Consider the following 115,343-nt stretch of genomic DNA (forward strand, 5'->3'; position numbering starts at 1 on the left):
GGGGGCAACAGCCCCGCAGGGTCGGGGTTTCGGGGGCTCTGCCCCCGGGCCCCCGCGCCTCAAACGCCGGCGAGGCTGGAATGGGCCCGGCTCGCCTCAAACTGCCCAGCCCCAGGGGGCTGGAATTGGCCCGCCAAGGCCGGATGGGTCGGCGGAGCCGGAGGGGGCGCGGCGGAGCCGAAGTCGGCCCGGCGGGGCCGGAGGGTGCCGCGGAGGTTTCGCCCGAGCCGCGCCGCGTGCCGCCGCGGCTACGGCGTGCGGGGTTGCGGGACGGGGGCCGGGTGGGTGATGGGGGACGGGTTGCTCTGGAGGAGGGTGGAGGTGGTGAGGGTGACCGTCGCGGCGGGACCGGGCTCCGAGACGGGCGCCGTCACCGACGTGTCCGTGGCCTGGGTGACGGTGAGCGGCCGGTCGTCCAGCAGCAGCACGGGCGGCGCCTGCCCCGGCCGGAAGCCCGCCCCGGTGACGTGCAGCTCACCGCCGGAGTAGACGGCGGACGTGATCACGGGGATCGGCCGGCTGACGACCTTGTTCGTCAGGTAGGCGAGGGCCGGCCCCCCGGTGAGGAGGGCCACCTCCTCCGGCAGGTCCGGCAGCCCGGCCCCCACGTCGAGCACGAACGGGATGACGACGTACGCGAGCGCCACGCCGTTGAAGAGGACGTACTGGAAGTCGGCCAGATCAGGCGTCCCCGCATCGTTGTTCACCAGCTCCCGGACACTCGCCCGCCCGGTGCTGCGCGGCTTGATCAGCCGCCCGTGCTCGACCCGCGCCCCGACGATCCCCTTCGCTCCGAACAGCGCCAGGTACGGCCCCCCGAGCAGCAGCAGGTACAGCGGGGCGAGCGGCGCCAGCGGCCCGTCGTCGCCCGCGAACCAGTCCAGCCCCTTACCGCTCGCCAGCGCGTACGCGAGCAGGGTCAGCAGCATCCAGGCGACGACCAGCGACCAGGCCAGGGCGAAGGTCCGGGACGTGGACCAGCGGCCGTCCTTGCCGAGCATCGGCTGTTTCCAGGACAGCAGGCCCGCCGTCCCCGCCACGGCCACCGCCACCGCAACCCAGGTCACCCACGCCTGCGCACCCACGTCCGCTCCGCCCGCCCCACTGTCAACTCCCGTACCGGCACAGGACGTACCGGTCTCCGCCTCTGGTCTACCGCCCGCCCCGGTACATGACAAGGCCGGCTCTCCGCCCGCCCCCGTACGCGGAGGAGGCCGGGACCCCCGCAGGGACCCCGGCCTCCTCCTCGGCGCCATCGCCGTCCGCGGGGTTACCGCCGGACGACCGTGATCTTCGCCCGGTTGTCGGCCGGGTCGTCGCCCGCCGGGACCTGCGGGCCCGCGTTCGGGGCGTCCGGGTCGACGGTCGGCAGCTGGTGGTAGAACCAGGCCTGGCCCTTGGCACCCGCGACGATCCGGTCGATCTTCAGCTTGAACGGGAAGCGGACCTGCGCGCCGGCCTTGAAGGACTGCGGCGGCTTGACGCAGCGGTACCAGACGGTGCCGGCCGTCCGGTTCTTGACGGGCTCGCAGTCCGCGGGCCGCTTCACGACGCTCACGCCGGCCGGCAGCGTCACCCGGGTGACCAGCTGGGACTCGTCGTTCGTGCCGGTCCGGCCCGGGCCCTTGAAGTCGAAGCCGAAGGAGGCCGCGACCGTCTCGCCGGGGCGGCCCTTCAGGGTGGCGCCGACGGCGGTGTAGTCCCGCGGGTTGTCGACGCGGACGTAGTGGTACTTCCCGTTGTCGTACGGGTTCAGGTCGAGGGACAGCGCGGTGGGCGCGGCGGCCGCGGGCTTCAGCTTCAGCGCCGCGCCGGTGCCCCGGGTCCAGGTCGCCTTGCCCAGCGAGGCCCGCCGCTCCTCGGGGGTGTCCTCGTTCACGCTGTAGCCGACCTCTTCGGAGAAGCTCTCGGGGGAGGCCTTGACGGAGGGGTTCGCGGCGAGCTGCCAGGACCCGCCCGGGGCGAAGGAGCCGGAGAACTCGCACAGCACGGCCTCGGAGCCGTCCTTGTACGTGCCGTAGAGGCAGTTGCCGTACTTCCCGTGGGCGATGTCCAGGCCCGGGGTGGCGGAAAGGCGGACCAGGAGGCCCTCGGCCGGCTCCGTGCCCTTGTTGGAGAAGGCGACCGGCAGCGCGAACGACGCGCCGGGCTTGGTGTCCACGTGCAGCGGCAGACCGCTCGGGCGCATGGCGAGGTCCGGGCCGCCCAACTGGACCTTGGTGGTCCACGGCGTGACGGTGGCGCCGGCGACCTCACCGCTGATCTTGATGGCGCCGGTGAATCCGGACGCCGCGCCCTTGGCCGGGCGCAGCTTCACGATGGCGACCTTGGCGGCGTCGTAGACGCCGGTGTCGGACTCGCAGACGGCCGTGTCGCCGGTGCGCCTGCAGCTGTTGCCGCCGTACCAGACCTTCGCGTCGACCTTGCCCTTCAGGGCGGTGAGGTCGAAGGAAACCCGGTAGTGGACGCGGGAGTTGTCGCCCTTCACCTTGGCTCGCAGGGAGACCGAGAAGGACTTCTGCGCGGGATCGGCCGACCCGTCGTGGACCGGCAGGGCCACGTGGGAGGCGGCGGTCAGGCGGAGTTCGCGGGGCGCCGGCGCCGGCGCGGCCTGGGCGTACGGCACAGCCAGACCCAGCGCGGCCGCCCCCGTGGCGGCCGCGGTGAGCAGGGAGATCTTCTTCATGCCCGGTTGGATCCGCGACGGCCGGGCGGAGTTGTGGATTCCATGATCACGAAAGGGTCAAGACTGCGTCGGACGGCAGGACCTACGGCGCGGCGACCGTGATCGCCGCCCGGTCGTCCGCGGCGTTGGTGTCGCCCGCCGGGCGCTGCGGGCCGGGCTGGGGGACGTCCGGGTTCTCGGTGTGGTGCTGCCGGTACAGCCACGCTTCGCCCGTCGCGCCGGCCGCCGGCCGGTCGACCGTCAGCCGGAACGCGTACCGGGCCTTGTCGCCGGCCGTGTAGGTGCGGGGGCTCTGGACGCAGAGGTAGGCCGTCGCGCCCCGCTGCCCGGCGGGCCGGCACTCCGCGGGCACCGCCACGGCCCGTACGCCGGCCGGCAGGGTGATGCGGGTGACCAGCTCGAAGTCCTCGTCGGTCGAGCTCTTGGCGGGACCCTTGAAGTCGAAGCCGAAGGAGGCGTCGACGGTCTGTCCGGCGCCGGCCCGCACCGCGCCGCCGACGGCCGTGAACTCCGCGGGGCGCACGACGTTCAGCCGGGCGGAGGTCCAGTTGTCGGCCTCCTCCAGGTCCACGAGCAGCGGGGCCGCGAGCACCTTCGTCAGCTTCAGGTCGGGGCCGGTCCCCTGGGTCCACGTGCCGCCCTTGCGGAGCCTGCTGCGGGTCGCGGAGGTGTCCGCGAAGACGCCGTAGTCGATCCGCTCGCCGCCGGCCTGCGGGTTGGCCTTGACGGTGGGCGCCTCGGCCAGCCGCCAGGTGGTGCCGACGGGGATGGCGGCCGGGATCCGGCACAGGGCGGCCTTGCGGTCCGGGTGCACGCCGTACGCGCAGTTGCCGTACTGCTTGGCGAAGTCGAGTCCGTTGGTGGTGCGCAGCCAGACCAGGAGGCTCCTGGCGGGCTCCGTGCCCTTGTTGGTGACGCCGACGGGCAGCGGCACGGTCGCGCCGGGCTCGGACTGGGCGGGCAGGGCGCCGCGGGAGACCTTCAGGTCGGGGCCGCCGACGCGGATCTTCACGGTCCACGGTGTGACGGTGGCCCCGGCCGCCGTGGCGGTGACCCTGACCTCGCCGGAGGCGCCGGACTTCACGCCCTTGACCGCGCGGATCCAGACGCTCGTCACGGCCCGGCCGGTGCGGATGGCGTCGGCGGCCTCACAGACGGCGGTGTTCCCGCTGCGCAGGCAGTCCCGGCTGCCCACCCCCCAGTCGGCCTTGCCCTTCAGAGAAGTGAAGTCGAGGACGACCTTCCGCTTGAGCGGTGCGGTGTTGCCCGGGGTCCTGGCGCGGAGGTTGACGGTGAACTCCTTCGACAGCGGTGCCGGGGAGCCGCTGTACACCGGCAGAGCCAGCTCGGCCGCGGCGGTCAGGCGGAGTTCGCGGGGTGCGGCGGTCGCGCCCGGGGCGGCCTGGGAGTACGGGGCCGCCAGGCCCAGTGCGGCCGTCGTCGCGGCGGCCGCGGTGAGCAGGGAGATCTTCTTCATGCCGGTTGGATCCGCGGCGGCCGGGCGGAGTTGTGGATTCCATGATCACGAAATGGTCACGCGGGCGCCTCACGGCCGTACGGACTGCGCCTGCTCCTCGCGGAGTTCGGGGAGGACCGGGAACTTCCGCGGCGCCACCAGGACCAGGGCGAGCAGGGCGGCCACGGCGGCGACCGCCGCCCCCAGGTAGACGTGGTCGACGGCGGCCACCACCGCCTCGGTGAGGTGGTCGGCGGCTGCCGGGCTCAGGGAGTCCGGTTCGGCCAGGGCCCGTGACACCTCGTCGAGGTGCTCCGGCAGCCCCGGCACCGGCGCACCGGCCAGCCGGGCGGCGATGGTGGCGTTGGCGACGGCCCCGAACACCGCGGCGCCCACGCTCTGCCCGACCTGGCGGCAGAACAGCACGGACGCGGTGGTCGTGCCGCGCTCCGACCAGCCGACCGTCGACTGCACGCCGACGATCAGCGGCAGCTGGAACAGCCCGAGCGCGGCGCCCAGCGCCAGCGACAGCAGGGCCGGCTGCCAGGGCTGCGCGGGATGCGGCAGCAGCGGGAAGGCGGCCAGGCAGAGGACGGCGAGCGACATGCCGAGGGCGGCGGTGTTGCGGAACCCGATCCGCCGGTAGACGTGCTGGCTGAGAGCCGCGGAGACCGGCCAGCTCAGCGTCATCGCGGTCATGACCAAACCGGCGCCGACCGGGCCGAGCCCCAGGGCGGCCTGCGCGTACGTCGGCAGGAACAGCACCGGCGCGATCATCAGCAGGCCGAGGGCGCCCATCGCCAGGTTGACCGCGGCGATCGTGCGCCGGCGCCACACCCAGCCAGGCAGGATCGGGTCGGCCGCCCGCCGCTCCACGGCCACGGTGACGGCGCCGAGCACCACGGTGCCGGCCACCAGGGCGGCCGTCTGCAAGGACCACCACGGCCAGGCCACCCCGCCCTGGACGAGGGTGAACAGCAGCAGCGCGCCGCACGCGGACACGGCGGCGGCGCCCGCCCAGTCGATGCGGGCCCGCGGGCCCCGGGCCCGGGCCGGCTCGGCCAGGTGGCGGACCGTCAGCAGCATCGCGAGGGCGCCCAGCGGCAGGTTCAGCAGGAAGATCCACCGCCAGTCGGCGTACGCGGCGAGCAGCCCGCCGAGCGCCGGACCGGCCAGCGCGGAGGTCGCCCACACGCTCGACAGCCAGGCCTGGATCCGGGGCCGTTCGGGCAGCGGGTACAGATCGGCGGCCAGGGTCTGCACGGTGCCCTGGATCGCCCCCGCGCCCAGCCCCTGGACGGCCCGGGCGGCGATCAGCGTGCCCATGTCCCAGGCGCCGGCGCACAGCAGCGAACCCACCAGGAACAGTCCCGACCCGAACAGCAGCACCGGCCGGCGGCCGAACGTGTCCGACAGCTTCCCGTACACCGGCAGGGTGACCGTCACCGCGAGCATGTAGCCGGAGAACAGCCAGGAGAACACCGAGAACCCGCCGAGCTCCCCGACGATCTGCGGGACGGCCGTCGCCACCGCCGTGCTGTCCACGGCGACCAGCGCCATGCCCAGCATCAGGGCCGCCACCACGGCCCGGCCCGGCCGGCACACCGCTGCTCCCGGCGCCCCCGCCGCGCTCTCCCCCCTGCCGGCCACTGCCCCCACGGAGATCCTTTCACTGTGCACGCACTTCCTCCGGGACACCTTCTCACCGGGGTGCGCGCCCGGGTAGCCCCCGGAACCGATCGTCCGGAGGGCGGACATCCCCTAGGGGTACCTCCGTACTCCGGCCCAGGGGATGTTCGTCCCGGCGGATGAGGCGGCGAAGGGGACCGCGGCCTTTAACTGGTTCCTACGCGACGGGGGTGGGGCTAACCCCCCGGAGAAGACACCTCCGGGCACCAGGGCGGCGGGGGGCCGCCCGGCAGCAGACTCACATCACACGACCTCGACGCACACGACGTTGAAGCACACCAGGCACGAAGACGAGGAGAGAACCGTGACTACGGCTGTGACCATTCCCCGGCACGGGGGTACGGGCGGGCGGACGGCCGTCGCGGCGCGGGCGCGCCAGGTCGTGAAGGCGTACGGCACCGGCGAGACCCGGGTCGTCGCCCTCGACCACGTGGACGTGGACATCATGCGCGGCCAGTTCACCGCGATCATGGGCCCGTCCGGCTCCGGAAAGTCCACGCTGATGCACTGCCTCGCCGGGCTGGACACGGTGACCGGCGGCCAGATCCACATAGACGACACCGAGATCACCGGGCTCAAGGACAAGAAGCTCACCCAGCTGCGCCGGGACCGGATCGGCTTCATCTTCCAGGCGTTCAACCTGCTGCCCACCCTGAACGCGCTGGAGAACATCACGCTGCCCATGGACATCGCGGGCCGCAGACCGGACCGCGAGTGGCTGGACCGCGTCGTCGAGACCGTCGGCCTGGCCGGCCGCCTCAAGCACCGGCCCACCCAGCTCTCCGGCGGCCAGCAGCAGCGCGTCGCGGTGGCCCGGGCCCTCGCCGCCCGCCCCGAGATCATCTTCGGTGACGAGCCGACCGGAAACCTCGACTCCCGCGCCGGCGCCGAAGTCCTCGGCTTCCTGCGCCGCTCCGTCGACGAGCTGGGCCAGACGATCGTCATGGTCACGCACGACCCGGTCGCCGCCTCCTACGCCGACCGCGTGCTCTACCTGGCCGACGGCCGGATCGTCGACGAGATGTTCAACCCGACGGCCGACCAGGTCCTCGACCGCATGAAGGACTTCGACGCGCGCGGGCGGACGTCATGACCGTGCTCAAGACCTCGATGCGCAACTTCCTCGCGCACAAGGGGCGGATGGCGCTCTCCGCCATCGCGGTCCTGCTCTCCGTGGCCTTCGTCTGCGGCACCCTCGTGTTCACCGACACCATGAACACGACGTTCGACAAGCTCTTCGCCTCCACCGCCGCCGACGTCACCGTCAGCCCCAAGGGCTCCGACCCGGGCGACCCCAGCAAGACCGGCCGCCCCGAGACGCTGCCCGCCGCGCTCGTCGCGAAGGCGGCCGGCGCCCAAGGCGTCGAGCAGGCCGCCGGCTCCGTCGTCTCCACCTCCGTGACCGTCGTCAACGCCGGCAACGAGAACATGGGCTCCAGCACCGGCGCCCCGACCATCGCGGTCGGCTGGAGCGACCGCGAACTGAAGACCATGGCCATCGCCTCCGGCCACGCCCCGCGCGGCCCCACCGAGGTGATGGTCGACGCGGACACCGCCGGCAAGCACCACCTGAAGATCGGCGACGAGCTGCGCACCATCGCCGTCACCGGCGACTTCCGCGCCCGCATCTCCGGCATCGCCGACTTCAAGGTCACCAACCCGGGCGCCACCATCGTCTACTTCGACATGCCCACCGCCCAGCGCGAACTGCTCGGCACCACCGGCGTGTTCACCAACATCGACATCACCGCCAAGCCCGGCTTCACCGACGACCAGGTCAAGCGGAACGTCGACACCGCCCTCGGCGCGGGCACCCTCAAGCTCCAGACCGCCAAGGAGGCCGCCGACAGCGGCCGCGAGGACATCGGCGCGTTCCTCGACGTGATGAAGTACGCGATGCTCGGCTTCGCCGGGATCGCCTTCCTCGTCGGCATCTTCCTCATCTTCAACACGTTCTCCATGCTGGTCGCCCAGCGCACCCGCGAGATCGGCCTGATGCGCGCCATCGGCGCCGACCGCAAGCAGGTCAACCGCTCCGTGCTCGTCGAGGCCTTCCTGCTCGGCGTCGTCGGCTCGCTCCTCGGCGTCGGCGCGGGCGTCGGCCTCGCCGTCGGCCTGATGAAGCTCATGGGCCAGATGGGCATGAACCTGTCCACCGACGACCTGACCGTCCTGTGGACCACGCCCGTCGTCGGCATCGTCCTCGGCGTCGTCGTCACCGTCGTCTCCGCCTACATCCCGGCCCGCCGGGCCGGCAAGGTCTCCCCGATGGCCGCCCTGCGCGACGCCGGCACCCCCGCCGACCGCAAGGCCGGCTGGCTCCGCGGCGGCCTCGGCGCGGTCCTCACCGCCGCCGGCGGCGGCGCGCTGCTCCTCGCCGGACAGGCCGACAAGGCCGCCGAGGGCTCGCTGTGGCTGGGCCTCGGCATCGTCCTCAGCCTGATCGGCTTCATCGTGATCGGCCCGCTGCTGGCCGGCGCCGTGGTCAAGGTGCTCTCCGGCGTGGTCCTGCGGCCCTTCGGCGCCGTCGGCCGGCTCGCCGAGCGCAACGCGCTGCGCAATCCGCGCCGTACCGGTGCCACCGGTGCCGCGCTCATGATCGGCCTGGCGCTGGTCGCCTGCCTGTCCGTGGTCGGCTCCTCCATGGTGGCCTCCGCCACCGCCGAGCTGGACCGGTCCGTGGGCGCCGACTTCATCGTCCAGCCCGCCGGCGGCGCGCCGGTCCCGCTCGTGCCGCAGGCCCAGCAGGCCGTGCAGAAGACCGCCGGGCTCGACCACGTCACCGCGTACCGGATCGTCGAGGCGAAGCTGACCACGCCCGACGGCCGCACCTCCGGCGAGAGCCTGTCCGTCACCGACCCGACGTACCCGCAGGACGTGCGCCGCAAGATGGTCGCCGGCGAGCACGCGGCGGCGTACGGCAAGGACGCCATGGCCGTCGGCGAGGGCTTCGCCAAGGAGCACGGAGTCAAGGTCGGCAGCCCGGTGAAGGTCGCCTTCCAGGACGGCCGGACCGCCTCCCTCAAGGTCACCGCGATCACCTCGGACGAGGGCAGCCTCGACAAGGGCGCGATCTACGTCAGCACCGCCACCGCCCGCCAGTACGTCCCGGCGGACAAGCTGCCGGCACCGTTCATGCTGCTCGCCAAGGCCGAGGACGGCCGGGCCGACGCCGCGTACGCCGAGATGAAGACGGCGCTCGCGAAGTACCCGCAGTACAAGGCGCTCAACCAGGCCGACTACAAGCAGACCCTCAAGGACCAGGTCGGCCAGCTGCTGAACATGGTCTACGGCCTGCTGGCCCTCGCGATCATCGTCGCCGTCCTCGGCGTGGTGAACACCCTGGCGCTGTCGGTGGTCGAGCGGACCCGCGAGATCGGCCTGATGCGCGCCATCGGCCTGTCCCGCCGCCAGCTGCGCCGCATGATCCGGCTGGAATCGGTGGTCATCGCCCTCTTCGGCGCCCTGCTCGGCCTCGGCCTGGGCATGGGCTGGGGCGCCACGGCGCAGAAGCTGCTCGCGCTGGAGGGGCTGAACGTGCTGGAGATCCCGTGGGGGACCATCCTCACCGTGTTCGTCGGCTCGGCCTTCGTGGGCCTGTTCGCCGCGCTGGTCCCGGCGTTCCGGGCGGGCCGGATGAACGTGCTGAACGCGATCGCCAGCGAGTAGTCCGCACGGACGACGCCCGACGGGCGGGGCCCGGTGTGCCGAGTGCGGCGCACCGGGCCCCGCCCGTTCTCGCGTACGCGGGTCAGACCCGGCGCATCAGGACGTAGCCGTGGGCGGCGCCGGCCTGCTCGAACCGGGCCTCCGGATGCAGCTGGCGGGCGTACTCCAGCGGGTCGGGCACCCAGCCCGAGGAGTTGTCGACCGCGATCCAGTCCGGGACCACACCGCGGGTGCCGCCGATCCAGAACACCCGGCAGCGCGAGGTCAGCCGGGCGATCGGGCCGACGTCGGCCTCCACGCTCGCCCCGTCCGGGATCCGCGCCAGCAGCGCCTCCACGTCCCGGACCCGCTCGCTCTTCCCGTACGTACGCCCCTCCGTCAGCGCGGCCAGCGGCAGCGACGGGGTCAGGGCGAGGGCGGCGGCCGCGACCGCGGCGGGCACCTGGAGGGCGGCCGCCCGCACCAGGGGGCGGGGGCTGCGGCGGGTGCGGTCGAGGGCGTCGGCGAGGGCGAGGAAGACGACCGGCATCAGCACGGCGCTGTAGTGCCAGTCGGTGCCCCAGTAGTGGTCGTCGCCGGAGAGCATCCGCCAGCCGAGGGTGGGCAGCGCGACCAGCAGGAGCGGGGAGCGCAGGGCCAGCAGGGCGGTGGTGGGGACGAGCACCCACAGCAGGGTGCGGAACTTGGTGCCGAGGCCGTCGAGGGGACCGTTGCCGCTGTGGTCGAGCTTGGTCCAGTAGTCGTAGTCGCCGGCCGTGTTGAAGGCGGGGATGACCACCGTGAAGACGAGGACGGCGGCCGCCAGCCCGAACAGGGCGGTGCCCAGCGCCCAGCGGGCGGCCCGCGGATCGTCCCGCCGGGCCCGGAGGGCGACGACGGTCGCCACGGCGGCCAGGGTGACCCCGAGGTCCTCCTTGACCAGCACCAGCGGCAGCGCCCACAGCAGGGCCGCCCGGTACCGGGACGCGAGCAGCGCCTCCAGGGCGAACGCGATCAGGGGGACGGCGAAGCAGATCTCGTGGAAGTCGAAGTCGACGGCCCGCTGCACGCCCCAGGACAGGCCGAAGGCCAGCCCGAGGGCCAGGCCCCGGGGACGCCCGAGCAGCCGGGAGGCGGCCCGGGTGACGGGTATCGCGGCCAGCGCGAACAGGGCGGCCTGCACGACGAGCAGGGTCACCGGGGTCGGGAACACCCGGTAGAAGGGGGCGATCAGCGCGGTCACCGGGCTGAAGTGGTCCCCGAGTATGTGCGTCCCCGGCCCCTTCAGATCGGCGATCGGCGCCTGCAGCCCCGCGTACCCGCGGATCGCCTGCTCGAAGATCCCCAGGTCCCAGGAGAGCGTCTCCATCCGCCGGTACCGCAACACGCTGACCAGCGTGTACGCGAGGAACAGGCCGAGCGAGAGCAGGTACGGACCGGGGTCGCGGCGCACGACGGCCACGACCCGGCGCAGCCGGGCCGGCCGCGGGATGGGGGGCGCGGGCGGGGCCGCCGCGGCCCCGGCGGCCCGCGGGGCGGGCACGCGGACGGCGGGCCCGGCCGGGGCGGCGGCCGGTACGGGCGGCTCGGGGGCCGTACCGGGGTCGGGAGCCCGGTCGGGCTCGGGGGCGGGGAGGCGGCCCGGGTCCGGGTGGCCGAGGTCGGGGGAAGGCATGGGAGGGGATCCTCGGGTCGGGGTCAGCGGGCCGGCGTGGTCAGGGCCAGGGCGAAGACCGACGGGGACGCGGCGGCCCCCGGCGGCACCGGTGCCGGGCCCGCCTCCGGCGGCGGGCCGGCGACGACCGGGTCCGAAGGAGCGTACGCGTCCGATCCGGAACGTGCCTCCGCCCCGCCCGGCGGCCGGGGCGAGGAGCCCACGGGCCAGGTGCCGGAGCCGCTGGGGGTCAGGCCGGCCGACGGCTCCCCGGAGCCGGTCGGGGTGGGGGTGGCGGTCGGGGTGGGGGTGCCCGACGGCTCGCGGGTGTTGGTCGGCGGCGGGCCGTACGAGCCGGTGCCGGTCGCGGCGCCCGAGCCCGGGCCGGTGGACGGCGGCACCGAAGGGGTCGGCGAACCGGTCGGCGGGTCGGAGAACGGGCCGGTCGGCGCGGCCGGCCGCACCGGCTCCGTCTGCGAGCCCAGCGACAGCCCGGCCGCCGCGCCGCCGATGCCCAGCACGCACACCGCCCCGGCCGCCACCAGTGCCAGCCGCCGCCGGTGCCGTGCCCTGCCGCGCCGCACCACGTGCGCCACGTCGGGCGGCACGGCCTGCCGCCCCGCGTCCCGGGCGGCGTGCTTGAGCGCCTCGGACAGCCGGTCAGGCATCGGGGACCTCCTCCAGGTGGGGCCGGAGCGCGGCTCGCGCGCGGGACAGATGGGTCTTGACGGTGCCGGCCGCGATGCCGGTCTCGGCCGCCACCTGCTCGACGGTCAGGTCGCAGACGTAGTGCAGGACGGCCACCCGGCGCTGCCGGTCCGGCAGTGCCCGCAGCGCGGTGACCAGCGCGACCGTGCCCGGCCCCGGGCCCGGCACCGCCGGGTCGCCCTCGTGCCGCTCCCGCCAGGCCTCCGAGGCCCGCCGGCGGCGCCGCCACCGGCTGACCGCCAGCCGCCACGCGACCGTCCGGATCCAGGCCTCCGGCCCGGCGTCCCGGCTCAGCCGGCCCCGCCGCCCCCAGGCCCGTACGAACGCCTCCTGCACCACGTCCTGCGCCTCGTGCAGGTCGCCGGTCATCAGATAGACCTGTCCCACCAGCTGCTGAGCGGAGTGAGCGTAGAACTCCTCGAACTCCTCGACGGTCAAAAGTGCTCCCGGTGGTGGACAGATCTCACGCGGTATACGCCCGGGACCCCCACTCCGGTTGACACGCCCCCGCAACTTTTTCGAACGGGACACGAAAAGGCCCCGGTCCCGCAGCGTGAACACTGCGGGACCGGGGCCGGGAGCGGCTGCGCTGCTCAGACGGCGAGGACGGGCACGTCGTACAGCGGGATGAACTTGTCGCGCGTCACGAGGGTGAGCCCTTCGGTCTGCGCCTGGGCGACGAGTATCCGGTCGAAGGGGTCGCGGTGGTGCGGGGGCAGGCGGCCCGCCCGGGTGCCGTGGAGGCCCGTCACGGGCAGAGCCTTGAGCTGGCAGTCCCGCACCCGTTCCGGCAGGTCCGCCGGGCCGTCCAGCTTCCCGATGGCTTGTTTGACCGCGAGTTCCCACGGCGTGACGGCGCTGACGTACGCCAGCTCCTCGGTGTCGAGCAGGTCCTTGGTCTCCGCCGACAGCTCGGGAGAGTCCATGAGCCACCACACCACGACGTGGGTGTCCGCCAGCAGCTTCACGCTCGCTCCTCCGGAAGCAGGCCGAAGGCCTCTGCGAAGCCCGGGTCGTCGGACATGTCGTCGAAGTCGTCGCGGAACGTGACGGGCTCGGTCAGCGACCCCCGGTCCGTCCGGCGGACCTTGGACGCCAACGGAATCAGCTTCGCGACCGGCTCCCCGGACTTGCTGATGATCACCTCTTCGCCGGTGGCCACCAGTTCCAGGATCTTGGAGAGGTGGGTCTTCGTCTCGTGCACGTTGTACTGCCTGGCTGCTTCCATGGCGGCCTCTCAAGACACAGAGTGGACTAAGTGCTGGACTTAGGCTAGCTGGACGGGCCCCATCTGCGCCATCTCGCTCACCCTGACGAGTGACCGCAATCCCTCGGGCGAGTGACGGGCCCACGTCGTAACCTGGGAACCCCCGGCCCGTGCGACGTGTCGGGCCCTTCGCGTTGCCCGCGAATCTGCCCTGCTGCCCCTTCCCCGGACGGAAAGCCCTCATGAGCCTGCACGGTCTGCTCGATGCCGTCATTCAGGACCCCGCGCTCGGGGAGGCCGTCAAGGCGGCCGTCGACGGCAACCGGATGCACGTCGACCTGGTCGGGCCTGCCGCCGCGCGGCCCTTCGCCGTGGCCGCGCTGGCCCGGCGTACCGAGCGGACGGTGCTCGCCGTCACCGCCACCGGGCGGGAGGCCGAGGACCTGGCCGCCGCGCTGCGGTCGCTGCTGCCGGCCGACGAGGTCGTCGACTACCCGTCCTGGGAGACCCTGCCGCACGAGCGGCTGTCCCCGCGCAGCGACACCGTCGGCCGCCGGCTGGCCGTGCTGCGCCGGCTCGCGCACCCCAGCAAGGACGACCCGGCCGCAGGCCCGGTGTCGGTGGTCGTCGCCCCGATCCGGTCCGTGCTCCAGCCGCAGGTCAAGGGGCTCGGCGACCTGGTGCCCGTGGCCCTGCGGCAGGGCGTGAGCGCCGACCTCGGCGAGGTCGTCGAGGCGCTGGCGGCCGCCGCGTACGCCCGGGTCGAGCTGGTCGAGAAGCGCGGCGAGTTCGCCGTCCGCGGCGGCATCCTCGACGTGTTCCCGCCCACCGAGGAACACCCCCTGCGCATCGAGTTCTGGGGCGACGACGTCGAGGAGATCCGTTACTTCAAGGTCGCCGACCAGCGCTCCCTGGAGATCGCCGAGCACGGCCTGTGGGCACCGCCGTGCCGCGAACTGCTGCTCACCCCCGAGGTGCGGGAGCGGGCCGCGGTCCTCGCCGAGGCCCACCCCGAACTCGGCGAACTCCTCGGCAAGATCGCCGAGGGGATCGCCGTCGAGGGCATGGAGTCCCTCGCCCCGGTCCTCGTCGACGACATGGAGCTGCTGCTCGACGTACTGCCGGCCGGCGCGATGGCCGTGGTCTGCGACCCCGAACGGGTCCGCACCCGGGCCGCCGACCTGGTGGCCACCAGCCAGGAGTTCCTCCAGGCCTCCTGGGCGGCCACCGCCGGCGGCGGGGAGGCCCCGATCGACGTCGGCGCGGCCTCCCTGTGGGGCATCGCGGACGTCCGCGACCGGGCCCGCGAACTCGGCATGATGTGGTGGACGGTGTCCCCGTTCGCCGCCGACGAGGAGCTGTCCTCCGACACCCTCAAGCTCGGCATGCACGCCCCCGAGGCCTACCGCGGCGACACCGCCCGCGCCCTCGCCGACACCAAGGGCTGGCTCGCCGCCGGCTGGCGCACCGTCTACCTCACCGAGGGCCACGGCCCGGCGGCCCGTACCGTCGAGGTGCTCGGCGGCGAGGGCATCGCCGCCCGCCTCGACGCGGACCTCACCGCCATCGAGCCCGCCCTCGTCCACGTGTCCTGCGGCGCCCTCGACAACGGCTTCGTCGACCCGGTCCTCAAGCTGGCCGTCCTCACCGAGACCGACCTGACCGGCCAGCGCACGGCCACCAAGGACCTCGGCCGGATGCCCACCCGGCGCCGCAAGACCATCGACCCGCTGACCCTGGAGGTCGGCGACTACATCGTCCACGAGCAGCACGGCGTGGGCCGCTACCTCGAAATGGTGCAGCGCACCGTGCAGGGCGCCACCCGCGAGTACCTGCTCGTCGAGTACGCGCCCGCCAAGCGCGGCCAGCCCGGCGACCGCCTCTACATCCCCACCGACCAGCTGGAGCAGGTCACCAAGTACGTCGGCGGCGAGGCGCCCACCCTGCACCGGCTCGGCGGCGCCGACTGGACCAAGACCAAGGCGCGCGCCAAGAAGGCCGTCAAGGAGATCGCCGCCGACCTCATCAAGCTCTACAGCGCCCGGATGGCGGCCCCCGGCCACACCTTCGGCCCGGACACCCCCTGGCAGCGCGAGCTGGAGGACGCCTTCCCCTACGCGGAGACCCCCGACCAGCTGACCACCATCGCCGAGGTCAAGGAGGACATGGAGAAGTCCGTCCCCATGGACCGCCTGATCTGCGGCGACGTCGGCTACGGCAAGACCGAGATCGCGGTCCGCGCCGCGTTCAAGGCCGTCCAGGACGGCAAGCAGGTCGCGGTCCTGGTGCCCACCACCCTGCTGGTGCAGCAGCACTACGGCACCTTCTCCGAGCGCTACAGCCAGTTCCCGGTGGTCACCCGCGCCCTGTCCCGGTTCCAGACCGACACCGAGGCGAAGGCCACCCTGGAGGGCCTCAAGGAAGGCTCGGTCGACGTGGTCATCGGCACCCACCGGCTGTTCTCGCAGGAGACCAAGTTCAAGGACCTGGGCCTGGTCATCGTCGACGAGGAGCAGCGGTTCGGCGTCGAGCACAAGGAGCAGCTGAAGAAGCTGCGGGCCAACGTGGACGTGCTGACCATGTCCGCGACCCCGATCCCGCGCACCCTGGAGATGGCGGTCACCGGCATCCGCGAGATGTCGACGATCACCACCCCGCCCGAGGAGCGGCACCCCGTCCTGACCTTCGTCGGCCCGTACGAGGAGAAGCAGATCGGCGCCGCCATCCGGCGCGAACTCCTGCGCGAGGGCCAGGTCTTCTACATCCACAACCGGGTCGAGTCCATCGACCGGGCGGCCGCCCGGCTGCGCGAGATCGTGCCCGAGGCGCGGATCGCGACCGCGCACGGCCAGATGTCGGAGCAGGCGCTGGAGCAGGTCGTCGTCGACTTCTGGGAGAAGAAGTTCGACGTCCTCGTCTCCACGACGATCGTCGAGTCCGGCATCGACATCTCCAACGCGAACACCCTCATCGTGGAGCGCGGCGACAACTTCGGCCTGAGCCAGCTGCACCAGCTGCGCGGCCGGGTCGGCCGCGGCCGCGAGCGCGGGTACGCCTACTTCCTCTACCCGCCGGAGAAGCCGCTGACGGAGACCGCCCACGAGCGGCTGGCGACGATCGCCCAGCACACCGAGATGGGCGCCGGCATGTACGTGGCGATGAAGGACCTGGAGATCCGCGGCGCGGGCAACCTGCTCGGCGGCGAGCAGTCCGGCCACATCGCGGGCGTCGGCTTCGACCTGTACGTACGGATGGTCGGCGAGGCCGTGGCGGACTACCGGGCCTCCCTGGAGGGCGGTGCCGAGGAGGAGCCGCCGCTGGAGGTCAAGATCGAGCTGCCGGTCGACGCGCACGTCCCGCACGACTACGCGCCCGGCGAGCGGCTGCGCCTCCAGGCGTACCGGTCGATCGCCGCGGCCGCCACCGAGGAGGACGTCCGGGCGGTCCGCGAGGAGCTGACCGACCGGTACGGCAAGCTGCCGGAGCCGGTGGAGAACCTGCTGCTGGTGGCGGGCCTGCGGATGCTGGCCCGGGCCTGCGGGGTCGGCGACATCACGCTCCAGGGCAGCAACATCCGGTTCGGTCCGGTGGAGCTGCGGGAGTCGCAGGAGCTGCGGCTCAAGCGGCTCTACCCGGGGGCGGTGCTCAAGCCGGCCACCTCGCAGGTGCTGATCCCGCGCCCGAAGACCGGAAAGATCGGCGGCAAGCCGCTGGTCGGGCGGGAACTGCTCGCCTGGACCGGGGAGTTCCTGACCACGATCCTCGGGTCGTAGCGGCGTAGCGGCGTACGGATGCGGCCGGGCCCGGCGGCCCGGCCGCATCGCTGTCTAGGATCCGGTGCATGCGCCGAACCCTTTCTCCCGCGGCCGGCGGAGCCGCCCTGCTGCTCGCCGCCGCACTGGCCCTGACCGGCTGTACGCAGGAGCGGCCCGGGGCCGGTTCCGGGGCCTCCGGCGGGTCGGGGGGCACGGGCGGGGCGCCGGCGCTGGGCGCGGTGGACGCGCTCACGGTGAAGGGGCGGGCGGCGAAGTCCGGGTACGCCCGCGAGGAGTTCGGCCGCGGCTGGCGGGACACCGACGGCAACGGGTGCGGCACCCGCGAGGACGTCCTGCGCCGCGACCTGACCGGCACCCGGCTGCGGGACGGCCGCTGCACGGTGCTGTCCGGGGTGCTGGAGAGCGACCCGTACACCGGCCGGCGGCTGGAGTTCCGGCGCGGTCGCTCCGCCGTGGACATCGACCACGTGGTCGCTCTGTCGGACGCCTGGCAGAAGGGTGCCCGCGGCTGGACGCGCGCCAAGCGGGTCGCGTTCGCCAACGACCCGCTGAACCTGCTCGCCGTGGACGCCCGCGCCAACCGCCGCAAGAGCGACGGCGACGCGGCCACCTGGCTGCCCGCGAACAAGCCGTACCGCTGCCCGTACGTGGCGGCCCAGGTGGCCGTGAAGCGCAAGTACGGCCTGTGGGTCACGGCGGGGGAGCGGGACGCGATGAAGCGCGTGCTGTCCCGCTGCCCCGACCAGCACCTGCCGGCGGAGCGCTGAGGCGCCCCGCCGGTCGCCTCCGGATCAGGCCGCCTTGCCCGTCCGCTTCAGCTTGTCGGCGTCGATGACGTCCTTGTCGGCGGGCGGCGTCAGGTCGACCGCCTTGTTGTAGTCGGAGAACGTGATGTCCCCCGGCTCCTTGCCGTCCTTGGTCGCGCGCAGCAGGTACGGCTCGCCCTGGGTGGCCACGTAGTACGTCTCCAGGCCGTCCTCGGACGGGGCGGTCACGGTCAGCGCCTGCCGGCCGTCCACCGTGGCGGGCGCGCCCTTGCGGGCGACCGGGCTGCTCTTGCCGAAGGAGGCGAGGAGCTTCTCCAGGTCGCACATCTGGGCCGACTGCCGGGCTTCGGCGCTGCTCGCCTTCATCTTCAGCCAGCGGTCGGCGAGCATCGCGACCATCGCGTCGGCCTGGTTCTTCGGCATGTCCTTGGCCTGCGAGCGGTACAGCTTCGCGTCGCCCTTGTAGTAGATGACCTCGGACGACTTGATGATCTCCGCGGTGCCGGTGCCGCCGAGGGTGACCGTGCCGGAGCACTCGCCCTTCAGGTTCAGGGCGAGGTCCATCCCGACGTCCTTGCCGTCGGTACGGACCTTCCCCTTCAGCCGCATCGACTGGGCGGCCGTCGTCGCGGCGTACGCCTTCTCGTGGATCTGCGGGCCGGACAGGTCGGCGAACGGGTCGGCCGGCTTCGTGGCCTCCGGCGCCTTTGCCGACGCGGACCCCTTCGACTCCGGGTCCTTCGCCGGCCGGTCGGAAGAACCGCAGGCGGTCAGCCCGCCGAGCGTGGCGCAGACGAGTGCGGTTGCTGCCAGTGTGCGCATGCGCATCCGGAATCCCCCTGTGTGTCGACTGTGACGGCGAGACTAACCAACCCCCCTGACAGGGTTCCCGGCCGGTGGGGCCGCCGAACGTCCCGCCAACGGCCCCGGATCAGCCGAGTTTGGCGAGGTCCACGACGTCCTTCGCGGCCGGCGGGGTCACGTCGACCGGCTCGTTGAAGCGGGAGAAGGTGATCTCGCCCGGGTCGGTGCCGCCCTTCTGGAAGGCCTTCAGGAGGTACGGCTCGCCCTCGGCGGCGACGTACACGGTGGCGGTGCCGTCGTCCGCGGGAACGGTCAGGGTGACGGCCTTGCGGCCGTCGACGGTGGTCACCGGGCCCTTCTTCGCCTTGCCGGGCTCCTCCTCGAACTCCTTGAGCAGTTCGGCGAGGTCGCAGGCGCCGGTGAACTCCTCGGCGTCCGGGCTGTCGGCCGGGGTCTTCAGCCAGCGGTCGGCGAGCATCGCCACCACGGCGTCCGTCTCCTCCTTCGGGTCGCCCTTGCCCGCGCCCCGGTAGAAGGCCTCGTCGGCCTTCACGTACGCGTTCTGCTTCGACTTGATCAGTTCGAAGCGGCCCTCGCCGGCGGTGGACATGGAGCCGCGGCACTCGTCCGCGGTGGACAGCGACAGGTCGAGGGTCATCGGCTTGCCGCCCTCGGTGATCTTGCCCTTGAGGGTGAGCGAGGTGGCCTTGCGGGTGGCGGCCAGGGACTTCTCCAGCAGCTGCGGGCCCGTCAGGTCCGCGTACGGGGCGGCCTCGGCGGCGGGTGCGGCGGCCGCCTGCCTCTTGCCCGCGTCGGATCCGGAGGTGCCGCAGGCGGTCAGGCCGAGCAGGGCGGCGGAGGCGAGGGCGGTGGCGGCGAACGCGGTGGTGCGCATGGGGACTCCAGCGGGTGAGCGGGCTGAACGGCAGGGTTCATCAGAACAGAAGCTGTGAACCGAGTCAACATGGTTCACATGAAGTTATGGATTCACAGCGTGAGCTGTCCCTCCCGTGTGAACGAGTACTATCGGCGGCACAACGAACGGGTGACCACTGACCAGGGGAGCCAGCCAGTGCCGGAGCACACCGCCGGACCGCACAGCGCCGAGGTGACCGCCGCCGAGATCGCCCGGCTCGCGGGCGTCGGCCGCGCCGCCGTCAGCAACTGGCGGCGCCGGCACGCCGACTTCCCCAAACCCGTCGGCGGTACCGAGACCAGCCCCTCCTTCGCCCTGCCCGAGATCGAGCGCTGGCTCCGTACCCAGGGCAAACTCGCCGAGGTCCCGCTCCGCGAACGCGTCTGGCAGCAGCTCACCGCCCACCCCGCCGGCGCCGTCGCCGCCCTCGTGCACGCCGGCACCGCCCTGCTCGTCGTCCGCGACCGCCCCACCGACTGGCTGGAGCTGGCCCCGCTCTCCGACGACGCCCTCGCCGGCCGGCTGCCCGCCGTCCTCGGCCAGGTGCTCACCGCCCGCTTCGGCCCCGCCCACCCGCCGGCCGCCGACGCCACCACCGCCGCCGACGCCCCGCTGCTGCGCGCCGCCGCCGAACTCGCCGCCGAACTCGGCGCCCGCCAGGCCTTCGAGTTCCTCCTCGGCCGCCACCTCGACGCCAACCCCCGCCAGTACACCCTCACCCCCGCCGGCCCCGCCGCCCTCATGGCCGCCCTCGCCGGCCCGGCCCGCACCGTCCTCGACCCGGCCTGCGGCACCGGCACCCTGCTGCGCGCCGCCGCCCCGCCCGGCCCCGCCCCCGCCCTCCACGGCCAGGACAGCAGCCCCGAACTCGCCGCCCTCACCGCCCTGCGCCTCGCCCTGCACGGCGACGCCGCCGTCCGCACCGCCTGCGGCGACAGCCTGCGCGCCGACGCCTTCCCCGCCCTCACCGCCGACGCCGTCCTCTGCCACCCCCCGTTCAACGAACGCAACTGGGGCCACGACGAACTCGCCTACGACCCCCGCTGGGAGTACGGCCTCCCCGCCCGCACCGAATCCGAACTCGCCTGGGTACAGCACGCCCTGGCCCGGCTCCGCGACGGCGGCACCGCCGTCCTCCTCATGCCCCCGGCCGCCGCCGCCCGCCGCTCCGGCCGCCGCATCCGCGCCGACCTGCTGCGCCGCGGCGCCCTGCGCGCCGTCATCGCCCTGCCCGCCGGAGCCGCACCCCCGTACGGCATCCCGCTGCACCTGTGGGTGCTGCGCCGGCCCGCCCCCGCCGCGCCCGCCGCCCCCGAACTCCTCCTCGTCGACACCGCCGGACTCGGCGCCGACGGCCGCGACAAGACCTCCTGGACCACCCTCCACGAGACCGTCCTCGCCGCCTGGACCGCCTTCGACCGGACCGGCACCGCCGCCGAAGACCCCGGCACCAGCCGCGCCGTCCCCGTCATCGACCTCCTCGACGACGACGTCGACCTCACACCCGCCCGCCACCTGCCCCCGCCCGCCGCCACCGGACTCGCCGAACTCGCCGAGGTCCGCGACCGCCTCGACCGCACCCTCGACCTCGCCGCCCGGCTCGCCCCGCCCGCCGCCGTCCCGGCCGCCCCCGGCGAGACCGACCCGGTCCGCCGCACCGCCACCACCCTCGGCGAACTCGCCCGCGCCGGCGCCCTCGTCCTCGCCACCGCCGGTTCCGCCGCCGAACCCGTGCACACCCGCGCCGGCGACGTCGTCGTCCCCCTCACCGGCGCCACCGCCATGGCCCGCGTCGTCGACGAGGCCGCCGCCGGCGAGGTCCTCGCCCGCGGCCTCCAGCTGCTGCGCCCCGACCCGGCCGCCATCGACCCCTGGTTCCTCGCCGGCTTCCTGCGCGGCACCGCCAACAACCGCCAGGCCAGCAGCTACGCCTCCACCGCCAGCCGGCTCGACGTCCGAAGGCTCCAGCTGCCCCGGCTGCCCCTGGCCGACCAGCAGCGCTACGGCGAACGGTTCCGCGCCCTCGCCGCCTTCGAGGACGCCCTCCGCCTCGCCGGCCGCCTCGGCGACCAGCTGGTCCAGGGTCTCTACGACGGCCTGACGGACGGTACGGTCACAGCCGGATGACCGACCCGGCAACGGTTGTGCACAACCCTGAACCCGTGTCGGCATCGGTGTATACGCTCAGACCCTCGCGTTCACCCCGCAGTCCCCGGACTCGACGCACCCGACAGGAGCAGCAATGCACGGGCCAGGCCATGCACCCCCGCAGCAGGGGCGCCCCGCCGACGGCACACTGGCCGCACTCCGCGCCCTGTTCGCCGCACTGACCCTGCTGAGCTGCGGATTCCTCGGCTGGGTCGCGTTCCTGCGGCTCGCGGTCCTCACCAAGCGCCCCGGCCACTGGGCGCTCCTCGTGCTGGCGGTCGTCAGCAACATCGGCCTGCTCGTCTTCGCCGGCGCGGTCACACCCACCGACGAGAACGTCGAGATGAGCGACAGCGCGGCGCTCTCCATCCTGGGCTGGCTGCTCGTCAACGTCGTCGGCGTCCTCTGCTACTACATCTACGCCGAACTCCGGCACTTCGAAGGCGTCCCGCCCCGCGCCGCCGTACCGCCCGCCGGACTCCCGCAGCCCGGCATGCCCCCCGCCGGATACGGATACCCGCCCGCCGGCCCGCAGACCACCGGCCACCCGCCGCTGCCGCAGCAGCAGCCCCCGCACCACACCCCCGTCCCGCCGCAGCCGCCCGCCCCGCAGCAGCCCGCCCCGCCGCAGCGCATCGGCCAGGTCCGCGCCGAACTCGACGAGCTCAGCGAGCTGCTGCGCCGCGAGGAGCGCGACCGGTGAGCGGACGCGTCATCGCGGACCGCTACCAGCTCGCCACCCTCCTCGGCCAGGGCGGCATGGGCCAGGTCTGGACGGCGTACGACCAGCGCCTCGACCGCCGGGTCGCCGTCAAACTGCTGCGCCCCGACAAGGTCACCGGGGGCGGTGACACCGCCTCCGCCGAGATGCGCCGCCGGTTCGTCCGCGAGTGCCGCGTCACCGCCCAGGTCGACCACCCCGGCCTGGTCACCGTCCACGACGCCGGCAGCGACGAGGCCGACCTCTACCTCGTCATGCAGTACGTCGAAGGCTCCGACCTCGCCGACCACATCGCCGAGCACGACCCCTACCCGTGGCCCTGGGCGGTCTCCGTCGCCGCCCAGCTGTGCGGGGTGCTCGCCGCCGTGCACGCCGTGCCGATCGTCCACCGCGACCTCAAGCCGCGCAACGTCATGGTCCGCCCCGACGGCTCCGTCGTCGTCCTCGACCTCGGCGTCGCCTCCGTCATGGACACCGACACCACCCGCCTCACCCACACCGGCTCGCCCATCGGCAGCCCCGCCTACATGGCGCCCGAGCAGGCCATGGGCGGCGCCGTCGGCCCGTACACCGACCTCTACGCCCTCGGCGTCCTCCTGCACGAACTCCTCAGCGGCAGCGTGCCCTTCGCCGGCTCCACGGCCCTCGGCGTCCTCCACCGCCACCTGTACGAACCCCCGCTGCCGGTCCGCCAGCTGCGCCCCGAGGTGCCGCACCAGCTGGAGGCCCTGGTGCTCCGGCTGCTCTCCAAGGACCCCCAGCACCGGCCGGGCTCAGCCCAGGAGGTCTACGAGGCCCTGGTCCCGCTGCTGCCCGGGCAGGCCGCCGCCGGTCCCGGCAGCCGCCCCCTCGACCCCACCCGGCCCTTCGTCCGGCCGCACGCCCCCTGGCCCGACCGCACCGCGGCCGCCGGGATTCCGCCGCTCCCCGGCACCCCGCCAACGGTCCCCGGCCGCACCGACGTCGCCGCCGCCGTCGACCAGGTCAAGCAGCTCCTCGACGAGGGGCGGCTCACCCAGGCCGTGGACATCCTCGGCGGGATCCTGCCGGCCGCCGCCGCCCAGCACGGCGAGAAGTCCCCGGTGGTCCGCTCCCTGCGCAAGCAGTACGCGGCCACCCTCATGGACGACGGCCAGTACCGGCGCGCCCTGCCGGAGCTGCGGCGCCTGGCCGACGAGCACGCCGCCGCGTCCGGGCCCGGCGACCCGCAGTCCCTCCGGTTCCGGTACGAGGCCGCCCAGTGCCTGGAGCAGCTCGGGGAGCCTGCCGCGGCGCTTGCCGAATACCGGGCCCTGCTGCCGTACTTCGAGAACCAGTACGCCAACGACGACCGCGAGCTTCCGCTGGAGGTGCGCCGCCGGATCGGCCAGCTGCTTCTGGCGCTCGGCGACCGCCCCGCCGCCCACGAGACGCTGGCCCGCCTCCTCTTCGACGCCGAGCGCCACCACGGCCCCCACCACCCCTTCCCCGGCGAGATCCGCCGCACCCTCCACTGGCTGGGCCAGGTCCCCGGCTGACCCCGGGGCTCAATCGCCGGACGGGCTGGATGCCGTGGGCCGTTCCAGCCCTCCGGTCCGTGCCGGGCGAGGAGGAATTCCATCCCCTCCGGCGTTTGAGGAGCGGGGTCCGGGACGGAGCCCCGACCGGCAGGCGGGCGGCCGATCGGGCGGCGCACCCTGATGCGCGCAGGAATCGTTGGTCGAAGCGGTGGCCCGGGCCACACCGACTGCTTAACATCGATCACCGCAAGGCCTTGTGCACCAAAGCACAATCCTTCTGCCGGGAGGCTCCTTTGCACCGTCGCACAGCGCTCTCCGTCTCCGCCGCCCTGCTCGCGGCGGCCCCCCTGCTCGCCGCGTGCTCGGGCGACGCCCGCCCCGGCACGGCCGCCGTCGTCGGCGGCGAACGCATCACCATCTCCGCCCTGCAGGCCGAGATGCGGGACGTGCGCGACGCGCAGAACAGGTCGCCCGACGCCGCCCAGCTGATCGCCGACACCTCGGGCCTGGAGAAGTACAAGCTCAACTCCATGATCCAGAGCCGGGTGCTGGACCGGACCGCCGAGAACGCCGGGATCACCATCACCACCAAGGACCTGGAGGACGCCCGCAAGGAGCGGATCCAGCAGTCCGGCGGCACGGCCCAGTTCGAGGCCCTCGCCCTCCAGAAGGGCGGGCTCGCCCCCGGCCAGATCGACCGGGCCATCCGCGACCAGCTGATCCTCGCCAAGCTGACCCAGAAGTACGGCGAGGGCAAGATCGCCGGCCCGGCCGCGGCCGCCGCCAAGGAACTCGGCGTCAAGGTCAACCCGCGCTACGGCGCCTGGGACCCCGCCCAGCTCACCGTCGGCGCGGCCACCACCTCGTGGATCCGCCAGGTCACCAAGCCCGTGGCGGAGGCCCCTGCGGCGGGCTGACCCCGCGGCGCCGGCGGGCACCGGCACGGAGGTAGGTTCACAGAGTGACTGCTTCCGTGCCTTCCGACCCGACCTCCGGCCCCGCCACCGGCCGCATCGTCCTGCTGACCGCGAGCCACCGGGTCGCCCCCGGCCTGCTGTCCTGGCCGGCCTGGCAGACCCTGCGCAGCGCCGACCTGGTGCTGTGCGCCGACCCAGGCCACCCGCAGCTGCCGTACCTGCGGGAGGCCGGGGTCGTCGTCGAGCAGGCGAGCCCGGACGCGCAGGAGCTGGTGGAGGCCTGCGCCGGCGGCCGCACCGTCGTGGTCGTCCCCGACGGCGAGGGCGACCGGCGGCTCACCGACGGCCTGGCCCGGATGGCCGGCTCGGGCCGCCACAGCATGCCGGACCTGGAACTGCTGCCCGGCTCGTACGACCTGCCCGGCGCCCGGCTCCTCGACCTGGTGCAGGTCATGGACCGGATCCGGCGCGAGTGCCCGTGGTCCTCGCAGCAGACCCACGAGGGCCTGGCGAAGTACGGCATCGAGGAGGCGTACGAACTCGTCGAGGCCATCGAGGACGGCGACCGCGACGAGCTGCGCGAGGAACTCGGCGACGTGCTGCTCCAGGTCGTCTTCCACGCCCGCATCGCCGAGGAGGACGCCGACGAGCCGTTCTCGGTCGACGACGTGGCCGGGACCATCGTGGCGAAGCTGATCCACCGGCACCCGCACGTGTTCGGCGACGCGACCGCCACCACGCCGGAGGAGGTCAAGGCCCACTGGATGCGCACCAAGGCCGTGGAGAAGCAGCGCGCCTCGGTGACCGACGGCATCCCGCTGGGCCAGCCGGGCCTGGCGCTCGCGGCGAAGCTCGCGGGCCGGGTGCGCAGCGGCAAGGTGGCGGTGGACCTGCCGGCCGGCGAGGGCATCGGGTACGAGCTGCTGGCCCTGGCGGCGCGCGCGGAGGCGGAGGGGACCGACCCGGAGACGGCCCTGCGGGCGGCGGCCCGGGCCTACCGGGACGCGATCCGCGCTGCCGAGGGCCTGGCGGACTGAGCGCGGGCGGGCGGGCATGCGCGGCCGGGGCGCGGGCCCCTCGGCGGGTCAGACGCCGGAGCGGGGCGTGCGCGGCGCGCGGGCCGACGGGTTGTGCCAGTGCGGGGACGGCCGCTCCAGGAACCACTCACCGAACCCCAGCGGCCGGGAGCGCCCGGAGCCGACCGCGGGCAGGACGTCGTGGAAGACCCGGTCCGGGTCCGCGCCCAGCTCGTCGAGGAGGGCGGCGGTCTCCTCGACGAACGCCGGCGGTCCGCTGAGGTAGACGTCCTGGTCGGGCCAGCGGCCCCGGTTGCCCAGCGCGGTCAGCAGCCGGCCGGTGGCCTGGCTGCGGTGCTGCCCGGGCGCCGGCGTCAGATAGCTGACGGCCAGCCACGGGTGCCGCTCCTGCCAGGCGTCGATCAGCGGCCGGTCGTAGAGGTGGGCGGCGTCCCGGGCCGCGAGGAACAGCCGTACGTCGTGCCCGGGCGGGCGGCGGACCAGCTCCTCCAGCATGGCCCGGACCGGCGACCAGCCGGTGCCCGCCGCCACGAAGGTCATCGGCCGGCCGTCCCGCCGCAGCGTCATCGCACCGCCGGCCGTGCCCAGCCGCAGCACCTCGCCGGGCAGGGTGTCGCGGACCAGCGCGGTGCTGAGCAGGCCCCGCTCGATCCGGCTGACGTGCAGGTCGAGGGTGTGGTCGGGACGGGGTGCGTTGCCGAGGGAGTAGGTGCGCCAGGTCCGCGGGACCCGCTCGCTGCTCACGCTCACGTACTGGCCGGGCAGGTGGGGCAGCGGCTGGTGCGGGCGCAGGGTCAGCACCGCGATGTCCTCGCCGTACCGGAGGTGCTGCACGACCTCCGCGTCCCACCAGGGAGGGTCCGTACTGCGGGCCGCGCCGGCCATCATGGCGTCCGCGATCAGCGCGTACGCCTCGGTCCAGGTCTTCTCCACCGCCGGCGTCCAGGCCGGGCCCGCGCATTCGGCGAGGGCGGCGAGCAGGCTGGTGCCGACGGCCGCGTAGTGCTCCGGGCCGGCCAGGAACTTGCGGTGGTCGCGCCCCAGCTCGCGCAGGTACGGGCCGACGGCCTCGTCACCGAGGTGGGCGATCACGTGGGTGAGCGCGGCGAACAGCCGGTCGCGCTGGCGCTCCATCTCCTCGAAGGACGCCGGGAACATCTCCCGGACCCCCGGGTTGTGCCAGAAGAGGTGCGAGTAGAAGAACTTGACCGCGTGCTCGGCCCGTCTCTCCACCACCGCGAAGCTGCTTTTCAAGATCCTCACATCCACAGAACCGAAAGTAGGAACGTCGTATCGGCTCAGGTCAAGGTCAGTCCGATCTGCGGACAGCCGTCGCGAACCCGTCATATGGGATGAGCACGGCATGCGCGGCGGGATATACCGTCGGGTGGTGCACGAAGAGACCGCAGCAGCCAGCCCCGCCACGCCCCCGGCCCCGACCCTGTTCGACTGGGAGTTCGCGACCGACCCCTACCCCGCGTACGCGTGGCTGCGCGAGCACGCCCCGGTCCACCGCACCAAGCTGCCGAGCGGCGTCGAGGCCTGGCTCGTCACCCGGTACGCCGACGCCCGCCAGGCCCTTGCCGACCAGCGGCTCAGCAAGAACCCGGCCCATCACGCGGAGCCCGCGCACGCCAAGGGGAAGACCGGGATCCCGGGCGAGCGCAAGGCCGAGCTGATGACGCACCTGCTCAACATCGACCCGCCGGACCACACCCGGCTGCGCCGGCTGGTCTCGAAGGCGTTCACTCCCCGCCGGGTCGCGGAGTTCACCCCGCGGGTGCAGGAGCTGACCGACCACCTCATCGACGGCTTCGCCGCCCGGGGCACCGCGGACCTCATCCACGAGTTCGCCTTCCCGCTCCCCATCTACGCCATCTGCGAGATGCTCGGCGTACCCCGGGAGGACCAGGACGACTTCCGCGACTGGGCCGGGATGATGATCCGGCACGGCGGGGGGCCGCGCGGCGGGGTGGCCCGGTCGGTGAAGCAGATGCGGAACTATCTCGTCGAGCTGATCCACCGGAAGCGGGACGATCTGGGCGACGACCTCATCTCGGGACTGATCCGGGCATCCGACCACGGCGAGCACCTGACGGAGAACGAGGCCGCCGCGATGGCCTTCATCCTCCTGTTCGCCGGCTTCGAGACCACGGTCAACCTGATCGGCAACGGTCTGCACTCCCTCTTCATGAACCCGGACCAGCGCACCCGCCTCCAGGCCTCCCTGGCCGCCGGCGAGACGGACCTGCTCGCCACCGGGGTGGAGGAGCTGCTCCGCTACGACGGCCCCGTCGAGCTGGCCACCTGGCGGTTCGCCACCCGGCCGCTGTCCCTCGGCGGGCAGGACATCGCGGCCGGCGATCCCGTCCTGGTCGTGCTCGCGGCTGCGGACCGGGATCCGGCGCGGTTCGCCGAACCCGACACCCTCGACCTCTCGCGCACCGACAACCAGCACCTCGGCTACGGCCACGGAATCCACTACTGCCTCGGTGCGCCGCTGGCCCGGCTGGAGGGGCAGACGGCACTCGCCACCCTGCTGACTCGCCTGCCGGACCTGCGACTTGACGCCGACCCGGCCGAACTCCGTTGGCGCGGCGGCCTCATCATGCGCGGACTGCGCACTCTGCCGGTCGCCTTCACGCCGGCCGGGAGCTGAATCCGGAACCGGCTCGAAGCTGAACCGGATTCATGTATTCCTGGGCCGTTCCTGACGGATCATCAAGAGTGTGACCTTCGCGTGATCTGCGCTGCATCGACTTGTGACAAACGTTCGATGCCGGTTAGGTTCGCCGTCGCCCCTTTGCTGTCACGCGAAAGGTCCACAGCCATGCGTTCCGGGAACGGCCGCCACAGACGCCCCCGTCAGGCACCCGCCATCGTCGTCACGGCCGGAGTCACCGGCTCCGCACTGGCGTTGCCGCTGCTCGCCGCCACCAACGCGTCCGCCGCGGACACCGCCACCTGGGACAAGGTCGCCGAATGCGAGAGCGGCGGCACCTGGAGCGCCGACTTCGGCAACGCGGCCTACGGCGGCCTCCAGCTCACCCAGCAGATGTGGAAGGACGGCGGCGGCCTGGAGTTCGCCTCCCGCCCCGACCTGGCCAGCCGTTCCCAGCAGATAGCCGTCGCCGAGCGGATCCTCGACCGCGAGGGCCCCGGCGCCTGGCCGCTGTGCGCGGCCCCCGCCGGCCTCAGCGCCAAGGGCCCGGCCGCCGACGTCGACCCCGGCTCCGCCGCCTCGCCCCGCCCGGTCTCGCCGGCCCCGGTCCGCCCCGACGAGCGCCCGGAGCCCGCCAAGCCCAAGCACGCCAAGCCGGCCAAGCCCACCACGCCGACCACTCCGGCCACCCCGGGCACTCCGGGCACTCCCACCACTCCGGCCACGCCCGGCACGCCGACCACTCCGGCCACCCCGGGTACGCCGACCACCCCGGCCACACCCGGCACGCCGACGACGCCCGGCACGCCCACCACGCCCGGCACCCCGGCCACCCCCGGTGACACCCCGGCGGCCACCCCGGAGACCCCCAACGGGCCGACGCCCAACCTGGGCGAGGGCAACGGCCGTCACCGCGGTGCGGCGGCCGAGGAGGCCACCGGAGCGGCCGGCGGCACCGGCGGTGCACCCGACCTCAGCGACCCGGCGGCGATCCCCGCCCCGGTCCCCTCGTACACCGTGCAGCCCGGCGACAGCCTCTCCGAGATTGCGGACGCCAAGGGCGTGAAGGGCGGCTGGGGCGCGCTCTACAAGGCGAACGAGAACCTCATCGGCGAGGACGCGGACCTGATCCAGCCCGGCCAGAGCCTCGACCTCCGCCAGAAATAGGGACACTCCGGGCGAAGGGGTGCGACAAGGTGCAGGCTTGATGCCCTGTTACGGGTTGAATGTCCGTATTGGATCAAGTGAGACATGCGTCTCTTCCGCCCAACTCGCCCACCCCGCCGTGATGATTCCGTAATACGCACCCTCACCTGCGCAAACGCGCGGGCCTGAGGGGTCGTTACGGGCGGTTTCTCCCCGATGTCCGACCTTGAACATCGGGGAGACCTCTGCCTACGGTCTGAACCGCTCGCCACCGCGGGCCCCTTCGACCGCATCGCCGAATCCTGCCGGCGGTCCGGAGGGAACAGTCGTCGCGCAAGCGCCGAAGGCAGGAGCGGGGGACCCAAGGTTCGTGCCGCGCCCCGCCGTTGAGAGACGGTCACGGGACGGCTTGGGGTGAAGCCGCGCGCTCGACGCGCGGCCGGGCAGCTCATCAGCCCGAACCCGACAGCTCACCTCGCAGGCGTCGGTGAGGAGAAGTTCCATGCTGCTTTCCGGCAAGGGCAGGCACCGCCGCCCGTCGAAGGCCACCCGCGTCATCACCCTCGCCGGTGTGACCGGCGCAGCCGTCGCCGCCCCGCTGATGGCCGCCGGCACCGCCAGCGCCGCCACCACCTCCGAGTGGGACGCCGTCGCCCAGTGCGAGTCCGGCGGCAACTGGTCCATCAACACCGGCAACGGCTACTACGGCGGCCTGCAGTTCGCCCCCTCCACGTGGGCCGCCTTCGGTGGCACCGCGTACGCCCCGAACGCCCACCAGGCCACCAAGGCCCAGCAGATCGCCATCGGCGAGAAGGTCCTCGCCGGCCAGGGCAAGGGCGCCTGGCCGTCCTGCGGCGTCGGTCTGTCCCGCGCCTCCTCCGGCTCCGGCGACACCACGCCGTCCAGCTCCGGCTCCACGAAGGCCTCCGGTTCCTCGGAGACCTCGAAGACCAAGAGCAGCAAGCCCGCGCAGACCCGCGAGGAGTCCGCGCCCACCACCCGCTCCGCGCGCCCCGCCGCCCCCCAGGGCTTCCAGAAGGGCGACGGCTCGTACGAGGTGAAGGCCGGCGACACCCTCGGCACCATCGCGACCGCCCAGGGCGTCAAGGGCGGCTGGGAGAAGCTCTTCGAGCTCAACAAGGACATCGTCGGCGACGCCGACCTGATCTACCCGGGCCAGAAGCTGCACCTCTCCTGAGGCCCCGCCGGACCGGCACCCGCACCCGGTGCCCGGACCCGGCACCCGTACCCCCGGCACCGCCCGGCGCGACGCTCCACACGCGCCGGGCGGTGCCGTACGCGGCCCCCAATCCGGGGATGTATGTCCCGGATAAAGGGTATTCGGGCCCTTTTTCGTCCCAGGACCCGGGCGGTCGGCCGGCCGAGTGCCCGGAGCCGGTTAGGCTCTAGGCGGCAAGGCCACCGCAAGGCCTCGGCCACCGCACACCCAGCGTCACATCCCAGAAGGAGATGCTCGTGCCGTCCATCGACGTCGTCGTAGCCCGGGAAATCCTGGACTCCCGAGGCAACCCCACGGTCGAGGTCGAGGTGGGCCTCGACGACGGCAGCACCGGCCGTGCTGCCGTTCCGTCCGGCGCCTCCACCGGTGCCTTCGAGGCCATCGAGCTCCGTGACGGCGACCCCAACCGCTACATGGGCAAGGGTGTCGAGAAGGCCGTCCTCGCCGTCATCGAGCAGATCGGCCCGGAGCTCGTCGGCTACGACGCCACCGAGCAGCGCCTGATCGATCAGGCGATGTTCGACCTGGACGCCACCGACAACAAGGGCTCCCTCGGCGCCAACGCCATCCTGGGCGTCTCCCTGGCCGTGGCGCACGCCGCGTCCGAGGCCTCGGACCTGCCGCTGTTCCGCTACCTCGGCGGCCCGAACGCGCACCTGCTGCCCGTTCCGATGATGAACATCCTCAACGGTGGGTCGCACGCCGACTCCAACGTGGACATCCAGGAGTTCATGATCGCGCCGATCGGCGCCGAGTCCTTCTCCGAGGCCCTGCGCTGGGGTGCCGAGGTCTACCACACCCTCAAGAAGGTCCTGCACTCCAAGGGCCTCTCCACCGGCCTGGGCGACGAGGGCGGCTTCGCCCCGAACCTGGAGTCGAACCGCGCCGCGCTCGACCTCATCGTCGAGGCCATCAAGCAGGCCGGCTACGTCCCGGGCAAGGACATCGCGCTCGCGCTCGACGTCGCCGCGTCCGAGTTCTACAAGGACGGCAAGTACGAGTTCGAGGGCCAGTCCCGCTCGGCCGCCGAGATGACCGAGTACTACGAGGGCCTCGTCGACGCCTACCCGCTGGTCTCCATCGAGGACCCGCTGTTCGAGGACGACTGGGCCGGCTGGAAGGTCATCACCGACAAGCTGGGCGCCCGCGTCCAGATCGTCGGCGACGACCTCTTCGTCACCAACCCCGAGCGCCTCGCCCGCGGCATCGAGGAGGGCTCCGCGAACGCCCTGCTCGTGAAGGTGAACCAGATCGGTTCGCTGACCGAGACCCTCGACGCCGTCGAGCTCGCCCAGCGCAACGGCTTCAAGTGCATGATGTCGCACCGCTCCGGCGAGACCGAGGACGTCACCATCGCCGACCTCGCCGTCGCCGTGAACTGCGGCCAGATCAAGACCGGCGCCCCGGCCCGCTCGGACCGCGTCGCCAAGTACAACCAGCTCCTGCGCATCGAGGAGATCCTCGACGACGCCGCGGTCTACGCCGGCCGCAGCGCCTTCCCGCGCTTCAAGGGCTGATCGGCGCTCGCTGGTCTAGCCTCCGTACGTCCTCGCTCCCGGTCCCGTACCGTGTGCGGGGACGTACGCGCGTGCAGGCAGAGGGGAGGCGGACAGATGGCCGGGAACCGGGACCGGTTCTCCACCGCGACCAGGCTCAGGCAGCTCGGAGAGCGGACCGCCGCCCATGTCTACCGCTCGCAGACCCGCCGCCAGGTCCGGCGCAGCCGGCTCACCGGCCGGGCCGCACTGCTCGCCCTGGTCCTGTGCACCCTCGTGGTCGCCCTCGCCTACCCGATGCGCCAGTACGTCTCCCAGCGCTCGGACATCTCGGAGCAGCAGCGCACCGCCGACGAGGCGCGCCAGCGCTTGGAGGAGCTGCGCGACGAGAAGGCCCGCTGGCAGGACCCGGCCTACGTGGAACAGCAGGCGCGCCGGCACCTGCACTACGTGCGGCCGGGCGAGGTCGGCTACACCGTGATCGACCCGGAGGCCGCCGAGGAGGCGCGCCGCCGCGCCGGGGAAGGCGCCGGCGACCGCCCCTGGTACTCCAACGTCTGGGACGGCGTCGACAAGGCCGACCGCCCCGACGACGACTGAACCCCGTCCGGCCCCCCGCCGGACCCCGAAAGAAGAGACTTCACAGCAGGCATGGAAACGCCCCCGCCCCAGACCGACCGCACCGAGCCGACGCCCGCCGACATCGAAGCGTTCCAGCAGCAGCTCGGCCGCCCGCCGCGCGGCCTGCGGGCCATCGCGCACCGCTGCCCCTGCGGGCAGCCGGACGTGGTCGAGACGGCCCCGCGGCTTCCGGACGGCACGCCGTTCCCGACCCTGTACTACCTGACCTGCCCGCGCGCCGCCTCCGCCATCGGCACCCTGGAGGCCAACGGCGTGATGAAGGAGATGCAGGCCCGGCTCGGCACCGACCCGGAGCTGGCCGCCGCCTACCGCGCCGCCCACGAGGACTACATCACCCGCCGCGACGCCATCGAGGTGCTCCAGGGCTTCCCGAGCGCCGGCGGCATGCCCGACCGGGTCAAGTGCCTGCACGTGCTGGTGGGCCACTCCCTGGCGGCCGGCCCGGGCGTGAACCCGCTGGGCGACGAGGCCCTCGCGATGCTCCCCGAGTGGTGGGCCAAGGGCGCCTGCGTCACCCCGTGCGGCGAGCAGGACGGCGCACCGGCGGCGCCGGAGGAGTCCGCGTGACCCGGGTCGCGGCCGTCGACTGCGGCACGAACTCGATCCGCCTGCTGGTCGCCGACTGCGACCCGCAGACGGGCGAGCTGGTCGAGCTGGACCGCCGGATGACCATCGTCCGGCTGGGCCAGGGCGTCGACCAGACCGGCCGCCTGGCCCCCGAGGCGCTGGAGCGCACCTTCGCGGCCTGCCGCACGTACGCCGAAGTGATCAAGGACCTGGGCGCCGAGCGGCTGCGGTTCGTGGCCACCTCGGCCTCCCGGGACGCCGAGAACCGCGACGAGTTCACCGCCGGGATCCTCGGCATCCTGGGCGTCGAGCCCGAGGTGATCTCGGGCGACCAGGAGGCGGAGTTCTCCTTCACCGGCGCCACCCGGGAGCTGGCCGGGGCCGAGCACCTGGAGAAGCCGTTCCTCGTCGTCGACATCGGCGGCGGCTCCACCGAGTTCGTCGTCGGTACCGAGCACGTCGAGGCGGCCCGGTCCGTGGACATCGGCTGTGTGCGGATGACCGAGCGGCACCTGGTCGTCGACGGCGCCGTCACCGACCCGCCGACCGAGGCGCAGGTCGCCGCGATCCGCGCCGACATCGAGGCCGCGCTCGACCTGGCCGCCGAGACCGTCCCGCTGGACCGGGCCAGGACCCTCGTCGGGCTGGCCGGCTCGGTGACCACGGTGGCGGGGATCGCGCTGGACCTGCCGGCGTACGACTCGGCGGCGATCCACCACGCCCGGATCCCGTACGAGACCGTCCGGGAGATCACCGGCCGGATGCTCACGTCCACCCACGACGAGCGGGCCCGGATCGGGGTCATGCACCCCGGCCGGACCGATGTGATCGGGGCCGGCGCGCTGGTCCTGCTGGCCATCATGGAGCGCACGGGCGCCCGCGAGGTGGTCGTGTCCGAACACGACATTCTGGATGGAATCGCCTGGTCCATCGCCTGACGGGCGGGTGCGGACGGGACTTTGGTCCCGTCGACACGACAAAGTTCGTGAAGTTCTTCACAAGAGAAACGGGTCCGTGGGCCCTCTGGAAGGGCAGTTCGAAGCTCTTTCGGGGTCCACAGGCCCGTTTTGTGTGATCGACGAGCGCTCCGGGTTTGGTATCAGAGGTAAAGACGAACCCTCTGGTTCAGACCCTTCGACTGCCCTCCGTGTGACGACGGGCCAGTTCAGAGCGGGTGTACAACGATCTCCGTCACGTCGTGGTTCCCGGAACGGACAATGACCTCGGTCACGTGGGCCGCGCAGTGTAGCAGAGGGTCCAACGGTTCTTGTGAAGGGGCTCACGAGCGCCCCCCCATCGGGTGCTGGATACTCGATGGCATGAGCACCACGGAGCGTCCCAGGATCCTCGTAGTAGGCGGTGGGTACGTAGGCCTGTACGCAGCCAAGCGCATCATGAAGAAGATGCGCTACGGCGAGGCGACCGTCACGGTCGTCGACCCGCGGTCGTACATGACCTACCAGCCCTTCCTCCCCGAAGTCGCCGCCGGCAGCATCTCGCCGCGGCACGTCGTCGTCCCGCTGCGACGCGTGCTGCCCAAGGCCGAGGTCCTCACCGGTCGGGTCACCACCATCGACCAGGACCGCAAGGTCGCCGTCGTCACGCCGCTCGTCGGCGAGGCGTACGAGCTGCCCTTCGACTACCTGGTGATCGCGCTCGGCGCCATCTCCCGCACCTTCCCGATCCCCGGCCTCGCCGAGCAGGGCATCGGCATGAAGGGCGTCGAGGAGGGCATCGGCCTGCGCAACCACGTCCTCGAGCAGCTCGACAAGGCCGAGTCCACGACGGACGAGGACGTCCGCCGCAAGGCCCTCACCTTCGTCTTCGTCGGCGGCGGCTTCGCCGGTGCCGAGACGATCGGCGAGGTCGAGGACATGGCCCGCGACGCGGCGAAGTACTACACCAACGTGAAGCGCGAGGACATGCGCTTCATCCTGGTGGACGCGGCCGACAAGATCCTTCCCGAGGTCGGCCCGAAGCTGGGCACCTGGGGCAAGGAGCACCTGGAGTCCCGCGGCATCGAGATCTACCTCGGCACCTCCATGGACTCCTGCGTGGACGGCCACGTGGTGCTGAAGAACGGCCTCGAGGTCGACTCCAACACCATCGTGTGGACCGCCGGCGTCAAGCCGAACCCGGCCCTGGCCCGCTACGGCCTGCCGCTCGGCCCCCGCGGCCACGTGGACACCGCCGCCACCCTCCAGGTGCAGGGCACCGACTACATCTGGGCCGCGGGCGACAACGCCCAGGTCCCGGACATGGTCGGCCGCCGCGCGGGCAACGAGAACGCCTGGTGCCCGCCGAACGCCCAGCACGCGCTGCGCCAGGCCAAGGTCCTCGGCGACAACGTCGTCTCCGGCATGCGGGGCTTCCCGCAGAAGGAGTACAGCCACGCCAACAAGGGCGCGGTGGCGGGCCTCGGTCTGCACAAGGGCGTGGCGATGATCGTCATGGGCAAGATGAAGATCAAGCTCAAGGGCCGGCTCGCCTGGTACATGCACCGTGGCTACCACGGCATGGCCATGCCGACCTGGAACCGCAAGATCCGCGTCTTCGCCGACTGGACCCTCGGCATGTTCCTCAAGCGCGAGGTCGTCTCCCTCGGTGCACTGGAGAGCCCCCGCGAGGAGTTCTACGAGGCCGCCAAGCCGGCCCCGGTCGCCGCTGCCCCGGCCGAGAAGGCCGAGAAGGCCAAGGCCTGAGCCTGACGGCCGGGTCCCGGGCCGGCTCCGGCCGGCCCTGACCCACCGCGTGTCCCCGAAGGGGCCGCCCGCCATCCGTGGTGCGGGCGGCCCCTTCGGCGTGTCCCGCTCGATTGTCCGGGCAGGCGCCGGGGTAGTCCGGTTGGTTGAGCCCTCTGGAGGTGTTCGCCATGACCGACGCCGCTCCGCGGCTGACCGCACTCGCCGAGACCCTGCTCGGCTCCCCCCTGCCGCTCCGGATCCGGGCCTGGGACGGCAGCGAGGCCGGCCCGCCGGGGGCTCCGGTCCTGGTCGTCCGGCACCGCCGGGCCCTGCGCCGGCTGCTGTGGAAGCCCGGCGAGCTGGGCCTGGCCCGCGGCTGGGTGGCGGGCGAACTCGACGCCGACGGCGACCTCTACGGCCTGCTGGAGCAGCTCGCCGGCCTGCTGTGGGAACGCGAGCCGGGCCTCGCCGGCCCGTCCCGCACCGAGAACCTGGCCCGGCTGCGGGACCCGCAGGTGCGGTCCGCCGTACGGGACCTCGTACGGATCGCCGGACCCTGGACGCAGCCGGCGCCGCCGCCGGAGGAAGCCGTCCGGCGGGTCGGGGCCGTGCACACCCGGCGCCGCGACCGGCAGGCCGTCAGCCACCACTACGACGTCGGAAACGCCTTCTACGAACGGGTGCTGGGCCCCTCCATGGTGTACTCCTGCGCCTACTGGCGGCCCGGGCACACCCTGGAGGAGGCCCAGCACGACAAGCTCGACCTGGTGTGCCGCAAGCTCGGCCTGGAAGAGGGTGCCCGGCTGCTCGACGTGGGCTGCGGCTGGGGCTCCATGGCCCTGCACGCGGCCCGCACGTACGGGGTGAAGGTCACCGGGATCACCCTCTCCCGCGAACAGGCCGGATACGCCCGCAAACGGGTCGCGGAAGAGGGCCTCGCGGACCGGGTGGAGATCCGCGTCCAGGACTACCGGGACGTCAGGGACGGCCCGTACGACGTGATTTCGTCGATCGGCATGGCCGAGCACGTGGGGGCCGCCCGGTACCGGGAGTACGCCGGGGCGCTGTTCGCCCTGCTGCGCCCCGGCGGGCGGCTGCTGAACCACCAGATCGCCCGGCGCCCCGAGCCCGACGAATCGGCGTACCGCATCGACGCGTTCATCGACGCGTACGTGTTCCCCGACGGCGAGCTGTCACCGCTCGGCAGCACCGTCGGGGAGCTGGAGCGGGCCGGCTTCGAGGTCCGCGACGTCGAGTCGCTGCGGGAGCACTACGCGCTGACCCTGCGGGCCTGGGTGACGCGGCTGGAGGAGCACTGGGAAGAGGCCGTACGGCTGACCTCGCCGGGCCGGGCCCGCGTCTGGCGGCTGTACATGGCGGCCTCCGCCCTCGGCTTCGAGCACGGCCGGCTGGGCGTCAACCAGGTGCTGGCGGTCCGCCCCGACGGCCCGGGCCCCTCGGGTCTTCCCCTGCGCACCCGGGACTGGCCGGCCGCATCCTGACCGCACGTACGGGAGGGGCCCGCGGCATCCGGCCGCGGGCCCCTCCCCGGGTGCATCTGCGCTGCTGCTACTCGGTCTTGATGGCCGTCAGCATGTTCAGCCGGGCGGCGCTGCGGGCCGGCCACATGGCGGCCAGGACGCCGACCACGGCGGCCAGCAGCAGGAAGATGCCGATCCGGTCGAACGGGATCACCAGCGCGTAGTCCGGGATCGAGTTCTTGATGGTCTGGCCGATGGCCCAGGCGAGGAAGGTGCCGAGACCGACGCCGATGACCGCGCCGAAGAGCGAGATGACCACGGCCTCCAGGCGGATCATGTTCTTGACCCGGGCCCGGTCGAGGCCGATCGCCCGGAGCATGCCGATCTCCTGCTGGCGCTCGAACACCGACATCGCGAGGGTGTTGACGACACCGAGGATGGCGATCAGCAGGGCCATGCCGAGCAGGCCGTACATGATGTTCAGCATCATGTTGATGATGCCGCCGAAGGTGTTCCGGATGTCGGTCTGGTCCTGGACGCTGATGGCCGGGTTGCTGCCGAGGGCGTCGACGATCTTCTGCTCGTTGGCCGCGGACTCGCCGCCCTGGGTGGCCACGAACACCTGCCGGATCTCGGCGCGCTCGCCGCCCAGGTGCCGGTCGAGGACCTTGGCGTCGAGGACGTACGGGGAGAGGAACTCGTTCTCCTTGTAGACCGCGCCGACGGTCAGCCGCTCCGTCTTGCCGTCGTCGAACTTGGCCTCGAAGGACTTGCCGACGGTCAGGCCGGCCTTCTTCGCTGTCTTGTCGGCGACCGCGACCTTGCCGTCGGCCAGGGAGGCCGTGGAACCGCTGACGACCTCCATCTTGAGCAGCTGGTCGATGCCCTTCGGGTTGACGCCCGAGGCGGCGTTGTAGATGTCGTCGCCGGTCTTGAAGTAGCCGGCCTGCTGCGGGCTGACGGCGGTGACGCCGGGCGCCTTCTCCAGGGCGGGCAGCACCGACTTGTCGAGGCTGTTGCCGCTGGCCATGGCGACCATGTAGTCGGCCTTGATGACGTCGGTGGTCATCTTGTCGACGGCCTTGCCGACGGTGACGCCGAGCACGGTCAGGCCGGTGACCAGGGTCAGGCCGATGGCGAGCGAGGCGGCGGTGACGCCGGTGCGGCGAGGGTTGCGGACGGCGTTCTGCGCGGCCAGCTTGCCGGCGACCCCGAACACCCGCTGGAGCAGCGGCCGGACGGCGGCGATGAACGGGCGGGACAGCCACGGGATCAGGACGATGATGCCGATGAGCGAGAAGAACGCGCCGAAGCCGATGACGACGCGGCCGTCGGAGCCCATGCCGGCGCCCGCGGCGATGGCGGCGAAGCCGATCACGGCGAGCGCGCCGCCGATGCTGTTGCGCAGCACCAGGGACTTCGCGGTGGCCGGCAGGTGGGCGCTGCCCATGGCGGCGACCGGGGCGATCTTCGCGGTGCGGCGGGCCGGCAGCCAGGCGGCGAGCATGGTGACGACGATGCCGATGACCAGGGCGGTCAGGACGGTGCTCGGGGCGATGACCAGCGGGCCGTCCGGGATCTTGGCGCCGAAGGAGCCCATCGCGGAGCGCAGGCCGATCGCGAGGCCGACACCGGCGAGCATGCCGATCGCGGAGGAGATGACGCCGACGACGAACGCCTCGATGAGCACGGAGCGCTTGACCTGGCGGCGGGAGGCGCCGACGGCGCGCAGCAGCGCGAGCTCCTTGGTGCGCTGGGCGACCAGCATGGTGAACGTGTTGTAGATCAGGAAGATGCCGACGAAGAGCGCGATGGCGGCGAAGGCGAGCAGCACCTGGTTCATGCCGCTCATGCCCTGCTCGATGTCCTTGGCGTTGCGCTCGGCGAGCGCGGCGCCGGTCTCGGCGGTGGCGTTCTCGCCGACCAGCGGCTTGACCTCGGAGAGCAGGGTGTCGGCCTTGGCGCCGGGCTTGGCGGCGATGGTCAGCTCGGTGTAGTAGCCGGGCTGCAGGTACAGCTTCTGCGCGGTCCTCTGCTCGAACAGCACCAGGCTGCCGCCGGCGTTGACCTGGCCGTCCTCGGTGGTGAACACACCGGCGAGGGTGTACTCCTTCACCGGGCCGTTGGTGGCCACGCGGACCTTGTCGCCGACCTGGTAGTCGCCCTTGGAGGCGGTGTCCTTGTCGAGGGCGATCTGGCCGGGCTGCACGGGGCCGTTGCCCCCGGTGAAGTCGTAGCGCGGGTCCTTGCCGTCCTTGACGGGGGCGAAGTTGGAGCCGCTGTTGGCCCAGCCGTTGCCGATCAGCTTGCCCTTGGCGTCGGCGACGCCGGCGAAGCCCTGGACCCGGCCGGCGACCGAGTCCACGCCGTCGAGTGCGGCGATCTTGTCGAAGGTCTGCTGGCTGATGCCCGGCTCGGACTTCTTGCCGTCGTCCTCGCGGACGCTGCCGTACGAGGTGACGGAGACGGCGACGTTGTCGTAGCTCTTGGCGGACTGGCTGCTGAGGGCCTTGCCGAGGCTGTCGGTGAAGACGAGGGTGCCGGAGACGAAGGCGACGCCGAGCACGACGGCGAGCACCGTCATGATCAGCCTGGCCTTGTGCGCGAGTACGTTGCGCAGCGCGGTACGGAACATGGTGGAGGAGTCCAGAAGTCGAGGTGGGCTTCGGTCGCGGGAGGCCGGTGCCTCAGCTGGTGCGGCCCTTGGCGTCGAAGGCCTTCATGCGGTCGAGCACGCCGTCGGCGGTGGGGCGGTGGATCTCGTCGACGATGCGGCCGTCGGCGAGGAAGATGACGCGGTCGGCGTAGGAGGCGGCGACCGGGTCGTGGGTGACCATGACGACGGTCTGGCCGAGTTCGCGCACGGAGTTGCGCAGGAAGCCGAGGACTTCGGCGCCGGAGCGGGAGTCCAGGTTTCCGGTGGGCTCGTCACCGAAGATGATCTCGGGCTTGGAGGCCAGGGCGCGGGCGACGGCGACGCGCTGCTGCTGACCGCCGGAGAGCTGGGTGGGGCGGTGGGAGAGGCGGCCGGAGAGGCCGACCATCTCGATGACCTTGTCCAGCCACTGCTTGTCGGCCTTGCGGCCGGCGATGTCCATGGGGAGCGTGATGTTCTCCAGGGCGGTCAGCGTCGGCAGCAGGTTGAACGCCTGGAAGATGAAGCCGATCTTGTCCCGGCGGAGCTGGGTGAGCTGCTTGTCCTTGAGGGAGCCCAGCTCGGTCTCGCCGATGCGGACCGAGCCGGCGGAGAAGGTGTCCAGTCCGGCCACGCAGTGCATCAGCGTGGACTTGCCGGAGCCGGACGGGCCCATGATCGCGGTGAACTGGCCCTGGACGAAGTCCACGGTGACGTTGTCGAGCGCGACCACCTGGGTCTCGCCCTGGCCGTACACCTTGGAGAGCTGGGTGGCGCGGGCGGCCACGGCCGTGGTGTTGGGGGCGAAGTTCATGGTGGTCACGGGGGGACTCCTGTCGGATGCCGGTCGGTCTGCGGGACGGTTTCCATCGTCTCCGCCGGATCCCGTCGGCGGATCCGTCCGGGTGCCCGTTCTCCGGCCCCACTGGAGTCTGACCGGAGTGCTCCGGCCTCCTCCTCTGGTATGACGCAGCCGGCGGGGGAGCGGGCCGCGGGGAGGGGGGTGGCGTGGGGTGGCGCAGGGGCGCCGGAAGGCCGTCGAAATCCCGTCAATCCCTTGTGGACCTTTGTGGGTGTTTGCGGCGGCGCGCAGAGGGCCGACCGCGGGATCTGTTGTCTGACGCCCCCTCAAGCCTCAATAAAATCAGACAACATCAGAAGGATCTTCTCCGGTTGGGCGGACGCTTCCCGTTAGGCTCGCCTTGCGTCCAGCGCTTCACGCGGAGCCGCCCGCCTCGCCCGGATGGTGGAATGGCAGACACGGCGAGCTTAAACCTCGCTGGCCCTCGGGCCGTGCCGGTTCGAATCCGGCTCCGGGCACCCCGTTCCGCTCCTCGCGGTCCGCGTACAACCTTCGCGGCGCCCCTGTCCCCCCCCCGGTGGTGCCCGCGTCCGCGGCACCCGGCGCCCGGGCATCCGCCGCCGTCCCCGCCGCCTCCGACGCCGTCGGTGGGCGGGGTGCGGTCTCCGGCGGCCTCGACGGACGGCCCGACCCGGTACGACCCGGTACGACACCGTCGCCCAGTCGTTCCGGCTCGTCCTCACGCCGGAAATCCCACAGGAAAAGATCCTCCCTCAGCAGTAGGGTGGTTTCTTTGCTAACGCATTACTCTTGAACGCAAGGCCGCGCACGGTGGCCATGGAGGAGTGAGATGAGGAGCAGTAACCCGGTCTTCTCGCGACGGGGGTTCAGCCGCGACAACGGCTACGCGGGCTTTGACGCGCAGCAGGTGCAGGCCGGGGCCGCGACCAACCCTTACGCGACCAACCCGTACGCCACGGACCCGCAGACCGGCATGCCGGCCGCGCCCGCCCGCGGCAACGTGATGACCATCGACGACGTCGTGAGCCGCACGGCCATGACGCTCGGCACGGTCATCCTGACGGCCGTCCTGTCCTGGGTCCTCCTGCCGGTGGACCCGGCCAACGTCAACAAGTCGTACGGCATCGCGGTCGGCGCGGCCCTCGTGGCCTTCGTGCTGGCGATGGTGCAGAGCTTCAAGCGCAAGCCGGTCCCCGCGCTGATCCTCGGCTACGCCGCGTTCGAGGGCGTGTTCCTGGGTGTGATCAGCTCCGCGACCAGCACCATGCTGAGCCCCGGTGTGGTCGTCCAGGCCGTGCTGGGCACGATGTGCGTGTTCGCGGGCGTGCTGTTCGCGTACAAGATGCGCTGGATCCGCGTGAACCGCCGCTTCTACGGCTTCGTCATGGCCGCCGCCATGGGCTTCATGCTCCTGATGGTCGCCAACCTGCTGTTCTCCGTCTTCGCGGGCGGCGACGGCCTCGGCTTCCGCAGCGGCGGCCTCGGCATCGTGTTCGGCATCATCGGCGTCATCCTCGGTGCCGCGTTCCTCGCCCTCGACTTCAAGCAGGTCGAGGACGGCGTGACGTACGGCGCCCCGCGCGAGGAGTCCTGGCTGGCGGCCTTCGGCCTCACCATGACCCTGGTGTGGATCTACCTGGAGCTGCTGCGCCTGTTCCAGATCCTCTCCGGCGACGACTAGCCGGACCGGACTCCCCGGAGTCCCTTGAGGTGAAGTCATGGGGAAGGCCCCCGCGGGCGGTGCTCGCGGGGGCCTTCCCGTGTCTGCGGCACACCGTGGGGGTGGCCCGCGCAGCAGGGCGGCTAACCGCGTTTACGGGCCGCGCGGCGCAGGTCGTACTCGTGGATGATCGCCTTGGCCTGGCCGTACGACAGCTCGTGCGCACCGCGCAGCCAGCTGAGTTTCTCCTCGAAGCGGACGAGGGAGGGGCCCTCGTCGACGGTCCGCAGCCAGTCGGCGAGCTCACGGCCTGTGGTCCGGTGGATGCGGGAGATCATGTTCCGGTGGGTTTCCTCGGAAAACTCTACGGACATGGGCGCCTCCGGTTGCAAGGGACGAGCCTCGTTCTCTTCACGTCACCGTGCCCGACCGTTCGCCCGTTGGCAACAGTGCCGGGACGGCGCGTAGGGTCACCCGCGTGCTCGATACCTCGCCCCTGAACGCCGCCGTGGAACGTTTCGCCGACCGGCTGCGCGCCGCCCCGCAGAGCCGCCTCCAGCGCGGCGCCGCCGCCGAGGCCCTGGCCCTGGCCCGGGAGCTCTCCGCGCGCGCCCAGGGCCTGGAGGGCGTGCCGGCGGGGGAGCTGCGGGAGATGCCGGACGCCGGGATCTTCGTGGTCGGCGACCAGGTGCAGGTGGCCGGTCAGGACCTGGCCGAGGCGCTGCGGAACGCCGGAACGGCCTCGCCCGGGATGGTGGACGAGGCCGTGGTGCTGGTGGAGCAGGCGGAGATCAGAGCGATGCGATGACCCGGTCCGCCAGGATGTAGACGTTGTTCGCCGGGTTCTCCGGGTCGCCTTCGCCGCAGGAGAACGTCAGGGCGTACGCGCCCGAGATGCCCGAGCCGCCCAGCAGCACCGGCGCACTCCCCGAGCGGAGCGCCTCGGCGAGGCGCTCCGCGGTCTCCCGGTGGCCCGGAGTCATGCACAGCGTGGTGCCGTCGGTGAACACGTACACGTCCAGGGTGCCCAGCGGGCCGGGCCGGACGTCGGCCAGCGCGGTACGGGCCTCGGCCAGCTCCTCCAGGCGGTTCACGGTGCGCTCGTGGTCGCCGTGCGCCGCCGCGGCCTGGGCCTGGGCCGGGACGAAGTCGGGGTGCGAGGGGTGCCGGCGGCGGGCCGCGGCCAGCTCCGGGGAGTCCTCCGGGTACTCCGGGGCCACCGGCTCGTCGTCCAGGTACGGCTCCAGGCCCACCATGTCGGCCTGGCGGGGCAGGAACACCGGGTTGTCCTCGCCGAGCCCGGCCAGGCCGCCCAGCAGCGACGGGGCGTCCGCGGCGTCGCGGGCCTCCTGCGCGGCCCAGAAGGCGCGCGCCTCGGCCAGCTCCCGCTCGCGCTCCTCGGCGAGGGCCTCGGCGACGGCGGCCCGTATGTCGGCGGTCGGGGACTCGGCGGCACTGCGGGCATGCGGAACGGGCGTCCCGCGCAGGGCGACCGAGGCGGCGAGTTCGCCGCGCAGGGCCTTGACCTGCGAACGGAGGCCGTGGACGGCGTGCAGCGCAGCAGCGCCCACGGCCGTGGCAGCGGCCGTGGTCAGCAGCAGAACAAGAGACATGGCGCTCACTGACTAACTCCTGATGTGTTTCGATCCCCCGACTTCCTACCTCAGCTTGTCCCGACCTGGGAATGGGGTGCAGTGCATTACGTCACGAAATGGACAGGGCTTTCGTCACACCCCCGACCCCCCGATCGGCCCTGACCTGCATAAATGCCGAACCCCCAGGATGTATGTCACATCCTGGGGGAGATTCGGTCACGGCTCGGCCGCGAGGCGGTTGGAACCGGCGTCAGCAAGGGACGCGCGACGGGCCCGAAAGCCCCAGCGGGACGGCCTTGCGGCTCAGCTCAGCCGCTCGATTCCTTCGGTCGCGCTGTGCTTCGCCTCCGCTGCGGGCAGGTGCCGCCCTCGTCCCTCGGGCGACCCCTACCCTCCGCTGCGGCTCAGCTCAGCCGCTCGATTCCTTCGGTCGCGCTGTGCTTCGCCTCCGCTGCGGGCAGGTGCCGCCCTCGTCCCTCGGGCGACCCCTACCCTCCGCTGCGGCTCAGCTCAGCCGCTCGATGACCATGGCCATGCCCTGGCCGCCGCCGACGCACATGGTCTCCAGGCCGAACTGCTTGTCGTGGAACTGGAGGCTGTTGATCAGGGTGCCGGTGATGCGGGCACCGGTCATCCCGAAGGGGTGACCGACGGCGATGGCGCCGCCGTTGACGTTCACCTTGTCGAGGTCCACGCCGAGGTCCCGGTACGAGGGGATCACCTGGGCCGCGAAGGCCTCGTTGATCTCGACCAGGTCGATGTCGCCGATGTCCAGGCCGGCCCGCTTCAGGGCCTGCTTGCTGGCCTCGACCGGGCCCAGGCCCATGATCTCGGGGGACAGGCCGGAGACGCCGGTGGACACGATGCGGGCCAGCGGGGTCAGGCCCAGCTCGCGCGCCTTGGTGTCGCTCATGATGACGAGCGCCGCGGCGCCGTCGTTCAGCGGGCAGCAGTTGCCGGCGGTGACCAGGCCGTCGGGGCGGAAGACCGGCTTCAGGCCCTGGACGCCCTCCAGGGTGACGCCGGCGCGCGGGCCGTCGTCGGTGCTGACGACCGTGCCGTCGGGGGTGGTGACCGGGGTGATCTCGCGGGCCCAGAAGCCGTTCTTGATGGCGGCCTCGGCGAGGTTCTGGGACCGTACGCCGAACTCGTCCATGTCCTGGCGGGTGACGCCCTTGAGGCGGGCCAGGTTCTCGGCGGTCTGGCCCATCGAGATGTACGCGTCCGGCACCAGGCCGTCGGCGCGCGGGTCGTGCCAGGAGGAGCCCTCGCTCTGCGCGACGGCGGCCGTACGGGCCTCCGCGTCGGCGAAGAACGGGTTGTGGGTCTCGGGCAGGCCGTCGCTCGTGCCCTTCACGGAGCGGGAGACCATCTCGACGCCCGCGGAGATGAACACGTCGCCCTCGCCGGCCTTGATGGCGTGCAGGGCCATGCGGGAGGTCTGGAGCGAGGAGGAGCAGTAGCGGGTGATGGTGCAGCCCGGGAGGTGGTCCATGCCCATCTGCACGGCGACGATGCGGCCGAGGTTGTGGCCCTGCTCGCCGCCGGGGAGGCCGCAGCCGAGCATCAGGTCGTCGATCTCGCGCGGGTCCAGCTCGGGGATCTTGGCCAGGGCGGCCTGGACGATGGTGGCCGTCAGGTCGTCGGGGCGCATGTCCTTGAGGGAGCCCTTGAAGGCGCGGCCGATGGGAGAGCGGGCTGCGGAAACGATGACGGCTTCGGGCATCACGGCTCCAAGGGGGCGTGCGGTCTGTATCGGACCATGTGAAGTTACCGGCCCGTACGGGCCAGGTCACCGTACGGACGGTGTGACGCCCGCCGCATCCCCCCGGCGGAGCCGCCGTTCGGACCCGCGGGGTCAGGCGGGCGGGGTCAGGCGGGGTCAGGTGGGGTCGGGGTCCGGGAGTTGGCGGCGGCGGCGGTATTTGAGGAGGGCCCAGGGGGCGCGGGCCGCCGTGACCTCCGTGCCGGCCTGCCCGGCGGCCGCCGAGGCCGCCTGGGCGACGGGCAGCATGTCCTCGCCCCGGCGGGTGTCCAGGCGGTCCGCCTCGGGCCAGAGGCCGAGCGCCGCACAGACGGTCGGCAGGACGGCCATGACCGCCGTCGCGTACCCCTCCGCCGAGGGGTGGTAGGAGTCCGGCCCGAACATCTCGCGCGGATTCGCCGCGAACTCCGGCCCGAGCAGGTCCCCCATCGACACCGTCCGCCCGCCGTGCTCGATCACCCCGATGGTCTGCGCCGCGGCCAGCTGCCGCGACACCCTCCGCGCCACCCACCGCAGCGGCTGGTACACCGGCTCGATCGTCCCCAGATCCGGACACGTCCCCACGACCACCTCGGACCCCGCCCCCCGCAGCCTCCGCACCGCCGCCGACAGCAGTCGCACCGACTGCGTCGGCGGCATCCGCCGGGTCACGTCGTTCGCCCCGATCATGATCACCGAGATGTCGGGGAGGAACCCCGCGTCGTCCAGGATCAGCCGCACCTGCCGGTCGAGGTCGTCGGACATGGCTCCCGACAGCGCCACGTTGCGCAGGTCCACCGGCCGTTCGGCGACCGCCGCCAGCCCGGATGCCAGCAGCGCGGCCGGCGTCTGCCGGGCCCGGTGCACGCCCAGGCCGGCCGCGGTCGAATCCCCCAGCATCGCCAGCCGCAACGGCTCCGCCCCGCCCGCGCCGTCCGCGCCGGAACCCGCGAACTCCGTCCCGTACCGCCCGTCCGCCCGCGGCGGATCCGACTGCACCGTGCCCACCGTCCGCTTGGCCAGCTGCACCTCCGCCAGCACCAGACCGACCGCCGCCGCACCGAGCAGGCCGAGACCGCCCCCGCCGTAGGCCGCGCCGGCCGCGATCCGGCGCGCCGTCCTCGCACGTGACACTCTTCCAGCCACCTCCTCGTCGCGACCCGGCCCTCCAGGGCGTCACTTGCGTCTACCTGCCCCGTACTGCCGGTCGGTCAATCGCTTTCGGCTTACTCTGGCGGTGCCTCCCGGAGAACCCGTGGAGTCCCCTCCTTGGAGAACATGGTGCATTTCCACGACTCGATGATCAGCCTCGTCGGCAACACCCCGCTGGTGAAGCTCAACCACGTGACCGAAGGGCTCCAGGCGACGGTCCTGGCCAAGGTCGAGTACTTCAACCCGGGCGGGTCCGTGAAGGACCGCATCGCCGTCCGCATGATCGAGGCGGCCGAGCAGAGCGGAGCGCTCAAGCCGGGCGGCACGATCGTCGAGCCGACCAGCGGCAACACGGGCGTCGGCCTGGCGATCGTGGCCCAGCAGAAGGGCTACAAGTGCATCTTCGTCTGCCCGGACAAGGTGTCGCTCGACAAGATCAACGTGCTGCGCGCCTACGGGGCCGAGGTCGTGGTCTGCCCGACCGCCGTCGACCCCGAGCACCCCGACTCGTACTACAACGTCTCCGACCGCCTGGTCCGTGAGACGCCGGGAGCCTGGAAGCCCGACCAGTACAGCAACCCGAACAACCCGCGGTCGCACTACGAGACCACCGGTCCGGAGCTGTGGGAGCAGACGGAGGGGAAGATCACCCACTTCGTCGCGGGCGTCGGCACCGGCGGCACCATCTCCGGCACCGGCAACTACCTCAAGGAGGTGTCCGGCGGCAAGGTCAAGGTCATCGGCGCCGACCCGGAGGGCTCCGTCTACTCCGGCGGCTCCGGCCGCCCGTACCTGGTCGAGGGCGTCGGTGAGGACTTCTGGCCCACCGCCTACGACCGCAACGTCACCGACGAGATCATCGCGGTGTCCGACAAGGACTCCTTCCAGATGACCCGCCGCCTCGCCAAGGAGGAGGGCCTCCTCGTCGGCGGCTCCTGCGGCATGGCGGTCGTCGCCGCGCTGCGCGCCGCCGAGGGCCTGGGTCCGGACGACGTGGTCGTCGTCCTGCTCCCGGACAGCGGCCGCGGCTACCTGAGCAAGATCTTCTCCGACGAGTGGATGGCCGGTCACGGCTTCCTGGAGGAGGCCGGCCCGGCCGCCCGCATCGGCGACGTGCTCGCCGACAAGGAGGGCGGCAGCATCCCGTCCCTCGTCCACATGCACCCCGAGGAGACCGTAGGCCAGGCCATCGAGGTCCTGCGCGAGTACGGCGTCTCTCAGATGCCGGTCGTCAAGCCCGGCGCGGGCCACCCGGACGTGATGGCCGCCGAGGTCATCGGCTCGGTCGTGGAGAAGGAGCTGCTGGCGGCCCTGTTCGCGCACAGCGCCTCGCTGGACGACCCGCTGGAGAAGCACATGAGCGCGCCGCTGCCGCAGGTCGGCTCCGGCGAGCCGGTCTCCGACCTGATGGCCGCGCTGGGCCAGGCCGACGCCGCGATCGTGCTGGTCGAGGGCAAGCCGACCGGTGTCGTCAGCCGGCAGGACCTGCTGGCGTTCCTCGCCCGTACGGCGAAGTAGCCCGCACCCGGGGCGGCCCGGTCCGCCCGCGAAGCCCGTACCCGCACGCCGCGGGTGCGGGCTTCGCGCAATCGGTACGGGCCCGACACGTTGCGGCAGCACCGCCTTAACAAGCCACCGGCACAGTGGAGTCCGTCGGCGGGGAACACGCGGAAGCGGTGGCGCCCGGCCGGCATCCGAACGGCGTCACGGACCACCGGAGCGGCTCCCGGACCTCCGACGGCGCCAACGGACGCGGACCCCGGCCCTGACCCGGCCCGTGTCCCGTGCGGGGACCGCCGTCGTCCCGGCCCCCGGGTGACCGGGGGTGCGGCGGTTCCCGCGCACCCGCATGCCCGGCGGGCGGGCGTCAGGCGTCGCGGTGCCGGGTGTGGGCGATGTTCACGCCGACGATGCCGGCCCAGGCCACCACCAGGCCGGTGAGTCCGCCGCCCGCGCTGCCCACTGCGGACAGCGGGACCGCCAGCACCAGGCTGACGATGCCGAAGCCGTGCCGGGCCGCCCAGGCGGCCGCGGGGCCGACGGGCGCCGTCCGGGCCGCGGAGGCCTGCTGCTCGGCGATCCGCCGCCGGATCCGGGTCTCCAGGGTGCTCTCCAGCCGGGCGTCCACCGTGGCCAGGAAGGACTCGACGAGCGCCGGCTCGTACTCGGGGCCCAGTTCGCGCCGGGCCTGCAGGGTCGCATCGAGCTCGCGGCGCAGCTCGGGATCGTTCACGAGCCCGCTACCGGGCGTCTGGGCGTTCATGGCTCCACGGTAGGGAGCGGGGCCCGGCCGGACAGTGGGGCTGACCCCCGTATCCGGGGTACGGCGGGCCGGGGGTCGGTCTCGCGGAGCGGGCGGCGGTTGCCGTCCTGCATAGTTGCATGCAGTCTGCTGCGAGACTGAATGGACGGAGGGGGCGTCATGAGCGAGAGCCCGGCAGCGCGGCTGCAGAAGCTCTTCGAAGGGCACCGGCTGACGCCGACCCAGCGCCGGATCGCGCACAGCATGGTCCGGCGGGCCGCCGACGTGCCGTTCCTGTCGAGCGTGGAGCTGGCCGAGCTGGCCGGCGTCAGCCAGCCCTCGGTGACCCGGTTCGCGGTGGCCCTCGGCTTCGACGGCTACCCGGCGCTCCGCCGCCACCTGCGCGAGGTCGCCCCGGCCGGACCCCGCCCGGCACCGGGCGACACGTACAACTCGTACCAGCAGGCGGTGCAGGCCGAGATCGACAACCTGCGGCACCTGTCCGCGCTGCTCGCCGACCCCGCCCCCGTCGAGGAGGCCGGCCGGGTGCTGGCCGCCTCCCGCCCGCTGCCGGTCCTCGGGCTGCGCGCCGCGTCCTCGCAGGCCCGCGGCTTCGCGTACTTCGCGGCCAAGGTGCACCCCGACGTACGGCTGCTCGACGAGGGCGGCACCATGCTCACCGACCGGATCGACGCGGCCCGCACGGCCGGCGCGGCGGCCCTGCTCTGCTTCGCCCTGCCCCGGCATCCGCGGGAGGTCGTCGACGCGCTCGCGTACGCGCGGGGCGCCGGGCTGACCGTGGTCACGGTCGCCGACTCCGCCTTCGCCCCGGTGGCCCGCCACTCCGACCTGCTGATCCCCGCCCCGGTGGGCACCGGCCTGGCCTTCGACACGGCCTGCGCCCCGATGCTGCTGGGCCGCGTCCTGCTGGAGTCCATGGCCGACGCCCTCCCCGACGCCCAGTCCCGCCTGGAGGCCTTCGACGCGGCGGCCACGGCCCGCGGCCTGTTCGTCGAATAGCCCGCCCTTCAGCGGTAGTCCAGTTCGGCCAGTTCCGTGACCAGGCGGGTGCGGAGGGCCGGGACGCGGGCCGGCAGGGGGAGGGCGGTGTTGCGCAGGCGGCGGGCGGTGCGGCCGCGGAGGGTGGCCACCCGGGTCATGCGGTCGGTGAGCGCGACCACCCGCTCGGCGACCGGGCGGCGGCCGGTGGACCGGCCGGCCGGGGTGCTGGTCGGTCACTTCCTCGACCGGTGGGAGGGGGATCCCGCGGATGACGCGCTGCTGCTCCTGCTGCGGTCGGCGGTCACCAACGAGCGGGCGGCGGCCCGCGTGCACGAGGTCTTCGCGACCCAGGTCGCGCCGGCGCTCGCTACGGCGCCGGGGCCCGATTCCGCGGCCCGGCGTGCGGCCATGCTCTCCACGCAGCTCCTGGGTCTGGCGCTGACCCGCTACCTCCTGCGCCTGCCCGCGGTCGTCTCCCTCTCCCGCCCCGCCCTCGAACAGACACTCACCCCCGCCATCCACGCCACCCTCACCGCCCCCTGACCGCCCCGGGGCTCCGCGGTGTCGCGCCTGCCGGGCGGGGTCCCGCTTTTCGGGGCTCCGCCCCGGACCTCGCGCCTCAAACGCCGGCGGGGCTGGAACGTGCCCCGTGCAGGAGGGCGTCGCGGTGGCGTGCGCCGGCCTCCTGGAGCAGGTCGGACAGGGTCTGGGCGGGGCGGACCAGGGTGAAGCGGAGCCCGTCGGGCGTGCTGCGGAAGGCGTGGACGGGCGGGCGGAGGAGGGAGTTGTAGGCGTAGTGGGCCGTGAAGAAGTACGCCCCCGTGCCAGGCACGGCGATCACGTCGCCGGGGCGGAGGAGCGGGAGGGGCCGGGCCTCCGCCAGCAGGTCCCCCGAGAAGCACGCCGGCCCGGCCACGTCCTGCGGGACGAGCGCGTCCCCGCCCCGCGGCACCCCCTTCGCGTCGTACGCGAGGATCCGCAGCGGCCACGAGGCCCCCGCATAGACCGTCCGGGTGGCCACCTGCACCCCGGCGTGTGTCACCGCGATCGCCCGCCCCCCGGAGGACTTCGTGTACTCCACCCGGGACAGCACCAGGCCGTGCCGCGCCAGCAGCGACCGCCCGAACTCGGTGACCAGCCCGTACCGCCCCGAGAACAGCCCCGGCACCACCTCCCGCAGCACCCGCACGTACTCCGCGTACGTCGGCCCGGTGTCGTCCGAGCCCGTGTCCACCGGCAGTCCGCCCCCGATGTCGATCGTGTCGATCTGCCGCCGCCCGGCCGCCGCGTTGACCTCCTCGGCCAGCTCGAACACCTCCCGCACCCCCTGCGCGCTCAGCGCGAGCGGCACGCCCTGCGAGCCGGCGTGCGTGTGCAGCCGGGTCAGCCACGGCCGCGCCAGGTACGCCGCGACCACCGCCTCCCGCGCGCCCGGATCCCGCAGCGCGAAGCCGAACTTGGAGGTCGCGGTCGCCGTCGAGGTGCTGGCGATCGCCCCCGCCCCGGCCTGCGTGTTCACCCGCAGCCCCAGGGGGGACCTGCTCGGCGCGGAGGCCATCAGTGCGTCGATCCGGTCGAGCTCCTGCGCGTTGTCCGCGTTGACCGCGATGCCCAGCGCCAGCGCCTCCCGCAGCTCGGCGCGGGTCTTGGCGGGGGAGTCCAGCACCGTGCGGTCCGCACCCACCCCGGCCGCCCGGGCCAGCGCCAGCTCGCCCGCGCTGGCCGCCTCGCAGCCGATGCCGGCGGCGGACAGCAGGCGCAGCACCGGCACCAGCGGGGCCGCCTTCACCGCGAAGCAGTGCAGGACCGGCGTGCCCGGCGGCACCGCCGCACCGAACGCCGCCCGCAGCGCCGCCGCCGAGGCCTCGATCCCGTCCGCGTCCAGCAGGCAGACCAGCGCCTCCGCGCCGTCGTCCCCGCCCACCAGACCCTGCCCGACAGCGGCCCGTACGGCCAGGTCGCGGCGCTCGGCGGCGCCCCCGCCCGGCACCCCGCCCGGCACCCCGTCCGGCACGTCCTTCAGTGCGTCTTCGGCCATGTGAGCCAGCCAATCACCCGGCGCGGCCGCGCGCAGCCGTTGACTACTTCTATTCAAGACGCGAGGATGTGAATGGATTGACCAACATCGAGGAGGCACAGCCATGTCAGGACCCCGCCCCGTACGTGCCGCGCGCGGTACCGAGCTCAGCGCCCTGGGATGGCAGCAGGAAGCCGCCCTCCGCATGCTCCAGAACAACCTCGACCCCGAGGTCGCCGAGCACCCCGACAAGCTCGTCGTCTACGGCGGCACCGGCAAGGCGGCCCGTGACTGGCGCTCCTACGACGCCATGGTCCGCACCCTGCGCACCCTCAAGCAGGACGAGACCATGCTGGTGCAGTCCGGCCGCCCGGTCGGCGTCATGCAGACCCACGAGTGGGCCCCCCGCGTCCTGCTCGCCAACTCCAACCTGGTCGGCGACTGGGCCAACTGGGAGGAGTTCCGGCGCCTGGAGCAGCTCGGCCTGACCATGTACGGCCAGATGACCGCAGGCTCCTGGATCTACATCGGCACCCAGGGCATCCTCCAGGGCACCTACGAGACCTTCGCCGCGGTCGCCGCGAAGAAGTTCAACGGCACCCTGGCCGGAACCATCACCCTCACCGCCGGCCTCGGCGGCATGGGCGGCGCCCAGCCGCTCGCCGTCACCATGAACGACGGCGTCGCGATCTGCATCGACTGCGACCCGCGCGCCATCGAGCGCCGCATCGAGCACCGCTACCTCGACGTCAAGGCCGACAACCTGGCGCACGCCCTGCAGCTGGCCACCGAGGCCCGCGACGCCCGCAGGCCGCTCTCCATCGGCCTGCTCGGCAACGCCGCCGACCTGCTCCCGCAGATGCTCGCCGAGGGCGCGCCGATCGACATCGTGACGGACCAGACCTCCGCCCACGACCCGCTGGCGTACCTGCCCACCGGCATCGCCTTCGAGGACATGGCCGACGCCGCCGCCAAGGACCCGGCCGGCTTCACCACCCGCGCCCGCGAGTCGATGGCCAAGCACGTCGAGGCCATGGTCGGCTTCTTGGACGCCGGCGCCGAGGTCTTCGACTACGGCAACTCCATCCGCGGCGAGGCCCAGCTGGCCGGCTACGACCGCGCGTTCGCCTTCCCCGGCTTCGTCCCCGCGTACATCCGCCCGCTGTTCTGCGAGGGGAAGGGCCCGTTCCGCTGGGCGGCCCTGTCCGGCGAGGCCTCGGACATCCACAAGACGGACAAGGCGATCCTGGAGCTCTTCCCGGAGAACGAGTCCCTGCACCGCTGGATCAAGATGGCCGGCGAGCGCGTCCACTTCCAGGGCCTGCCCGCCCGCATCTGCTGGCTCGGCTACGGCGAGCGCGACAAGGCCGGCGAGCGCTTCAACGACATGGTCGCCTCCGGCGAGCTGGCCGCCCCGCTGGCCATCGGCCGCGACCACCTCGACTGCGGCTCCGTCGCCTCCCCGTACCGCGAGACCGAGGCCATGCTCGACGGCTCGGACGCCATCGCCGACTGGCCGCTGCTCAACGCCATGGTCAACGTCGCGTCCGGTGCCTCCTGGGTCTCCCTGCACCACGGCGGCGGCGTCGGCATGGGCCGCTCCATCCACGCCGGCCAGGTCACCGTCGCCGACGGCACCCCGCTGGCCGGCGAGAAGATCCGCCGGGTCCTCACCAACGACCCCGGCATGGGCGTCATCCGGCACGTCGACGCCGGCTACGACATCGCCGAGACCGTCGCCGACGAGCGCGGCGTCCGCGTCCCCATGCGCGAGGGCGACCAGGCGTGACCTTCCACGAGATGTGGGCCGACCTCGCGCCCATCGGCCGGCACGCGGACTCCGGCGGCTACCGCCGGTACGCGTGGACCGGAGCCGACGCGGACTGCCGCGCCTGGTTCCGGGCCCAGGCCGAGGCGCGGGGCCTGGCGTACGAGACGGACCGCAACGGCAACCAGTGGGCCTGGCTGGGCGACCCGCTGGCCGGCGACGCCGTCGTCACCGGCTCGCACCTGGACTCCGTACCGGACGGCGGGGCCTTCGACGGCCCCCTCGGCGTGGTCTCCTCCTTCGCGGCCCTGGACGAACTCCGCGCCAGGGGAGTGGAGTTCACCCGGCCGCTGGCCATCACCAACTTCGGTGACGAAGAAGGCGCCCGGTTCGGTCTGGCCTGCGTCGGCTCCCGGCTCGCCGCCGGACAGCTGACCAAGGAGAAGGCGTACGCGCTCCGCGACGCCGACGGCATCTCGCTGCCGGAGGCCATGGCGGCCGCCGGGTACGACCCGGAGGCCATCGGGGCCGACCCCGAGCGCCTGGCCCGCATCGGCGCGTTCGTCGAATTGCACGTGGAGCAGGGCCGGGCCCTGGACCTGTCCGGCGACGCGGTCGGCGTCGCCTCCTCCATCTGGCCGCACGGCCGCTGGCGGTACGACTTCGCGGGCGAGGCCAACCACGCCGGCACCACCCGGATCGCCGACCGCCGCGACCCGATGCTGCCGTACGCGGAGACGGTCCTCGCGGCCCGCCGCGAGGCCGAACTCGCGGGCGCCGTCGCCACCTTCGGCAAGATTGCGGTCGAGCCGAACGGGGTCAACGCCATCCCGTCCCTGGTGCGGGGCTGGCTCGACGCCCGCGCCGCCGACGAGGTCACCCTCGACCAGGTCATCGGAGGGGTCCGGCAGGCGGCCCTGGCGCACGCCGAGCGGCACGGCGTGGAACTCGCCGTCACGCGGGAGTCCTTCACCCCGGTGGTCGAGTTCCAGCACGCCCTGCGCGACGAACTCACCCGGATCCTCGGCGAGAAGACGCCCGTGCTGGGAACGGGTGCGGGACACGACGCCGGAATCCTCTCCGCGTCCGTCCCGACCGCCATGCTGTTCGTACGCAACCCCACCGGCATCTCGCACTCCCCGGCGGAACATGCCGCCGAGGACGACTGCACCGCCGGTGTCCTCGCCCTCGCCGACGTACTGGAAGGTCTCGCGTGCCGGTGAAGACTTTTTGGCTGGAGCACGCCTGGCTCGGCACCAACGTCGAGCCGGGCGTCGCCCTGGACGTGTCCGACGGCCGGATCACGGCCGTCCGCACCGGGGCCGACACCCCGCCGCCGGGCGCCGAGATCCTGCGCGGCCTCACCCTGCCGGGCCTCGCCAACGCGCACTCGCACGCCTTCCACCGGGCGCTGCGGGGCACGGTGCAGGTCGGCAGCGGCACGTTCTGGACCTGGCGCGAGGTGATGTACGGCGTCGCGCAGAACCTCACACCGGACACCTACTTCGCGCTCGCGCGGGCCGTGTACGCGGAGATGGCCCTCGCCGGGATCACCGCCGTCGGCGAGTTCCACTACGTCCACCACGCGCCGGGCGGCACGCCGTACGCCGACCCCAACGCGATGGGCGAGGCGCTGATCGCGGCCGCCGACGAGGCGGGCATCCGGATCACGCTCCTCGACACCGCCTATCTCGCGGCGGGGTTCGGGGAGGCGCCCAACGCGCACCAGCTGCGGTTCTCCGACGGCACCGCCGAGGCCTGGGCCGAGCGGACGTCCGCCCTGAAGGCGCGCGAGCACGCGGTGATCGGGGCGGCGATCCACTCCGTACGGGCCGTCCCCGCGGACCAGCTCGCCACGGTGGCCGGCTGGGCGCAGGCCCGCCGCGCTCCCCTGCACGTCCACCTCTCCGAGCAGACCGCGGAGAACGACGCCTGCCGGGCCGCGCACGGGTGCACGCCGACGCAGCTGCTGGCCGAGCACGGGGTGCTGGGGCCGCGGACCACGGGGGTCCACAACACCCACCTCACCGACGAGGACATCGCCCTGCTCGGTGGCACGACCACCGGCACCTGCATGTGCCCCACCACCGAACGCGACCTTGCCGACGGCATCGGCCCGGCCGTCCGCCTCCAGCGGGCCGGCAGCCCGCTCTCGCTCGGCAGCGACAGCCATGCGGTGATCGACCTGCTGGAGGAGGCCCGGGCCATGGAGCTCAACGAGCGCCTGGCCAGCCGCACCCGCGGCCACTGGACGGCCGCCGCCCTGCTCCGCGCCGCCTCCGCCGACGGGCACGCGGCCCTCGGCTGGGACGAGGCGGGCACCCTGGAGGCGGGCGCGCCGGCCGACTTCACGACCATCGCGCTGGACTCCGTACGGACGGCCGGTCCGGTACCGCGGCTGGGGGCCGAGACGGCCGTCTTCGCGGCCTCCGCGGCCGATGTCCGCCACACGGTCGTGGCCGGCCGCCACATCGTCCGCGACGGCGCGCACACCCGTGTCGGCGACGTCGCCCGAGCCCTGTCCGAATCCATCGCGGCCGTCCGCGGCTGAGCCTGCCGGGGCTCCGCCCCCCCCGCACCGCAATCGCCGACGGGCGAAATCCAGCCCGTCCGGCGATTGAGGACCGGGGTCCGGGGCGGAGCCCCGATTTCTGAGAGGACCGCATGACCACCACGCTCGTCACCAACATCGGCAGCCTCGTCACCAACGACCCCGCCCTCGGCGAGGGCCCCCTCGGCCTCGTCGAGGACGCCGCCGTGGTCATGGACGGCGACCGCGTTACGTGGGTGGGCCCGGCGGCCAAGGCCCCGGCGGCGGACGCGGCGTACGACGCCGGGGGCCGGGCCCTGATCCCCGGCTTCGTCGACTCGCACTCCCACCTGGTCTTCGCCGGCGACCGCACCCAGGAGTTCAACGCCCGGATGTCCGGCCGCAGCTACACCGCCGGCGGCATCCGCACCACCGTCGCCGCCACCCGCTCCGCCACCGACGCGCAGCTGGAAGCCAACCTCGTACGGCACCTGCACGAGGCCCGCCGCCAGGGCACCACCACCTTCGAGACCAAGTCCGGCTACGGGCTCACCGTCGAGGACGAGGCCCGCGCCCTGCGGATCGCCGCCGCCCACACCGACGAGGTCACCTACCTCGGCGCGCACATCGTGTCCCCCGACTACGCCGAGGACCCGGCCGCGTACGTGGACCTCGTCACCGGCGAGATGCTGACGGCCTGCGCCCCGTACGCCCGCTGGGTGGACGTGTTCTGCGAGAAGGGCGCCTTCGACGGGGACCAGGCGCGCGCGATCCTGACCGCCGGCAAGGCCGCCGGGCTGATCCCGCGCATCCACGCCAACCAGCTCAGCTTCGGCCCCGGCGTCCAGCTCGGCGTCGAGCTGGGTGCGGCGTCCGCCGACCACTGCACGCACCTCACCGACGCGGACGTCGACGCCCTCGCCAACTCCGAGACCGTCGCCACGCTGCTGCCCGGTGCCGAGTTCTCCACCCGCGCCCAGTGGCCCGACGCCCGCCGCCTGCTCGACGCCGGCGCCACGGTGGCGCTGTCCACGGACTGCAACCCGGGCTCCTCGTACACGAGTTCCATGCCGTTCTGCATCGCGCTCGCCGTCCGCGACATGGGCATGACCCCCGACGAGGCCCTGTGGTCCGCCACCGCCGGCGGTGCCCGTGCGCTGCGCCGCACGGACATCGGCGCGCTGACCCCCGGCGCCCGCGCCGACCTGGTGCTCCTCGATGCGCCCAGCCACGTCCACCTCGCCTACCGCCCCGGCGTCCCGCTGGTCCACGCGGTCTGGCAGCGGGGCGAGCGCGTGGTCTGATCCGGCACGGGCGCGGCGGGGGCGGGGGCGCGGGCGCGTCGGGCCGGGGCGATCCGGTCCGTACTTTGTCTTCCCTCCTCAGGACCTCCGGCGTACCTTGACGGCCAATCTGACTCTTCGTCAGTAACTTTTGGCCGGAGGGGAACCCGAGGTGTCCAAGCAGCAACGCTCCGCCGCGCTCGCGCTGGCCTCGGCGGTGGCCGGCGCGGCGGTGCTGACGGCCGCCCCCGCCGCCCGCGCCGACGTCGTCGACGTCAAGTACGACTGCAAGACCCCCATCGGCCCCAAGTCCGCGGTCTCCCCGATCGACATCACGGCCGTCCGGGCCGGCAGCGGCTACAAGCTGACGATGTCCTTCCGCAAGGGCGTCTCGTCCAGCCCGATCGAGCTGGGCAAGGGGGCGATGAAGCCGAGTGCCGTGATCACGGTGGGCGGCGCGGACAGCGGGACGGTCGCCGTGTCCGGGCCGCCCAACGCGGTGGCCGCGCCCGCCGACACCCCCATCAAGATCAACGACCTGTCGGGTACGTACACCCCCCGACGCAGCGGCCAGGTCACCTTCACGGCGGGCGTGCTCACCATCAACGCGCTGATGACGACCACGACCTGCACCCCCGGAAACAGCCCGGCGCCGTCGCTGGCGATGCAGGTCGAGGCGGCGGCCGGCGCCGGCAACACCACCGACGCCGCGGGGAAGGCCGCCACCCTGCCGCAGACCGGGCCCATGGACTCCGCCCTCGCCCTCGGCACCCTCGGCGGCACCGTCCTGCTCTCCGGGGCCGCCGGAGTGCTGTGGCTGACCCGGCGCGGCCGGACCACCCGGGCCTGACCCGGCGGACCCGGGGACCGCCCATGCCGTCGCGCACCAGCCGCCGCACCGCGGCACCCGCCCTGGCCCTCCTGGCCCTGCTCCCCTTCACCCCGTCCGAGGCCCGGGCGGCCGCCCCCGCCGACTGGACCGCCGCCCCGGCCGCCGGCAGCGGCTCCGGCCGCACCTGGTTCTACCTCCAGGGCACCCCCGGCGCCGTCCTCGAAGACCGCCTGGCCCTCACCAACCCCTCCGACCGAGTGCGTACGGTCGCCCTGCGGGGCTCCGCACCGGCGGGCGGGGCGGCGGCCGGCGCCGGGGCCTGGATCCGCTTCGCCGACACCGACGTCCGGATCCCGCCCCGCACCCGGGCCGTGGTGCCGTTCAGCGTGACCGTGCCCGCCGGGGCGGTGCCGGGGGACCACCGGGCGCTCGTCGTGGCCGCCGGCGGGGGCCGCAGCACCGGGGTCGAGGTGCAGGTGCGGGTCGGCGGGCCCGCGGTGGCGGCGCTCACCGTCGAGGACGTGTCCGTCGGCGGCAGCGGCCGGGGCGCGGTGCTGCGGTACACGCTCGTCAACCGCGGCAACACCGCGCTGCGCCCGCAGGTCGCCGTACGCGCCGAGGGGGTCCTCGGCCCGCTGCCCGCGCCCGTGCCGCGGACCGGCGGCGCGCTCGCGCCCGGGCGCCGTGCCGAGCGGACCCTCCCCTGGCCGGACGCGCCGGCCCTCGACTCCGTGGACCTGACCCTCACGGCCACCGCCCCCGGCGGCGTCCGGGCCACCGCCCGCACCACGGCCCGCTTCGCCCCCTGGCCCGCCCTGGCCGGCACCGCCGCCGCGGCCGCCGCGGCCACCGCCCTCCTCGTGCGTGCCGGGCGCCGCCGCCGGCCCCGCCCCACCCCAGCAGCCGAACCGACGGGAGCAGCCAGTTGAACGGCGAGCCCAGCACCCGACCCGGAGCCCGCCCCGGCCGACTCCTCGCCGTGCTCCTCCTCGCGCTCGCCGCCCTGCTCGGCCCCACCGCGGCCGCACGGGCCGAGGCGGCCGAGGAGCGGCCCGCCGTGGAGCTGTCGCTCACCGAGGTGGCCAAGGGGACGGAGATCACGGTCAGCGGCACCGGCTGGCGGGCCCGGTCGCTGCTCACCCTGCTGGTCTGCGGGCAGAACATGATCGGCGGCACCAACAGCTGCGCCAACGCCGACGGCCGGGCCGCCACCACCGACGACGCCGGGCGCTTCGGCAGGCAGCTGCCGGTGGTCGCGCCGCCCACCCCCTGTCCGTGCGTGGTGGCCGTCGCCACCGTCACCGGCGGCCAGTCCCAGGTGCTCGCCCCCGTGAAGATCACCGGCCACCCGGTGGCCGCCCTGCCCGCGCAGACCGGCACCGCCCGGCTCGCCGTCCTGGCCGCGCCCCGGCTGGAGGGCGAGGACGGGGTGCTGACCTGGTTCGGCGCCCCGCCCTCCCGCAAGCTCGTGATCACCGTCGGCAACCTCGGCTCCGCCCCTGTCAAGGACCCGCTCTTCCAGGTCGGCACCGCCCACGGAGTCTTCGCCCCGGTCTGGGAGGAGCGCCAGTGGCGCGGCACCCTCGCACCCGGCGGCAAGGCCCGCGTCGCCCTCGACGTCGGCCTCACGGCGGGCGCGCACGGCGACTACACCGTCTCCCTCAAGTACGGCGAGAAGCTGCTGGTCGTCCAGCCCTGGGGCGTGGACCGGCCGTACGGGGTGACGCTCTTCTGGATCCTGCTCTGCCTGGTCGTCCCCGCCGGGGTCTTCCGTACCGGCATGGCCGTGGTGGACCGGGTCCGGCCGCGGGCCGGGGCCGGCGGCCGCCACCGCGGGGCGGGCCGGATCCCCGAGGCGGCCGCCGCGGTCACCGCGAAGCTCCCGCGGATCCCGTCCGCGTCCCCGGCCCGGCCCGCCCCCGCCGAGGACCCGCCCGGCGCGGCCGGCACCGCGGCCCTGCCGTGGTTCGGCCCGGGCCGCGCCCCGGCCGCCCCCCAGACATCCGCACCGTCTGAGAACAGTTCGACGACGAAGGGACACTCGTGAAGACCCAACGGAGGGTGAGCGCGGTCGCGGCCGCGCTGCTGCTCGGCGGCGCGGGCCTGGTGGTGGTGGCCTCGCCCGCCCAGGCCGCCGAGGTGTCGTACAAGGTGAAGTGCGTGCCGCCGGCCGCCGGCGGCGGACCGGTGGAGGGCACGTCCACTGTCAAGATCACCGCACCGGCCACCGCCAAGGTGGGCGACGAGGTCGACGTGACCTGGGAGTTCACCAAGCTGGCGGCCAAGAACTCGAACCTCGCCGACCTCCCGGCGAACTCGGTGACCCCCACCGGGCAGCTGGCCGTCTCCGGCGGCGCCGGCCTCACGCTCAAGGGGCAGCCGAAGAACCCCGCGATCCCGAAGGGCGGCGAGATGAAGCTCCCCGCCTTCACGGGGAAGCTGAAGCTCACCAAGGCCGGCGACGTCACCCTGACCCCCGGCAAGTACGAGATCTCCGTCCGCCTGTACGGCAGCGACTGGGTGACCAAGTGCGACCCGCTGGAGCAGCCGAAGGCCGCCGCGACCATCAAGGTCACCGGCGGCTCCAGCGGCGGCACGACGTCCGGCACGACGTCCGGCACCACGTCCGGCACGACCTCGGGCACCACGTCCGGTACGACGACGGGGACAACCTCGGGCACCACGTCCGGTACGACGACGGGCACCACCGCCGGTACGACGTCCGGTACGACGTCCGGCACGACCGCCGGCACGACCGCCGGCACGACCGCCGGCACGACCGCCGGTACCGGCGGCCCCACCGAGGTCGCCGGCAAGGAGGTCGCCGTCACGTTCGCCTGCACGGCCCCCGGCCCCCCGACCATCCAGTCGAAGGTCACCGTGAACGCCAAGAAGAACGGCGGCAACTGGGACCTCACCGTCAAGACCGCCAAGGGCGTCATGGACAGCCCGGCCCCCATCGCCAAGGGCCAGCTCAAACCCTCGATGATGATCACACTGGGCGGCGCGGACAGCGGCAGCGTCGCGGTCGCCGGACCGGCCAACGCCGAGGACATCAAGGCCGGCGACCCGGTCAGCCTGTCCGACATGACCGGCACCTACAAGCCGGGCAAGTCCGGCAAGGTCACGCTCAGCCCCGGTGACCTGACCATCACGGTCTTCGGCACGACCAAGATCCCGTGCAAGGCGAAGACCACCGCCGTCTCCGCCACCGTGGACACCGCCGCCCAGCCCGGCGGCAGCGGCAGCACCACCGCGGGCACGACCGCCGGCACCACCGCCTCGGCCGGCTCCAACGGCGGCCTCGCCGACACCGGAGCCTCCGACGACGGCGGCATCAAGGCCCTCGGCCTGGTCGCCGGCACGGTGCTGCTCCTCGGCGCCGCGGTGTTCACCTTCACCCCCTGGCGGCGCCTGCGCGGCACCAGGTAGCCGTCCGGGTACGCAGAACGGCCCGGCACACCGAGCGGTGTGCCGGGCCGTTCCGGCGCCGGAAGGGGCGTGCGTCAGTTCACGTCGCCCATGAGGGCGGTGACCTTCTTGCGGTACATGAAGATCGCGAAACCGGCGAGCACGGCGGCGGCGGCCTCGAAGGCGACCACGCCGACACCGTTGAGCTGCACGCCTGCCAGGCCCAGCAGACCGGTGGTGCAGTCGCCGGCGGTGACCGCCAGGAACCACACGCCCATCATCTGGGAGGCGTACTTCTGCGGGGCCATCTTCGTGGTGACGGAGAGGCCGACCGGGGAGAGGCACAGCTCGGCGACGGTGTGCATCAGGAAGATCAGCACCAGCCACCACATGGTGACCTTGATGTCGGTGCCCGCGGTCTGGTTCAGCGGGATGCAGAACACGAAGAACGAGGCGCCGACGATGACCAGGGCGATCGAGAACTTCACGATCGTGCTGGGCTCGCGGTTGCGGCGGGCGAGTGCCAGCCACATCCACGCGAACAACGGGGCCAGGAGCACCACGAAGAACGGGTTCAGGGACTGGAAGAGGACGTTCGGGAGCTCCCAGCCGAACAGGCTGCGCTCGGAGTTGTCGCTGCCGAACAGCGAGAGCGTCGAGCCGCCCTGGTCGTAGATCATCCAGAACACGGCGGCGGCCACGAAGAACCAGATGAAGGCGCTCATCTTGGTCTGCTCTTCCGAGGTCAGGTCCTTGTCCCGCCGGATCCGCGCGAGGACGGCGACCGGGATGACCAGGCCGGCGATCGTGATCGGGTACAGCGCCCACTTGATGGTGAACATGTCCAGCGCGACCACGGCGCCGTAGAACACGGCGACGGCGAGGACGGCGAAGACGCTCTTGCGGACGATGCCGTCGCGCTCAGCGGCCGTCAGCGGGTTCGGGACGACGCTGCTCTGCGGGTTCAGGGTGTGGCCGAACGCCAGGAAGAACACCAGGCCGAGAGCCATGCCCACGGCGGCGAGGGCGAAGCCCAGGTGCCAGTTGACCAGCTCGCCGACCATGCCGATGCCGACCGGGGCCAGGAGGGCGCCCATGTTGATGCCGACGTAGAAGATCGTGAACCCGCTGTCGCGGAGCACGCCGTCCTTGCCCGCGTACAGGTGGCCGACCATCGTGGAGATGTTCGCCTTGAGCAGGCCGGAGCCGATCGCCACCAGCAGCAGGCCGATGAAGAACGCGACCTGGCCGGGCAGCGCGAGCGAGATGTGACCCGCCATGATCACGAAGGCGGCGATGGTCACCGTCTTGCGGGCGCCCCAGACGCGGTCGCCGAACCAGCCGCCGGGCATGGCCATGAGGTAGACCATGGCCACGTAGACGGAGTAGATCGCCGTGGCCGTCGCCGCGGTGTAGGCCAGTCCGCCGCCCTGGCTGCCCTTCGCGGCGTCGACGCCGCCGGAGACCAGGTACAGGACGAGCAGCGCACGCATGCCGTAGTAGGAGAAGCGCTCCCACATCTCGGTCATGAACAGCGTGGCCAGGCCGATCGGGTGGCCGAGGAAGGTCTTCTCGTGGGCGCCGCCCGGAGAGTCCTTCGTCAGGCTGGAAGCCATGGTCGTTCCTTGCTTCTGCGGGACGCCGCGCCTTGTGAGCTCTGCAGCGCCCGGTGGGGAGTGGCCGGCACCGGTGCGGCCGTGTCCGAGCCCCACGCCCAGGAGCTCCGCTCCGTCGTGGGGAGTGAAGGGACGACCGCCCCGAGATCCACACCCCGCCCGCATCCTCGCGCGCAGGGCCCGGCCCACAGGTCGTTCACTGTCCGGTTCCGAACAGAAAGAAAGGCCTTTGACCGCGTATGCGGCACAAAGGTCTTCAGATAGTGCATCAGGCGTCTCGCCACCATACGACACGACAGTGCCGGATATGGAAGGACTTGAGATATGGATCACAGGATTCCGGGGAACCGTTTTCCCATTTTCAAAGGAGGTTGACGAATTCCAGGATCGATCCGCAGGCGCGGGGCACGCCTCGGCGATCACACAACGACCCTGCGCCCGACCGGACTACCATCACCCACATGACGCGTGTACTGCTCGCCGAGGACGACGCATCCATCTCGGAGCCCCTGGCCCGCGCCCTGCGCAGGGAGGGGTACGAGGTCGAGGTCCGCGAGGACGGCCCGACCGCTCTCGACGCCGGCCTGCAGGGCGGCGTCGACCTGGTCGTGCTCGACCTCGGCCTGCCCGGCATGGACGGGCTGGAGGTGGCCCGCCGGCTCCGCGCCGAGGGCCACGGCTTCCCCATCCTGGTCCTGACCGCCCGCGCCGACGAGGTGGACACCGTCGTCGGCCTCGACGCCGGCGCCGACGACTACGTCACCAAGCCGTTCCGGCTGGCCGAGCTGCTCGCCCGGGTCCGGGCCCTGCTGCGGCGCGGCGCCACCGAGCCCGCACAGCCCCCCGCCACCCACGGCGTCCGGATCGACGTCGAGTCGCACCGCGCCTGGATGGGCGAGGAAGAGCTCCAGCTCACCGCGAAGGAGTTCGACCTGCTGCGCGTCCTGGTCCGGGACGCCGGCCGGGTCGTCACCCGCGACCAGCTGATGCGCGAGGTCTGGGACACCACCTGGTGGTCCTCCACCAAGACCCTCGACATGCACATCTCCTGGCTCCGCAAGAAGCTCGGCGACGACGCGGCGAACCCGCGCTACATCGCCACCGTCCGCGGCGTCGGCTTCCGCTTCGAGAAAAGCTGAGCCACCGCCCCGCCATGCGCCGCCGTCTGATCAATTCCACGCTCGCCGTGGTGCTCGTCGTGATCGCCGTGTTCGGGGTCTCGCTCGTCATCGTCGAGACCCGGACCATCACCAACAGCGCCCAGGAGAGCGTCGACTCCGAAGCACTGCGCCTGGTGGGCATCGTCGAGTCGAACGTCCTGGAGAAGAAGCCGGTCGACCCCGAGCAGCTGGCCCAGCGCCTCGACCCGGGCCGCTCGGCCCGCATCCTGGTGCCCGGCCGGCCCGCCGTCTCCATCGGCCCGGACATCGACGGCAGCGTCATCCGCGGCAGCGCCCGCGGTGGCCAGGGCGAACTGGTCATCGTCGAGGAGTCCCGCGACACCGTCACCCGCGAGGTCGGCCGCACCCTCGTCGTCGTCGGCGCGGTGGCCCTCCTCGCCGTCGTCGCCGCCGTGCTGCTCGCCGTACGCCAGGCCAGCCGGCTCACCTCGCCGCTCACCGACCTGGCCGAGACCGCCGAACGCCTCGGCTCCGGCGACCCGCGACCGCGCCACAAGCGGTACGGGGTGCCCGAGCTGGACCGGGTCGCGGACGTCCTGGACGCCAGCGCCGAGCGGATCGGACGGATGCTGACCGCCGAGCGGCGGCTCGCCGCGGACGCCTCCCACCAGCTGCGGACCCCGCTGACCGCGCTGTCCATGCGGCTGGAGGAGATCACGGTCACCGACGACCTGGACACCGTCCGGGAAGAGGCCTCCATCGCGCTCACCCAGGTCGAGCGGCTCACCGACGTGGTCCAGCGGCTCCTGACGAACTCCCGCGACCCGCGGACCGGCTCCGCCGTCCCCTTCGACCTCGACGAGGTCGTCAAACAGCAGGTCGAGGAGTGGCGCCCGGCCTACCGCAGCGCCGGCCGGGCCATCGTCCGCTCCGGCAAGCAGGGTCTGCGGGCCGTCGGCACCCCCGGCGCGGTCGCCCAGGTGCTGGCCGCCCTGATCGAGAACTCGCTCATGCACGGCGGCGGCACCGTCGCCCTGCGCACCCGGGTCACCGGCAACCAGGCCGTGATCGAGGTCACCGACGAGGGCCCCGGCGTCCCCGCCGACCTCGGCAACCGGATCTTCGAGCGGACCATCAGCGGCCGGAACTCCACCGGCATCGGGCTGGCCGTCGCCCGCGACCTCTCCGAGGCCGACGGCGGCCGGCTGGAGCTGCTCCAGACCCAGCCCCCGGTGTTCGCGATGTTCCTCAGCACGACCGCGCCCGAGCGGGCGGAGCCGGAGAAGACGATCCGCTGAGCGGCCGCCCGGCGGGCGTCAGCGGGAGCTGCGGACCTTCTGGCGGCCCTGGTGCCCGCGGTCCGTCTTGCGGTCCGGCTTCCGGTCCGCCGACGGCCGCGACGCGCGCCGGCCGGCGGTCGCAGCGGCGGCGGAGACCCGGGCGCCCGCGCTCTCGGGCGCAGGTCCGGTGGCCGGCGCCGGCTCGGCGGGCAGCGCCCGGAACACCCAGGTCCGGTACGACCAGAACCGGAAGGCGGTGGCCACGCCGATCCCCAGGAACTTGAACACGTTGCTCTGCAGCGGGCTGTCCCAGCCCATCCCGTACGTCGCCGCGTACAGCACGCCGTTCTCGATCACCAGACCCACCGCGCTGAACAGCAGGAACAGCGTCATCTCACGGGTCCGGCGGCCCTTGTCGCGGTCCCGGTACGCGAAGTAGCGGAAGCCCACGTAGTTGAACGCGATGGCGACCACGGTGGCTATGACGCTGGTCCGCACCACCTGGAGGTCGGTGGTGTGCCGCAGCAGGTTGAACACACCCAGGTTCACCAGGAGGCCCAGGCCGCCGACGGCCCCGAACTTGGCGATCTCCCGTGCCAGGCCGCGCGCCTTGGCGACGAGAGCCGTGCGCGACGCACTCATGGTGAACGTTCAGCCCCTGTCGGTCGACACGTCGACGACGGTTGCGTCAACCCAGCCCATGGTAGACGGCCGCCTTCGGGTGCGCCCGGGAGTCGCCCGGGAGCCGTGGGACAGCAGGTGGGAGCGGTGCCCGCGGCAGCCGGGCCGGGGACCGGTTCCGGCGGCGGATACCCTGGAGGAGTGACGTTCCCGGTAGTCGGCATGGTCGGCGGCGGTCAGCTCGCCCGCATGACCCACGAGGCGGGCATCCCCCTCGGCATCAGATTCAAGCTCCTCAGTGACACCCCACAGGACTCGGCGGCCCAGGTCGTGAGCGACGTCGTCATCGGCGACTATCGCGACCTGGAGACGCTCCGCGCCTTCGCGCGCGGCTGCGACGTGATCACGTTCGATCACGAGCACGTACCCACCGAACACCTGCGGGCCCTGGAAGCGGACGGCATCCCCGTCCGGCCGGGGCCCGACGCATTGGTGCACGCCCAGGACAAGGGGGTGATGCGCGCCAGGCTCGACGAGATCGGCGCGCCCAGCCCCCGGCACCGGATCGTGAGCGATCCGGACGACGTGGCGGCGTTCGCGGCCGAGGGAGACGGCTTCCCCGTCATCCTCAAGACCGTGCGCGGCGGCTACGACGGCAAGGGCGTGTGGTTCGTACGCAGCGTCGAGGACGCGGCGGCGCCCTTCCTGGCCGGTGTCCCCGTACTCGCCGAGGAGAAGGTGGACTACGTCCGCGAACTCGCGGCGAACATCGTCCGCTCCCCCCACGGCCAGGCCGTGGCCTACCCCGTCGTGGAGTCCGTCCAGGTGGACGGCGTCTGCGACACCGTGATCGCCCCCGCTCCCCACCTCTCGGAAGAGCTCGCGGGCGAGGCCCAGGCCCTCGCCCTGAAGATCGCCGCCGAACTCGGCGTGACCGGCCACCTGGCCGTCGAGCTGTTCGAGACCACCGACGGGCGGATCCTCGTCAACGAGCTGGCCATGCGCCCGCACAACTCCGGGCACTGGACCCAGGACGGCGCGGTCACCTCCCAGTTCGCCAACCACGTCCGGGCCGTGCTCGACCTCCCGCTGGGCGACCCCCGCCCGCGCGCGCCCTGGACCGTGATGGCGAACGTGCTGGGCGGCGACTACCCCGACATGTACCAGGCGTACCTGCACTGCATGGCCCGGGACCCGCAGCTCAAGATCCACATGTACGGCAAGGACGTGAAGCCCGGCCGCAAGGTCGGACACGTGAACACCTTCGGCGACGACCTCGAGGACGTGCTGGAGCGCGCCCGTCACGCTGCCGGCTATCTCAGAGGAACAATCACCGAATGAGCACCCCCACCTCTCCGGACGCCCCCCTCGTCGGCATCGTGATGGGCTCCGACTCCGACTGGCCCGTCATGGAGCTCGCCGCCCAGGCCCTCGACGAGTTCGAGATCCCCTACGAGGTCGACGTCGTCTCCGCCCACCGGATGCCGCGCGAGATGATCGCGTACGGCGAGCAGGCCGCCGGCCGCGGCCTGAAGGCGATCATCGCGGGCGCCGGTGGCGCAGCCCACCTGCCGGGCATGCTGGCCTCCGTCACCCCGCTGCCGGTCATCGGCGTGCCCGTGCCGCTGAAGTACCTGGACGGCATGGACTCCCTGCTGTCGATCGTGCAGATGCCGGCCGGCGTCCCGGTCGCCACCGTGTCCGTCGGCGGCGCGCGCAACGCGGGCCTGCTCGCGGCCCGCATCCTCGCCACCCAGGACGCCGACCTCATGGCCCGCATGGAGGAGTTCCAGCAGGAGCTCAACGACCAGGCCACCGAGAAGGGCAAGAGGCTGCGGACGAAGGTCGCCGGATGACCGACGGCAGCCACGGCGTCGTCCCGGGCACCCGCCCGGGCGACGCCCTCGCCGAGGCCCGGGAGCTGCTCGCCGAGCACCCCGTCGTCGACGGCCACAACGACCTGCCGTGGGCGCTGCGCGAGCAGGTGCAGTACGACCTGGCGCAGCGCGACATCGCCGCCGACCTGTCCGGCGTGCTCCACACCGACCTGCCGCGGCTGCGGGCCGGCGGCGTCGGCGCCCAGTTCTGGTCCGTGTACGTACGGTCCGACCTGGCGGGGGACTCGGCGGTCAGCGCCACCCTGGAGCAGGTGGACATCGTCGGCCAGCTGATCGACCGGTACCCCGGCGACCTGGTGCGCGCGCTCACCGCGGACGACATGGAGCAGGCCCGGTCCGAGGGCCGGATCGCGTCCCTGATGGGTGCCGAGGGCGGGCACTCCATCAACAACTCGCTCGCCACCCTGCGGGCCCTGCACCGCCTGGGCGTCCGCTACATGACGCTGACGCACAACGACACCATCGACTGGGCGGACTCGGCCACCGACGAGGCGCGGCACGGCGGGCTCACGGACTTCGGCCGCGAGGTCGTCCGCGAGATGAACCGCATCGGCATGCTCGTGGACCTCTCCCACGTGTCCGCCGACACCATGCGGGACGCGCTGGCGGTCAGCACCGCGCCGGTGATCTTCTCGCACTCCTCGGCCCGGGCGGTCTGCGACCACCCGCGCAACGTGCCCGACGACGTGCTCGCGCAGCTGCCGGGCAACGGCGGGGTCGCGATGGCCACCTTCGTGCCGAAGTTCATCCTGCCGGCGGCGGTGGAGTGGACGGCCGCGGCGGACGAGAACCTGCGGGCGCACGGTTTCCACCACCTGGACACGACCGCGCCGGCGATGGAGCTGCACCGGGCGTTCGAGGCGGCCCGGCCGCGGCCGGTCGCCACCGCGGCGACGGTGGCGGACCACCTCGACCACATGCGGGAGGTAGCCGGCATCGACCACATCGGCATCGGCGGCGACTACGACGGCACGGCCTTCACGCCGGCCGGGCTCGACGACGTCTCCGGCTACCCGAACCTGATCGCCGAGCTCCTGACCCGGGGTTGGTCCCGCCCGGACCTGGCCAAACTGACCTGGACCAACGCGGTCCGCGCCCTCCGTGACGCGGAATCGGTGGCCTCGTCGCAGTCCACCCTCCCCCCGTCCCACGCCCGCCCGTAACCCCGGGGGAGGGTCTGGATGACACCCCCGGCCCTCCCCGAGGGCCCCGCCTCAATCGCCGGCGGGGCTGAGGCGGGGCTCCGCCCCACCCCCCCCGCGCCTCAATCGCCGACGGGGCTCAAGGTGGGGGCTCCGCCCCCTGCCCCCCGCGCCTCAATCGCCGACGGGGCTCAAGGTGGGGGCTCCGCCCCCTGCCCCCCGCGCCTCAATCGCCGGCGGGGCTTGATTTACCCCGCCGCATCCAGCCCCCGAGCGGCATCCCGGCTCGGGGCTTGATTTGCTCCCGCCGTATCCGGCCCCCGGGCCGCATCCCGGCCCGGGGGCTGATTTACCCCGCCGCCTCCGGCCCCCCGGGCCTGCCCCGGCCCCGGGGTCTGAGTCCGGGCCCGGGGCCTGAGTCCGGACGGGGGCAAAATCCAGCCCGTCCGGCGTTTGAGGGCCGGGGTTCGGGGCGGAGCCCCGGAGGCCGGGCGGAGGCCCACCCGAACGCCACACCCCGCGCGACCCCCCGCCCCACCCATGTCACCGTGGCAACACCTCCCGCCGCCGAACCCGGAGCGCGCCATGGCCGACCTGCAGGACGAACAGTCCCCCCTGGGGACCGAGGCCGGAGCCGTCGGAGCCGACGACCCGCCCCTCACCGCCCCCGCCACCCCCATCGCAGGCCCGGCCGAACGCGCCGAGGGCCTGCTCGCCGTGCACCCCGTGGCCGACGGGCACAACACCCTGCCGTGGACCCTGCGCCACAGCCCGTACCACGACATCTCCACGCCCGAACCGGCGATGGACACTGACATCCCCCGGCTCCGCGCCGGCGGCGTCGGCGCACAGTTCTTCTCCCTGCTCGTCCCCGACGGTCCCGGCCCCGACCCCGTCGTCGCCGAGACCCTCGAACAGATCGACGTCGCCCGCACCCTCGCCCGCAGCCACCCGGACGCCCTGCGCCTCGCCCTGTGCCTCGCCGACATGGCCGACGCCCGCAACCGCGGCCGGATCGCCGCGTTCCTCGGCCCGGTCTCCGGCCGCACCCTCACCGGCTCGCTCGGCACCCTGCGCGCCTTCCACGCCCTGGGGGTCCGCAGCCTCGCCCCGGCCGGCGCGGCCTGGGCCGACGAGGGCCTGACCCCCTTCGGCCACGAGGCCGTCCGCGAGGCCAACCGGCTCGCCGTCCTGCTGGACCTCACCGGCTGCTCCGACCCGGTGGCCGTCCAGATCATCGGCTGCTCCAAGGCCCCGGTGCTGTTCTCCCACACCGCGGCCGCCGCCCTCGTCCCGCACGAGCGCAACGTCTCCGACGAGGTCCTCCTCGCCCTGCGCGCGGCCAAGGGGCTGTGCATGGTCACCTGCGACGCCGAGCAGACCGGCCCCCGCCTCGCCGACGTCGCCGACCACCTGGACCACGTACGCGCCGTCGCCGGTCCCGAGTGCGTCGGCATCGGCGGAGCGTACGGCGCCGAGCCCTGCACCCCCCGCCCGGAAGGCCTCGCCGACCCCTCCGGCTACCCCCAGCTGATCGCCGAACTCCTCCGCCGCGGCTGGCCCGAACCCGACGTGGCCCTCCTGACCTGGGGCAACGCCCAACGGGTCCTCCGCGACGCGGAATTCACCGCCCGCGCCGCCCAACACCGCCGGACGCCGTAGGACCGCGGCCCGGAAAGCTGCTCAGGGACGCTGCTCAGGGACGCCGCTCAGGCCCGCGGCCGGCCCATGGCGCGGTACGTCCACCCGGCGCTCCGCCAGGTGGTGGCGTCCAGCGCGTTGCGGCCGTCGAGGATCAGGCGCCGGGAGACGACCTCGGCCAGCGCGGCCGGGTCCAGCTCGCGGAACTCGCGCCACTCCGTCAGGTGCAGCACCACGTCCGCGCCGCGGGCCGCCTCGACCGCGGAGTCCGCGTAGCCGAGCGTCGGGAACACCCGGCGGGCGTTGTCCATGCCCTTGGGGTCGTACACCGTCACCTGGCCGCCCTGGAGGTGGATCTGGCCGGCGACGTTCAGCGCGGGGGAGTCCCGTACGTCGTCCGAGTCGGGCTTGAAGGTGGCGCCGAGCACCGCCACCCGCTTGCCGAGGAAGGCGCCGCCCACCGCGTCCCGGGCCAGCTCGACCATGTGGCCGCGGCGGCGCATGTTGATCGAGTCCACCTCGCGCAGGAAGGTCAGCGCCTGGTCCGCCCCCAGCTCGCCGGCGCGGGCCATGAAGGCCCGGATGTCCTTCGGGAGGCAGCCGCCGCCGAAGCCGATGCCGGCCCGCAGGAACTTCGCGCCGATCCGGTCGTCGTGCCCGATGGCCTCGGCCAGCTTGGCCACGTCGCCGCCGGCCGCCTCGCAGACCTCGGCCATGGCGTTGATGAAGGAGATCTTCGTGGCGAGGAAGGAGTTCGCGGCCGTCTTGACCAGCTCGGAGGTCGGGAAGTCCGTCACGACCAGCGGCGAGCCCTCCGCCATCGGCGTCGCGTACACCTCGCGCAGCACCTTCTCGGCGTGCTCGCTGCGCACGCCGACCACGATCCGGTCCGGGTGCAGGGTGTCCTGCACCGCGAAGCCCTCGCGCAGGAACTCCGGGTTCCAGGCCAGCTCGACCTCGTCGCCGGCCGGGGCCAGCTCCGCCAGCCGCTGCGCCAGCCGGTCCGCCGAGCCCACCGGCACGGTCGACTTGCCGACGACCAGCGCGGCCCGCTCCAGGCAGGGGGCCAGCGACTCGACCGCAGCGTCCACGTAGCTCATGTCGCAGGCGTACTCGCCGTGCTTCTGCGGGGTGTTCACACAGATGAAGTGGACGTCGCCGAACGCGCCCGCCTCCGCGTACGAGGTGGTGAAGCGCAGCCGCCCGGTGGAGCCCTCGATCCCGGCCACGTGCGCCTTCAGCAGCTCTTCGAGCCCCGGCTCGTACATCGGGACCCGGCCCGCGGACAGCATCTCGATCTTCTCGGGAACGATGTCCAGCCCCAGCACCTCGAAGCCCAGCTCGGCCATGGCCGCGGCGTGCGTGGCGCCGAGGTAGCCGGTGCCGATCACGGTGATCTTGAGGGCCATGGGCGTACTCCTGGGGATGCTGCGGTGCGGTGTGCGGCCCCCGAGCATAGTCGGGCCCATTCGGGGGACGTTTGCCGTGCAGGAGTGGTGCTGTCACGCAGCTCACGTGCGGAGCGCATACCGCTGCGGGGCCGGCGGGCTCTAAGCTGGCATTTCAGCTCTTGTTACTTAACGGTAGTTAGCGTCACTTTGGGAGTGAGACACCTTGGCGGGTAAGGGACAGCCGGAGTTCGACCTGTACCGCGTGACCGAAGAGCACGACATGCTCCGCGAGTCCGTGCGCGCACTCTGCGAGGCCAAGATCGCGCCGTTCGCCGCCGCGGTCGACGAGGAGGCCCGCTTCCCGCAGGAGGCCCTCGACGCACTCGTCGCCAACGACCTGCACGCCGTCCACGTGCCGGAGAGCTACGGCGGCGCCGGGGCCGACGCCCTCGCCACCGTCATCGTCATCGAAGAGGTCGCCCGCGTCTGCGCCTCCTCCTCGCTGATCCCCGCCGTCAACAAGCTCGGCTCCCTCCCGGTGATCCTCTCCGGCTCCGAGGAGCTGAAGAAGAAGTACATGGGCCCGCTCGCCAAGGGCGACGCGATGTTCTCGTACTGCCTCTCCGAGCCCGACGCCGGCTCCGACGCCGCCGGCATGAAGACCCGCGCGGTCCGCGACGGCGACTTCTGGGTCCTCAACGGCGTCAAGCGCTGGATCACCAACGCCGGCGTCTCCGAGTACTACACGGTCATGGCCGTCACCGACCCGGAGAAGCGCTCCAAGGGCATCAGCGCCTTCGTCGTCGAGAAGTCCGACGAGGGCGTCTCCTTCGGCGCCCCGGAGAAGAAGCTCGGCATCAAGGGCTCCCCGACCCGCGAGGTCTACCTCGACAACGTCCGCATCCCCGCCGACCGCATGATCGGCGAGGAGGGCACCGGCTTCGCGACCGCCATGAAGACCCTGGACCACACCCGCATCACCATCGCGGCCCAGGCCCTCGGCATCGCGCAGGGCGCCCTCGACTACGCCAAGGGCTACGTCCAGGAGCGCAAGCAGTTCGGCAAGCCGATCGCCGACTTCCAGGGCGTCCAGTTCATGCTGGCCGACATGGCCATGAAGCTGGAGGCCGCCCGCCAGCTGACGTACGCCGCCGCCGCCAAGTCGGAGCGCGTCGACAGCGACCTCACCTTCTTCGGCGCCGCCGCCAAGTGCTTCGCCTCGGACGTCGCCATGGAGGTCACCACCGACGCCGTCCAGCTCCTCGGCGGCTACGGCTACACCCGCGACTACCCGGTCGAGCGCATGATGCGCGACGCCAAGATCACGCAGATTTACGAAGGCACGAACCAGGTCCAGCGCATCGTCATGGCGCGCAACCTGCCGTAGCAGGGTTTTCGCAGGTCAGAGGCTATCTGGGGTGCTCCGGGAGCCGTGAGCGGCTTCCGATCCGTTCGGGTCCGTTCCGGGCCTTTCCTGGGCGTCATGCTGGGGAAATCCTGGGCGGACATCGGGCGCGGAACGGGTGCTGACCTGCATAAACGACGAGGCCCCCGGCATGATGCCGGGGGCCTTCCGTATGGGTTGGGTCAGGCGACTTCGGTCCGCTCGGTGGAACTCCAACCTGAACTACGCTCGGTAGAGCGAAAGGCGCTCGGCTACCTGATCCGGGCTGAGACCGTCCACGGTCAGGTTGCCGGTCCACAGATGATCTCGGTTGGCGTAGGTGGCTTCGAAGCTGACGCGCTTCCCACCAGGCTCCAGCTTCCAACCCTGGTCGGGGAACTGCGCGATGCGGTCGCTGCCGCAGACGAACGCCCGGGTCGCCTGGATCAGAATCCACTGTGCGAGTTCGGTTTCCTTGGCTGCGGGCCTGCCACAGGAACGGGCCATCTGCCACAGCCGTGGCCACTCGACACCGGGGGTCAGGGGGCCGATCACGGCCACGTCCCCGATCCGTCGTTCGTCAAGATGGTGGGTGGCGTAGCCGAAGACCGTGCCGAACATCGCGAATACCGTGACCCGGCTTCGTTCGGTCAGCCCCTCGTCATTGCTGCTCATCTTTGGAACCCTTGGCTGTGGCGGTCCGGGCGCCTTAGCCACGCCCGGACCGCTTCCGTTCAGTGGTGGCTCAGCAGCCGTCGCCGTCACCGCAGCAGGCCGGCGGGTTGCACTCCTTCGCGGCACCCCACAGCTGCTCGTCTACGTAGAACCCGGCGGCCTTCACGCGGTCGACCACGGAGCCGATGAGCGGACGGGTGCGGACGGTGGCCTTGGGCTCGTGTCCGAGGAAGAACCCGAACTGCTCGTCGCACCACGCGGCGTATGCCTGGGTGTGCAGCACGAACGAGTGCCATCCGGGGTCCACGGCGTCGGACGGGGTCATGTCGAACGCGCGGGTGTCGCCCATGACCTTGAGGAAGGCAAGGGCCTGGTCCACGATCCTGCGGGCGGTGGACAGCTCGTGTCCGTACTCCTCCGCGCAGAACTCCGACACCTTCTCGAACAGCTCGGGACTGACGAGGTCCCGCCCGCGCCGTAAGGCGACGGGGGATTCCAGCACGGTCGTCACAGTGAGATTCCCTCTCTCTCGACGGTTGGGGACTGGTTACGCGGCGGGCGGGGGCGGGAACCGCTCGCCGCCCTCCTTTGGACTCCGAAGCGTTGTCGGCCCGGCCCCAGGAATCCCGCCACGTCTGCATGTCCATCAGTGACCGGTCCTGTGCATCCGCAGCAGGACGTTGCAGTCGGCCACCGTCGTGCCGTCGCCTTCGAGTCCCGCCGCCTTCCGGAGCTGGCCCAGGCGCGTGCACTCGGCACATCCCGGCACGGGGCGGGGCCGAGGCCGTTCCAGCCGCACCGGCAGTTCCACCGGCTTTTCCTGCCACCGATTCGGTTCCGTCTTCATCGCGCCGCGCCCTCCCGATCGCCTCCGAGGTCGATGGACTGACCCTAGAAAGCGGGGAGCGGAGCGAGCCACGGTCTTGCACGAGCTTGCATACGAACTAACCGAGGGACGTGATCGCATCCGAGATCAGAGCGCGGGCAGGTGCACCGTAGACGGCGAGCTTGGACAGCTCTGAGAACGCCTTGGCGTACGTGGCAACCTCGCTGGGCGCCGTGACGTTCACTGCGGCCGTGAGCAGTTCCACGCTCGCTTGGCGGCCGTCGAAGAGATAGAAGGCTTCCAAGGGCCAGACACGCCGCTGGGCTGTGAAAGGAATGACCCCGAGGCTCACGTTCGGAAGCGCCATGACAGCCAACAGGTAGCCGAGCTGTCCAGCCATGGCGGCAGCGTCGCCGATGCGATAGCGGAGCACCGTTTCTTCCAACAGGAGAGCGAAGCGGTGGTTGCCGTCATGGAGAACGCGTGAGCGTTCGATTCGGGATGCTGCCGCCGTTTGCGAGTCGTCAGGGGTTCCTTGAAAGGCGGCAATGGTCGATAGCAGAGCTGCCGCGTAGGCCTCGGTCTGGAGCATGCCCGGGACCACGTTCGAGCAGTACACGCGGAAGTGGCGGGTCTGCTCGTAGAGGGGCACAACCTCTTCCTGCGCCCGGCGCATGCCGTGCCGGTGCAGCTTCTGCCAGTGGACGTACATCTGGTCGGCTTGCCGGTTCGCCGCGATCAGGTCGTCTGTCTGGTCCTCTGCACCGCACGCCTTGCACCAGGCGCGGATGTCGGCGGCCGATGCAGGGGTCTTGGCCCGCTCAATGCGGGACGACTTCGCGGGACTCCAGCCACACCGAAGAGCCAACTCATGCCCGGTCAGCTCCGCGTCTTTGCGTAGGCCCCCGAGACGGGTGGCGATGGCTTCACGGGCGGCCTGGGCGCTGGACGAGGGGGAGGCAGACATGAGTGGGCTCTTCGTATTCCGTCAGGTCAGACCGTGTACTTCTCGTGCGGGATGCCGCGCTCCCAGACCGCCTCGAACGCATCCGAGGCCAGTCGTGCCACGGCGGGTTCGGAACGAACCTCCCAACCGGGCTCGGACCAGTTCCCATCGCCGGAGAAGTGGTTGAAGAGCACGATCTCTCCGTCAAACACCCAGCAGTCGTTTCCGGGGAGCGCGATGTCCGAAGCCTGCCGCCTGGGGAGCCAGCGAACCTGCTCCCCGGCGTGCAGGTTGACCACGGTGCCGGCGTGCTCGTACCGGATGTAGTCCGTTACCGGTTCCGACACAACGCGAGCGCGGCGGACCGCGACGCCTCGGGCAACCGTGCTCCGAATCAAATCAACCCACGGAGTCCAGTAGGAGGACGTCGGGTCAATGTCACGCTGGCCCGTGCGCTTCCAGGTTTCGAAGTCCTCAGCCTCATCCCCGACGCCGTACGAGTCGCGCAGCTCCAGGTGCACAGCCGAGTGCTTGGCTGCGGCCAGCAGCTCGTTAAAGCCCGGCTCGTTCTGCGACATCGCACGCCTTCCTGAGCATCGGCACCATGCGGGCCGGAATCCGAATCACGGCTTCGTGCGGCGGGATGCCCGGGGCGTGCCCGGGAACCTCGAACGCCGCGCACTCCGCCTCAAGCATTTCGTCTGGCTTCCAGCCCTGAAGCACCAGCTCCCCCTGCTCCTCGTCCACCCATACGGTGGGGGAGCCCTGCTGCCCGGTGTCTGGATCAATCCCGATGAACCGTAGTGCCATGACTGCCTCCGGTGTGGAGTGGCTTACGCCAACTTGCACGAGCGTCATCCCTGCACCGCCGGGGCGTCAAGGGGACCGCCGGACCCTGAAGCACGCAGATTTACGAAGGCACGAACCAGGTCCAGCGCATCGTCATGGCGCGCAACCTGCCGTAGTACGCCCCCCGCCGCAGTCCGGGACGGCTGCCGCGGGGCGCATCGCCGAGGGCACCCTCCGGGGTGCCCTCGGTCCGTTTCCGGGGCTCGTCACCAGCGCCGGGGCGGGCCGTCCGGGGCCGGCGGGAGGGGGCGTTTGGCCGTGACCGTCCACTCCATGCCGAAGCCGTAGGCGCGGTCGATCGGCTCGTGCGGGCCGGCCGTGGCGGTGTTGGTGAACCAGGTCACCTCGCGGCGGACCGTGAGGCTGCCGGCCTGCGGGACGGCCAGGGCGATCGCGCAGCCCGTCGAGCCGGCCGGGGAGTCGTCCAGGAGGATCCGGCAGCCCGGGCCGGACGGCTCCGTCACCGTCACCGAGGCGCCCAGCCGGCGGAAGTCCGCCGAGCCCTCGTAGATGTAGACGAAGAACAGCAGCCGGGCGAACCGCTCCCGCTGGGCGAGGTTCACCCGCAGCGTCTCGCCGTCCGCGCTGGAGCCCGTACGGTCGTCCTGGTCCAGCGCCACCCACGGCCACGCGTCCAGCGCGCCGAAATCGTCGCCCAGCGCCTGCACGCAGGTCGCCGACCCGTCCGTGAAGCGGATCATGCAGCAGAGGTTGACGTCCGCGCGCGCCCCCGGAAGCCAGTTCAGATTGGCCTGGAGCACCCCCCTCCCGCCGATCCGCACCTGCGGGGAATCCCTCGTCAGCAGCCTTCCGCCGGGTTCCCGCGCCCCTCGCAGTGGAATCACTCCGCGGGTCCGATTGTCCGAACTCATGCGTAGCCCCTTCGACCTGATGGATGATCATATGACGCCGTATCGGTGTGGGCTATGATCCGACGGCTTTCTGTCATGGGGGTGGGGAATGCCCGTAGGGGCACTGGCGACGGCACCCGAGGTCGCCTCACAGATCAGGAACCTGGCCGACCGCCCGGGACTCGCCTCCCGGCGCGACGAACTCACCACCCTCGCCGACGCGCTCCAGGGCATCGGTGGCGGCGACCTCGACCCGTGGACCGAACTCGACCTCCTCGCGGCCTACGCCCGCCCTGAGAGCCTCGACGCGCTGGACGGCACCGCACCCGAGCCCGTCTGGTGGGCCCGGCTCGAAGTGTTCATCGGCGCCCTGGTGTTCGTACCGCTGCTCATCACCTGGTTCGGCCTGAGCCGGGCCACCAGCGCCTACGAGGCCCTGATCGGCGCCGAACCCAAGGCCGCCGCCCGGCCGTTCCTCCAGCTCTGGCAGTCCGGCTTCGAGGGACACCTCACCGGACTCTTCACCTTCGGACACGTGGCGACCGCCGCCACCACCGCCATCCTGCTGCTGTTCGCCCTGGTCAGCGTGCACGGCTGGCGGCGGGCCCAGACCGAGCGGCGCGCCGAGCAGACGCAGCGCACCGCCGACGCCCTGCTCGCCGAACTCGTCCCCGCGCTCACCCGCGCCCAGCTGCTCCTCAACGAGCGCCGGCTGTCCTCCCCGCAGCGGTTCGCCGCCGAACTCGCCGGCGCCGCCGCCACCCTCGGCCGGCTCGGCGAGCAGGCCCTCAAGGTGCACCACCGGCTCGACGCTGCGGCCGCCGCCGTCGAGACCGCCGTGCAGAGCGCCGAACAGCGCATCGCCCACGTGGAGTCCGCCGTCCGCCCGCTGGAGCTGGCCGTCGGCCGGGTCGAGACCGCGGTGGCCGCCAACGCCGACGACATCGAGCAGGCCGTCGCCTCGCTCACCGGGCCGCTGGAGAAGAACGGCGAACGCCTGGAGCTCGCCGTCGCCGAGAGCGGCACGTCGGTGCGCCAGGCCCTCGCGGACGTCCGCACCGTGAGCGGCGAGGTCCGCGACGCGATCGGCGCGGCCGGCGACCAGGTCGAGGACTCCGTCAACACCATGGCCGCCGCGCAGCGTTCGTTCACCACCAGCACCGAGCTGGCCACCGACATCTCCGTACAGGTCCTGTCCCGCCTCGGCGAGGTCACCGACCGCACCGCCGAGGCCGTCGCCACCTCCCAGCAGGCCGTCCTCCGCCTCGACGCCCAGACCGGTGCGCTGCGCGAGGCGGCCGAGCGGTTCGCCGAACTGGCCGAGGCGATGGCCGCACTGCCGGCCGCCCGGCCGTACGGGGAGTCCGGAGCCGGCGGCCGGTACGGGGATCCCGCCGGCGGCCGGTACGGGGATTCCGCCGGCGGCCGGTACGGCGAGCAGGGCCCGGCCCCGCACCCGGCCCGCGACGGCCGCCCGTACGCCCGGCACGACGGCGACCCGTACGACCCGGACCCGTACGGTCCCGCCCCGGCCCCCGGGGACCGCCGCCGCGCCCGTCCCGCCGTCGCCCTGGACAAGCCCGCGCCCCGGGACGCCGCCCCGCAGGACGCCGTACCGCAGCCCCGGGACGCCGTACCGCCCGCGGACGGCCGGCCCGGCCCGCGGCCCGCGGACCCGCGGTGACCGCCCGGCGGCCCCGGCTGCGGCCGCGGTCCCGCTTCAACCCGCTGCACCTCGCGGGCTGGCTGTTCGCCGACATGCTGCTCGTGCTCGCCCTCGTCGCCATGGGCGACCAGGGCGACCCGGTGCGCGCCGCCCAGGCCGCCCCGCACACCAAGCCGGGGGCGACGCCCACCGCCAAGCCGAAGCCGAAGGGCCCGCGGGCGGTGGTCCGCACCGCCAAGGAGCTGTCCCTCGACGCCGACGCCGGAGACACCGCGCAGATCGTGCGGCAGCTGCGCACCAAGACGGCGCCCTGGCAGGGGCGCAAGGCCGCCTTCGTGCTCACCTTCGGCCGCAGCCCGGACGTGGGCGGCGGCGTCGAGTACGCCCGCCGCATCAACTCCCTGCTGACGAAGGCCCGTCCGGACATGTTCACCGGAGCCACCACCCGCGACTTCTTCGTCCAGGGATCCTCGGGCGGCCACGCGGACATCGAGATCTACTTCTACACGTACTGACAACAGGAGGCGTGCGCCGTGCAGATCCTTCCCTTCTACCTGGTGTGCGACGAGTCCGGGTCGATGAACGGTGACCCGCTCAACAGCATCAACAGCGCCCTGCCGGAGCTCCACAAGGAGATCAGCACCAATCCGACGGTCGCCGACAAGACCCGCTTCGCGCTGATCGGCTTCTCCGACACCGCCACGGTGCTCCAGCCGCTCGTCGACCTCAGCGACATCGACTCGCTGCCGGCGCTCGCCGCGGGCGGCCTCACCGCGTACGGCGAGGCCTTCCGCACCCTGCTGCGCAGCATCGAGACCGACGTGGAGGCGCTGAAGGCACAGGGCCACGAGGTGTACCGGCCGGTGGTCTTCTTCCTCTCCGACGGCGGCCCCACCGACGAGGGCTGGATGGACGCCCACAAGGACCTCACCGAGGCCCGCTACCGGCCGAACATCATCGCCTTCGGCATCGGCGAGGCCGACCGCCACACCATCGGGCACGTCGCCAACTTCCGGGCCTTCATGCAGGAGGACACGAGCGTCTCGCCGGCGGCCGCGCTGCGCGAGTTCGCCGCGAGCCTGACCCGGTCCATCGTCCGCTCAGCCAACAGCATCGCGGCGGACGGCGGCGGCGGCTTCAACCTGGCCGTGGACGACACCGTGCCCGGCTTCACCACCGTGTCCCTCGACAAGCTCTGAGGCGCGCAGCATGCACCAGGACATGACCCCGGACGGCCCCCGCGTCCCGCCCGCCGACGTGCTCGGCGACGCCTTCGACAGCCTGCCCCCGGGCATCGTCAACCCGGGCTCCCGCACCCGCCCCGCCCAGCCGTACGGCTTCGGCCCGTCCCAGGTCCCGCCGCCCGCGGTCCCGTACGACGGCCTGCTCCCGCACGAGGGCCACGCACCGCCCCAGGGCGGCCGGGCCCCGCACGAAGACCAGGTCCCGCCCCAGGGCGGCCGGGTCCCGCACGAGCACCACCGGGCCGCGCCGCCCGGCAGCCGGGTCCCGTTCGACGCCCAGGCCCCTTACGACGGCCAGGTCCCTTACGAAGGCCAGGTCCCGCCGCACGCCCAGGTCCCGCCGCATGCCCAGCCCCGGGCCGCCGCCGGGGCGCCCGACCCGCGGGTGCCCGGCTCCGGGGGACCCGACCCGTACGCGGGGGCGCCCGCCGTGGCGCCGCCGTACGAGGTGCCCGACTACGAGGTCCCCGGGTACGAGGTGCCCGCCTTCCAGGACCCGTACCAGCGCCCGCAGGAGGAGCCCACCCCCCGGACCCCGGCCCGGGAGGAGCCCGCCCGTGCGGAGCGCGCCCCGGAGCCCGCCGCCGGAGCCGCCCCCGAGGCGCCCCCGGCGCCCCCCGCCGAGCAGCCCGCACCCCCGGCACCCGCCGAGCCGCACCTGTCCGTCCCGCCCCCCGACCCGGCCCCGCCGGCCGGCCCCGTCCCCACCGCCCCCCGCCTCGGCGACCCGCTGTTCAGCGGTCCCAAACCGCCGCTGTACTCGACCGCGCCCGGCGCCGCCGTACCCGTCCGCGGGGACGCCGACGCCGCGGCCGTCCCCGACCTCGTCGTCGACGGCGCCACCGAGGGCGCACTGACCGTGCGGGCCGCCTCCGTGCGCGGCGACTCGCACCGGCACCTCGGCGAGCCCCGCCAGGACTCGCTGACCGTGGCCCGGCTCGGCGAACCCCGCACCGGGCTGCTGCTCCTCGCCGTCGCCGACGGCGTCGGCTCGGCCGCCCGCTCACACATCGGCTCCCAGGCCGTCTGCCGCGACCTCGCCGAAGGCCTCGACCCGCACGCCCCGGAACTCGTCCGCTGCATCGGCGAGGGCGACGAACTGGCCCTCACCGCCCTCGTCAACTCCGTGCTCGGCACCGCCGGCGAACGCCTCGCCCAGCGCGCCGCGGCCGCCGGCCGCCGCCCCGAGGAGTACTCCACCACCCTGCGCGCCCTGCTCGTGCCGCTCGACCCGCAGCTCCGCTTCCGCGGCTTCCTCGCCGTCGGCGACGGCGGCGCGGCGCTGCTCCGCGGCGGCGAGTGGATCCTCGACGTGGACGCCCCCGCCCGCCCCGACGCCGCCCCCGGCATCATCGACACCCGCACCGCCGCCCTGCCCGGCACCCGCCACACCCAGGCCCGGATCTTCGGCCCGGCCGAACCCGGCGACCTGTTCGTGCTGTGCACCGACGGCCTGTCCACCCCGCTCGCCGGCGACCCCGGCATCCGCGGCTTCCTCGCCGAGAACTGGGGCTGCCACGCCCCCGTCCCCGGCCCGGTGGACTTCCTCTGGCAGCTCCAGTACCGGGTGAAGTCCTACGACGACGACCGCACCGCCGTCTGCCTGTGGGAGGGCGCGCCGTGACCATCGACGACGGCGCCGACGTCCCGCTCGGCGGCCTGCACCCCGACCGCAAGATCGGCGACGGCGGCCAGGGCGAGGTGCACACCCTGACCGGCCTGCCCGGCGTGCTGTACAAGAGCTACCGCGAGCCGCGCCAGGTCGTCGGCGGCGCCCTGACCGACCTGGTCGCCGTCCGCCAGGCGCTCGCCGCCCCCGACCGGGCCGTCCTCGACACCGCGACCGCCTGGCCGCTGTGCCGGGTCACCGACCGCGGCCAGGTCACCGGCTTCCTGATGTACGAGGCGCCCGCGAGCATGACGTGGACCGCGGGCGACGGCAGCACCCGGCTCACGGAGCTGCAGTACCTGCTGCGCCCCGCCAAGGCCGCCTGGAAGGCCGTCGAGCAGCCCGCGCCCACCCAGCGCTACGTGCTGGCGGTCGCCCTGGTCGAGCTGCTGGACCGGCTGCACGCGATGGGCCTGATCCTCGGCGACCTCTCCCAGGCCAACGTGCTGTGGACGCTGCGCCCGGCCCCGGCCGTCTTCCTGCTGGACTGCGACGGCCTGCGGCTCGCGGGCCGGCCGCCGGTCCTCGCCCAGGCGGACACCCCGGACTGGCAGGACCCGAAGGCGCCGCCGGGCCAGGCGTCCGTGGACGGCGACCGCTACAAGGCCGCCCTCGCGGTCGGCCGCATCCTCTGCCAGGACGCGTACGTCCGCCCCGGCAGCCACCTCGACCTGGTGCCGGGCGTCCTCGACGACCGCCGCGAGCACGCCGTGCGCCGGCTGCACGAGGAGGCCGACGGCGCCCACGGCACCCGCCCGCACCTGGGGCAGTGGCGGATCGCGCTGGCCGGCCGGGAGACCATCCGGCTGGCCGCCGCCGAACCGGCCCCGCGGCCGCAGATCGACCCGGCGAAGTTCGACGGGGTGCGCCGCCGCGGCAACATCAGCCTCCGGGACTGACGGGCCCGCGCCCGCCGTCCGGACACGCTCCTGCCCCGCCGCCGTCCCCGGCCGCGGGGCAGTCCCGTACCCGTGCTGCCGCCGTCAGTTCGCGCCGACGGTGACCTTCTCGTCGTTCTGGATCTGCTTGACCAGCTGCTGCACCTTGGCCTTGTCCCAGACCAGGTTGCCGCCGCGGCTGCCCGAGATCGGCATGTTGATCGACGTGCCCTCGCCGCCGCTGATGCCCTTCATCGCGAAGAACATCTCGCCCAGGTCGAACAGGCCCATGTCCTTGTCCACGATCAGCGTGTCCAGGCCCGCACCCAGCGTCGGGTACAGCTGGAACGGGTTGAGGATGGTGCCCGGCGTCGCCGCCTGGCTCGCCAGCGCCGACAGGAACTTCTGCTGGTTCTTCGTCCGCGCCAGGTCCGACTCGGCGAACGCGTACCGGGTGCGGACGAACGCGAGGGCCTGCTCGCCGTTGAGGGTCTGCTTGCCGGCCTTGAAGTCGGCGCCGGACTTCTTGTCCTTGAAACCCTTCTCGATGTTCATCTCGACACCGCCGAGCGCGTCCACGATGTTCGCGAAGCCCGCGAAGCCGATCTCGGCGTAGTGGTCGATCCGCAGCCCGGTGTTGAACTCGACCGTACGGACCAGCAGCTCCGGCCCGTCCATCGCGTACGCCGCGTTCAGCTTGGTCCGCAGGCCCTTCGCCGCGTACTTCTTGCCGGTCTCCGAGCCGACGAAGGACGGGATCTCCACGTCCGAGTCGCGCGGCAGCGAGATCATCGAGTTGCCGCCCGAGCAGGCCGCCAGGACCATCATCGAGTCGGTCCGCTTGCCCTCGGCCGAGCCGGTGTGGAGCTTCTTCTTCTCCTCGGCGGACATGCCCTCGCGGCTGTCGGAGCCGACGATCAGGTACGTCGTGCAGTCGTCGTCCTTCGGCCGCTCGATAACCTTCGACAGGTCCACCTCGCGCCGCACCTTGGAGTCGGCCCAGAAGTAGGTGCCGACGGTGGTGACGACCAGCACCGAGGCCAGCACGATCGAGCCCACCTTGATCCGCTTGCGCCAGTCCGGCGCGGGCTGCGGCGGCCGGCCCGGCCGCGCGGACGGCGGCGCCGGCGGACCGCCCGGCCGGCCGCCCTGGCCGCCGGACGGGTTGCCGTAGACCTGGCCCGTGTTGTAGCCGCTGTCGTACCCGGCGAACGTGTCGTGCTCCCGGCCCTGCTGCTGCGGCACGCCGTACCCGGACGGCGGCGGGCCCGCCGGGCGCTGCGGGCGCGGGGGCTGCTGCCGCTGCACGTGCCGCATCCGCTGCGGTCCGTCGGGCTGCGGGTGGCCGCTGCCGCGTCCGTGGCGCTGGTCACGTCCGCCGTTGTCGGTCCACCCATCGGGCCAGTCATTCATGCCCCAAGAATGCCTGCCGCCGCAGGCCTTCCGACAGGCCGGGGCCCACTTCGTGCCCGGGCTGTTGCACGTCCGGGCAGATGTCACCGGCTTATGGTGGCCTCATGACAGACATATCCGGTGATCTCCAGGGCAAGCCGACCGCGGCTTCCCGGACCACGCTGAGCCACATCATGACGAGTCACGACACCAATCTGCTCGGTACCGTGCACGGTGGCGTGATCATGAAGCTGGTGGACGACGCGGCGGGCGCGGTCGCCGGGCGGCACTCGGGCGGGCCCGCGGTCACCGCCTCCATGGACGAGATGGCCTTCCTGGTGCCGGTGCGCGTCGGCGACCTCGTGCACGTGAAGGCCCAGTGCAACTGGACGGGCCGCTCCTCGATGGAGATCGGCGTACGGGTGCTCGCCGAGCGGTGGAACGAGTCCACGCCCCCCACCCAGGTCGGCAGCGCCTACCTGGTGTTCGCGGCCGTGGACGCCGACGGCAAGCCCCGCCAGGTGCCGCCGGTGCTCCCCGAGACCGACCAGGACAAGCGCCGCTACCAGGAGGCGATGATCCGGCGCACCCACCGCCTCGCCAAGCGCCGCGCGATCAAGGAGCTGCGCGAGCAGCGCGCCGCGGAAGGCCTGGACGACTGACCGGCTGCTGACCGGCCGCGGACCCCGCCCCGTCAGGTCCGCCCGCAGGTCACCTGGTCGCCGGTGACCACCCCGAACTCCCCCTGGTACGGGTCCTCCGCCCGCACCCGCACCACCTTGCGGTACTCGGTGCCCGCCGTCACCCGCAGCGTCGGGCCCAGCCCCGGCACCGCCCGCAGCTCCGACCCGGGCAGTGCCGCGGCCAGGGTGCGGGCCGACCGGTCCCAGCGCGGGTCGTACGCCACGACCGTGCGCTTCACGTCCCGGCTCGCCCCGGTGCTGGGGGCCTGCGTGGTGTTGAAGCCGGTGGCCCGCAGGTCCCGGTCCACCCGGCCGCCGAGTCCGTCGATCCGGGTGCCGTTCTCCACGTGCACCCGGATCTGCTGCGGGGCCACGTCCACCGGCACCGCCGGCTGGGCAGGCCGGGTGCGCGGCGGTGCCAGCGGTTTGTCCTCCCGCAGCGCCTCGAACAGCCTGGCCGCCTTCGGCCCGTCCCAGCGCAGCACCGAGCCCAGCCGCGGCACCGGGCTGCCGCCCGCGGCGATCGGCACCGAGGCGAACTCCGACGACGACGGGGTGAAGTCCCGCATCGCCTGCCCCAGCGCCAGCATCTGTTCCGACCCGAAGTTCCGGTCGGCCCGCACCGACCCCAGCAGGGTGGCGCTGACCTCCTTGAACTTGACCGGGTTGAGCAGCACCCCGCCGGTCGTCGCCTGCTTGATCAACGCGGCCAGGAACCGCTGCTGGCGCTGCATCCGGCCCAGGTCCGCCGCCCCGTCGATGTGCCGGGACCGTACGTACTGCAGCGCCTGCCCGCCGGTCAGCCGGTGGGTGCCGGGCAGCAGGTCCAGGCCCGTGTACGTGTCGCGCATCGGCTTGGCCGTGCAGATCTCGACCCCGCCCATCGCATCGACCGTCTTCATGAAGCTGGTGAAGTCGACCTCCAGGTAGTGGTCGATCTTCACCCGGGTCATGTTCTCGACGGTCCGCACCGTCAGGTTCGGCCCGCCCTCCGCGTACGCGGCGTTCAGCTTCACCGGGTGCGGGCCGTGGTGCTTCCCGCTGAACCGGTCGATGTGCGCGGGCACCTCCGCGTAGCTGTCCCGCGGCAGGCTGATCACGCTGGCCCGCTCCCGGTCGGCGGAGACGTGCACCAGCATGATCGTGTCCGTGCAGTGGCAGGGCGTGCCGCCGAGCCGGTACTCCCGCTTGTCGTCCCGGCTGATCTTGTCCCGGCCGTCGGTGCCCACCAGCAGGAAGTTCAGGCCGTGCCCCGCCTGCGGCCGGTTCTTCATGTCCTTGAACGGGTCCACCCGCTCGATGCCGGTGTCCAGACCCGTCATCACCGCGTGCCCGACCGCCCCCGAGCCGAGCACCAGCACCGACAGCCCGGCCGCGAGCCGCACGCCCCAGCGCGGCCGCGCCGCGCGCCGGACCGGGACCGGCCGCCGGGTCCGTGCGTGCCGGGGAGAGGGGGAGCGGTGCGGGTGGGGCACGGGGACACCTCCGCGGGCGGCGGGAAGACGGCGGCGGGAAGACGGCGGGGGGATTCGCCACACCGTAGGCCCATACGATCAGCGCCCGCCGGAGCCGCTCCTCCGGCGCGCACCCGTGTCCCCCGTACGCGGTAACGTGACCGCCGAATCCGACCCCGTGCGCGTCCGCACCGTGGCGAACAGAACGCACGAAGGGGCCCGGCGGTTCGCCGGGCCCCTCCGCCGTGCCGTGCGGACGGCCTGCGGTGCCTACCAGGTGAAGCCCTTCTGGACTTCCATGCAGGCGCCGCTGTCGTCGCCGTTCAGCGGGCGCGCCGAGTCGGGCGCCTTGTCGCCGGGCCTGGGGGCGACGGCCGTGCCGGACGCGGTGGCCCCGGGGGCGGGTGCGCCCGGCTTGTCGCCGCTCGGCCAGTCCTTGCCGACGAACAGCGTCACGCCCGACACGTCCGTGGAGCGCTGTACGGCGGTGGCCGGCAGGCCCAGTGCGGTGGCCACGGCCAGCGCGTCGCCGGCCTGGTCCAGCCCGGCGTACCGGATCACCGTGGTGTCCTCGCCGGCGGTCTGGGAGTCGGCGCGGGCGGCGGTGAAGCCCTTGCCGGTCAGCAGGGCGGTCACCGCGGTGGCCCGGCCCTCGACCATCCCGGCGCCCTGCTTGCCGCCGGTGGCGTTGCGGACCATGACGGGGATCCGGTCGGCGGGCGCGGCGGGGTCGGACGTGGCCGCCGAGGCGGACGCGGCGGGAGTGGCGCCCGGGCTCGCCGGGGTGGTCGAGGAGCCCTTGCCGTCCAGCGGGATGTCGTCGCGGACCATCGCGAAGAGCTTCTGCGCGTCGCCCTCCTTCGGCTCGACCTTGCCGGCGAGCCGGTTGCTGTACACCCACGGCATGGTCGTCATGGTGATCCGGCCGGTGGGGACCTTCTTGAGCTCCATGCTGAGGTCGAAGAGCTTGTCGATGCGGTTGAGACCGGTGTCGACGACCATGGCGTCGATGGCCGCCTCGGCGAGGCTGTGCAGCTTCAGCGGGTTGCGGAGGTTGGCGTTCTTGCGGAACTCCCGCGCCATCGAGTTCATGTACATGTGCTGGGCGTGGGTGCGGGCGAGGTCGGTGCCGTCCTCGAAGCCGTACCGGGTGCGCAGCCACTGGAGGGCCTGCACGCCCTGGATGACGTTCTCGCCCTTGGTGAGCTTCAGGCCGGAGCCGTGGCCCTGGCTGTCGCGGGAGAACACGTTGTCGGTGACGCAGACCGGGACGCCGCCTATGGCGTCCGCCATCGACACCACGCCCTTGAAGTCGATCATCATGAAGTGGTCGATGGGGATGCCGGTGAGCTCCTGCCAGGTGGCCACCGTGCAGCCGGGCCCGCCACGGCCGAGGGACTCGTTCGTCAGCCGGTAGTTCTGGGTGGCCTCGTAGACCTTGCCGTCGGTGTCGGTGCACTTGGGCAGCTTCAGCAGGGTGTCGCGCGGCATGCTGATGACCGACATGTTGGTGCGGTCGGCCGAGACGTGGAGCAGCATCTGCACGTCGGCGAGCGGGGTGCCGCCGAAGGTCTCGCGGGCGCCGCCGAGGTCCTGGTTGGCCTGGTCGTCGCGGGCGTCCGAGCCGATCAGCAGGATGTTCAGCGGGATCTGCCCGAAGGCGTTGGGCCGGGAGCCGCCGAGCTTGCTGTCGCCGAGGTTCAGGGCGTCGGTCTGGATGCCGTCGTTGAGGTGCCGGTAGTACAGGTAGCCGGCGCCGGACGTGCCGAGGATCAGGAACGCCAGCGCGAACGCCGTCCAGCGCAGGATCCGCCGCGGCCGGCGGCGGGGGCCGGCCGGCGGGCGGCGGCCCTTGGCGCCGTCCTCGCCGTCGCCTTTGCCGTCGCCTTTGCCGCCGCCCTCGCCGGAGGTGCCGGGGCGCTCTTTGCGGGAGGCGGGCCGCTCCCGCGCGGGGCGTACCGCGGCGGCGGTGCCGCCGGTGCCCGGTATGCCGTCGGGCGCGTCTGCGGGCGCGCCCTCACCGCGCACACTGCTGTGCGTCAAGCCGTTCCCCCCTGGTCGTCATGTGTCGTCGGGCCCGGTGCCGGCCGCCGCGGTCGCGGGCGGCGGGCACCGGGCCGTGGTCCGGCCCGGCTGCGGTCGACAGCCGGTTACTTCGCGCAGACTTCCTTGTCGGCTTCCACGCGCTGGATCCCCTCGGGGGCCTGCTGGGGAGCCGTGAGCGAGATGCCCGGCTCCTTGAAGTCCTGGCCGAGGGTGAGGACCATCGGGTCCTTCGGGGCCGCGTCCGCCGCCGTCTGCTTCAGCGCGGTGGCGGGCAGCCCCATGATGTCCGCGAGGGCACGGGCCTGGTCGGCCTGGTTCGGGGCGAACTCCAGCGTGGTCTTCTTCAGCTTCGCCGGAGCGTTGCCGAGGTTGCCGGACTTCAGTACGCCCTTGGAGTTCTGGAGCCAGGTCAGGGTCGTCCCGGCCGAGCCCTGCGGGCCGCCACCGTTGTACACATTCACCCTGACGTCGGAAGCGGGCGCCCGGTTGCCTTGGAGCAGCGCCTCCTGTGCGGCCGTCTTGGCGTCCTTGGCGGCCTTCTCCTGCTGCTTGACCTCGGTGAGCGAGGTGTCGGACTGGATCATCGCGAACAGCGGGGCGGCCTTGGGCTCGTCGACGACGACGGTGGCCCGCACCCGCTCGGCCGGGTTGTCCTTCACTGGCAGCGTGGTGAAGGTGATGTTCTTGGGGTTGACGCCCTTCAGCTCGGTGCCGAGGTCCATCAGCCGGTTCAGATTCCCTATCCCGGTGTCGACGGTGAGCGCCGAGGTGGCCGCCTCCGCCAGGGAGAACAGCTTCTTCGGGTTGGTCAGGGTGTTCTTCGACTTCATCTCGCGGATCATCGAGCTGAGGAAGGCCTGCTGGGTCTTGATCCGGTCGAGGTCGCTCTCGTTTCCGAAGGCGTGCCGGGTCCGGACGAAGGCCAGGGCCTCCTCGCCCGCCAGCCGGTGCTCGCCCTTGGTCAGCTTCAGCTTGGACTTGTCGTCGTCGACGTCCTTGTCCAGGCAGACGGGCACGCCGCCGACCGCGGAGCTGAGCGTCTTGACCGCGTTGAAGTCGGCCATCATGAAATGGTCCGGCTGGATGCCGGTGAGCTGGGCGACCGTACGCATGGTGCAGCCGGGGTCGCGGCCGCTCTGGCCGAGGCTGGTGTTGAACCGCTTGCCGGGCGTCCCCGGGATCGTCTTGACCGAACCGTCGGGCTGCTTCGTCGGGCAGTCCGGGATGTCGGTGATCAGGTCGCGGGGGATGGACATCGCGGTCGCGTTGGTGCGGTCCTTCGCGACGTGGAAGAGGATCGTGGTGTCGGCGTGGCCGGTGCTGTTCTTGTCGCCGTAGCCCTCGTTGCCGGCGCCGGTCCGCTTGTCGGTGCCGATGACCAGGATGTTGATCGCCTGGTCCTTCTTGAAGCCCTTGCTGCCGCCGACGATCTCGGTGGTCTTGATGTTGTCGTTCAGGTGCTTGTAGTACAGGTAGCCGCCGACCGAGACGGCGACCAGCACGAAGGCCACCGAACCACCGGTGATCGCGAGGACCTTCTTGCCCCGCGGCTTCTCCTGCTTGCGCTTGCGCGCCCCGCGGCGGCCGCCGCCGGGCGGGCCCTCGCCACGCCGCTGCCCGGGAACGCCCGGGGCGGTGCGGGGGGTGCGGCCGGGGGCCTTGGCGGGCTCGGCGGCAGGTGCGGCGGCGCGGCGCCGGCCGGCCGACCGGGGCTGCGGTGGCGCCGCCGGCGCAGCGGCCGGCTGCGCTGCGGAACTGTCCAGTCGCAGTTCGTAATTGCCGGTGCGGGGGTTGAGGACCCACTGGTCGGCGGGGTCGATTTCGTCCGCCCGCCCACGGCCTTGCGCATCCACGGTTGCTTGGTCCTCCGTCGGTGCCACGCGAAGCGCCTCCCCCCAGGCGCTCGGTCAACGATCCGGCAGTGCACGGCCTGGTCTTGTGGTCGGCCGGGGCACCGGATCGCTCACCCTATCCGTCCGGTTCCGCTTCAAACCATGCTCGTGACGAAATCCACTCACCTTATAACGGGGCATACGTCGCATCCCGCTCCGTGAGATGTACCGCCTTGGTGATTGCTTTACCGGCAGGTCGCCGCGTCGGCCGTGGTGCCCGTGAACGTGGGCGCCGGCGAGGCCGTTCCGGCGGGCTCCGCCGCAGGCCGCCCGGGCTCCGGCCGGGCCTGCACGACCGCCACCGGCCGGTCCATCCGCAGCCGCCGGAACAGGTTGCCGGCGTCCGGTTCGAGCAGCTGGTCCCGGTTCGGATTGGCCGTGTACGGCTGCCGGGGCGCGGTCAGGAACTGCACCCGGCCCACCGGGATGTCCCGCATGCTGCGCACCAGCTCGTACAGGCCGCGCAGCGAGGCGAGGTCCGGGTCGGTCGTGAGGGCGGAGGTCGCCGCGTCCAGCACCGGGTAGAGCCGGGCCGGGTTGAGCAGCACCCCGTTGCTCTGCACCTTCTTGACCAGCGAGGCCAGGAACTGCTGCTGGCGGTCCATCCGTTCGGTGTCGCTGCCGTTGCCCAGGCTGTGGCGGGCCCGGACGAAGCCGAGGGCCTGCTCGCCGTCGAGGGTCTGCCGGCCCGCCGGCAGCCGCACCCGGGCCTCGGCGTCGTCCACCGGCGCGCGCAGGCACACCTCCACGCCGCCGACGGCGTCCACGACCCGCTTGAAGCCCCCGAAGTCGACGACCACGTGGTGGTCGATCCGGATGCCGGTCATCTTCTCGACCGTACGGATCGTGCAGGCGGCCCCGCCGAACTGGAAGGCCCAGTTGAACTGCGCGAACCGGGCCGGGGTGCGGCCGCCGTCCGCGGTCCCGCAGGACGGCATCTCCACCATCAGGTCGCGGGGGACGGAGACGGCCGTCGCACTCTTCCGGTCGGCGGCGAGGTGCAGCAGGATCGTGGTGTCCGAGCGCTGGGTGCCGCCGTCCCGCCCGTACTGCCCGTTGTCCCGGCCGGCCCGCGAGTCCGAGCCGATCAGCAGGATGTTCTGGGCGCCGCGCACGGTGAGCGCCGGGCGCTCCTTCTCGTACTGCTCCAGCTCGGAGGCGGCGGTGGTGTCGGCGGTGATGTTCCCGTCGAGCTTGCGGTACACCCACCAGCCGAGGCCCGTCCCGGCCACCAGCAGCACCGCGAGCGCCAGCCCCAGCCACCGCAGCCAGTGCCGCCGCCGGGCCGGGGCTCCGGGTGTGCCGCTGCCGTCCGCATCCGCCATGGCCCCGTCACCCCTTCCCGCCGCCGAGGGCCGCCGGATCCCGACTGCGACCTCCGTCGATCATCCATCGGGGGGAATCCACCGGCTCGGGGGCAGACCGTCAGATTCCGCCATACGGGTGACGTTACGCGCATTGCCGCAGGTAGGCGGTGTGGGTGACGGGAAGTGCCCGGACGGTGCCGGACGGTGCCCGGACGGTGCGGTCAGGCCGTGTGGGTGACGCGTTCGCTCGCGATGCGCTGGGTCAGGGCCGGCTCCGACAGCCGGTCCAGGTTCCGGCACAGCACGACCGAGCCGCCGGCCGCGAGCGGGGCGAACAGGCCCGCGGACAGGCCCTCCCAGGTGTCGAACGACAGGCCGGACAGGATTCGGGAGCCCGGTCCCAGACCCAGCCGGGCCGCGTCCGCGCGGGCCCGCTCGACCAGCTCCTCCCAGGTCAGCTCGGTGCCCGCGACGCCGACGCCGTCCCCCGCCGGGTCCACCGGGGCGAACGGCGCGAACCGGTCGCCCTGGCCGGGGACCTCCACCGCGTAGTCCGCGTACCCGGCCGGCGGCTGCGGGAAGCGGCCGCCCAGCGGGCGCAGCGCGAGCGCCACCCGCTCCCCGGTGCAGGCCAGGCCCGCCTCCAGCGCGTCCGGCCCGCTCACGACCAGGTCTGCGGCGGCCGGGTCGCCGCCCACCTCGGCCGCCACGCCCACCGAGGCGCAGGCCAGCAGCCACACGGCGCTCTGCCAGTGCGCGGGCAGCAGCAGGGCCAGCCGGTCGCCGGGGCCGGCGGCCAGGTCGCCCTGGAGCAGGTTGGCCGTCTTGGCCACCCAATTGGCGAAGGTGGCCACGGACAATTCCACGCGCTCGCCGGTGGCGTCGTCGTAGAAGGTGACCAGCGGACGGGCCGGGTCCGCGGCCAGCGCGGATCGCAGCAGGTCGGCAGGGGTGCGGTCGTTGGCGTTCACGCGGCCCAGCGTACGCGGCACCCCGTCCGCGGCCTCGCCCGTACGGCCGCACCGCGGTGGTCCGTACGGGCGACCGGTGACGGCGTGTCACCAGACGGGCCGTCAGTTCTCCGATGGCGGTCCGCCGGATGTGTGGTCAGCATCCTTGTCATGCGTGGATTCCTTGCTTCCTCGATCGGCGTCGCGACGGCTGCAGTGACCGCACTGGCCCTTCCGTTCGCGCTTCCCGCTCCGTCCCGGGCGGCAACGGCCCCGGTGGCCCCGGCCGGCTCCACCCGGTCGCTGCCGCTGGCCCCGCTCGGTCCGGCGGACCGGACCGCACCGGCGCCCGGCGCGCCGGAGGTGCAGGGGCTGACCGTCCGCGAGGCCGGAACGTTCTCGATGATCGGCGTGGTCTGGGATGACGCCGCCGCCGAACTCCACGGCCGCGTCCAGGTCCGCACCCGCTCCGTCCGCACCGGCGCCTGGTCCGCCTGGCAGGACGTCGAAACCCACAACGCCGAACACGCGGCCGACCCCGGGGCTTCCGAACACACCCTCCGCGGCACCACGGCCCCCCTCTGGGTGGGCGCCTCCGACGGCGTCGACATCCGGGTCCGGGCCACCGGCCCGGCCCCCCGCGCCACCCCCCACCGCCTCCCGTCGGGCCTCCGCCTGGAACTCGTCGACCCGGGCCCGGACGCGGTGGACGAGCCCCCGGCCACCCTGCCCGCCGCCGACGACCAGGCCCCCGCATCCGACACGACGGGCCTGACCGACCCGTTCGCCGACTCCTTCGCCGACCCGTTCGCAGCCCCCGCGGTCGCGGTGGCCGACCGGACCGGCCCCACCCCGCCGGCCGGCACGGGCACCGGCCCCGGCACCGGCACGGGCCCCGGCACCGGCACGGGCCCCGGCACCGCGCCCAAGCCCGCCGGACCCCGGAAGCCCGCCGGCGACGACAAGGGCACCCTGCCCGCGCTCGGGACGGCCGTCGCCGAGACCTCCGCGGCGAACCTGCCGCTGGCACCGATCGGGGCGCACGAGATCGGGGCGCAGACCCGGGAGGAGTCGACCGCCGAGGCGCTGGCCGTCCTCGAAGGGCAGGTCGCACCCGGGGCGAAGCCGTACATCGGACCGCGGCCCCGGATCGTGACCCGGCGCGGCTGGGGCGCGGACGAGTCGCTGCGCGAGGCGGGTTTCGCGTACACGAAGACCGTGAAGGCGGCCTTCGTGCACCACAGCGCCTCCGGCAACAACTACACCTGCGCCGAGGCCCCCGCCGTCCTGCGCAGCCTGTACCGCTACCACGTCGTCAGCAGCGGCTGGCGCGACTTCGGCTACAACTTCGCCGTCGACAAGTGCGGCACCGTCTACGAGGGCCGGGCCGGCGGCGTCGCCAAGCCCGTCCTCGGCGCCCACACCATGGGCTTCAACGGCAACAGCATGGGCGTGGCCGTCCTCGGCTCGTACACGAACACCCGCCCGCCCGCCGCCGCCGTGGACGCCGTGGCCCGCCTCACCGCCTGGAAGCTGGGACTGTTCGGCGCCAACCCGCTCGGCAAGACCACCCTCGTGTCCGGCGGCGGCAACCTCTACACCAAGGGCAAGAACGTCACGCTGAACGTCATCTCCGGTCACCGCGACGGCTTCGCGACCGAGTGTCCCGGCAAGCAGCTCTACGGCAAGCTCGGCACGACCCGCTCGACCTCCGCCCGGCTCCAGGGCAGGTGACGGCCTCTGCCTACACTGACGCACCACCCATCCGTGGCGCGGCAGGAAAGCAGAGAACCACCTTGACCTTGACGGAACCGACCACCACCCCGAAGACCACGGGGCCCGCCGAGCCGGCGGCCCCGGCGGAGGCGATCCTCCTGGTCGGCGGCAAAGGGACCCGGCTGCGCCCGCTGACGGTGAACACCCCGAAGCCGATGGTTCCGGCGGCGGGCGTGCCGTTCCTGACCCACCAGCTGGCGCGGGCCCGCGCGGCCGGCGTCGAGCACATCGTGCTCGCCACCTCCTACCTGGCCGAGGTCTTCGAGCCGTACTTCGGCGACGGCTCGGACCTCGGCCTGCACCTGGAGTACGTCACCGAAGCCGAGCCGCTCGGCACCGGCGGAGCCATCCGCAACGTCGCCTCCCGGCTCCGTTCCGGCCCCGACGACCCGGTCCTCGTCTTCAACGGGGACATCCTCACCGGCCTCGACATCGGGGCCCTCCTCGACGTGCACCGCACCAGCGGCGCGGACGTCTCCCTGCACCTCAGCCGGGTCGAGGACCCGCGCGCCTTCGGCCTGGTCCCGACGGACGCCGACGGCCGGGTCACGGCCTTCCTGGAGAAGCCGCAGACGCCGGAGGAGATCGTCACCGACCAGATCAACGCGGGCGCGTACGTGTTCCGCCGCTCGGTCATCGACACCATCCCCGCCGGCCGCCCGGTGTCCGTGGAACGGGAGACCTTCCCCGATCTGCTGGCCGCCGGCGCCCACCTCCAGGGCATGGTGGACTCCACGTACTGGCTGGACCTGGGCACCCCGCAGGCCTTCGTCCGCGGCTCCGCCGACCTGGTCCTGGGCACCGCCCCGTCGCCGGCCGTCCCCGGCCGACCCGGCGAGTACCTGGTCATGCCGGGTGCCGAGGTCGCCCCCGACGCCAAGCTCTCCGGCGGCACGGTGGTCTCCCCCGGCGCGGTCGTGGCCCCCGGCGCCCGCCTCCACGCCACCGCCGTCCTCCCCGGCGCCCGCATCGAAGCCGATGCGCGCATCACCGACTCCTACATCGGCCCCGCCGCCGTCATCGGCGCCCGCACCACCCTCACCGGCGTAGTGGTGGGCGACACCGCCCACATCGGCCCCGACAACGAACTGACCCCCGGCGCCCGAATCTGGTGCAACACCACCCTCCCCGCCCGCTCGATCCGCTTCTCGTCGGACGAGTAGGACGGCGACGGGGGAATCCGGGCCCGCCCCGCCGCCTTGCCTGCGGCTGGGCCGCCCCCGCCCGCCCGGCCGCACTTTCCCGGTGCCGGACCGCGCATTCCAGCCCCGCCGGCGTTTGAGGCGCGGGGGTCCGGGGGCGGAGCCCCCGATCTTCGGCCTCCGCCCGGCTACCCTCAAAGGGTGGCCGCCCGCTTCGACCCCCTGACCCGCGCCGCGGTACGCGGCGGCCGCACCGCCGTACCCAAAGGCACCCCCCGCCACATCGGCGAAGGCGCAAAAACCCGCCTCTGGACCCCGCCGGCGCAGACCGACCTGGCCCTCACCCTCGGCCCGCTCCGCCGCGGTCCCGCCGACCCCACCTTCCGCACCACCCCCGACGGCTCGATCTGGCGCGTCTCCCGCACCCCCGCCGGCCCCGGCACCCTCCGCGTCGCCGCCCGCGGCACAGGCACCGAGATCGAGGCCGAAGCCTGGGGCCCCGGCGCCGACTGGCTCCTCGACTCCCTGCCCGACCTCCTCGGTGCGTCCGACGACCCCTCCGCGTTCGTCCCCCGCCACCGCCTGGTCCACGCCTCGCACCGCCGGCGCCCCGGCCTGCGCCTGACCCGTACCGGCCTGGTCCTCGAATCCCTGATCCCCGTGATCCTGGAGCAGAAGGTCACCAGCGACGAGGCGTACCGCTCGTGGCGCCGCCTGGTCCGCCAGTACGGCGACCCGGCCCCCGGTCCCGCCCACACCGGCCTGTACGCCATGCCCGACGCCCGCACCTGGGCCGCCATCCCGTCCTGGGACTGGCACAAGGCCGGCGTCGACTCCAAGCGCTCGGCCACCATCCTGCGCGCCGCCCGGGTGGCCGCCCGCCTGGAGGAGGCCGCCCGCATGGACCTCCCCGACGCGACGGCCCGCCTGGAACTCATCCCCGGCATCGGTCCCTGGACCTCCGCCGAAACCCTCCAGCGCAGCAACGGTGCCCCCGACGCCGTCACGACCGGCGACCTGCACCTCCCCGGCATCATCGGCTACGCCCTCACCGGCAACCGCGACACCGGCGACACCGAGATGCTCGCCCTCCTGGCCCCCTACGCCGGCCAGCGCCACCGCGCCGCCCGCCTCATCCTCCTCACCGGCCACACCCCACCCCGCCACCACCCCCGCATGCCCCGCAGCGACATCGGCCGCCTCTGAGGTCGCCGGCCCCCGACACGTAAGGCCGGTGGCCCGAACGGATTCCCTCCGGGCCACCGGCCTTACGTGCGCGCACCACGGGCTCACCGCACCGTGATGAAGTCCTCCGGATCGCGTCCGGCCCGCTCCCGCGGAGCCTCGGCCGGGTGCCCGATGGCGACCGCGCCCATCGGGTCCCAGGTGTCGGGGAGGGACAGGACCTTGCGGACCACGTCGCGGCAGAACATCGTCGAGGAGACCCAGGCGGAGCCGAGGCGTTCGGCGGCCAGGGCGACCAGGAAGTTCTGGACGCCGGCGCCCGTGGCGACCACGAACATCTCGCGCTCCGCCGCGTCCCGGCGGGCGTGCCCGTAGTCGTGGGCGCCGTCCATGACCAGGCAGGGGACCGCCAGGTAGGGGGCGTTGCGCAGGACGTCGCCGCGCCGCACCCGCTTCGCGACGGACTCCTCGGACTTGCCGTCGCGCCGCAGGTCCGCGATCCACGCGTCCCGCATCGCGTCCAGCAACTCCGTACGGGCGGCCGCCGATTCGAGCAGGACGAAGCGCCACGGCGTGGTGTGGTGCGGGGCCGGCGCGGTGACCGCAGCGGCCACCGCGCGCCGGACCGCGCCCGGGTCCACCGGCTCGGCCGTGAAGGAGCGGACCGTACGGCGCATCGTGACGGCCTCGCGGACCGCCTCCGAGGTGCCGAGCCGGAACATGTCGTCCGCGGCCGGGCGGACCAGTTCGCGGGCCGAGCCCTCGCCGAGCGCGTGCGGCAGGCCGCGGACGACGGCCACCGGCAGGCCCCCGGCCTTGCCCTTCACCAGGTCGCCGGCGGCGGCGAGTTCGTCGGCGGTGGCGGTCACCGTCGCGTTCAGCTCGTTGCCGTGCGCGTCCGTGCCGCCCCGCAGGTCCTCCAGGACCCGCACCCCGGCCGCGCCGATCGCCACGTCCGTGAGCCCGTTGCGCCACGGCCGCCCGAAGGTGTCGGTGACGACGATCCCGACGTCCGCGCCGAGCCGCTCCCGCAGCCCGGCCCGGATCCCGCGGGCCGAGGCGTCCGGGTCCTCGGGAAGCAGCAGGACCGTGCCCGGCTCGGTGTTGGAGGCGTCCACACCGGCCGCGGCCATCACCAGGCCCTGCCGGTTCTCGACGATCCGCAGCGGTCCGCGGCGGGCCACCACCCGGACCGTCTCGGCGTCGATGGCCTCCTCGCGGGAGGTGGCGGCCGTGATCCGGCCCTCCGCCTTCGAGACGATCTTCGAGGTGACGAGCAGGATGTCGCCGTCCCGCAGCTCCGGCGCGGCCTGCGCGATCAGCGCCGCGAGGTCGTCGCCGGGGCGGACCTCGGGTATGCCGTCGACCGCCCACACCTCGTACGAGGGGCGGGCGGCAGGGGTCGCGGTCACCGGGCCTCGCCGGCCAGCGCCAGTGCCTCGCGGGCCATCGCCGCGGTGGCCTCCGCGTCGGTCATCATCAGCGGCACCGCGCGGCAGCGGATCCCGGCGGCCGCCACCTCGGCGACCGATCCGGCGTCCGCGGTGTCCACGAGCCAGCCGTCGAGCAGCCCGGAGCCGTAGTGCAGGGCGACCGCGGCGGCCGTGGACTCGACGCCCACCGCCGCGAGCACCTTGTCGGCCATGCCGCGCACGGGGGCTCCGCCGACGATGGGGGACAGGCCCACGACCGGGGCGGCGGCCTCGGCCACGGCCTCCCGGATGCCCGGGACGGCGAGGATGGTGCCGACGGAGACGACCGGGTTGGACGGCGGGAAGAGGATCAGGTCGGCCGCGGCGATGGCCTCCAGCACGCCCGGCGCCGGCTTGGCCTGGTCGGCCCCCACCGGCACCACGGCCTGCGCGTCCACCGCGGCGCGCATCTTCACCCAGTACTCCTGGAAGTGGACGACGCGCCGCTCGCCGGACTCCGGGTCCTCGATCGCGACGTGCGTCTCGACGCGGTCGTCGGACATCGGCAGCAGCCGTACGCCGGGCTGCCAGCGGTCGCACAGCGCCTCGGTGACGGCGCTCAGCGGATAGCCGGCCGACAGCATCTGGGTGCGGACGATGTGGGTGGCGAAGTCGCGGTCGCCGAGGCCGAACCAGGACGGTCCGACGCCGTATGCCGCGAGCTCCTCCTTGACGGTGAAGGACTCGTCGGTGCGGCCCCAGCCCTGGTCCTCGTTGATGCCACCGCCGAGGGTGTACATCACCGTGTCCAGATCGGGGCACACCTTGAGCCCGAACAGGTGAATGTCGTCACCGGTGTTGCCGATGACCGTGATGTCCGCGTCGGGCGCGGCGGACTTCAGTCCGCGAAGGAAACGGGCGCCGCCGATACCGCCGGCCAGAACAACAATGCGCATGCACCGCAGTCTGTCAGGCGGTGTACGCGTCCTGCTGCGCCGGGGCGGAAGCCGCCGCCGGAGCTGCCGCCGGACCTGCCGCCGCCCCCTCGGGAGCCGGCGCGGGAGCCGGTACGCCCTCCAGATGCAGCGTCCCGTACGCCGTCCCCGTCGCCGCGCTCTCGTGCATCGGCATGTGCGTGAGTCCGGGGTGGTAGACGTGCAGGCTGACCGCGGGCTCCAGCGAGTCGTTGGCGATCTCGTGGACGTGGCCGGGGGCGATGATCCGCTCGGCGCCGGCCGCCAGCGCCAGCCGGCCGCGCTCGTTGCGCTCGGTCAGCTCGCCCTGGAGGACGGTCATGACGGCGGACGACCCGCCGTGGTCGTGCAGGCCGCTGCCCTGGCCGGGGACCCAGCTGAGCAGCCACACCTCGTAACCGGGGCCGGTGCGCAGCCGGTGGTACCAGCGGCTGGTGGCGTCGTACTCGACGAGGTGCTCCCACTGGCCGCGGTCCTCGGCAAGCTCCCGGGCGAGGCCGACGAACTCGGCCACGGTGGTCGGGTGCTCCTTGGCGGGCTGCAGGAGGTGCGGGACTTCGAGGATGTCGCCGGCGATCTGGAGGTCGCTGTCGCTGTTCATTGGGGAGGGTGTCCTCGGGGGTATGTCAGGGCGCGGGTGCCGCTGGTCCGGTCGGTTGCTGTGCGCGAGGCGCGGATCCCGGGGCGGGGGATCGGTGCTGGAGCTCTGGAGGCATCAACAGCTGTGACAGCAACAGCGAACCTGGGCAGCGCACAGGAACCCACGAATGGGGGTCCGGGAGAGCGCTGCGGTCGCTGACATGGAAACAAGGAGACCGTCCGGCGGGGGCGACTGTCAACCCAATGTCCGTATTGGGCGAAAACTTTCACTCATCCGGTTAACGTGTGCGGAGAAAGGTTTGTGCATGGTGTGTCCGGGGAGATGGGCACCAGCCGGACCCGGCCGCATCGTCATGTCGTGACCGGAATGTGATCCACGCCGCTTCCGCCGTCGGAGTGCAACAGCGGTCCGCCGTTGTGCGTCCGTTACGGGTGAGGTTGACGGGCCGCGAGTTGCGCGTGGCATGTGTCACGATTTTTGGCGATATGAACACTTTCTGTATACGCTTGGTTCCGGAGAGTGAATAAGGGGCCCAATAGCAGATCTCGGCTTGACTGCCCCGGATGCACACACTTGTAATTTCACTCGTGTCGTTTGACCGCATTCGGTGACGGCATCAACACGGGGACGCAAAGAACAGACGAGGGGCGCACATGACCGAGCTGTTTCAGGAACTGCTGGTCGAGGAGGCGGACGAGGAGGCCGGGTGGCAGGAGCGCGCACTGTGCGCCCAGACCGACCCCGAGTCCTTCTTTCCCGAGAAGGGCGGCTCCACCCGCGAGGCCAAGAAGGTCTGCCTCGCCTGTGAAGTCCGCTCCGAGTGCCTTGAGTACGCCCTTGCCAACGACGAGCGATTCGGCATCTGGGGCGGATTGTCCGAGCGGGAACGCCGCCGACTGAAGAAAGCCGCCGTCTGACCCCTCCGCATTCGAGTTCGAATCACACCGCGAGCCACCGAGAGAACGACAAGCAGACAAACCGATACGAGAGCAAACGGTCCGCCTCCTGCCCCTTCCCCGCAGGAGGCGGACCGCTGTGTGTGCAGCCGTTAGTGTGGGGCGCTGTCCAGCAGCGTCCCGGGGCGCCCCACCCCGGACCCCCGGCCGGAGGGCCCGTACCGCGATGTCCGTGCACAGCCACTCGACGGCCTCCCATGAGTCGGCCGCCGCCCCCGAGTTCCCGCGGCATGTCGTCACCGCCGTGCTCGTCGCCCACGACGGAGCCCGCTGGCTGCCCCAGGCCCTCGCCGGCCTCCTCGGCCAGGAACGCCCCGTCCAGCACTGGGTCGCCGCCGACACCGGCAGCTCCGACGACTCCGCCCGGCTGCTCGCCGAAGCCCTCGGCGACGACCGCGTCGTCCACCTCGCCCGGCGCACCGGATTCGGCGCCGCCGTCGACGAGGCCGCCCGCACCGCCCCCGTCCTCACCCCCGAGGACCTCCCGTACCTGAAGCGGCCCAGCGGCTGGGACCCCGTCAGCCGGACCTGGCGCGACGACGCATACGACCTGCCCGAACTGCCCCACGGCGAGCCCGTCCAGTGGCTCTGGCTGCTCCACGACGACTGCGCCCCCGAACCCGACGCCCTCGCCGAACTCCTGCGCGTCGCCGAAGCCAGCCCGCAGGCCGGCGTCATCGGCCCCAAGCTCCGCGGCTGGTACGACACCAAGCAGCTGCTCGAGGTCGGCGTCTCCATCGCCCGCAGCGGCCGCCGCTGGACCGGCCTCGACCGCCGCGAGCAGGACCAGGGCCAGCACGACCAGGTCCGCCCCGTCCTCTCCGTCTCCACCGCCGGCATGCTCGTCCGCCGCGACGTCTACGAGGAACTCGGCGGCTTCGACCGCCGGCTGCCCCTCATGCGCGACGACGTCGACCTGTGCTGGCGCGCCCACGCCGCCGGGCACACCGTCCTCGTCGCCCCCGACGCCGTCCTCCGGCACGCCGAGGCCGCCGCCCGCGAACGCCGCACCGTCGACTGCGCCGGCCGCACGGCCGCCAACCCGCACCGCGTCGACAAGGCCGGCGCCGTGCACACCCTCCTCGTCAACACCCCCGCGCCCGCCCTCCCGTACGTCCTGCTGCGGCTGCTCCTCGGAACCGTGCTCCGCACCCTCGGCTACCTCGTCGGCAAGGCACCCGGCCAGGCCGTCGACGAGGCCGGCGGACTCGTCCGCACCCTGCTGCGACCCGAACGGATCCTCACCGCCCGCCGCCGGCGCGGCCGCCCCGCCGTCCCCGCCAAGGAACTCCGCCCGCTGTTCCCGCCGCCCGGCGCCACCCTGCGCGCCACCGTCGAACAACTCGCCGGACACCTCGGCGACGGCCGGGACACCGAGACCGCCACCGCCGGCCGGCACGGCGGAGCCGTCGAATCCGGACCCGGCGGCGACGACGCCGACTTCCTGGAGATCGAGCAGTTCGCGCGCCTCAGGCGGATCGCCCGCAGACCCGCGCCCGTCCTCTTCGCCCTCCTCCTCGCCGTCTCCCTCACCGCCTGCCGCGGCCTCCTCGCCGGCGGCTCCCTCACCGGCGGCGCCCTGCTTCCCGCCCCCGGCGGCGCCGGCGCCCTCTGGAGCGCGTACCTCGGCGAATGGCACGCCGTCGGCACCGGCGGCACCGACGGCGCACCCCCCTACCTCGCCGTCCTCGCCGCCCTGTCCTCGCTGCTCCTCGGCTCCACCCAGACCGCCCTGACCGTCCTGCTGGTCTGCTCGGTGCCGCTCGCCGGACTCACCGCCTACTTCGCCTCCCGGCCGCTCGTCGAATCCCGGCTGCTGCGCGCCTGGACCGCCGTCGCCTACGCCTTCCTGCCCGCCGTCACCGGCGCCCTCGCCGGCGGCCGCCTCGGCACCGCCGTCCTCGCCGTCCTGCTCCCCCTCATGGCCCGCGCCGCCGTCGCCGCCTACGGCTTCGGCGGCGACGACACCGCCAAGGGCAGCTGGCGCGCCACCTGGACCTTCACCCTCCTGCTCACCCTGGCCACCGCCTTCACCCCGGTCGCCTGGCCGCTCGCCGTCCTGCTCGGCCTCGCCGCGCTCGGCCTGCACCGCAGCGCCCTCAAGGCGTACGCCCCCCGCTTCCTCGCCACCGCCGCCGTCCCGCTGCTCGTCCTCGCCCCCTGGTCGCTCACCCTGCTGACCGACCCCGCCGCCTTCCTCCGCGAAGCCGGCCTCCCGTACGGCGAAGGCTCCGCGAGCGCACTCGACCTGCTGGGCATCAGCCCCGGCGGACCCAAGGCCGCCGGCGGCCTGCTCCTCGCCGGCATCGTGCTCGCCGCCCTCGCCGCCCTGCTGCGCGGCGAACGGCAGTTCGCGATCCGAGCCGCCTGGGCCACCGCCCTCGCCGGCCTGGTCTTCGCCGTCCTCCTCAACCACTCCGGCTGGGCCGGCCCCGCCACCCTGGTCTACGGCGCCGCCCTGATCGCCGCCGCCGCCCTCGGCGCCGACGGCGCCCGCGAACGCGTCGCCGCCCAGAGCTTCGGCTGGCGCCAGCCCGTCGCCGCCCTCATCGCCCTCGGCGCCGTCGCCGGCCCGCTGCTCGCCGCCGCCGGCTGGACGATCACCGGCGCCGACGGCCCGCTGGAGCGCCGCGACCCCGTCCAGGTGCCCGCGTTCGTCGCCGAGATGAGCGGCTCCCGCGACCAGCCCCGCACCCTCGTCCTCGTCGGCGACTCGCCCGCCAAGGTCTCCTACACCCTGGTCCGCGGCTCCGGCGGCCGCATCGGCGACGCCGAGTTCACCGCCGCCCACGGCACCGACGCCCGCCTCGACAAGGTCGTCGCCGGCCTCGTCGCCGGCTCCGGCGCCGACCAGAGCGACGAACTCGGCGCCTACGCCATCCGCTACGTCCTCCTCAAGGACGGCGCCCCCCACCAGATGGGCCGCGTCCTCAACGCCACCCCCGGATTGAGCCGCCTCAGCAAGCTCGACGGCATCTCCCTCTGGGAGGTCAAGGGCCAGGTCGCCCGCGCCGTCATCCGCCCCGCCCGGGCCGGCGAGGACCCCATCCCGGTCGCAGCCGGCGCCGTCGAGGCCCACACCGACCTCCCCGCCGGCGACCCCGGCCGCATCCTGCGCATCGCCGACAGCGCCGCCCCCGGCTGGCAGGCCACCCTCAACGGCAAGCCGCTGCCCGGGAAGACCGTCGACGGCTGGGCCCAGGGCTTCGAACTCCCCGCCACCGCCGGCCGCCTCGACCTCACCTACGAGGACTCCGCCGCCACCACCGCCCGGCACTGGGCCCAGGGCTCCCTCGCCCTCGTGCTGCTCGTGATGGCCCTGCCCGGCCGCCGCCGCCGGCTCGACGACGACCTGCCCGAGGAAGAGGCCGCCGTCCCCGCCCAGGCCGACGGCGAAGGCCGCCGCGCCCGCCGGCTCCGCGCCGGGACCACCGACACCGCCGACGCCCAGGCCGACCCGTACGCCGTTCCCACCGGCGGCGACGACGGAACGTACCCCCCGTACACCGCCGTCCCCGCCCAGCCCGACCACGGCCAGTGGGACACCCCCGCATACGCCCCCGCCGCCGACCCCCACACCGGCTACGACACCGCCTACGACACGTCGTATGACACGTCGTACGACAGCGCCTACGGCACGGCGTACGACACCGGCCACGACCCCTCGGCCGGCGGCTCCTACGGCACCGGACCCGGCTACGACCCGCAGCCCGCCCCGTACGACGGCCACGCCCCGGGCGTGCCCCCGCAGGCGGCTCCGTACGGCGGCCACGGCTACGAGCCCCACCCGCAGGGCGGCCCGTACCAGGCGCGCCCGTACGACCCGTACGACGACCCCTACGGCCAGGACGACCGGCGTCCCGACGGGAGCAACCAGCAGTGAACCGCGCACCCCTGACCCTGGCCGCCGTGGCCGCGGCGCTCGCCGCCGTCACCGGCATCGCCGCGTTCACCGCCCCCGACGGCCGGGCCGGCGGCGGGGCGCAGGCCGCCGCCCGGCTGCCCGTCGAGCGCTCCACCCTGGTGTGCCCCGTCCCCAGCGGCTCCGACGTCGCCGAGACCACCTACACCGCCTTCACGCCCGCCACCCCGGGCGCGGCCGCCGGCAAGGGCACCGCCACCCTCGTCACCGCCGTGAAGCAGCCCAAGGCCCTGCTCACCCTCAAGGAACCCGGCAAGCCCGTCGGCGCCACCGCCGCCGGCGCCGAGGCCCCCGCGCTCGCCGGCTCCGCCGACGGCGTCCTCGCCCCCGGCTGGACCGCCCAGCAGACCACCACCGTGCCCGTCGGCTCGGCCCGCGGCGTCCTCGGCACCGGCTGCTCGGCCCCCGACACCGACTTCTGGTTCCCCGGCACCGCCACCTCCAAGAACCGGCAGGACTACCTCCACCTCACCAACCCCGACGACGACACCGCCGCCGTCGTCGACATCCAGCTCTACGGCCCCGACGGCACGGTGAAGTCCGACTCGACAGGCACCGAGGGCTTCAAGGTGCCGCCGCGCACCTCCCTGTCCGTCTCCCTGGCCACCCTCAGCCCCACCCCGCTGCCGGACGTCACCGCGCACGTCACCACCCGCAGCGGCCGGGTCGGCGCCACCGTGCAGGTCCAGGAGGACGGCGTCGGCTCCGACTGGCTGCCCGCTGCCGCCGACGCGGCCCCCGAGCTGGTGCTCCCCGGCCTGCCCGCCGACGCCACCGACATCAAGCTCGTCGTCCACGCCCCCGGCGACGACGACGCCGACCTGAAGGTGCGGCTGGCCGGCCCCACCGGCTCCATCACCCCCGCCGGCAGCGAGTCCGTGCACGTCAAGTCCGGCATGACGACCGCCGTCTACCTCAAGGACGTCACCCGCGGCGAAGCCGGCTCCCTGCTGCTGACCCCCGCCGACCCCAAGCACCGCACCCCCGTCGTCGCCTCCGTACGGGTCATCCGCGGCACCGGCGAGAAGCAGGAACTGGCCCTCATCCCGGCCACCGCACCGGTCGGAACCCGGGCCACCGCGGCCGACAACCGGGCCGCCGGCACCACCCTCTCGCTCACCGCTCCCGGCACCGACGCCACCGTCAGGGTGACCGCCTCCGCCGGCACCGGCGGCGGCACGCCCGCCACCAAGACGTACACCGTCAAGAAGGGCACCACCCTCGCCGTCAAACCGCCCGTCCCCGCCGGACTGAAGGGCTCGTACGCCCTCACCGTGGAGACCGTCTCCGGCGGCCCGGTGCACGCGGCACGCACCCTGGAACTCCCGCACGAGGGCGTCCTCATGTTCACCGTGCAGACCCTCCAGGACGACCGCGGCACCGTCCCCGTCCCGGACGCCGTCCAGGACCTGTCGGTCCTCAGCCGCGACTGACGAACGCGCCCGCCGGGGAGCCCCCGGCGGGCCCGTCAGTCGCCGTCCGGCCCGTTCTCCCCGTACCGCGGGTCCACCGTCTCCGGCTCCAGCCCCAGCAGCTCGGCGACCTGCTCCACCACGATCTCGTGCACCAGCAGCGCCCGGTCGTCCCGGGTCTTCGTCCGGATCTCCACCGGCCGCCGGTAGACCACGATCCGCGCCGGCCGGCCCCCGGCGGCCGCGACCAGCCCGCCCAGCGGCACCGCCTCGTCGTTCCAGCCGCTGTCCGGGCCGCCCGGCACCGGCACCTCCGCGACCACGAACTCCACGTCCTGCAGCTGAGGGAACCGCCGCTCCAGCCGCTCCACCGAGTCCTGCACCAGATCGCCGAACAACTGGGCCCGGCTCGCCGCCAGCGGCACCTGCGGCGGCGCCACCGGCCCGCGCATGCCGCGGCCGTGCCGGTCCCGGCGCCGGACCCGGGGCTCACCGGTGCGCTCATCGGACCGCTGACCGGTGCTGGGAGGTACGGAACTGTCCATCACACTGCGCAGCGTAGCCCGCACCGGGCCGCTCCGAGACGCCCTGGCAAGCCGTCCGCAAGCCCCATCCGGGGCCGCTCCGAAGGCCCCTATGGCCGAGATCACGTCACGACACGGGGGAGTGAGCCGGGGGAGAGTCGTCGCGGCCCGGTCAAGAGTGCGGTACCGTCCAACGTCGTGAGCCCTGTACGTCGCTGTTCGCGCACCGCGTGCGGCCGCCCTGCCGTCGCAACACTGACGTACGTCTACGCCGACTCGACCGCAGTTCTCGGCCCGCTCGCCACCTACGCCGAACCCCACTGCTACGACCTGTGCGCCGAGCACTCCGAGCGCCTGACCGCCCCGCGCGGCTGGGAAGTCGTCAGGCTGTCCGACGGCTCCGCGCCCTCGCGCCCCAGCGGCGACGACCTCGAAGCCCTCGCCAACGCCGTCCGTGAAGCCGCCCGCCCGCACGGCCGCGCCGCCGAGGCCGGCGGAACCGGCCCCGGACCGTCCGGCGAGCCCCGCCGTCACCTGCGGGTTCTGCGCTCACCCGAATCCTGAAGCCTGCGGTTCACCCGCTACCGGTAGGTTGGTCCGACTCACCGGATCTCAGGAGGGCAGGCCACGTGGCTGCTGATCTGTCACAGCTCGTCAAGGCGTACGACGTACGCGGGGTCGTCCCCGACCAGTGGGACGCCTCCCTCGCGGAACTCTTCGGCGCGGCGTTCGTACAGGTCACCAAGGCCACGGCGATCGTCGTCGGCCACGACATGCGCCCCTCCTCGCCGGAGCTCTCGCAGGCCTTCGCCCGCGGCGCGGCCGCCCTCGGCGCCGACGTCACCGAAATCGGCCTGTGCTCCACCGACCAGCTGTACTTCGCCTCCGGCAGCCTCGGCCTGCCCGGCGCGATGTTCACCGCCTCGCACAACCCGGCCCAGTACAACGGCATCAAGATGTGCCGCGCCGGCGCCGCCCCCGTCGGCCAGTCCACCGGCCTCGACGAGATCCGCACCCTCGTCGAGCGGTGGACCGAGACCGGCGCCCCGGCCCCCGCGGCCACCCCCGGCACCGTCACCCGCCGCGACACCCTCGACGACTACGCCGCCCACCTCAAGGGCCTCGTCGACCTCACGGCCATCCGACCGCTGAAGGTCGTCGTGGACGCCGGCAACGGCATGGGCGGTCACACCGTCCCCACCGTGTTCGCGGGCCTGCCGCTCACCGTCGTCCCGATGTACTTCGAACTCGACGGCACCTTCCCCAACCACGAGGCCAACCCCCTCGACCCCAAGAACATCGTCGACCTCCAGGACCGGGTCCGCGCCGAGGGCGCCGACCTGGGCCTCGCCTTCGACGGCGACGCCGACCGCTGCTTCGTCGTCGACGAGCACGGCGAGGGCGTCTCCCCGTCCGCCATCACCGCCCTGGTCGCCGCCCGCGAACTGGCCCGCAACGGCGGCACCGGCACCGTGATCCACAACCTGATCACCTCCTGGTCCGTCCCCGAGGTGGTCCGCGAACACGGCGGCACCCCCGTGCGCACCCGCGTCGGCCACTCCTTCATCAAGGAGGAGATGGCCACCACCGGCGCCATCTTCGGCGGCGAGCACTCCGCGCACTACTACTTCAAGGACTTCTGGAACGCCGACACCGGCATGCTGGCAGCCCTCCACGTCCTCGCCGCCCTCGGCGGCCAGGACGGCCCGCTGTCCGACCTGGTCTCCTCCTACGACCGCTACCGCGGCTCCGGCGAGATCAACTCCACCGTCGCCGACCAGACCGCCCGGCTCGCCGCGGTCCGCGACGCGTACGCCGGCCGCCCGGACACCCGCACCGACGAGCTCGACGGGCTGACCGTCACCACCGACGACTGGTGGTTCAACGTCCGCCCCTCCAACACCGAGCCCCTGCTCCGGCTCAACGTCGAAGCCCGCGACGAGGCCACCCTGGCCGCCGTACGCGACGAGGTCCTCGCCCTCATCCGGGCCTGACACCCGACGCACCCGCCTGACCCCGGCCCCGGACCGCGATCCGGGGCCGGGGCCGGGGCCGCCCACCGGGCCGCGCCCCGGCCCGTCCGGCGGTACGCTGACCTGGCCCAAACCGCACCGCACCGCCCGTTCGAAGGGACACCCCACATGCCGCTCGAAGCCGGTCTCCTGGAGATCCTCGCCTGCCCGGCCTGCCACGCGCCGCTCCAGGACGAGACCAAGGCCGAGACGCCCGAGCTGATCTGCACCGGCCAGGACTGCGGCCTCGCGTACCCCGTGCGCGACGGCATCCCCGTACTCCTCGTGGACGAGGCCCGCCGCCCCGCCTGACCCGACCGGAGGCCGTCATGCTCGATGAGTCGCTGCTCGACGCCCCCGAGGCCCTCGCCCGGGCGGACCGCCGCGGACTGCTCCGCGGCGCCGCCGAGGCCGGGGCCCGGGTCCGCACCGCCGCCCGGCACGCCGCCGAGGCAGGCCTCGCCGACCTCCGTCCGGACGGCCGCCCGCGCGCCGTCCTGATCGCCGGCCCCGGCACCGCGGCCAACGGCGTCGCGGACCTCCTCGGCGCCCTCGCCGGATCCTCCGCGCCCGTCACCCGCCTGCACCCCACCGGAGTGGCACCGGCCGCCGGCGCCATGCGCTGGGCCCTGCCCGGCTGGGCGGGCCCCGTGGACCTCCTCCTGATCGTCACCATCGACGGCACCGAGCCCGGCCTCGCCGGCCTCGCCGAACAGGCCTACCGGCGCGGCTGCACCGTCGTCGCCGTAGCCCCCGAGCGCTCCCCGCTCGCCGAGGCCGTCGCCGGCGCCCACGGTCTGCACGTCCCCATGGCCAAGGCCCCCCACCAGGAGTACGACGAGAGCGCCGCCGCCGGCCCCGGAGCCCTGTGGGCCCTGCTCACCCCGCTCCTCGTCCTCCTCGACAAGGTCGGCCTGATCTCCGCCTCCCCCGACAGCCTCCAGCTCGTCGCCGACCGGCTCGACCGGACCGCCGAACGCTGCGGGCCGGCCATCGCCACGTACGGCAACCCGGCCAAGACCCTGGCCGCCGAACTCGCCGACTCGCTCCCGCTGATCTGGACCGAAGGCGACGGCGCCGGCCCCGCAGGCCGCCGCTTCGCCGCCACCCTCGCCGAACTGGCCGGCCGCCCCGCGCTCGCCGCCCAGCTGCCCGAGGCCCTGCCCGCCCACGGCGTGCTGCTCGCCGGCGCGTTCGCCGCCGGCGCCGACCCCGACGACTTCTTCCGCGACCGCGTCGAGGAACCGCAAGCCCTGCGCGCCCGGGTCGTCCTGCTGCGTGACCGGCCCACCGGCGGACTCACCGCCGCGCCCGCCGCCCGCGAACTCGCCCTCAGCCACGACACGGCCATCAGCGAGCTCGAACCCGAGGAAGGCAGCGAGCTGGAGCTCCTCGCCGAACTCCTCGCCGTCACGGACTTCGCCACCGCCTACCTGGCGCTGGCCTCAGGGGGGCGTCCCTGACCGGGACGCACCGACCGGAGGACCGGCCGATCACGCCACACGCCGGTCCTCCTCCCACCTCCCAGGAAGACGACCGATGGACCGCCTTTCGAACACCATCCGCCCCTACGCCTGGGGTTCGGCCACCCTCATACCGGAACTCCTCGGGGTGACACCGACCGGCGAACCCCAGGCCGAGATGTGGATGGGCGCCCACCCCGGAGCACCCTCCCGGCTGGACCGTGCGGCAGGCGGCACCACCCTCCTCGACGTCATCGACGCCGACCCCGAGCGCGAACTCGGCGCCCCCGCCGTGGCCAGGTTCGGCCCCCGGCTGCCCTTCCTCTTCAAGATCCTCGCCGCCGGCGCCCCGCTCTCCCTCCAGGTCCACCCCGACCTCGACCAGGCCCGCGCCGGATACGCCGCCGAAGAAGCCCGCGGCATCCCCGTCGACGCACCCCACCGCACGTACAAGGACGCCAACCACAAGCCCGAACTGGTCTGCGCCCTCACCCCCTTCGAGGGACTCTGCGGCTTCCGCCGCCCCGTGGAGACCGCCGACCTGCTCGCCGCCCTCGACGTCGACTCCCTCAAGCCGTACGTGGACCTCCTGCACGCCCACCCCGAGGACGCCGCGCTCCGCGAGGTCCTCACCGCGGTCCTCACCGCCGACCCCGACGAGATGGCCCGTACCGTCGCCGAGACCACCGACGCCGCCCAGCGGCTCGGCGGCCCGTACGCCCCGTACGCCGGCCTCGCCCACCACTTCCCGGGCGACCCCGGCGTCATCGCCGCCCTGCTGCTCAACCACGTACGCCTGCAGCCCGGCGAGGCCATGTACCTGGGCGCCGGCGTCCCGCACGCCTACCTGTCCGGCATGGGCGTCGAGCTGATGGCCAACTCCGACAACGTGCTGCGCTGCGGCCTCACCCCCAAGCACGTCGACGTGCCCGAACTCCTGCGGGTGGTCCGCTTCGAGGCCGGCGACCCCGGTCTGCTGCGGCCCGAGGGCAACGGCGAGGAGGTCTACGAGACCCCCGTCGACGAATTCCGGCTCTCCCGCTGGGTCCTGCCCCCGGGCGCCCCCGCCCACCGGCTGCCGGAGACCACCCCGCAGATCCTGCTGTGCACCGCCGGCACCCCCACCGTCCGCTCCGCCGCGGCCGGTTCGGGCAGCGGGGGCGAACTCGCCCTCGCACCCGGCCAGTCGGTGTTCGTACCCGCCGGCGAAACCGTCGAACTGACCGGCACCGGCACGGTCTTCCGCGCCACGGTGCGGGCCTGACGGGCGGCCCGCGCCCACGGCTGCAACAATGTGCGGCCGTAGCGCGGGCGGCCCCGAGCGCCGCCGCACCGAGGGAAGGACACCCCGCAGCAATGAGTGCGTCAGGCGGAACCAAGGCGATCGTGGCGGCCCTTGCCGCGAACCTCGCCATCGCGGCGGCCAAGTTCGTGGCGTTCCTCTTCAGCGGGTCGTCCTCGATGCTCGCCGAGAGCGTCCACTCGCTCGCCGACTCCGGCAACCAGGGCCTGCTGCTCGTCGGCGGCAAGAAGGCCCAGCGCGAGGCCACCCCGCAGCACCCGTTCGGGTACGGCCGCGAGCGCTACATCTACGCCTTCCTCGTCTCGATCGTGCTGTTCTCGGTCGGCGGCATGTTCGCGCTGTACGAGGGCTTCGAGAAGGTCAAGCACCCGCACGAGATCGAGGCCTGGTACTGGCCGGTCGGCGTCCTGGTCTTCGCGATCATCGCCGAGAGCTTCTCGTTCCGCACCGCCATCAAGGAGTCGAACGAGATCCGCGGCTCGCTGACCTGGGGCCAGTTCGTCAAGCGGGCCAAGGCCCCCGAGCTGCCCGTGGTCCTGCTGGAGGACCTCGGCGCCCTCGTCGGCCTGGTCCTCGCCCTCGGCGGTGTCGGCCTCGCCCTGCTGACCGGCAACGGCGTCTGGGACGGCATCGGCACCCTGTGCATCGGCGCCCTCCTCATCCTCATCGCCATCGTGCTGGCCGCCGAGACCAAGTCGCTGCTGCTCGGCGAGGCCGCCGGCACCGAGGAGGTCGAGAAGATCAAGGCCGCGATGGTCGACGGCGACACCGTCACCGCCCTCATCCACATGCGCACGCTGCACCTCGGCCCCGAGGAGCTGCTGGTCGCCGCCAAGGTCGCGGTCCGGCACGACGAGACGGCCACCGAGGTCGCCCGCGCCATCGACGCGGCCGAGGCGCGGATCCGGGAGGCCGTCCCGATCGCCCGCGTGATCTATCTGGAGCCGGACATCTACAGCGAGACGGCCGCCGTGGCCGGCGCCGACCCGGCGACCACCCCCGGCGGACCGGGCGCCGCCCACTGACCGTACGAGGAGGCCCCCGCAGCGCAGCTCGCGCGGCGGGGGCCTCCTCACGTCCCGAGGGGGTACGGGCCCGGGTCAGCGGATCTCGCCCAGCACCTCCAGGACCGCCCGCTCGTCCGGCGCCCCGGCCAGCCGGTCCCGGAAGCCGGCGTCCATCAGCTTCCGCGAGAGCAGTGCGAGGATCCGCAGGTGCTCGTCCCCGGCCGCCGCGGCCGGCACCGCGATCATGAACACCAGCCGGGCCCGCGTACCGTCCGGCGCGCCCCACTCGATGCCCGCCGCCGAGCGGGCGAAGCCCACCGTCGGCCGGCTCACCGCGTCCGTCTTGGCGTGCGGGATCGCGATCGACTCGCCGAGCCCGGTGGTGCCCTGCGCCTCCCGGGCCAGCGCCACCCGCACCAGCTCGTCGACGTCCCGCACGCTCCCGGCCGCCGCCAGCAGCTCCGCCATCTCCCGGATGGCGTCCTCCTTGGTGAGGGCGGCCAGCCCGGTCTTGACGGTCCGGCCGGTCAGGTGGCCGGACAGGACCTCGGGGGCGGGCGCGCCGGGCCGGGCACCGGTCGCCGCAGCCCGGGGGACCGCCGGAGCCGCCGGCCCCGCCGGAGCCTCCCCGGCCCTGCCCGCCCGCCGGCCCGCCAGGTCGATCAGCGTGTTCGTGGTCAGCGCCGTCACCACGGTGCCCGCGGCGATGGCGGCCAGGAACCAGACCCAGTTGTCCACCGCGCCCAGCGCCGCCACCACCGGCCCGCCGTGCGGCACGTGGTCGCCGACCCCCGCCACCCCGGCCAGGGCACCCGCCACCGCGCCGCCGAGCATGTTGGCCGGGATCACGACCGCCGGCCGGGCCGCCGCGAACGGGATCGCCCCCTCCGAAATTCCGAACACGCCCATGAACAGCGCCGCCATGCCCGTGTCCCGCTCCTGCTCGGAGTACAGCCGCCGGCGCAGCACCGTCGCCAGGCCCTGACCCAGCGGCATCACCGGGATCGCCGCCGCGCACATGCCCATCACCGCGTGGTTCCCGGACGCGATCAGACCCGCGCCGAACAGGAACGCCGTCTTGTTGACCGGCCCGCCCATGTCGAAGGCGATCATCAGGCCGAGGATCGCGCCGAGCAGGACCGCGCTGGTGCCGGTCATGCCGGACAGCCAGCCGGTGAGGTTCTCGAACACCCACGAGATCGGCTTGCCGATGACGTAGATGAAGAACAGGCCGAGTGCCGTGGTCGCCGCGATCGGGATCACGATGATCGGCATGATCGGCTGGACTACCTTGGGCACCTGCACCTTCTTGATCCACACGACCAGGTAGCCGGCCAGGAAACCGGTCACGATCGCCCCGATGAACCCCGCGCCCGCCTTCGAGTCGTACAGCGACCCGGTGTTCGCGATGAAGCCGCCGATCATGCCCGGCACCAGCGCCGGCCGGTCCCCGATGGCGTACGCGATGTAGCCGGACAGGATCGGGATCATCAGCGTGAAGCCGAGGACCCCGATCCGGAACAGGTGGTCCCAGAACGTGCCGGGAGTGGTCGCGTACCCGGACGCCGTGGCATGGCCGCCCAGCGCCAGCGAGACGGCGATCAGCAGCCCGCCGACCACCACGAACGGGATCATGTACGAGACGCCGTTCATCAGCGCCTTGTAGCCGAGACTGCGCTCCCTGCCGCCGGAGCGGCCGGATCCGCCCCACCCGCCGGCGCCTCCCGTGGCGCCCGCCGATCCCGCGCCCGAGCCGCCCGCGGGTGCCGCCGTACCGGACTGCACCGGCGCCCGCTGCACCTGCTCGATCAGCTCCTCCGGCCGGTGGATGCCGTCCGCGACCCCCGTGGACAGCACCCGCTTGCCCGCGAACCGCTCCCGGTCGACCTCCTTGTCGGCCGCGATGATGATCCCGTCCGCCTGCCTGACATCGTTGTCAGTGAGCACGTTCTCGGCACCGATGGAACCCTGCGTCTCCACCTTCATG

96 protein-coding genes, 1 tRNA gene, 1 pseudogene and 1 riboswitch (1 of these 99 running past the window's edge) are annotated in these 115,343 nt (G+C 73.2%); of the genes and pseudogenes, 57 read left to right on the top strand and 41 right to left on the bottom strand.

Features of this window, described 5'->3' with window-relative positions:
* Window positions 1–248 precede the first annotated feature (248 nt).
* From LG634_RS15555 to LG634_RS15570, 4 genes are all read right to left on the bottom strand, one after another.
* Window positions 249–1,085: a hypothetical protein gene (locus LG634_RS15555; protein WP_226734395.1), complete on the bottom strand. Its 837-nt coding sequence runs from the start codon at window positions 1,083–1,085 to the stop codon at window positions 249–251.
* A gap of 185 nt (window positions 1,086–1,270) precedes the next feature.
* Window positions 1,271–2,686, bottom strand: coding sequence for a hypothetical protein (locus LG634_RS15560; protein WP_226734396.1), 1,416 nt, complete (start codon window positions 2,684–2,686; stop codon window positions 1,271–1,273).
* A gap of 82 nt (window positions 2,687–2,768) precedes the next feature.
* Complete coding sequence (locus LG634_RS15565) at window positions 2,769–4,163, bottom strand: hypothetical protein (protein ID WP_226734397.1); 1,395 nt, start codon at window positions 4,161–4,163, stop codon at window positions 2,769–2,771.
* 69 nt (window positions 4,164–4,232) lie between these two features.
* The gene (locus LG634_RS15570) at window positions 4,233–5,792 is read right to left on the bottom strand and encodes an MFS transporter (protein ID WP_504967647.1); all 1,560 of its coding nucleotides are present in this window, start codon (window positions 5,790–5,792) and stop codon (window positions 4,233–4,235) included.
* Window positions 5,793–6,135: 343 nt separating this feature from the next.
* Here LG634_RS15570 and LG634_RS15575 point away from each other — a divergent pair, with 343 nt between their 5' ends.
* Both LG634_RS15575 and LG634_RS15580 read left to right on the top strand, forming a co-directional pair.
* Entirely contained in the window at window positions 6,136–6,924 is a 789-nt protein-coding gene (locus LG634_RS15575; protein ID WP_226734398.1) for an ABC transporter ATP-binding protein, read from the top strand.
* Window positions 6,921–9,500, top strand: a complete 2,580-nt coding sequence (locus tag LG634_RS15580) for an ABC transporter permease (RefSeq protein ID WP_226734399.1) — start codon at window positions 6,921–6,923, stop codon at window positions 9,498–9,500. Before LG634_RS15575 ends, LG634_RS15580 begins: the two co-directional genes overlap by 4 nt.
* A gap of 82 nt (window positions 9,501–9,582) precedes the next feature.
* On the opposite strand, the gene LG634_RS15585 is transcribed toward LG634_RS15580, so the two are convergent.
* From LG634_RS15585 to LG634_RS15605, 5 genes are all read right to left on the bottom strand, one after another.
* On the bottom strand, window positions 9,583–11,154 hold the full coding sequence (locus LG634_RS15585; RefSeq protein ID WP_226734400.1) for a DUF2079 domain-containing protein: 1,572 nt from the start codon (window positions 11,152–11,154) through the stop codon (window positions 9,583–9,585).
* A 23-nt stretch (window positions 11,155–11,177) separates the two neighbouring features.
* Complete coding sequence (locus LG634_RS15590; RefSeq protein WP_226734401.1) at window positions 11,178–11,801, bottom strand: hypothetical protein; 624 nt, start codon at window positions 11,799–11,801, stop codon at window positions 11,178–11,180.
* Window positions 11,794–12,279, bottom strand: coding sequence for a SigE family RNA polymerase sigma factor (locus LG634_RS15595; RefSeq protein ID WP_226734402.1), 486 nt, complete (start codon window positions 12,277–12,279; stop codon window positions 11,794–11,796). Before LG634_RS15595 ends, LG634_RS15590 begins: the two co-directional genes overlap by 8 nt.
* Window positions 12,280–12,434: 155 nt before the next feature.
* Window positions 12,435–12,809, bottom strand: coding sequence for a type II toxin-antitoxin system VapC family toxin (locus LG634_RS15600; RefSeq protein WP_226734403.1), 375 nt, complete (start codon window positions 12,807–12,809; stop codon window positions 12,435–12,437).
* On the bottom strand, window positions 12,806–13,069 hold the full coding sequence (locus tag LG634_RS15605; protein ID WP_226734404.1) for a type II toxin-antitoxin system Phd/YefM family antitoxin: 264 nt from the start codon (window positions 13,067–13,069) through the stop codon (window positions 12,806–12,808). Before LG634_RS15605 ends, LG634_RS15600 begins: the two co-directional genes overlap by 4 nt.
* A 221-nt stretch (window positions 13,070–13,290) precedes the next feature.
* On the opposite strand from LG634_RS15605, the gene mfd reads away from it, so the two are divergent.
* Together mfd and LG634_RS15615 are read left to right on the top strand one after the other, a co-directional pair.
* Window positions 13,291–16,821 (top strand): transcription-repair coupling factor, encoded by a 3,531-nt coding sequence (gene mfd / locus LG634_RS15610; RefSeq protein ID WP_226734405.1) that lies wholly within the window; start codon window positions 13,291–13,293, stop codon window positions 16,819–16,821.
* A 68-nt stretch (window positions 16,822–16,889) separates the two neighbouring features.
* Window positions 16,890–17,591 carry an HNH endonuclease family protein gene (locus tag LG634_RS15615; RefSeq protein ID WP_226734406.1) on the top strand — a complete coding sequence of 234 codons (702 nt, stop codon included), beginning with the start codon at window positions 16,890–16,892 and terminating at the stop codon, window positions 17,589–17,591.
* Between the two features lie 24 nt (window positions 17,592–17,615).
* On the opposite strand, the gene LG634_RS15620 is transcribed toward LG634_RS15615, so the two are convergent.
* Together LG634_RS15620 and LG634_RS15625 are read right to left on the bottom strand one after the other, a co-directional pair.
* Window positions 17,616–18,419 (bottom strand): hypothetical protein, encoded by an 804-nt coding sequence (locus LG634_RS15620; protein WP_226734407.1) that lies wholly within the window; start codon window positions 18,417–18,419, stop codon window positions 17,616–17,618.
* 103 nt (window positions 18,420–18,522) lie between these two features.
* Window positions 18,523–19,290 (bottom strand): hypothetical protein, encoded by a 768-nt coding sequence (locus LG634_RS15625; protein WP_226734408.1) that lies wholly within the window; start codon window positions 19,288–19,290, stop codon window positions 18,523–18,525.
* 213 nt (window positions 19,291–19,503) lie between these two features.
* On the opposite strand from LG634_RS15625, the gene LG634_RS15630 reads away from it, so the two are divergent.
* From LG634_RS15630 to LG634_RS15650, 5 genes are all read left to right on the top strand, one after another.
* Window positions 19,504–21,438: an N-6 DNA methylase gene (locus LG634_RS15630; RefSeq protein WP_226734484.1), complete on the top strand. Its 1,935-nt coding sequence runs from the start codon at window positions 19,504–19,506 to the stop codon at window positions 21,436–21,438.
* Window positions 21,439–21,553: 115 nt separating this feature from the next.
* Complete coding sequence (locus LG634_RS15635) at window positions 21,554–22,162, top strand: hypothetical protein (RefSeq protein WP_226734409.1); 609 nt, start codon at window positions 21,554–21,556, stop codon at window positions 22,160–22,162.
* Entirely contained in the window at window positions 22,159–23,697 is a 1,539-nt protein-coding gene (locus LG634_RS15640; RefSeq protein ID WP_226734410.1) for a serine/threonine-protein kinase, read from the top strand. Before LG634_RS15635 ends, LG634_RS15640 begins: the two co-directional genes overlap by 4 nt.
* Before the next feature lie 275 nt (window positions 23,698–23,972).
* Window positions 23,973–24,596 (top strand): SurA N-terminal domain-containing protein, encoded by a 624-nt coding sequence (locus LG634_RS15645; protein ID WP_226734411.1) that lies wholly within the window; start codon window positions 23,973–23,975, stop codon window positions 24,594–24,596.
* Between the two features lie 44 nt (window positions 24,597–24,640).
* Window positions 24,641–25,633 (top strand): nucleoside triphosphate pyrophosphohydrolase, encoded by a 993-nt coding sequence (locus LG634_RS15650; RefSeq protein WP_226734412.1) that lies wholly within the window; start codon window positions 24,641–24,643, stop codon window positions 25,631–25,633.
* A gap of 48 nt (window positions 25,634–25,681) precedes the next feature.
* On the opposite strand, the gene LG634_RS15655 is transcribed toward LG634_RS15650, so the two are convergent.
* Window positions 25,682–26,869 carry a globin domain-containing protein gene (locus tag LG634_RS15655; RefSeq protein WP_308072505.1) on the bottom strand — a complete coding sequence of 396 codons (1,188 nt, stop codon included), beginning with the start codon at window positions 26,867–26,869 and terminating at the stop codon, window positions 25,682–25,684.
* 154 nt (window positions 26,870–27,023) lie between these two features.
* Here LG634_RS15655 and LG634_RS15660 point away from each other — a divergent pair, with 154 nt between their 5' ends.
* From LG634_RS15660 to LG634_RS15700, 9 genes are all read left to right on the top strand, one after another.
* Complete coding sequence (locus tag LG634_RS15660; protein WP_226734414.1) at window positions 27,024–28,292, top strand: cytochrome P450 family protein; 1,269 nt, start codon at window positions 27,024–27,026, stop codon at window positions 28,290–28,292.
* Between the two features lie 171 nt (window positions 28,293–28,463).
* The gene (locus LG634_RS15665) at window positions 28,464–29,462 is read left to right on the top strand and encodes a LysM peptidoglycan-binding domain-containing protein (protein WP_226734415.1); all 999 of its coding nucleotides are present in this window, start codon (window positions 28,464–28,466) and stop codon (window positions 29,460–29,462) included.
* A 307-nt stretch (window positions 29,463–29,769) separates the two neighbouring features.
* Window positions 29,770–29,940, top strand: a riboswitch (cyclic di-AMP (ydaO/yuaA leader).
* Between the two features lie 3 nt (window positions 29,941–29,943).
* Entirely contained in the window at window positions 29,944–30,639 is a 696-nt protein-coding gene (locus LG634_RS15670) for a LysM peptidoglycan-binding domain-containing protein (protein ID WP_226734416.1), read from the top strand.
* 272 nt (window positions 30,640–30,911) lie between these two features.
* Window positions 30,912–32,198: a phosphopyruvate hydratase gene (eno, locus tag LG634_RS15675; protein ID WP_226734417.1), complete on the top strand. Its 1,287-nt coding sequence runs from the start codon at window positions 30,912–30,914 to the stop codon at window positions 32,196–32,198.
* 96 nt (window positions 32,199–32,294) lie between these two features.
* Window positions 32,295–32,777: an FtsB family cell division protein gene (locus tag LG634_RS15680; RefSeq protein WP_226734418.1), complete on the top strand. Its 483-nt coding sequence runs from the start codon at window positions 32,295–32,297 to the stop codon at window positions 32,775–32,777.
* Window positions 32,778–32,828: 51 nt separating this feature from the next.
* Window positions 32,829–33,386 (top strand): DUF501 domain-containing protein, encoded by a 558-nt coding sequence (locus LG634_RS15685; RefSeq protein ID WP_226734419.1) that lies wholly within the window; start codon window positions 32,829–32,831, stop codon window positions 33,384–33,386.
* Window positions 33,383–34,324, top strand: a complete 942-nt coding sequence (locus tag LG634_RS15690) for a Ppx/GppA phosphatase family protein (protein ID WP_226734420.1) — start codon at window positions 33,383–33,385, stop codon at window positions 34,322–34,324. Before LG634_RS15685 ends, LG634_RS15690 begins: the two co-directional genes overlap by 4 nt.
* 381 nt (window positions 34,325–34,705) lie before the next feature.
* Window positions 34,706–36,088, top strand: a complete 1,383-nt coding sequence (locus tag LG634_RS15695) for an NAD(P)/FAD-dependent oxidoreductase (protein WP_226734421.1) — start codon at window positions 34,706–34,708, stop codon at window positions 36,086–36,088.
* Between the two features lie 170 nt (window positions 36,089–36,258).
* Entirely contained in the window at window positions 36,259–37,572 is a 1,314-nt protein-coding gene (locus LG634_RS15700; protein ID WP_226734422.1) for an SAM-dependent methyltransferase, read from the top strand.
* 67 nt (window positions 37,573–37,639) lie between these two features.
* On the opposite strand, the gene LG634_RS15705 is transcribed toward LG634_RS15700, so the two are convergent.
* Window positions 37,640–40,186, bottom strand: a complete 2,547-nt coding sequence (locus tag LG634_RS15705) for an ABC transporter permease (RefSeq protein WP_226734423.1) — start codon at window positions 40,184–40,186, stop codon at window positions 37,640–37,642.
* Between the two features lie 52 nt (window positions 40,187–40,238).
* The gene (locus LG634_RS15710; RefSeq protein WP_226734485.1) at window positions 40,239–41,000 is read right to left on the bottom strand and encodes an ABC transporter ATP-binding protein; all 762 of its coding nucleotides are present in this window, start codon (window positions 40,998–41,000) and stop codon (window positions 40,239–40,241) included.
* A gap of 423 nt (window positions 41,001–41,423) precedes the next feature.
* On the opposite strand from LG634_RS15710, the gene LG634_RS15715 reads away from it, so the two are divergent.
* Together LG634_RS15715 and LG634_RS15720 are read left to right on the top strand one after the other, a co-directional pair.
* Window positions 41,424–41,506: transfer RNA gene (locus LG634_RS15715), tRNA-Leu, on the top strand.
* Window positions 41,507–41,838: 332 nt separating this feature from the next.
* Window positions 41,839–42,690 (top strand): Bax inhibitor-1/YccA family protein, encoded by an 852-nt coding sequence (locus LG634_RS15720; RefSeq protein WP_226734424.1) that lies wholly within the window; start codon window positions 41,839–41,841, stop codon window positions 42,688–42,690.
* A 122-nt stretch (window positions 42,691–42,812) separates the two neighbouring features.
* Here LG634_RS15720 and LG634_RS15725 read toward each other — a convergent pair whose 3' ends face one another.
* Window positions 42,813–43,043 (bottom strand): DUF4287 domain-containing protein, encoded by a 231-nt coding sequence (locus tag LG634_RS15725; protein WP_226734425.1) that lies wholly within the window; start codon window positions 43,041–43,043, stop codon window positions 42,813–42,815.
* 104 nt (window positions 43,044–43,147) lie between these two features.
* On the opposite strand from LG634_RS15725, the gene LG634_RS15730 reads away from it, so the two are divergent.
* The gene (locus LG634_RS15730; RefSeq protein WP_226734426.1) at window positions 43,148–43,477 is read left to right on the top strand and encodes a hypothetical protein; all 330 of its coding nucleotides are present in this window, start codon (window positions 43,148–43,150) and stop codon (window positions 43,475–43,477) included.
* Here the strand turns inward: LG634_RS15730 and LG634_RS15735 are convergent.
* The 3 genes from LG634_RS15735 to LG634_RS15745 form a co-directional block, all read right to left on the bottom strand.
* Window positions 43,461–44,282, bottom strand: coding sequence for a hypothetical protein (locus tag LG634_RS15735; RefSeq protein ID WP_226734486.1), 822 nt, complete (start codon window positions 44,280–44,282; stop codon window positions 43,461–43,463). The two genes, LG634_RS15730 and LG634_RS15735, sit on opposite strands and share 17 nt — an antisense overlap.
* Before the next feature lie 487 nt (window positions 44,283–44,769).
* Window positions 44,770–45,990, bottom strand: coding sequence for an acetyl-CoA C-acetyltransferase (locus LG634_RS15740; RefSeq protein WP_226734427.1), 1,221 nt, complete (start codon window positions 45,988–45,990; stop codon window positions 44,770–44,772).
* A gap of 156 nt (window positions 45,991–46,146) precedes the next feature.
* Window positions 46,147–47,142 (bottom strand): SGNH/GDSL hydrolase family protein, encoded by a 996-nt coding sequence (locus tag LG634_RS15745; RefSeq protein ID WP_226734428.1) that lies wholly within the window; start codon window positions 47,140–47,142, stop codon window positions 46,147–46,149.
* A gap of 147 nt (window positions 47,143–47,289) precedes the next feature.
* On the opposite strand from LG634_RS15745, the gene LG634_RS15750 reads away from it, so the two are divergent.
* The gene (locus tag LG634_RS15750; RefSeq protein ID WP_226734487.1) at window positions 47,290–48,678 is read left to right on the top strand and encodes a cystathionine beta-synthase; all 1,389 of its coding nucleotides are present in this window, start codon (window positions 47,290–47,292) and stop codon (window positions 48,676–48,678) included.
* 349 nt (window positions 48,679–49,027) lie between these two features.
* Here the strand turns inward: LG634_RS15750 and LG634_RS15755 are convergent, their stop codons facing one another.
* Window positions 49,028–49,423: a hypothetical protein gene (locus LG634_RS15755; RefSeq protein WP_226734429.1), complete on the bottom strand. Its 396-nt coding sequence runs from the start codon at window positions 49,421–49,423 to the stop codon at window positions 49,028–49,030.
* Window positions 49,424–49,582: 159 nt separating this feature from the next.
* On the opposite strand from LG634_RS15755, the gene LG634_RS15760 reads away from it, so the two are divergent.
* On the top strand, window positions 49,583–50,422 hold the full coding sequence (locus LG634_RS15760) for a MurR/RpiR family transcriptional regulator (RefSeq protein ID WP_226734430.1): 840 nt from the start codon (window positions 49,583–49,585) through the stop codon (window positions 50,420–50,422).
* Between the two features lie 8 nt (window positions 50,423–50,430).
* On the opposite strand, the gene LG634_RS37860 is transcribed toward LG634_RS15760, so the two are convergent.
* Window positions 50,431–50,562 carry a hypothetical protein gene (locus LG634_RS37860; protein WP_264203167.1) on the bottom strand — a complete coding sequence of 44 codons (132 nt, stop codon included), beginning with the start codon at window positions 50,560–50,562 and terminating at the stop codon, window positions 50,431–50,433.
* Window positions 50,563–50,569: 7 nt separating this feature from the next.
* Between LG634_RS37860 and LG634_RS15765 the strand changes: the two genes are divergently transcribed.
* On the top strand, window positions 50,570–50,947 hold the full coding sequence (locus LG634_RS15765; RefSeq protein WP_226734431.1) for a TetR/AcrR family transcriptional regulator: 378 nt from the start codon (window positions 50,570–50,572) through the stop codon (window positions 50,945–50,947).
* A gap of 76 nt (window positions 50,948–51,023) precedes the next feature.
* Here the strand turns inward: LG634_RS15765 and LG634_RS15770 are convergent, their stop codons facing one another.
* On the bottom strand, window positions 51,024–52,442 hold the full coding sequence (locus LG634_RS15770; RefSeq protein WP_226734432.1) for a type III PLP-dependent enzyme domain-containing protein: 1,419 nt from the start codon (window positions 52,440–52,442) through the stop codon (window positions 51,024–51,026).
* Window positions 52,443–52,545: 103 nt separating this feature from the next.
* On the opposite strand from LG634_RS15770, the gene hutU reads away from it, so the two are divergent.
* The 8 genes from hutU to LG634_RS15810 all read left to right on the top strand — a co-directional run bounded on the left by hutU (window position 52,546) and on the right by LG634_RS15810 (window position 62,266).
* A complete protein-coding gene (hutU, locus tag LG634_RS15775) occupies window positions 52,546–54,210 on the top strand; it encodes a urocanate hydratase (protein WP_226734433.1) in 1,665 nt (554 codons plus the stop codon).
* Window positions 54,211–54,221: 11 nt separating this feature from the next.
* Entirely contained in the window at window positions 54,222–55,412 is a 1,191-nt protein-coding gene (locus tag LG634_RS15780) for an allantoate amidohydrolase (RefSeq protein WP_226734488.1), read from the top strand.
* Window positions 55,403–56,740 (top strand): formimidoylglutamate deiminase, encoded by a 1,338-nt coding sequence (locus LG634_RS15785; RefSeq protein ID WP_226734434.1) that lies wholly within the window; start codon window positions 55,403–55,405, stop codon window positions 56,738–56,740. Before LG634_RS15780 ends, LG634_RS15785 begins: the two co-directional genes overlap by 10 nt.
* 113 nt (window positions 56,741–56,853) lie before the next feature.
* Window positions 56,854–58,023 (top strand): imidazolonepropionase, encoded by a 1,170-nt coding sequence (hutI, locus tag LG634_RS15790; protein ID WP_226734435.1) that lies wholly within the window; start codon window positions 56,854–56,856, stop codon window positions 58,021–58,023.
* 151 nt (window positions 58,024–58,174) lie between these two features.
* Complete coding sequence (locus LG634_RS15795) at window positions 58,175–58,852, top strand: LPXTG cell wall anchor domain-containing protein (RefSeq protein ID WP_226734436.1); 678 nt, start codon at window positions 58,175–58,177, stop codon at window positions 58,850–58,852.
* A 23-nt stretch (window positions 58,853–58,875) separates the two neighbouring features.
* Window positions 58,876–59,763, top strand: coding sequence for a COG1470 family protein (locus LG634_RS15800; protein WP_226734437.1), 888 nt, complete (start codon window positions 58,876–58,878; stop codon window positions 59,761–59,763).
* Window positions 59,760–60,881 carry a hypothetical protein gene (locus LG634_RS15805; protein ID WP_264203170.1) on the top strand — a complete coding sequence of 374 codons (1,122 nt, stop codon included), beginning with the start codon at window positions 59,760–59,762 and terminating at the stop codon, window positions 60,879–60,881. Before LG634_RS15800 ends, LG634_RS15805 begins: the two co-directional genes overlap by 4 nt.
* Entirely contained in the window at window positions 60,878–62,266 is a 1,389-nt protein-coding gene (locus LG634_RS15810) for a hypothetical protein (protein WP_226734438.1), read from the top strand. Before LG634_RS15805 ends, LG634_RS15810 begins: the two co-directional genes overlap by 4 nt.
* Before the next feature lie 74 nt (window positions 62,267–62,340).
* Here the strand turns inward: LG634_RS15810 and LG634_RS15815 are convergent, their stop codons facing one another.
* A complete protein-coding gene (locus LG634_RS15815) occupies window positions 62,341–63,861 on the bottom strand; it encodes a peptide MFS transporter (RefSeq protein ID WP_226734439.1) in 1,521 nt (506 codons plus the stop codon).
* A 461-nt stretch (window positions 63,862–64,322) separates the two neighbouring features.
* Here LG634_RS15815 and LG634_RS15820 point away from each other — a divergent pair, with 461 nt between their 5' ends.
* Both LG634_RS15820 and LG634_RS15825 read left to right on the top strand, forming a co-directional pair.
* Window positions 64,323–65,000, top strand: coding sequence for a response regulator transcription factor (locus tag LG634_RS15820; protein ID WP_226734440.1), 678 nt, complete (start codon window positions 64,323–64,325; stop codon window positions 64,998–65,000).
* A 14-nt stretch (window positions 65,001–65,014) separates the two neighbouring features.
* Window positions 65,015–66,280, top strand: coding sequence for a sensor histidine kinase (locus LG634_RS15825; RefSeq protein WP_226734441.1), 1,266 nt, complete (start codon window positions 65,015–65,017; stop codon window positions 66,278–66,280).
* Window positions 66,281–66,298: 18 nt separating this feature from the next.
* On the opposite strand, the gene LG634_RS15830 is transcribed toward LG634_RS15825, so the two are convergent.
* Window positions 66,299–66,904, bottom strand: coding sequence for a GtrA family protein (locus LG634_RS15830; protein WP_226734442.1), 606 nt, complete (start codon window positions 66,902–66,904; stop codon window positions 66,299–66,301).
* Window positions 66,905–67,021: 117 nt separating this feature from the next.
* On the opposite strand from LG634_RS15830, the gene LG634_RS15835 reads away from it, so the two are divergent.
* From LG634_RS15835 to LG634_RS15850, 4 genes are all read left to right on the top strand, one after another.
* Window positions 67,022–68,224 (top strand): 5-(carboxyamino)imidazole ribonucleotide synthase, encoded by a 1,203-nt coding sequence (locus LG634_RS15835; protein ID WP_372482433.1) that lies wholly within the window; start codon window positions 67,022–67,024, stop codon window positions 68,222–68,224.
* Complete coding sequence (purE, locus tag LG634_RS15840) at window positions 68,221–68,739, top strand: 5-(carboxyamino)imidazole ribonucleotide mutase (RefSeq protein ID WP_226734443.1); 519 nt, start codon at window positions 68,221–68,223, stop codon at window positions 68,737–68,739. Before LG634_RS15835 ends, purE begins: the two co-directional genes overlap by 4 nt.
* Window positions 68,736–69,944 (top strand): dipeptidase, encoded by a 1,209-nt coding sequence (locus tag LG634_RS15845; protein ID WP_226734444.1) that lies wholly within the window; start codon window positions 68,736–68,738, stop codon window positions 69,942–69,944. Before purE ends, LG634_RS15845 begins: the two co-directional genes overlap by 4 nt.
* A 564-nt stretch (window positions 69,945–70,508) precedes the next feature.
* Window positions 70,509–71,585 carry a dipeptidase gene (locus LG634_RS15850; RefSeq protein WP_226734445.1) on the top strand — a complete coding sequence of 359 codons (1,077 nt, stop codon included), beginning with the start codon at window positions 70,509–70,511 and terminating at the stop codon, window positions 71,583–71,585.
* Between the two features lie 47 nt (window positions 71,586–71,632).
* Here the strand turns inward: LG634_RS15850 and LG634_RS15855 are convergent, their stop codons facing one another.
* On the bottom strand, window positions 71,633–72,973 hold the full coding sequence (locus LG634_RS15855) for a UDP-glucose dehydrogenase family protein (RefSeq protein WP_226734446.1): 1,341 nt from the start codon (window positions 72,971–72,973) through the stop codon (window positions 71,633–71,635).
* A gap of 205 nt (window positions 72,974–73,178) precedes the next feature.
* Between LG634_RS15855 and LG634_RS15860 the strand changes: the two genes are divergently transcribed.
* A complete protein-coding gene (locus LG634_RS15860; RefSeq protein WP_264203171.1) occupies window positions 73,179–74,342 on the top strand; it encodes an acyl-CoA dehydrogenase in 1,164 nt (387 codons plus the stop codon).
* Window positions 74,343–74,582: 240 nt separating this feature from the next.
* Here LG634_RS15860 and LG634_RS15865 read toward each other — a convergent pair whose 3' ends face one another.
* The 6 genes from LG634_RS15865 to LG634_RS15890 all read right to left on the bottom strand — a co-directional run bounded on the left by LG634_RS15865 (window position 74,583) and on the right by LG634_RS15890 (window position 78,336).
* Window positions 74,583–75,014: a hypothetical protein gene (locus tag LG634_RS15865; RefSeq protein ID WP_226734447.1), complete on the bottom strand. Its 432-nt coding sequence runs from the start codon at window positions 75,012–75,014 to the stop codon at window positions 74,583–74,585.
* A gap of 70 nt (window positions 75,015–75,084) precedes the next feature.
* Window positions 75,085–75,525 (bottom strand): UCP032817 domain-containing protein, encoded by a 441-nt coding sequence (locus LG634_RS15870; RefSeq protein ID WP_226734448.1) that lies wholly within the window; start codon window positions 75,523–75,525, stop codon window positions 75,085–75,087.
* Between the two features lie 433 nt (window positions 75,526–75,958).
* Entirely contained in the window at window positions 75,959–76,807 is an 849-nt protein-coding gene (locus tag LG634_RS15875) for a helix-turn-helix domain-containing protein (protein WP_226734449.1), read from the bottom strand.
* Between the two features lie 26 nt (window positions 76,808–76,833).
* On the bottom strand, window positions 76,834–77,364 hold the full coding sequence (locus LG634_RS15880; protein WP_226734450.1) for a DUF6879 family protein: 531 nt from the start codon (window positions 77,362–77,364) through the stop codon (window positions 76,834–76,836).
* Window positions 77,339–77,596 carry a hypothetical protein gene (locus LG634_RS15885; protein WP_226734451.1) on the bottom strand — a complete coding sequence of 86 codons (258 nt, stop codon included), beginning with the start codon at window positions 77,594–77,596 and terminating at the stop codon, window positions 77,339–77,341. The genes LG634_RS15880 and LG634_RS15885 overlap by 26 nt, the downstream gene beginning before the upstream one ends.
* 245 nt (window positions 77,597–77,841) lie before the next feature.
* Window positions 77,842–78,336, bottom strand: coding sequence for a tellurium resistance protein (locus LG634_RS15890; protein ID WP_308072508.1), 495 nt, complete (start codon window positions 78,334–78,336; stop codon window positions 77,842–77,844).
* A gap of 259 nt (window positions 78,337–78,595) precedes the next feature.
* Between LG634_RS15890 and LG634_RS15895 the strand changes: the two genes are divergently transcribed.
* Genes LG634_RS15895 through LG634_RS15915 form a run of 5 tightly spaced genes read left to right on the top strand, consistent with a single transcriptional unit; the run spans window position 78,596 to window position 83,964 of the window.
* Window positions 78,596–80,170 (top strand): methyl-accepting chemotaxis protein, encoded by a 1,575-nt coding sequence (locus LG634_RS15895; protein WP_226734453.1) that lies wholly within the window; start codon window positions 78,596–78,598, stop codon window positions 80,168–80,170.
* The gene (locus tag LG634_RS15900; protein WP_226734454.1) at window positions 80,167–80,667 is read left to right on the top strand and encodes a hypothetical protein; all 501 of its coding nucleotides are present in this window, start codon (window positions 80,167–80,169) and stop codon (window positions 80,665–80,667) included. The genes LG634_RS15895 and LG634_RS15900 overlap by 4 nt, the downstream gene beginning before the upstream one ends.
* An 18-nt stretch (window positions 80,668–80,685) precedes the next feature.
* Window positions 80,686–81,351 (top strand): vWA domain-containing protein, encoded by a 666-nt coding sequence (locus LG634_RS15905; protein ID WP_226734455.1) that lies wholly within the window; start codon window positions 80,686–80,688, stop codon window positions 81,349–81,351.
* Window positions 81,352–81,361: 10 nt separating this feature from the next.
* Entirely contained in the window at window positions 81,362–83,020 is a 1,659-nt protein-coding gene (locus tag LG634_RS15910; RefSeq protein ID WP_226734456.1) for a protein phosphatase 2C domain-containing protein, read from the top strand.
* Entirely contained in the window at window positions 83,017–83,964 is a 948-nt protein-coding gene (locus LG634_RS15915) for a hypothetical protein (RefSeq protein WP_226734457.1), read from the top strand. Before LG634_RS15910 ends, LG634_RS15915 begins: the two co-directional genes overlap by 4 nt.
* 84 nt (window positions 83,965–84,048) lie before the next feature.
* Here LG634_RS15915 and LG634_RS15920 read toward each other — a convergent pair whose 3' ends face one another.
* Complete coding sequence (locus LG634_RS15920; RefSeq protein ID WP_226734458.1) at window positions 84,049–85,356, bottom strand: LCP family protein; 1,308 nt, start codon at window positions 85,354–85,356, stop codon at window positions 84,049–84,051.
* Window positions 85,357–85,460: 104 nt separating this feature from the next.
* Here LG634_RS15920 and LG634_RS15925 point away from each other — a divergent pair, with 104 nt between their 5' ends.
* Entirely contained in the window at window positions 85,461–85,997 is a 537-nt protein-coding gene (locus LG634_RS15925) for an acyl-CoA thioesterase (protein ID WP_226734459.1), read from the top strand.
* A 32-nt stretch (window positions 85,998–86,029) separates the two neighbouring features.
* Here the strand turns inward: LG634_RS15925 and LG634_RS15930 are convergent, their stop codons facing one another.
* From LG634_RS15930 to LG634_RS15950, 5 genes are all read right to left on the bottom strand, one after another.
* Window positions 86,030–87,547: an LCP family protein gene (locus tag LG634_RS15930; protein WP_443729015.1), complete on the bottom strand. Its 1,518-nt coding sequence runs from the start codon at window positions 87,545–87,547 to the stop codon at window positions 86,030–86,032.
* Between the two features lie 195 nt (window positions 87,548–87,742).
* On the bottom strand, window positions 87,743–89,515 hold the full coding sequence (locus LG634_RS15935; RefSeq protein WP_226734461.1) for an LCP family protein: 1,773 nt from the start codon (window positions 89,513–89,515) through the stop codon (window positions 87,743–87,745).
* Between the two features lie 107 nt (window positions 89,516–89,622).
* Window positions 89,623–91,371 carry an LCP family protein gene (locus LG634_RS15940; RefSeq protein WP_226734462.1) on the bottom strand — a complete coding sequence of 583 codons (1,749 nt, stop codon included), beginning with the start codon at window positions 91,369–91,371 and terminating at the stop codon, window positions 89,623–89,625.
* 224 nt (window positions 91,372–91,595) lie between these two features.
* On the bottom strand, window positions 91,596–92,735 hold the full coding sequence (locus LG634_RS15945; RefSeq protein ID WP_226734463.1) for an LCP family protein: 1,140 nt from the start codon (window positions 92,733–92,735) through the stop codon (window positions 91,596–91,598).
* 203 nt (window positions 92,736–92,938) lie between these two features.
* A complete protein-coding gene (locus LG634_RS15950; protein ID WP_226734464.1) occupies window positions 92,939–93,688 on the bottom strand; it encodes a TIGR03089 family protein in 750 nt (249 codons plus the stop codon).
* Between the two features lie 150 nt (window positions 93,689–93,838).
* On the opposite strand from LG634_RS15950, the gene LG634_RS15955 reads away from it, so the two are divergent.
* From LG634_RS15955 to LG634_RS15965, 3 genes are all read left to right on the top strand, one after another.
* Window positions 93,839–95,401, top strand: a complete 1,563-nt coding sequence (locus LG634_RS15955; protein WP_226734465.1) for an N-acetylmuramoyl-L-alanine amidase — start codon at window positions 93,839–93,841, stop codon at window positions 95,399–95,401.
* Between the two features lie 68 nt (window positions 95,402–95,469).
* Window positions 95,470–96,606: a mannose-1-phosphate guanylyltransferase gene (gene manB, locus LG634_RS15960; protein WP_226734492.1), complete on the top strand. Its 1,137-nt coding sequence runs from the start codon at window positions 95,470–95,472 to the stop codon at window positions 96,604–96,606.
* Between the two features lie 180 nt (window positions 96,607–96,786).
* Window positions 96,787–97,791 carry a DNA-3-methyladenine glycosylase family protein gene (locus LG634_RS15965; protein WP_226734466.1) on the top strand — a complete coding sequence of 335 codons (1,005 nt, stop codon included), beginning with the start codon at window positions 96,787–96,789 and terminating at the stop codon, window positions 97,789–97,791.
* An 83-nt stretch (window positions 97,792–97,874) separates the two neighbouring features.
* Here the strand turns inward: LG634_RS15965 and LG634_RS15970 are convergent, their stop codons facing one another.
* The 3 genes and pseudogenes from LG634_RS15970 to LG634_RS15980 all read right to left on the bottom strand — a co-directional run.
* The gene (locus tag LG634_RS15970; RefSeq protein ID WP_226734467.1) at window positions 97,875–99,182 is read right to left on the bottom strand and encodes a coenzyme F420-0:L-glutamate ligase; all 1,308 of its coding nucleotides are present in this window, start codon (window positions 99,180–99,182) and stop codon (window positions 97,875–97,877) included.
* Window positions 99,179–100,138, bottom strand: a complete 960-nt coding sequence (gene cofD / locus LG634_RS15975) for a 2-phospho-L-lactate transferase (protein ID WP_226734468.1) — start codon at window positions 100,136–100,138, stop codon at window positions 99,179–99,181. Before cofD ends, LG634_RS15970 begins: the two co-directional genes overlap by 4 nt.
* A gap of 151 nt (window positions 100,139–100,289) precedes the next feature.
* Window positions 100,290–100,757 (bottom strand): annotated as a pseudogene (locus LG634_RS15980) (cysteine dioxygenase); the annotation flags it as partial.
* A gap of 653 nt (window positions 100,758–101,410) precedes the next feature.
* On the opposite strand from LG634_RS15980, the gene LG634_RS15985 reads away from it, so the two are divergent.
* From LG634_RS15985 to LG634_RS15995, 3 genes are all read left to right on the top strand, one after another.
* On the top strand, window positions 101,411–101,674 hold the full coding sequence (locus tag LG634_RS15985) for a WhiB family transcriptional regulator (RefSeq protein WP_226734470.1): 264 nt from the start codon (window positions 101,411–101,413) through the stop codon (window positions 101,672–101,674).
* A gap of 205 nt (window positions 101,675–101,879) precedes the next feature.
* Entirely contained in the window at window positions 101,880–105,596 is a 3,717-nt protein-coding gene (locus LG634_RS15990) for a glycosyltransferase family 2 protein (RefSeq protein WP_226734471.1), read from the top strand.
* Window positions 105,593–107,068, top strand: a complete 1,476-nt coding sequence (locus tag LG634_RS15995) for a DUF5719 family protein (protein WP_226734472.1) — start codon at window positions 105,593–105,595, stop codon at window positions 107,066–107,068. The genes LG634_RS15990 and LG634_RS15995 overlap by 4 nt, the downstream gene beginning before the upstream one ends.
* A gap of 35 nt (window positions 107,069–107,103) precedes the next feature.
* On the opposite strand, the gene LG634_RS16000 is transcribed toward LG634_RS15995, so the two are convergent.
* Window positions 107,104–107,592 carry a metallopeptidase family protein gene (locus LG634_RS16000; RefSeq protein WP_372482432.1) on the bottom strand — a complete coding sequence of 163 codons (489 nt, stop codon included), beginning with the start codon at window positions 107,590–107,592 and terminating at the stop codon, window positions 107,104–107,106.
* A gap of 177 nt (window positions 107,593–107,769) precedes the next feature.
* Here LG634_RS16000 and LG634_RS16005 point away from each other — a divergent pair, with 177 nt between their 5' ends.
* The 6 genes from LG634_RS16005 (at window position 107,770) to LG634_RS16030 (ending at window position 113,374) form a co-directional block, all read left to right on the top strand.
* Window positions 107,770–108,135 carry a DUF3499 domain-containing protein gene (locus tag LG634_RS16005; RefSeq protein WP_226734473.1) on the top strand — a complete coding sequence of 122 codons (366 nt, stop codon included), beginning with the start codon at window positions 107,770–107,772 and terminating at the stop codon, window positions 108,133–108,135.
* A gap of 65 nt (window positions 108,136–108,200) precedes the next feature.
* A complete protein-coding gene (locus LG634_RS16010; protein ID WP_226734474.1) occupies window positions 108,201–109,565 on the top strand; it encodes a phosphomannomutase/phosphoglucomutase in 1,365 nt (454 codons plus the stop codon).
* A 147-nt stretch (window positions 109,566–109,712) separates the two neighbouring features.
* Entirely contained in the window at window positions 109,713–109,895 is a 183-nt protein-coding gene (locus tag LG634_RS16015; RefSeq protein ID WP_226734475.1) for a Trm112 family protein, read from the top strand.
* A gap of 17 nt (window positions 109,896–109,912) precedes the next feature.
* Complete coding sequence (locus tag LG634_RS16020) at window positions 109,913–111,046, top strand: SIS domain-containing protein (protein ID WP_226734476.1); 1,134 nt, start codon at window positions 109,913–109,915, stop codon at window positions 111,044–111,046.
* 76 nt (window positions 111,047–111,122) lie between these two features.
* The gene (gene manA, locus LG634_RS16025; protein ID WP_226734477.1) at window positions 111,123–112,310 is read left to right on the top strand and encodes a mannose-6-phosphate isomerase, class I; all 1,188 of its coding nucleotides are present in this window, start codon (window positions 111,123–111,125) and stop codon (window positions 112,308–112,310) included.
* Between the two features lie 92 nt (window positions 112,311–112,402).
* Window positions 112,403–113,374: a cation diffusion facilitator family transporter gene (locus tag LG634_RS16030; protein ID WP_226734478.1), complete on the top strand. Its 972-nt coding sequence runs from the start codon at window positions 112,403–112,405 to the stop codon at window positions 113,372–113,374.
* Window positions 113,375–113,449: 75 nt separating this feature from the next.
* Here LG634_RS16030 and LG634_RS16035 read toward each other — a convergent pair whose 3' ends face one another.
* On the bottom strand, window positions 113,450–115,343 hold the 3' portion of the coding sequence (locus tag LG634_RS16035; RefSeq protein ID WP_308072510.1) for a fructose-specific PTS transporter subunit EIIC. Its footprint extends 149 nt past the window's final position; 1,894 of the gene's 2,043 nt are visible here — the last part of the coding sequence; the start codon falls outside the window, past its right edge; the stop codon is at window positions 113,450–113,452.

Origin of the sequence: Streptomyces bambusae, from assembly GCF_020532645.1 — a bacterium.
GTDB classification, from domain to species: Bacteria; Actinomycetota; Actinomycetes; order Streptomycetales; family Streptomycetaceae; genus Streptomyces; species Streptomyces bambusae.

Excerpts from the sequence above, each read along its gene's own strand:
- LG634_RS15560 (WP_226734396.1), bottom strand. The coding sequence starts at position 2,686 with ATGAAGAAGATCTCCCTGCTCACCGCGGCCGCCACGGGGGCGGCCGCG.
- LG634_RS15565 (WP_226734397.1), bottom strand. The coding sequence starts at position 4,163 with ATGAAGAAGATCTCCCTGCTCACCGCGGCCGCCGCGACGACGGCCGCA.
- LG634_RS15580 (WP_226734399.1), top strand. The coding sequence starts at position 6,921 with ATGACCGTGCTCAAGACCTCGATGCGCAACTTCCTCGCGCACAAGGGG.
- LG634_RS15585 (WP_226734400.1), bottom strand. The coding sequence starts at position 11,154 with ATGCCTTCCCCCGACCTCGGCCACCCGGACCCGGGCCGCCTCCCCGCC.
- LG634_RS15590 (WP_226734401.1), bottom strand. The coding sequence starts at position 11,801 with ATGCCTGACCGGCTGTCCGAGGCGCTCAAGCACGCCGCCCGGGACGCG.
- LG634_RS15605 (WP_226734404.1), bottom strand. The coding sequence starts at position 13,069 with ATGGAAGCAGCCAGGCAGTACAACGTGCACGAGACGAAGACCCACCTC.
- mfd (WP_226734405.1), top strand. The coding sequence starts at position 13,291 with ATGAGCCTGCACGGTCTGCTCGATGCCGTCATTCAGGACCCCGCGCTC.
- LG634_RS15615 (WP_226734406.1), top strand. The coding sequence starts at position 16,890 with ATGCGCCGAACCCTTTCTCCCGCGGCCGGCGGAGCCGCCCTGCTGCTC.
- LG634_RS15620 (WP_226734407.1), bottom strand. The coding sequence starts at position 18,419 with ATGCGCATGCGCACACTGGCAGCAACCGCACTCGTCTGCGCCACGCTC.
- LG634_RS15625 (WP_226734408.1), bottom strand. The coding sequence starts at position 19,290 with ATGCGCACCACCGCGTTCGCCGCCACCGCCCTCGCCTCCGCCGCCCTG.
- LG634_RS15635 (WP_226734409.1), top strand. The coding sequence starts at position 21,554 with ATGCACGGGCCAGGCCATGCACCCCCGCAGCAGGGGCGCCCCGCCGAC.
- LG634_RS15665 (WP_226734415.1), top strand. The coding sequence starts at position 28,464 with ATGCGTTCCGGGAACGGCCGCCACAGACGCCCCCGTCAGGCACCCGCC.
- LG634_RS15670 (WP_226734416.1), top strand. The coding sequence starts at position 29,944 with ATGCTGCTTTCCGGCAAGGGCAGGCACCGCCGCCCGTCGAAGGCCACC.
- eno (WP_226734417.1), top strand. The coding sequence starts at position 30,912 with ATGCTCGTGCCGTCCATCGACGTCGTCGTAGCCCGGGAAATCCTGGAC.
- LG634_RS15680 (WP_226734418.1), top strand. The coding sequence starts at position 32,295 with ATGGCCGGGAACCGGGACCGGTTCTCCACCGCGACCAGGCTCAGGCAG.
- LG634_RS15685 (WP_226734419.1), top strand. The coding sequence starts at position 32,829 with ATGGAAACGCCCCCGCCCCAGACCGACCGCACCGAGCCGACGCCCGCC.
- LG634_RS15695 (WP_226734421.1), top strand. The coding sequence starts at position 34,706 with ATGAGCACCACGGAGCGTCCCAGGATCCTCGTAGTAGGCGGTGGGTAC.
- LG634_RS15700 (WP_226734422.1), top strand. The coding sequence starts at position 36,259 with ATGACCGACGCCGCTCCGCGGCTGACCGCACTCGCCGAGACCCTGCTC.
- LG634_RS15705 (WP_226734423.1), bottom strand. The coding sequence starts at position 40,186 with ATGTTCCGTACCGCGCTGCGCAACGTACTCGCGCACAAGGCCAGGCTG.
- LG634_RS15710 (WP_226734485.1), bottom strand. The coding sequence starts at position 41,000 with ATGAACTTCGCCCCCAACACCACGGCCGTGGCCGCCCGCGCCACCCAG.
- LG634_RS15720 (WP_226734424.1), top strand. The coding sequence starts at position 41,839 with ATGAGGAGCAGTAACCCGGTCTTCTCGCGACGGGGGTTCAGCCGCGAC.
- LG634_RS15725 (WP_226734425.1), bottom strand. The coding sequence starts at position 43,043 with ATGTCCGTAGAGTTTTCCGAGGAAACCCACCGGAACATGATCTCCCGC.
- LG634_RS15735 (WP_226734486.1), bottom strand. The coding sequence starts at position 44,282 with ATGTCTCTTGTTCTGCTGCTGACCACGGCCGCTGCCACGGCCGTGGGC.
- LG634_RS15740 (WP_226734427.1), bottom strand. The coding sequence starts at position 45,990 with ATGCCCGAAGCCGTCATCGTTTCCGCAGCCCGCTCTCCCATCGGCCGC.
- LG634_RS15755 (WP_226734429.1), bottom strand. The coding sequence starts at position 49,423 with ATGAACGCCCAGACGCCCGGTAGCGGGCTCGTGAACGATCCCGAGCTG.
- LG634_RS15760 (WP_226734430.1), top strand. The coding sequence starts at position 49,583 with ATGAGCGAGAGCCCGGCAGCGCGGCTGCAGAAGCTCTTCGAAGGGCAC.
- LG634_RS37860 (WP_264203167.1), bottom strand. The coding sequence starts at position 50,562 with ATGACCCGGGTGGCCACCCTCCGCGGCCGCACCGCCCGCCGCCTGCGC.
- LG634_RS15770 (WP_226734432.1), bottom strand. The coding sequence starts at position 52,442 with ATGGCCGAAGACGCACTGAAGGACGTGCCGGACGGGGTGCCGGGCGGG.
- hutU (WP_226734433.1), top strand. The coding sequence starts at position 52,546 with ATGTCAGGACCCCGCCCCGTACGTGCCGCGCGCGGTACCGAGCTCAGC.
- LG634_RS15780 (WP_226734488.1), top strand. The coding sequence starts at position 54,222 with ATGTGGGCCGACCTCGCGCCCATCGGCCGGCACGCGGACTCCGGCGGC.
- hutI (WP_226734435.1), top strand. The coding sequence starts at position 56,854 with ATGACCACCACGCTCGTCACCAACATCGGCAGCCTCGTCACCAACGAC.
- LG634_RS15800 (WP_226734437.1), top strand. The coding sequence starts at position 58,876 with ATGCCGTCGCGCACCAGCCGCCGCACCGCGGCACCCGCCCTGGCCCTC.
- LG634_RS15815 (WP_226734439.1), bottom strand. The coding sequence starts at position 63,861 with ATGGCTTCCAGCCTGACGAAGGACTCTCCGGGCGGCGCCCACGAGAAG.
- LG634_RS15820 (WP_226734440.1), top strand. The coding sequence starts at position 64,323 with ATGACGCGTGTACTGCTCGCCGAGGACGACGCATCCATCTCGGAGCCC.
- LG634_RS15825 (WP_226734441.1), top strand. The coding sequence starts at position 65,015 with ATGCGCCGCCGTCTGATCAATTCCACGCTCGCCGTGGTGCTCGTCGTG.
- LG634_RS15830 (WP_226734442.1), bottom strand. The coding sequence starts at position 66,904 with ATGAGTGCGTCGCGCACGGCTCTCGTCGCCAAGGCGCGCGGCCTGGCA.
- purE (WP_226734443.1), top strand. The coding sequence starts at position 68,221 with ATGAGCACCCCCACCTCTCCGGACGCCCCCCTCGTCGGCATCGTGATG.
- LG634_RS15845 (WP_226734444.1), top strand. The coding sequence starts at position 68,736 with ATGACCGACGGCAGCCACGGCGTCGTCCCGGGCACCCGCCCGGGCGAC.
- LG634_RS15850 (WP_226734445.1), top strand. The coding sequence starts at position 70,509 with ATGGCCGACCTGCAGGACGAACAGTCCCCCCTGGGGACCGAGGCCGGA.
- LG634_RS15855 (WP_226734446.1), bottom strand. The coding sequence starts at position 72,973 with ATGGCCCTCAAGATCACCGTGATCGGCACCGGCTACCTCGGCGCCACG.
- LG634_RS15865 (WP_226734447.1), bottom strand. The coding sequence starts at position 75,014 with ATGAGCAGCAATGACGAGGGGCTGACCGAACGAAGCCGGGTCACGGTA.
- LG634_RS15875 (WP_226734449.1), bottom strand. The coding sequence starts at position 76,807 with ATGTCTGCCTCCCCCTCGTCCAGCGCCCAGGCCGCCCGTGAAGCCATC.
- LG634_RS15880 (WP_226734450.1), bottom strand. The coding sequence starts at position 77,364 with ATGTCGCAGAACGAGCCGGGCTTTAACGAGCTGCTGGCCGCAGCCAAG.
- LG634_RS15885 (WP_226734451.1), bottom strand. The coding sequence starts at position 77,596 with ATGGCACTACGGTTCATCGGGATTGATCCAGACACCGGGCAGCAGGGC.
- LG634_RS15890 (WP_308072508.1), bottom strand. The coding sequence starts at position 78,336 with ATGATCCGCTTCACGGACGGGTCGGCGACCTGCGTGCAGGCGCTGGGC.
- LG634_RS15895 (WP_226734453.1), top strand. The coding sequence starts at position 78,596 with ATGCCCGTAGGGGCACTGGCGACGGCACCCGAGGTCGCCTCACAGATC.
- LG634_RS15910 (WP_226734456.1), top strand. The coding sequence starts at position 81,362 with ATGCACCAGGACATGACCCCGGACGGCCCCCGCGTCCCGCCCGCCGAC.
- LG634_RS15920 (WP_226734458.1), bottom strand. The coding sequence starts at position 85,356 with ATGAATGACTGGCCCGATGGGTGGACCGACAACGGCGGACGTGACCAG.
- LG634_RS15925 (WP_226734459.1), top strand. The coding sequence starts at position 85,461 with ATGACAGACATATCCGGTGATCTCCAGGGCAAGCCGACCGCGGCTTCC.
- LG634_RS15945 (WP_226734463.1), bottom strand. The coding sequence starts at position 92,735 with ATGGCGGATGCGGACGGCAGCGGCACACCCGGAGCCCCGGCCCGGCGG.
- LG634_RS15955 (WP_226734465.1), top strand. The coding sequence starts at position 93,839 with ATGCGTGGATTCCTTGCTTCCTCGATCGGCGTCGCGACGGCTGCAGTG.
- cofD (WP_226734468.1), bottom strand. The coding sequence starts at position 100,138 with ATGCGCATTGTTGTTCTGGCCGGCGGTATCGGCGGCGCCCGTTTCCTT.
- LG634_RS15985 (WP_226734470.1), top strand. The coding sequence starts at position 101,411 with ATGACCGAGCTGTTTCAGGAACTGCTGGTCGAGGAGGCGGACGAGGAG.
- LG634_RS15990 (WP_226734471.1), top strand. The coding sequence starts at position 101,880 with ATGTCCGTGCACAGCCACTCGACGGCCTCCCATGAGTCGGCCGCCGCC.
- LG634_RS16000 (WP_372482432.1), bottom strand. The coding sequence starts at position 107,592 with ATGGACAGTTCCGTACCTCCCAGCACCGGTCAGCGGTCCGATGAGCGC.
- LG634_RS16015 (WP_226734475.1), top strand. The coding sequence starts at position 109,713 with ATGCCGCTCGAAGCCGGTCTCCTGGAGATCCTCGCCTGCCCGGCCTGC.
- LG634_RS16020 (WP_226734476.1), top strand. The coding sequence starts at position 109,913 with ATGCTCGATGAGTCGCTGCTCGACGCCCCCGAGGCCCTCGCCCGGGCG.
- manA (WP_226734477.1), top strand. The coding sequence starts at position 111,123 with ATGGACCGCCTTTCGAACACCATCCGCCCCTACGCCTGGGGTTCGGCC.
- LG634_RS16030 (WP_226734478.1), top strand. The coding sequence starts at position 112,403 with ATGAGTGCGTCAGGCGGAACCAAGGCGATCGTGGCGGCCCTTGCCGCG.